Source organism: Pseudarthrobacter sp. J1763 (assembly GCF_050490295.1).
Lineage (GTDB): Bacteria > Actinomycetota > Actinomycetes > Actinomycetales > Micrococcaceae > JBNPEO01.
Window position 1 is genome coordinate 1 of sequence record NZ_JBNPEN010000002.1, and the last position, 115,343, is coordinate 115,343.

Consider the following 115,343-nt stretch of genomic DNA (forward strand, 5'->3'; position numbering starts at 1 on the left):
GGGGTTATAGGCAGAAAGGGGATGCGGACGGAATCTTGGAAGGTTTAGTCCATGAATGTCGCGTATACCACTGAACAGCGTCGCCATGCCTTGCGAACGTATAGCCGTATCCGTTCCGTGTCCAAGACCGTCCGGTTGCTCGGCTACCCGGGTCGGTGGACCTTACATTCGTGGATCAAGGCCGGGAAATCTGGTGCTCGCAGGCCCCGGAAACAGGCCAAAGTACTGCGTAGTTATGCGGTGGAGTTCAAACTATCGGCAGTGCGCATGCTCAGTGAGGGCAGGCCGGTCAAGGACATCGCGGACACTCTTGGCATGGTCACTGGTGCGGTCGTTTATAGTTGGGCGCAAACCTACCGTGAGCGTGGCGAATGGGGTCTGATGAGCAAGAAGGAACGCAGAACTCAACGTGAGTTTCCGACGCAGGCTTCCTTGGAAGCCTCGTTGCCAGATGATCCCGGGCAGTTGAAAGCTCTTGCCGCCAAATTGATGGTGGAGAAGGCGGTGATGCAGCATGAGCTGGACTTGATAAAAAAAGACGTGAGCGTGACGCCCGGTCGACTGAGCAACCTGATAAAGGCTGAGATCGCCGACGCGCTGCGCAACAAACTCCCATTCCGCATGATCCTGAATGTTCTGAAGCTGAGTGCTTCAAGTTTCTACTACCAGAGGCAAGTCTCAGCCCGGCCTGACAAGCATGCCGCCTTACGTGAGGCGATCCACGCACATGCTACTGAATCGCACTACACCTACGGTTATCGAAGGATCTGGTGGGCACTGCGTCACGATGGCGTCAAGGTCAGCGAGAAAGTGGTGCGCACGATCATCCGCGAGGACAAGATCCCGGTGCGTTACGCGAGGCGTAAACGGCGGTACTCCAGCTATCAAGGGGAAACATCCGCGGCACCGCCGAACTTGGTCAAGCGTAACTTTCACGCACCGTTACCCAGTCAGCTCTGGCTCACTGACATCACTGAGTTCTCGAGCGGTTCCGGGAAGGTATACCTCTCCGCGATCATCGATTGCTTTGACGGGCTCGTTGTTGGCTACAAAACGGGCCGCCATCCAACGCTGGAGATCGCTGACGAATCGTTGCAGCGAGCCTTCGCTGAGCACTACCAGTCGCACGACGGCAATCTGATCATCCATTCGGACCGGGGCACGCACTACCGAAGCTCAAGCTGGATCACAGCGACCCGCGACGCAAAGGCACGACGATCAATGTCTAAGAAAGGATGCTCACCAGATAACTCGGCCTGCGAGGGATTCTTCGGCCGGATGAAAAACGAAATGTACTACCACCGGACCTGGAACCGTGCCGACGAACTCGAACGAGCCATCAACGACTACATAGACTTCTACAACAACCAGCGCATCAAGACCAGCCTGGGTGGCATCAGCATCAAGAAACACCGGAAACGCCTAGCAGCCAGTGAACCCCGAACTGTCTAAAAAACAGTCCGCATCCCCAAATGTGTGTATGGGCCGGGAGTGTCATCGGTGGCTCCGTCCGCCCCAACCGTGCTGGATCCCGTTGCCGTCTTCCCAGCTGAACGCTGTCCCGTAGGTTTCGGGCTCCTCTAGTTCCGTTTCCTGGGTAGTGGTTTCCCTCGGCGGGTTCCAATGCTCGGCCCGGGCGAGAGTCCAAGGATCCACCGGGGTTTCGGTCAAAGAATTCAAGAGCCAGTCCACCGCAGTGCGTGCGTGTTCGGGCGGCAATCCACGATGCGTTCGCAAGAGTTCCTTGATCGCTTTGTTGGGCCCGCCCTCTAACGGTGACGTCGTTCGGTGGATCTTAGAACCATCAGCTGGTTTCAGGTCCGGGTCTAACCAAACGAACAGGTTCTGGTTCCGGATCAGCTGCCGGTAGAGGCCACGGGCCCTGCGTAAACGATCGTGAGTGAACCACCAAGAACGCGTCGGGGGAATTGTTGACGGCCGCTCCCCGCCAGCACGGGCATACGTTCGATGCTTCAAGAACTCGTCCCAATTCGCCTCCCACTGGGAGTACGCACTCAACCACGCCCGCCCCTGATCAAGGTCCTGCACCCGCATCAGCGCCTTCGTCAACGCCATTAGTTCTCGTCCAGCTGGTAGCCGGGGCGCGAACGTCAAGTGCCGGCGGGTGGCTTGAAAGACGTGAAAGAAACACCGTTGAACACTTGTTTCTGGCCAGTCTTCACGTAGTGCCGCGTGTAAACCAGTGCCACCGTCAACAATGGCAACCCGTGGTGCTGGGATCCTTTTCATCAGGGCCTGCCAGGCGATTTTCTTTTCTTGATCGCACCACTGCCAGTCCAGAACATGAGTGCCCGTGAACGCGATCAGCACGCACCACCCATTGAAATACGTGCCATCGAGCATGATCTGATCATGAACTTCACCCGTTGGAGCTGGCGGTGTTACCGGAATCTGCCAGCACCACTGCACTGCTGCCCTGAAAGACCGGCCAGTGCCACCAAACGAGGCCTGCGATCCCGAACCTAGTAACCAGGTAATGAACGCCCTTAGCTGGGCTTTACGGCTGATGTCTTCCCGATGCTGGGTACTGGAGGACCCACAGGATTTACATCGCCAACGGGTACGCCCAGCAGTGGTCTTGCCGTTCTTGACGAGCTTGGAATCGCATACACCACACCGCGGATTATTCGTTGCAACAGGCACTCCACATGCTCCCAAAGCATGTGGACCCCCGCATTCATCAACCCACCAAAGGGAACCAAGCCAATCCTGTACACACTTCTATGCCTATAACCCTTAAACGGGTTAAGCAGGCGGCGAACGCCTAGAGCCAAGCACCCTCATTTCCGTTAGCCTCGAAGTGTTGGAACGTATTCATCGGACCATGCAGTAATCGGACTAATAAGAGGAGTCATCATGAAAGCTTCACCGACACTGACCAACAACCTTCAGGCCGTTCTGGCTGACTTGATTGAGCTTCACCTCCAAGGCAAGCAAGCACACTGGAACATCGTGGGCGCCAACTTCCGCGACCTTCACCTGCAGCTAGACGAAGTGATCGCCGATGCCCGAACTTTCACCGATGAAATTGCTGAGCGCATGCGTGCCCTTCATGCAGTTCCGGACGGTCGCAGCGCCTCCGTAGCTAAAACCACTTCGATCGAACCGTTCCCGGACGGCCTCATCAACACCAAGGACGCCGTGGACCGGGTTGTTGCCGCCCTCGAGGCTACTGTGGGCACAGTCCGCAAGGTCCACGACCAGGTTGATGAAGAGGATCCCACCTCGGCTGACTTGCTGCACGCCGTGATCGCCAAGCTTGAGCAGTACGCGTGGATGATCGGGGCGGAAAACATGAAGACCAACACCTCAGTCACCACCCCGGATCACAAGTAAAACCCGGATCACAAGTAAAAACAGCAAAATTACGACGGCGACACTCGGCCAGGAATCCCCGTGGACTCCCAGCCGGGTGCCGCTGTTCTGAGGCGCAGAAATCGCTGCGCTTACCTCCCTGAAAGTGGGAGTAGCATCGGCGTATGAGCTCTCTACCGGCACTTGCAATCACTGGTTCCACTGGTCAATTGGGTGGGGCTGTTGCACGTATTTTGGCTGACGCAGGCGTTGCGCAACGGTTACTGGTCCGGGACCACTCGCGGGCACCTCAACTTCCTGGGGCAGAAGCCGTCCTGGTGAATTATTCGGACACCACTTTCACTCAAGAGGCGCTGGCCGGGGCCAAAACGTTGTTCTTTGTTTCCGCTGCCGAGGCTGAGGACCGGCTCCAACAACACTTCAACGTGGTGGACGCCGCCGCGGCTGCAGGGGTGGAACACATGGTGTACACCTCATTTTTTGGTGCGGCACCTGATGCCACCTTCACACTAGGCAGAGACCACTATGCCACCGAGGAGCACATCCGGAACTCGGGTATGGCGTATACCTTTTTACGGGATAACTTCTACATCGACTTCTTCGCAGCCCTTGCCGGAGAAGACGGCGTGATCCGCGGCCCAGCGGGCAGCGGAACCGTAGCGGCAGTGACGCGTGCGGACGTAGCGGAAGTAGCCGCCGTCGTACTTCAAAACCCAAGCCAGCACCGCAACCGCACTTACAGTCTCACCGGGCCCGAGGAGCTCACGCTCGGTGAGGTGGCAGAAATTCTTAGTGCCGAAACAGGCCAGCAGGTGCGTTATCACAACGAAACGGTGGACGAAGCGTACGAGTCTCGCGCTTCCTACAGCGCACCGCCGTGGCAACTTGACGCGTGGGTGAGCACCTACACTGCCATTGCGAATGGCGAGCTGTCCGGCACCACCACAGACGTTTTTGACATCACCGGACATCGTCCGCGGAGTCTGCGGGAATTCCTTCAAGACGAGGGGCAAAACTAGAGCTTCCGCGGTTTGCTGTGGGACCTGTGGTGTAGGACAATAGAAGCTGTGACTACGGTCACCCAACTGAATATGCCAGTGATCTGCGGCGGGAGAGTCCTGCAAGTAGGTACATGCAGGCGCCGTAGGAGCAATACCTCCCCAGGAATCTCTCAGGCCCATGTACCGCCGCGGCAAGGCAACTCTGGAAAGTAGTCAGGCGTCAGCCGTGGCTCACCGACGGTGCAAGCGATAGGTCTAAGACCCCGCGGAATCTCTCAGGTCCAATACAGAGCGGGGAGGAACCACCATCGCTGTGGCGTATCCTGCGCCGCCCAAGTATTGGAGTTCCTTCGTGACGGTTAGTTCCACCTCCACCACCTTCGTAGACCGCCATATTGGTGCCCGGCGCGAAGCTGACATCAACACCATGCTCAAGGCTGTTGGCCACAGCAGTGTCGACTCGCTTGTGGACACTGCAGTGCCCAAGGACATCCGCCAAGAAGTGGCTCTGACCTTGCAAGACGCCCTGAGTGAAGTTGAAGTTTTGGAAGGTCTGCGCAAGCTTGCCAGCAAGAACAAAACCGCCGTTCAGCTGATTGGCCAGGGCTACTACAACACCGTCACGCCCGCCGTGATCCGCCGCAACATCCTCGAAGCCCCCGCCTGGTACACGGCTTACACTCCGTACCAGCCCGAGATTTCTCAGGGCCGCCTCGAAGCACTCCTGAACTTCCAGACCATGGTCCAAGACTTGGTGGGCCTGCCGATCGCTAACGCCTCCCTGCTGGATGAAGCCACCGCCGTGGCCGAGGCAGTGCTCTTGATGCGCCGGGCCAACAAAAATAAGGACGCCAAGGACGGCAAAACCGTTCTGGACGCTGATCTGCTGCCGCAGACCATCGCCATTGTTCAGGGCCGTGCCGAAGCCTTGGGTTTCGAGGTGGAGGTCGCTGACCTTTCCACCGGACTGCCCGAGGGCGCCATCAACGGCATCGTTCTTCAGCAGCCCGGCGTTTCCGGCCACGTGTTTGACCACGCCCCGGTGATCGCCGCTGCCAAAGAACGTGGCGCTATGGTCACTGTTGCCGCCGATCTGCTTTCCCTCACATTGATCACCCCTCCCGGTGAGCAGGGCGCAGACGTTGCAGTGGGTTCCGCTCAGCGCTTGGGTGTTCCTTTGTTCTTTGGTGGCCCGCACGCCGCCTACATGGCGGTTCAAAAGGGACTTGAGCGTTCCATGCCGGGCCGCCTGGTGGGCGTTTCCAAGGACGACGCCGGAACCCCCGCCTACCGCTTGGCGCTGCAGACCCGCGAGCAGCACATTCGCCGTGAAAAGGCCACGTCCAACATCTGCACCGCGCAAGCGCTGCTGGCTATTGTGTCCTCCTTCTACGCTGTGTATCACGGCCCGGACGGGCTCAAAGCGATCGCCGAGACCACCCACAACCATGCACGGAGCCTCGCCACCGCGCTGCGGGCTGCTGGTCTGGAACTGGCTCACACAAGCTTCTTTGACACCCTCACGGTGAAGGTTCCCGGCAAGGGCGCCCAGATCATTGCGGACGCCGAAGCCAAAGGCCTGAACCTGCGCCCCATTGACGCTGACACAGTGGGCATCTCGGTTGACGAGACCACCACTGAGCAAATTGTTGCAGCAGTCGCTGAAGTGTTTGGCGCAACGGTTGACGCTCACAAGATGAGCGAAGAATTTTCCCTAGCTTCCGGCGTCGAACGTGTCTCTGACTATCTTCAGCACCCGGTCTTCAACACGCACCGCTCCGAAACCCAGCTCCTTCGCTACATTCGCAAGCTCTCCGACCGTGACTTGGCACTGGACCGCACCATGATCCCGCTGGGTTCGTGCACCATGAAGCTCAATGCCACGGCCGAGATGGAAGCAATCAGCTGGCCCGAGTTCGCTTCGATCCACCCCTTCGCCCCGGAATCCCAGACCGAGGGATGGCGTGAACTGATCGACGGGCTTGAAGCTGACCTCGCTGAAATCACTGGCTACGATCAGGTCTCCATCCAGCCGAACGCTGGCTCACAGGGCGAGCTCGCCGGCCTGCTGGCCATCCGTGGATACCACCGCTCCCGTGGCGACGAACAGCGCAACATTTGCCTCATCCCAGCCTCCGCGCACGGCACCAACGCTGCCTCCGCGGTGCTCGCCGGAATGAAGGTTGTGGTGGTGGCTACCGCCGCCGACGGCACCATCGATCACGCTGATTTGAAAGCAAAAATTGAGGCCAACAAGGACGTCCTTGCGGCGATTATGATCACCTACCCGTCCACTCACGGTGTGTACGACGCCGATGTGCGCGAAGTGTGCGACGCCGTCCACGCCGCTGGTGGTCAGGTGTACATCGACGGCGCTAACCTCAACGCGCTGGTCGGTTTGGCCCAGCCTGGCAAGTTTGGCGGCGACGTCTCCCACCTGAACCTGCACAAGACGTTCTGCATCCCACACGGTGGTGGTGGACCCGGCGTTGGCCCGGTTGCCGCAAAGGCCCACTTGGCTCCCTTTATGCCGGGTAACGCAGCGGATGCAGCCAACGGTGAATCCGGTACGCCGATCTCCGCTTCACGCTACGGCTCTGCCGGAGTGCTGCCGATTTCCTGGGCTTACGTGAAGCTAATGGGCGGTGCCGGTTTGACCGAAGCCACCAAGTCAGCACTGCTCGCAGCTAACTACATTGCCGCACGCTTGAACGAGCACTTCCCGGTCCTTTACACGGGTGAAGGCGGACTCGTAGCTCACGAGTGCATCCTTGACCTGCGCGAACTCACCGCCAAAACGGGCGTCACAGCCGAGGACGTGGCCAAGCGGCTCATCGACTACGGTTTCCACGCACCGACCCTCGCGTTCCCGGTAGCCGGAACTCTGATGGTGGAGCCCACAGAATCCGAAGACCTCGGCGAGATTGACCGGTTTATCACCGCCATGATCTCCATCAAGGGCGAGATTGACCAAGTGCTGCACAACGAGTTCACCCTCGAGGACAGCCCGCTGCGCAACGCACCGCACACGGCCGCAGCAGTGGTGTCCTCCGATTGGAACCGCAGCTACCCGCGCGAACAGGCTGCCTTCCCGGTTCACTCGCTCAAACAGGACAAGTACTTCCCGCCGGTTGGCCGCATCGATGGCGCGGCCGGTGACCGCAACCTGGTCTGCTCTTGCCCGCCTCTCTCCGACTTCGAAGACTAAGGATCCCCAACATGACTGAGAATCACACAGCCCTGTACTCCGAACACGAAAAAGCCGGAGCCTCCTTCACTGACTTCGGTGGCTGGCAAATGCCACTGAAGTACGGCTCCGAACTGGCCGAGCACCACGCAGTACGCAAAGCAGCTGGCCTCTTTGACCTCTCCCACATGGGCGAAGTGTGGGTCAGCGGCCCGGATGCAGGCGCATTCCTTGACTATGCGCTCGTGGGTAAGCTCTCCGCCGTCGCCGTGGGCAAGGCTAAGTACTCGCTGATTTGCGCCGAGGACGGCGGCATCATTGATGACCTGATCTCTTACCGCCGCGCTGATGACAACTACCTCGTGGTGCCCAACGCTGGCAACGCCAAAGTAGTGGCGGAAGCGCTCGCCGAGCGTGCAGCAAATTTTGACGTGCAGGTTCGGGATGCCTCGGCAGAAACCTCGCTGATAGCGGTTCAGGGACCCAATGCTGAAGCCATTTTGCTGAGCCTGATCCCGGCAGCTCAACACTCACTGATTACCGAGCTGAAGTACTACGCCGCCGTTGAGGTGGGCATTTTGTTCAACGGTGGCTCGCAGAACTTGCTGGTAGCTCGCACGGGTTACACCGGTGAGGACGGCTTTGAAATCTATGTTGCCAACCAGGACGCTGCAGCCTTGTGGCAGGCACTCTTGGCTACCGGGGCGGACCACGGTCTCATCCCGGCAGGCCTCGCATCCCGCGACTCATTGCGCCTGGAAGCCGGAATGCCGCTTTACGGCAATGAGCTCTCGCTCCAGCGCACTCCCTTTGACGCCGGGCTGGGTCCGGTAGTTGCGCTGAAGTCCAAAGAAGGCGACTTTGTGGGACGGGCTGCGTTGGAAGCGGCGAAGGAAGCCGGTTCCGCTCAGGTTCTGGTGGGTCTGAAGGGCTTGGGTCGCCGTGCCGGACGTGGGCACTACCCGGTGACCAAGGATGGTGTCACAGTAGGTGAAGTGACTTCTGGCCAGCCGAGCCCCACCTTGGGCTACCCCGTAGCCTTGGCATACGTGGATGCCGAGTACGCCGAAGTTGGCACAGCATTAGACATCGATTTGCGTGGAAAGTCCGAGCCTTTTGAGGTTGTGGCTTTGCCGTTCTACAAGCGTCAGAAATAGAAAAGGACCGAACTGTTATGGCAAAAGTTGCACCGGAACTCCAGTACTCCGACGAACACGAATGGGTGGCCCGCGAGGCTGACAACGTAGTGAGCATCGGCATTTCTGCGATCGCCACAGACGCCTTGGGTGACATTGTGTACGTGGATCTGCCGGAAATTGGTTCTTCCGTTACTGCCGGGGAAACCTGCGGCGAGGTGGAATCCACCAAGTCCGTCTCTGATCTGTACGCCCCCGTCACCGGCGAAGTCACGGAGATCAACTCTGCAGTGATTGATGACCCTGCATTGATCAATAATGACCCCTATGGCGCTGGCTGGCTGTTCAAGGTTGCAGCCACCGAGGATGGTCCTTTGCTTTCCGCACAGGAGTACGCCTCCAAAAACGGTGGCGAACTGTGACCACCTTTGAGCAGGTTGTAGCGCCGTCGCTCGACGCGCAACTGAGCGATCTGGATCCGGAAATTTCGGTCAAGATCAACGATGAATTGGCTCGCCAGCGCGGTGGTCTAGAAATGATCGCCTCGGAGAACCACACGGCTGTTGCCGTGATGCAGGCCCAGGGCTCGGTGCTGACCAACAAATACGCCGAGGGTTACCCGGGGAAACGCTACTACGGTGGTTGTGAGCACGTTGATGTGGTGGAGCAGCTTGCCATTGACCGTGTGAAAGCGCTTTTTGGTGCCGAGTTCGCCAATGTCCAGCCGCACTCCGGCGCGCAGGCCAACGCAGCCGTGATGCATGCGCTGATCAAACCGGGAGACACCATCATGGGCCTGAACTTGGCTCACGGCGGTCACCTTACCCACGGTATGCGGATTAACTTCTCCGGCCGGCTCTACAACGTGGTTCCCTACGGTGTTCGCGAGGACACCCACACGGTGGACATGGCTGAAGTGGCGCGCTTGGCTCAAGAACACAAGCCGGCATTGATTGTTGCCGGTTGGTCTGCGTATGCCCGCCAGCTGGACTTTGCCGAGTTCCGCAGGATTGCAGATGCTGTGGGCGCCTACTTGATGGTGGACATGGCTCACTTCGCCGGGCTGGTTGCTGCGGGCCTGCACCCTTCACCGGTGCCGCACGCTCACGTGACCACTTCCACCACTCACAAGACTTTGGCCGGTCCCCGTGGCGGAATTATCCTCTCCAACGATCCTGACATAGCTAAGAAGATCAACTCTGCAGTGTTCCCCGGCCAGCAGGGTGGCCCCTTGGAGCACGTGATTGCCGGTAAAGCTGTGGCATTCAAGATTGCTGCATTGCCCGAGTTCAAGGAACGCCAAGAACGAGTGCTTCTGGGCGCCCGTATTTTGGCCGATCGTCTCATCCAGGACGATGTTGCGTCCAAGGGCATCTCGGTGATCTCCGGTGGCACGGATGTTCACTTGGTGCTGGTTGATCTGCGAAATTGTGACTTGGACGGTCAGCAGGCCGAGGATCGTCTCGCGGAAATCGACATCACGGTCAACCGCAACGCTGTACCTTTCGATCCGCGCCCGCCGATGGTCACCTCCGGTTTGCGTATCGGAACGCCTGCGTTGGCGACCCGCGGCTTCGGCGAAGCGGCTTTTGTGGAAGTTGCTGACATCATTGCTGAGGCGCTAATGGCCGACGCCGGAACGGACCTTTCGGGGCTCCGTCACCGTGTGGAGGTACTCGCCGCCGCGCATCCGCTGTACCCAGGGCTCTAGCAGCCCCCGAGTTGGCACTTCGCGCGCATGTTTCCTCGAAACACCCGCGCGAAGTGCCAACTCGATCAAATATTTAGTAAGGAAATCACATGGCCGTTGGCGTCTTCGATCTGTTTTCGATCGGAATTGGTCCGTCCAGTTCTCACACCGTTGGTCCCATGCGGGCCGCCGCGGTGTTCGCAAGCGAGCTCAAAGACAAAGGCGTCCTAGAAAACGTGGCTTCGCTGCGCGTGGACTTATATGGCTCGCTCGCTGCCACGGGCAAAGGCCACGGGACCATGACCGCCGTGCTGCTGGGCCTTGAGGGCTTTTATCCGGACTTGATCCTCCCCGAAGAGGTGGAGGAACGTCTGGCTGCGATTGAATCCAGCGGGGAACTGCAGCTAGGCGGCTCACAAACCCTCGCCTACAGTGTGCCGGACATGATCCTGCACCCGCTCACAGTGCTGGCACGCCACACTAACGGGATGAAGTTCGCGGTCACTGATGCTGCGGGCGAAGTACTTCACGAGGCCACCTTTTTCTCGGTGGGTGGCGGTTTTATTGTTCGCGAAGGCGAAGAAGATGCGGCCCTCAAAGAGCTGGCGGAGTCCAAAAAAGAACTGCCACTGCCGTTCCGCACCGCAGCAGAACTCTTGGGCCGTTGTTCGTCCAAGGGACTGGGCATCTCGGACATTATGTACATCAACGAACGCGCGTCCCGCACGGATGAAGAAATTCGTGAGGGGCTCCTGCACATCTATTCGGTGATGGAAGCCTGTGTTGAAAAGAGCATCAAACGCGAAGGCTTGCTACCCGGCGGACTGAAAGTTCGTCGTCGTGCTCCGGACTGGCACATCCGCCTACTCAAGGAGGACAAGGACCGGGATCCCAAGTATTGGCAAGAGTGGGTTAACTTGGTGGCGCTGGCTGTCAACGAGGAAAACGCCTCGGGCGGACGAGTGGTGACTGCCCCTACCAACGGCGCCGCTGGCATCATCCCTGCCGTCTTGTACTACGCCTTGCACTTTGCCCCCGGTATGGAAAACGCCACTCAAGCAGACCGCGACGACGTGGTGATCAAGTTCCTGCTCACGGCTGGTGCTATCGGGGTGCTTTACAAGGAACAGGCGTCCATTTCTGGCGCCGAGGTTGGTTGCCAGGGTGAGGTGGGTTCAGCCTCGTCCATGGCTGCTGCAGGGCTCGCCGAGGTTATGGGCGGTACTCCGGCGCAAGTAGAAAACGCTGCCGAAATTGCCATGGAACACAACCTTGGCCTCACGTGTGATCCCATCGGCGGGCTGGTCCAAGTTCCGTGCATCGAACGCAACGCCATTGCTGCAGCGAAAGCTATCAATGCCGCCAAAATGGCACTCTGGGGGGACGGCTCACACAGGGTCTCCTTGGATGAAGTGATCATCACTATGCGTGAGACCGGCAAGGACATGAGCTCCAAGTACAAGGAAACTGCGATGGGCGGCTTGGCCGTGAACGTCGTGGAGTGCTGAGACTCGCCAGATAGACTGGCAGCTGTATTCACCTGCCGCTGCTACGAACGGACACTGCACCCTTGCGCGAAATTACCGCCCGTTTTGCTTCCGCTGAGGAAATCAAGAACTGGGACTCCCACGTTATTGCCAACCCCAATGGCGGCAACTTGCTGCAGTCTGAAGCGTTCGCCGAGGTTAAACAGCACTTCGGTTGGAAGCCGCTCTACATGGTCTACGAAGGCGCAAAATACACCAGCTACAACCTAGTGCTGGAGAAGTCCTTCCCGGTCATCGGCAAGCTGTGGTACATGATCAAAGGCCCGGACGTGGCTCACGTGGAGGACATCCCCGCGATCCTCAAAGCCAATGCAGCGTTTGTTCGCCGCGCACGGCTAGGCGTTTTTGCCATCAAAATTGAGCCGGACATCATTAAATCCCCAGAGGCTCAGGCAGTCCTTGAGGGTGCCGGTTTGATCAAAACGCACAATCTGCAGCCCAACGATTCCACAGCCCTGTTGGATATCACGCCTGAAGATAATCAGCTTCTGCGCAACTTGCACAGCCGGGGCCGCAACGCCGTGCGCCGCGCAATCCGTGAGGGCGTAGAAGTGCGCAACATGGAACCCACCGACGCAAACTTCCGCTCCATGTATGCGCTGATGACCAATACGGTGGAGGCTAAGTCGCAGGTGCGGGTTCGCGAATACGGGTATTACAAACAGTTTTGGACCAACTTCATCAAACGCGATCAGGGCCGCTTGCTGTTCGTTTTTGAAAACGGTGTGCCTTCGGTAGGTGCCTTTGTCATCAACTATGGCCGCAAGGGAACCTACAAGGACGGTGGCTCGCTCCAGAAACGCAGCCAGTACGGCGACTCCCACCTGGTCCAATGGACGGCCATCAACCAGCTCAAAGAGCTTGGCTGCACAGAGTATGACTTCTGTGGAACCCCGCCCAGCGACCAGCTCAAGGACACCTCCAACCCCTTCCATGGTTTGGGGCTGTTCAAGACCAGCTTCTCTAAAACCGTCACGGATTTTGTGGGCTGCTATGACCAAGTCCTGAGCCCCATCAAATACAAGGCGTGGACAGCGGGAGCCGAACGAGTGGCCCGTCAGCTGTACACACGCCGCACCGGCAAGCAGTTCTACTAAAGCTGCCACCTAGCTTCTGCAAAGGAACCGCGGCTAGGGTAAAACACTTGGCATCGGACTAGTGGCGAGGAGGGCTTAATGGCGATTGATTCAACGGGTAGTGAACAGAACCCGCAAACTGACGGTCTGCCCAAGACCGAGCCCCTAACGCCGTCGCAAATTCGAGCCAATGCCTCTGCCCGCCGTATGTTGCGCCGTCTAGTCCAAGGCGAGCACCCACCCACGGCACCTTTGAGCATTGTGGACCGCCTCGCCGGCAGCCCCTACGCGAACCCGACTATTCAGGTCAGCGGTATTGATGCCTCGGCCCGCAAAACCATCGACTTTGCGCTGCACCTAGCTGAGACCATGTTCCGTTACGGTGCTGGTGCTTTGGAAGTGGAGACTTCCATCATTGCTGTCACAGCGGCGTTGGGGCTGAAGAACATCGAAGTGGACATCACCAACCAATCGGTGGCCATCAACCATGCGCCAAAGGACCAAACTCCTATCTCACTTTTGCGTGTGGTGCGCTCATGGACCAACAACTACGCCGGCCTGGCAGAAGTTCACCAGCTGGTCACTGACATTATTGCCGGGGGTGTGGGCCGGGCCGAGGCGGTCAAGCGACTCGACACCATCACGCGCAGCACCAAACCGTTCCCGCGCTGGATGGTCACCATGGCCTTCGGTGTGTTCGCGGCGGTCATTGTTGGTGTGCTCGGTGGTGGGATTGGTGCATCGGCCATCGCCTTTGTCTCCAACCTCGCGGTGAGCCTTTTGGCCCGGCAACTGGCCAAATGGCGTGTTCCGGACTTTTTTATTACTTCCGCATGCTCATTTTTGGTGACCTTTATTGCGCTGCTGTTGTGGCGTCTAGGCCTGGGTATTCCACCATCCATTGTGGTGGTGGGCGGTATCTTGCTGCTTTTGCCCACTGGTCGGCTGGTCTCTTCGGTGCAAGATGCGATTAACGGCTTCCCGGTGACAGCTGCCGGACGGTTTTTGTCCACGATGCTTACCTTTGGTGCGTTGGTGGCTGGAATCGCTGTGGCATTTGTTCTGGGCGATATGACCGGTATGGCTGAGATTGACGTGACGGCAACCTTCCCACCTGCCTACCCGTTCTGGGTTTTAGTGGGTTTTGTAGCCATCGCCGTTGTGGCAATTGGTATCACCGAGCAGACCTCGTGGAAGCTTTTATTGCCTACCGCAGCTGTGGGTGTGGTGGGTTACTTGGTCCTGGAGGGTGCCCTGTTGATCGGCATTGGGGACCGGCTTTCACCGGCCGTTTCCGCCGTGGTGATCGGCATTTTGGCTCGCGTTTTTGCCTTGCGGATGGGTGCCCCACAGCTGGTGGTTGCCGTCCCTGCCGCCTTGATTTTGCTGCCCGGATTAAAGATATTCCGTTCCATGTATGTTTTGACGATCGCGGAATCGAACATCCTTTCCGGCACTGGCGGTATGGTCAACGCAGGCGCCATAGTGCTCGGCGTTGCAGCGGGAGTTGTGCTCGGTGACAGCCTGGCACGCCCCATGACCAAGGGCCTTGGAAGTAATGAACGACGGCGGATTCGCCGCCGCTAGCGTCTGGTTCAGCGAGTCAGAACTGTTTACTGACGCTCGGTCACCCGGTTCCCTGGAGGCTGTGGCACCCGGAAGGCCGGGGAGGTACGCGTCGACGGTTTAGGTATGGAGAGCTAGATCTTGCCTACTGGCGTTTTCTTCTCAGCCTGGAATTCATCTTCAACCCGACCCATGGCCCAGTACCCGGAGAGCGAGACTTGGCTACGTTCGAGCCCAAACTGGGTAAAGAGCACTGCCCGGAGGGACTTCATATAGCCGCGCTCGCCGTGTACAAAGGCGTAAACGCGAGCCTCGGGCAGTTGAATTCCACTCACGGCATTGATCAGCATGTCACTTGCCCCGGCCGGAATACCTTCGCGGAACAGCCACTGAACCTGAACGCCCTCTGGGGCATCAATAGCTTGCACGTCGGCTTGCGAGTTGACCTCCAAGACAGCCGCTCCCTTGGCGTCCCGGGGCAAGTATTCCAGAGCGGCTGAGATCGCCGGAACCGCAGCATCTTCGCCAGCAAATAAGTGCCATTCGGTATCCACCGCGGGGGAGTAGGCGCCGCCCGGGCCAGTGAAGACCAGTGCATCACCTGGCTGGGCGTCACGGGCCCACGGGCCAGCCAAGCCTTCGTCACCGTGAACCACAAAATCGATGGCGAGCTCTTGGGCAGCCTCATCAACCCACCGAATGGTGTACGTGCGTGTGAAGGGCCACTGCTCACGTGGAAAGTCTTCACGAATCTGCCACAGATCCAACGGCAAGGGGTACTCGATGCCACGCTGCGGGAAGGCGATTTTGATATAGCGATCAGTGAAGTCATTGTTCACAAATGAGGCGAACCCCGGGCCGCCAGCAATGATCCGTACCATGTGCTCGCTCAACGATTCCTTGCGCAAAACCTCCAGCGTTATTTGTGGCCGGCTCTTGGCAGGAGCGCTGGTGGACACGGGAGTTACCGGGTTTGAAGTCATGGATAAAGACTAGTCGGGGCGGCTGGGAGTTATGTCAGCTCCCAACTAACGGGCGCGGCACCCTGTAGTTCAAGCAATTCGTTCACCCGGCTAAAAGGCTTGGACCCAAAAAAGCCTCGGCTCGCGGACAATGGCGAGGGATGTGCGCTGACCACACTCGGGAACTCATTCACTAAAGGAAGAACCTGTTGAGCGTCTTTGCCCCACAGTACTGAAACCAGCGGCAAGGGGTGACCCAAGGCGTCCAGACGCGTGGCCAACGCAATCACTGCCGCCGTCGTAATTTCATCCCAGCCCAGCGAACGGTGTGAAGCGGCCGCCCCAGAACGTACTGTCAGGGTTCGGTTCAGGAGCAGTACACCTTGCCGGGACCAGCCGCTGAGGTCACCGTGAGCTGGAGGGTGGATGCCCAAGTCAGAGGAGAGTTCTTTATAGATGTTGTTCAGGCTCCGGGGGAGGGGGCGGACCGAGCCATTAACAGAGAAAGACAAACCCATCGCATGACCCGGGGTGGGATAGGGGTCTTGACCCACAATCAGGACTTTGACGTTCTCCAGTGGAAGCGCGAAGGCGGCAAAAACTGCGCTCGCTGCCGGGAGGACACTGCACGGGGCTGCGGCTTCCTCAGCTGCGAGACGCTCCAAAACTCGGCGCAAGGCCGGTTCAACCGGGGTCAAGGCGGGGACCCAGCTGCGATGAACCAATTCTTCCAAGGCTTGTGAACGGAGGTCCACATAGCTGGGACCGCTTTGGGCCGCTGTGGCAGGCAGTTCGAAGAGGGCTTCTGGATCACTCACCCGTCCATCTTGCACCACGTAGGTGCACTATCGCCCAAACGTGCTGACAGTGAGGAAGACACTCGAATGACATGGATGTAATTCGGTTCTAGTATGGAAGGAGCGTCGAACGGAAAGGGGCATCAGAATGTCTACTGCAGCGCAAGCAGCACCCGGCTATGGAACCGCCTCCGGACACGCCCAAACCGAGCCCAAAACTGGTGAACTCGGCACCGGTGAATCGTTCGAATTCGCACTCCGCTCTGACTCGGCCCTCAATGAGCGTGAACAGCAGATGCTGGCCCTCGAACGCCAGTGGTGGAAATATGCCGGAGCCAAAGAACAAGCCATTCGTGAACTCTTCGACCTCTCCGCAACGCATTACTACCAACTGCTGAATTCGCTCATCGACACTGAAGCGGCTCTGGCCCACGATCCCATGCTGGTCAAGAGATTGCGTAGACTAAGGACGTCACGTCAGAGGGCACGCACCGCCCGGCGCTTGGGGTCTGACGCATAAGTTTCGGGTCTCGCCCGGCTAGAACACCAGCAAGGACTCCGATAACCATGAGCAAATACCCGCGCGACGAATTTGATCGTGTCCCAGAATCCGCGGGCCGCCAGGGCGTCCACCGCGCCGCCGAATCCACACCACCGCGAGCAGCTCTCGCTCCTGTGTTGATCGCTGGCGCTGCCGCACTGTTGATTGGTCTTTTGGCTTACTTTGTGGTCCCGCAGATCACCGGCAAGCAAGTAGCGGCGAGCCCAAGTTCCAGCTCGCCAGCGAGCACAGCCAGCACAACCACCGCCCCGGCCGCTACATCACCAGCGAGCACAGGGCCAGCAACTACAGGGCCAGCAACTACAGCGCCGGCAACCACTGCGCCAGCTACTGAATCGGCGACGCCGAGCCAAACACCAACGCCCAGCGAGGCTGGCGAGGACAAAACTGTTCCCGTCTCGGTCTACAACGCCACGACAACCGCTGGACTTGGGGCGAGCGTAGGATCAAATCTTCAGAATAATGGCTGGACCTTGGGTGCGGTGGCCAACTGGCAGGGCGCACAGCAATCCACCTCGGTGATCTTCTACAACGGTGCCGTGCAGAAGGCCAACGCAGAGGCGCTGGGGAAGCTGCTGAATATTACTGTTCTGGTTGATACTCCGGACCTAGGGGAGCCTATTTCCGTTGTTTTGGGACCTGGGTTTCAGTAAACAATCGTGAGGATTTCAAGCATGAAGCGCAGCGTTGCCGTGATGATCGCCGGGTTGTTGGCCGCATCGGTGGCTGCCTGCTCGCCGAGCGGTGACAATGCGCGTACTGCCGATGTGCAAGCCAGCGGCGACGCCACCTTGCGGATTGGGCTCATTCTGGATAATTCAGGGAGCCAATCGTTCCTCAACGATTCTGCGCAAGCCGCTGTGAAACTTGCGGTCAAAGAGATCAATGATGCCGGTGGGCACAAGGGCAAAGACGTTGAACTTTTGCCGGTTTACCCCGGGCGGGACACAGCCGAACAGGCCCGCCGTATGGTTGAAGCCAAAGCAGACGCAGTGATTGGCCCCACCGATTCCTCGAACGTGGGACCGGCTGTGGATGTTCTGGCTAAAGCACATACGGTACTGATTTCCCCAGCCGCCACAGCCAACGCCCTCAGTACGTACAAGAGCAACGGTTACTTCTTCCGCACTATCGCCACGGACTCAGCGCAAGCACCAGTATTGGTCAAACTGGCCAAGGATGGTGGCGCGCACTCGGTGGCAGTGCTGCACGAAAAGAGTGACTACGGCAGCGATGTTGCCTCCGCTGTCTCGGCAGCGATCAAATCTGCAGGGCTCACTGAGAGCACAGTTGCAGAATTTGAACCCGGCGCCGCCGGGGAAGCCGTGAGCAAAATCGCCGAAGGTAAGCCAGACGCCGTCGTACTGATTGCTCGAAGCGGTGCCGACGGCGCTATCGCCGAACTGCACAACGCTGGGCTGAGCGGCAAAAAACTGGTGCTCGCCGACGGTGGCTTGGACAACTATGGTGACCGGATCGCCAAAGGTGCCCTTGAGGGGGCGAGTGTTTTGGTTCCCGGAGCCTTCCCGAGCGCCAAATTTCAAAGTGATCTTGTGGCTGTTGAACCGTCCCTCAAGGACATGAGTTTCGCCGCGGAAACCTATGATGCGGTGAATTTGGTGGCAATCGCCGCGGCCTCCGCACAGGACGACGCCGGTGCCTCCATCGCCGCGTCACTGATCGGCGTTTCTGGTCCAGGAGGTCCCAAAAACGATGGCAAAGCCACGGAGTGTAAGAACTACAAGGACTGCGCCGCGTTGCTGGCCAACGGCACTTCGGTGGATTACCAGGGCCAGTCAGGAACCGTGGGTTTTGATAGCCAAGGCGATGTGACCAGTGCTAATTTCATGGTCTTTGGCTTTGGTACGGACAACAAGCCCGTTTATCGTTCGCAAGAGACTGCTGGCAAAGCGTCCTCTTAAGGCGAACGGCCTTGCACTCTCACCCATGGAGTGCTAATTATTGAGTTAGCACTCCAGCACTTTGACTGCTAACCCGGTTTCGTGTGAATCGAGTTGCGTCAAGAGTTGGAGCAAGAGATAACACCTTGCAGGGTGAGGCTTTCGGTCTGCGGCATACAGAGGCCGTTAACGGGAGCCGTCCGTCGCGGGCACCACTGCTGAGGTTCCTTCACTCTTAACGACTGTCCCGAAAGGACTACTGCCGTTATGGCCAAGATCATTGCATTTGATGAAGAGGCACGCCGCGGTCTCGAGCGTGGATTGAACATCCTCGCCGACGCCGTTAAGGTCACCCTCGGCCCGCGTGGCCGCAACGTCGTGCTCGAAAAGAAGTGGGGCGCTCCCACGATCACCAACGATGGTGTTTCCATCGCCAAGGAGATCGAGCTGGACGACCCTTACGAGAAGATCGGCGCCGAGCTGGTTAAGGAAGTTGCCAAGAAGACGGATGACGTCGCTGGCGACGGTACCACCACGGCAACCGTTTTGGCTCAGGCTCTGGTCAAGGAAGGCCTGCGCAACGTTGCCGCTGGCGCTGACCCGCTGTCCCTCAAGCGTGGAATCGAGAAGGCTGTTGCGGCCGTCACCGAGGAACTGCTGGCTTCCGCTAAGGAAATCGAAACCAAGGAACAGATCGCAGCTACCGCCTCCATCTCCGCTGGCGACACCCAGATCGGCGAGCTCATCGCCGAAGCTCTGGACAAGGTCGGTAAGGAAGGTGTTATCACCGTTGAGGAGTCCAACACCTTTGGCCTAGAGCTCGAGCTCACCGAAGGTATGCGCTTCGACAAGGGTTACATCTCCGCTTACTTCGTCACCGACGCTGAGCGTCAGGAAACGGTTCTTGAAGACCCGTACATCCTGATCGTGAACTCCAAGATTTCCAACGTCAAGGATCTGGTTGCTGTCCTCGAGAAGGTCATGCAGTCCAACAAGCCGTTGCTGATCATCGCTGAAGACGTTGAGGGCGAGGCTCTGGCCACCCTGATCGTGAACAAGATCCGTGGCCTCTTCAAGTCTGTTGCCGTCAAGGCTCCGGGATTCGGTGACCGCCGCAAGGCTCAGATGGCTGACATCGCCATCCTGACCGGTGGCCAGGTTATCTCTGAAGAAGTTGGCCTCAAGCTTGAGACCGCTACTTTGGACCTCTTGGGTCAAGCACGCAAGGTTGTTGTTACCAAGGACGAGACCACCATTGTTGAAGGTGCCGGCGACGCCGACGCCATCGCAGGCCGCGTCAACCAGATCCGTTCCGAGATCGAGAACTCTGACTCTGACTACGACCGTGAGAAGCTGCAGGAACGTCTCGCCAAGCTGGCCGGCGGTGTTGCAGTTATCAAGGCTGGTGCAGCAACCGAAGTTGAGCTCAAGGAACGCAAGCACCGCATTGAGGACGCTGTCCGCAACGCGAAGGCTGCTGTTGAAGAAGGCATTGTTGCCGGTGGTGGTGTTGCCCTGATTCAGGCTGGCGCCAAGGCATTCGCAAACCTCAAGCTTGAAGGCGACGAGGCAACCGGTGCAAACATTGTCCGCGTTGCCATCGATGCCCCGCTCAAGCAGATCGCTTTCAACGCTGGCCTCGAGCCGGGCGTTGTTGTTGACAAGGTTCGCGGTTTGCCGGACGGCCACGGCCTGAACGCCGCAACCGGCGAATACGTTGACCTGCTTGCTGCTGGTGTAAACGACCCGGTAAAGGTAACCCGCTCTGCCCTGCAGAACGCGGCTTCCATTGCCGGCCTGTTCCTCACCACCGAGGCAGTTGTTGCCGACAAGCCTGAGAAGAACGCACCGGCTCCGGCTGGCGGCGACGACATGGGCGGTATGGGCGGCTTCTAGTCCCCAATAGCACTCAGCGTTAGTAACTCACGGCGCGTAACGCTCTGTTTAGCTAAACGCACGACGGCGGCTCTCACCACACGGTGGGGGCCGCCGTTGCCATGTCTCGCCATAGCTGGCCGGCGATAGTGGATCTACTAAGGGTGTGGGAACTGCCGCAAGTGCGAGTCAGTTGGGCGGCGCGGGCCGGGAGTCTGGCAGGATGGTCGAGTGACAATTACAGCTGCTGCCGACGGTTCGGCCCTTGGAAATCCCGGTCCCGCTGGATGGGCTTGGTACGTGGATGAGACTTGCTGGCGCGCCGGCGGTTGGCCGCACGGAACCAACAACCAGGGCGAGCTGATGGCTGTTCTGGACCTGTTCCGGTCCACAGCTCACCTTCCGGAAGAACCGCTGCGGATCCTGTGCGACAGCCAATACGTCATCAACTGCATCACCAAATGGATGCCGGGGTGGAAGCGAAAAGGTTGGCGCAAAGCAGACGGCAAAGCAGTCCTGAATGTAGAGCTCCTCAAGGACATTGACGCGGCTATTGTGGGCCGCAAATATTCTTTCGAATGGGTCAAAGGCCATGCTGGGCACGACCTCAACGAAGCCGCTGACGTGCGAGCCCGCGCAGTAGCAACCGCTTACCAAAACAAAACGACCGTTCCGTCCGGGCCAGGATTCAGTGGCGCTACGACGGCTGATCCAGCCAACGTTGACACAGCAACTACCGGTCCGACAGCGGATGAACCTACCAGCACGGCGGCCGAAGAAGTCCCTGCGGCGGACCAAAAAGTAACAGCCCGCTCGAACGATCTCCTGCAGGACGATCTTTTTAGCAGCCTCGAAGACAATCCCTTCGCTCCGGAATCGGCAAAACCGCAGGATATTGTGGTGGCTCAAGAGCGTGAACTGCTGGACCCAGCGGTCCGGGCAGATATTGGCCGCACTGGTTTGTTGCTCCACAAAGACTTCGAAGAAATTGGCGCCTCGGGCCGGTTGTGGTCCCGAGACGCCATGATCACTTCTTTAGAGGCTGAGGCGCCGGGGCAGATGAGCTTCGAGTTGTTGAGTGCAGAGTTACTCAACCCAACTACGGTGCTCGTGACGTACCGGACGCAAAGCAGAGACCAAGGCCGCGCCGTGGCCGCCCTGCGCAGCTCCATTTGGCTGCAAGTGGCCGGGCAGTGGCGACTCCGCTTCCACCAAGGCACGGTAGAAGCCTGAAAGCCCCGGAAGCCTGAAAGCCGCGGAAGCCTAAAACGTGTGGCAGCCCAACTTTCTAGTACGTAAAGCGCTGGGCGTTGTTGCTTTCAGTGTTGCCGTAGTTGGTGGCAGCAGTGGCTAGGGCTAGGTTGATCTGGGCCAGAGATGCCTCCACCTTGGCCTGAGTCATGGTCCACTCGGTGATGAGGGTCTGGAAATTGGTAGCTGCGTTGCCCTTCCAGGACATTTGCAGTTCATCGAGTCCGGATTTCATGGCTTTAACGTCTGCGCTGACCCGGTCTACGGTGGCTTTGACGTTGGCAGACTTGGACTGAAGAAGTTCGGTATCGACTGAGATGATGCTCATGGCGTTGCCTTTCTAACAAGGGTTCGGGCTGATGTTTCGAGCCTAGAGAACCCCGTGCCGTGCCCGCCATGGGCAAACCGAATATGTGGATAACTTCGCGAATTTAGTCTTCGGGATCCGTAATTGGAGCCGAATAGGGCAAGGAAATCCGCAAAGTGGCCCCGCCGCCGTCGGTTTCTAAAACCTCAACATGACCCAGATGGCTGCCCACAATCGCTGCCACAATGGCCAAGCCCAGACCACTGCCGCCGGTCTCACGGGTGCGTGAGGTGTCTGCACGGTAGAAGCGCTCAAAGATCTTTGGAGCTTCCTCAGGGGAGATTCCCGGCCCGTGGTCCCGCACCTCAATCACCGAGCGGCGAGTACCGTCGTCGGAGCTAAGAACTCCCACAGCAATCTGCAGTGGCGAACCCTCGGGGGTGTAACGCAAAGCGTTGCCTACCAGGTTGCTTACCACTTGGCGTAGGCGGCCTTCATCTCCGGAGACTGGCGCAGTAGTGGGGGCACCGCCGTCGAGCCCCACCAGGCTCACGTGGCGCTGCGGTGCCGCGGCAGACGTGTCCACCACAGCGTCATTACCCAGTAACAAAAGATCTACCGGGTTGGACTGAAATGGTCGCTGCTCATCCAAGCGAGCCAACGTCAAGAGGTCCTCAACCATGGCGCCCATTCGCTTGGCTTCGCTCTCGATCCGGCCCATCGCCGTGGATACGTCCTCCTCCGTGGAGAGGGCGCCGTGGCGGTACAGCTCGGAGAATCCGCGGATGGTCACCAATGGAGTCCGCAATTCGTGGGAGGCATCTGCTGCGAAGCGACGCATCCTAGATTCGGAAGCCGTTCGGGCTGCAAAAGCAGCCTCAATATGCGCGAGCATGGCATTGAGGGAGCCAGCCAAGCGGCCCACTTCAGTACCGCCATTCTCAATCTCCACACGCCGCGAAAGATCGCCTGAGGCAATAGCTGCTGCGGTTTTCTCCACACGAGCCAATGGCCGGAAGGACCTGGTCACGGTCCACGTGGCGATGAAAAAGGCCAGCACCACACTGAGCAAACTCACACCCACCACCACAAAGGCGGCGTGTTCCATTACCTCGTCCACCGGTTGCATGGGCAACCCCAGGACAACCACGGCGCTCGCCCCGCCGCGGTCAACGGCCTGGACTGCAACAACTCGCCAGTTGTGGTTGTCCGAGCCCTGCGCCTCGAACGGTTTTTTGTTTCGTGCAGCAGCCTCGTCCGGTGAGATTGATGCGATGTTGGGGTGGCCAGCTTGGCTGGCGCCGGCGTAGTACGGTGGTTCCCCTGACCGCAAGATGATCACCGAGTAGTCCGTGGGGCCCACCGTGCTTCCGGTAGTCAGCTGTCCAAAGGAGCCCTGTTTCTCGGCCAAGCTCACGGCAGCCGTGAGCCGGTCATCAACTTGGGTCTGGAGGTAGCTGCGCAACAGGGAGAGCGTCACGGCTCCCGTGACTGCCAGGGCAATCAACATCAAACCCATCATGATCGCGATGAGCTGGGAGCGGAGCGAGGCTACTTTCCAGCGCCGAAAAATGGTGGGCAAAACTCAGCGCTTCTCAGCCGTTCGCAACACGTACCCCACACCGCGTTTGGTCTGGATGAGGGCAGCGGCGTCTGGGTCAATGTCCACCTTGCGGCGCAGATAGGAGATGTAGGACTCCACGATCGAGGCGTCCCCGTGAAAGTCGTATTCCCAAACGTGGTCAAGGATCTGGGACTTGGACAACACCCGGTTGGGGTTGAGCATCAAGTAGCGCAAGAGCTTGAACTCGGTGGGGGAGAGTTCAATGTTGGTGCCACCGCGGCGCACTTCGTGGGCGTCGTCGTCGAGCTCTAAATCATCCACACGGATGATCGCGTCGTCTTCGAGCAGCGGCTGGGTGCGGCGGAGTACGGCGCGGATCCGGGCTACTACTTCGTCCAGGCTGAAGGGCTTAGTGACGTAGTCATCCCCGCCCACGGTCAGGCCCGTGACTTTGTCTTCGGTATCGTCCTTGGCGGTGAGGAACAGAACCGGGAAGTGGCGGCCCTGTGCGCGCAAGCGGCGGGTGACAGTGAATCCGTCCATGTCCGGCAGCATAACGTCCAGGACGGCGAGGTCCGGGTTGTGTTCTTCGGCAGCGGCGAGGGCTTCGCGGCCGTTGGCGGCAGCAATAACCTCAAACCCAGCGAAGCGAAGCGAAGTGGAGAGCAGTTCCCGAATGTTGGGTTCGTCGTCCACAACCAGCAGTTTGGCCTCCGGCCCATTTTTCTTCATCTACACATGGTGCTCCCAGTTTCTGGGAGTTTTCTGGATGCTGGGTGTGAGTTATCCGTGCCTTGGCCCGGCGTGGGTTACGCCCCCAATGCTGTGATGATTCCGATGCTGGCCATAACTATCGCGATCAGCCCATCCAGCACACGCCATGCAGCTGGCTTGGCGAAGATTCCGCGTAAAAATCGGGCGCCGTATCCCAAGCTGGAGAACCATAGGATGCTGGCCAGGATGGCGCCGGCGCCGAACCACCATTGCGTTCCGGGTGCTTGGGAATTGGCGATGGTTCCAAGCAGCACCAGAGTGTCCAGATAGACGTGGGGGTTCAGCCACGTCAGGGCCAAAATAGTGGCCAGACTGGCCAGCAATCCGCTGCTTGCCGGTGGTCCGTTGTTAATGTTCAGTGCTTGCGGCGCCAGTGCTCGGCGCGCTGCCATGACGGCGTAACAGAGCAGGAACGCGGCACCCACATAACGGAGTACGACGACGAGGGCCGGCACCGCGTTGATAACGACTCCCGTACCCATCACCCCAGCCGCGATCAAAATCGCGTCAGAAAGTGCACACACAACAACGATGGGACCAACGTGACGTCCCAAGATTCCTTGGCGCAGCACAAAAGCATTTTGGGCGCCGATGGCAACAATCAAGGCTAAGCCGGTGCCCAGACCAAGGGCTGCGGCATGGAAAATTTCGGGTGCGTTCACAGTTCAAAGGTAGGTTCACTGGATAACTAAGGCCAGCTAATGTTTCTTATGCACCGTAAGCTGTGCTTATGAGTCGCTTTGCTGCTGAACAATTAGAAACCTTCGCCGCGGTCCTCTCGGAAGGCACCTTGGACGCAGCCGCGCGGACACTGCACATTACGCCGTCGGCCGTTTCCCAACGCCTCAAGTCTCTTGAACACGCGGCGGGGCGTGTTCTGCTGCAACGTAGTAACCCTGTCCGTGCCACCGAGGCGGGCGAGGTGGTGTTGCGCTTGGCCCGCCAAAGCGCCCAGCTCGAGCTCGACGCTGCCACAGCGCTGGGCCTGCCGGGGGAGAAATCCGGCCAAAACCTGCCTCTAGTTGTGAACGCCGATTCCCTCGCAGTGTGGTTCCTCAAGGCACTGGCCAGGGTCCCGCGCGAGCTGCAGGTGACATTTGATATTCACCGGGACGACGAACAACACTCCACCGATTTGCTGCGCTCCGGAACGGTGATGGCCGCTGTGACGGCAACCCCTCACGCGGTGCAAGGCTGCAGCGTGCAAGGCCTGGGTGTGATGCGCTATTTGCCCGTTGCCTCCCCGAATTTTGTTGCCCATTGGCTTCCTGATGGAGTCAACGCCCAGTCTCTGACGGCAGCCCCCGCCGTGGACTACGACCGCAAAGACAAGTACCAGCAGCAGTTCCTGACAACGTTGGGCCCAGTAACGGTGGGCTCAGTAACGTTGGAGTCAGAGGGACAGACAGACACCGGGGAATCAGCTCAAGCACCAGCTCAACCAGCCGGCCCCCGGCATCACGTACCCGCCACCCAAGACTTTGCTGACGCGATCCGGTTGGGGCTTGGTTGGGGGCTCATTCCTGAGCAACAGTGCGGGCCTGACCTTGCCAACGGGACGTTAGTGGAGCTTCGGCCGGGGCACGTTTTTGACGTGCCGCTGTATTGGCAACGGTGGAGGATATCCTCCACCGTGCTGGACATTTTGAGTGAGACCGTCCGCCAAACTGCTGCCGAAATCCTGAGACCTATCTAGGCGTCGTGCCTTTGCTGAACTAGACGTCCTTCGCATCCAGAATTCGGTAGGCATACCCTTGCTCGGCTAAAAACCGTTGACGTTTCGCCGCAAAGTCTTGGTCCAAGGTGTCCCGGGCCACGAGCGTGTAAAAGCGAGCTGTCCGGCCATCCTTTTTAGGACGCAGGAGGCGGCCTAACCTTTGGGCTTCTTCTTGCCGAGACCCAAAGGAACCTGAGACTTGGATGGCCACGGAAGCCTCGGGAAGGTCGATCGAAAAGTTTGCCACCTTCGAAACCACCAGAGTCTGAACTTCACCCGCACGGAACGCATCAAAAAGCCGCTGACGTTCTTTGACGGCGGTATCGCCCTTGATTAGTGGCGCATCCAAAAGCGTGGAAATCTCTTCCAACTGATCCAAATACTGTCCAATGACCAGCAGCTGATCGCCTTGATGGGCCGCGACTAAGGACGCCACTACAGCGGTTTTGGACTCCGACGTGGCGCACAAACGGTACTTATCCGCGTCCTCGGCCATGGCATAAGCCATGCGCTCGTCCCGCGGCAGATCAACCCGAACCTCCACACAATCGGCCGGCGCAATGTAACCCTGCGCCTCAATGTCCTTCCACGGGGCGTCATAGCGTTTAGGCCCAATCAGCGAGAACACTTCACCTTCTCGCCCGTCCTCACGGATGAGCGTCGCTGTCAGGCCAAGACGGCGCCGCGCCTGAAGGTCTGCAGTCATACGAAAGATTGGGGCGGGCAACAAATGGACCTCGTCATAAATAATGAGGCCCCAGTCTTTGCCATCCACCAGTTCCAAGTGAGGATAGATTCCACCGCGTTTGGTGGTGAGGATCTGGTAGGTAGCAATGGTCACTGGCCGCACCTCTTTGACCGAACCCGAATACTCACCAATTTCAGCCTCGGTGAGTGATGTGCGTTTGAGCAGCTCATCTTTCCACTGGCGTGCCGAGACGGTATTTGTCACCAATATAAGTGTGGTGGTGGAACTAGTGGCCATGGCCGCGGCACCCACCAAGGTTTTCCCAGCACCACACGGAAGGACGACGACGCCGCTGCCGCCAGCGAAGAAGTTTTCCGTGGCCATCTTTTGGTACGGGCGCAGCGTCCAGCCGTCTTCGTTAAGCATGATCGGGTGCGGCGTGCCATCCACATAGCCAGCAAGGTCTTCGGCTGGCCAACCGATCTTGAGCAATAGTTGTTTGAGTTGGCCACGTTGTGAGGAATGAACCACCACGGTCTCCCCGTCAATGCGCGGCCCCAAGAGCGGCTCAACCTTTTTAGCCCGGATAACTTCTTCCAAAACCGGGTAATCGTTGGTGCGCATCACTAAACCGTGTTGCGGGTCCTTTTCAATCCGGAGCCGCCCGTAGCGGGACATCGTTTCTTCAACGTCAACTAACAAGGAATGCGGCACGGGGAAGCGCGAATACTTTAACAAGGTGTCCAAAACTTGTTCGGCATCAATGCCAGCGGCGCGAGCGTTCCATAAACCGAGCGGCGTGAGCCGGTAGGAGTGAACGTGTTCTGGAGCGCGTTCCAACTCGGCAAAGGCGGCAATGGCATGACGAGCTTCGGTAGCGAGCTCGTGATCTACTTCCAACAGGATGGTTTTATCACTTTGAACAATCAGGGGTCCGTCATTCACGCCGCTACTTTTCCTCCAACAGTTCAACATCCACCACGCGGTGAATGGACAAAACGCGTTCAGTTTCTTTAGCCGGGTCAAACACGCGTACACGCCCGCCGCTGATCGAGACTGGCAGGAGTATTTCCACTCGGGAATTACCTGTGCTGTCCACAATGTTCATGGACACCATTACTTTCAACCGGATTGCTTGGTGCAGTATTTCCAAACTCAGCTCTGGTGCCATGGCTGCGGCGCTGGGCGGCGTGTTAGCTGGTGAGTGGAGGCGGTGGCCACGTAAGAGCGCAACTTGGGCTTCGACGTCGGCCGTGTCCGGTACGCCAGACGGCGCGGTGTAGCTTGGCATTCGGCTCGCTGAAGTCTGGAATGGTCGGTTCCGCGCGGCAGCAGTTGGCTCGGGATCCAGCGTGGGGGACAACCCCATTTCCCGCAAAGAAGCAGCTAAAACGCGTGGCGCCGCGGTACTGGTGATCACGGTTGGTGCCAGCCGGGAAAGGCCCAAATGCTGGAGCCTAGGCTCGTTCATCAACTGCGTGAGGGCCTGTTCGTCGTTGCTGGAAATGATGCTTGAATGGTGGCCGATCCGCAGCTGCCCATGCCGGGATGCTGTGTCCTCGATCAGATACCGAAGGGGCTGTGGAATGTCCGTGGCCGAATGCTGGGCCAAGAATTCGAGGAGGCTGGCAGCGTCATCTCCAGCATCGAGTGCCCGGCGGATAGATTCGGTGGAGAAACGGTAAGTGCTTGCCGGGCCTTGCCCTTCTGGGTCAGTCATCTGCCGCAAACGTTCGCTCAGCTGTGGGGTCAAATATCCCGGTGCTACGGCTGTCATATCGCCTTGCAAGAGAATGTGCTCCACTGGCGCTGGCAAGTGCTCGCTTAAGGTATCCACGGCATCCGCAGCAGCATCGGCTTGGCCTGAGGCAACGGCTGCACCTAAGGGTGTCAGTGCGCCCGAACCCATCAGGCCCAGCGCAGCAGCCTCCTCAAGAATGCCTGGTACTAGCTTGCTAAATCGGCGTGAGAGCCGCGGTTGTGAGAATTGCGAACGTTCAAGGATGGCGGCAGCATCGATGACCGGGGCAGTGGCGGGGTCGACGGTGCCAGCCTCGGCGCTGGTTGATTCGGCGGTCAGTTCTAGGAGTAATTCAAGGACCCGCGCCCGGATGGCCGGAGCATCGGCACGGTGGGCTTCGGCGGAGAGGACGTTCACCACGGCATTCCCGCCGGAGGCGCTAGACCCCCGGCCACCCGGGACTGGCTGACCAACCAACGAGGAGGCGCGCTCATTGGTGAGCCAGGCGGTGACCAACCACATCCACTGTTCTTGGTGCGGTAATCCCAGCCATTCGCTGGCATCGGGCACCCAAGTGGAGGTGTCCACGTCCAATCGAATCAGCCCTGCGGCGGCGCACAGTTCCACCACAAAAGCGGCCTCTGAGAATTCAGTGCCGAGCCCATCAACAATGCGCTTCATTTCGCGTACACCCACCCCGCCTGAACGCAGTGTGGCCAAAGTTTGTTTATCCATTAGCAGCAGTGCTTCACGGCATAAGCGCAAAGTGTTTTCAATGGCACCCAGAGCCGCATTACGTCTGCGTAGCACCGAAGTGGCGGGCAACGTTGGTGCTGGCGCCTCAAGCAGGAAGTTCTCCACGATTTTTCCACCCCGAAGAGCCAGGCCAACACTGCGTGGCAGCTCAACGTGTTCAGCATCGAGAGGTACCAAAAGCCCATGGGCCAGCAGCCAGTCCACCGGACCTTCAAGAGTGTGAGGGTGGGCAAGGCTGACGGTTCGCTGCGCTCGTGGGACAGCACCCATGGCCCAATCACCAAAGCGGGCCAAAAGCTCTTGAGTGCGTTCAGGGGCTCCGCGAAGTAGTGCCGCCACGGATTCGGCTTGTTCGCTGCGATGCTGCAGCAGGAGGGCAGCATCCATGGGGGTACTGCCTTGGGAGGTAGTTATCCCGGCAGTATGGAGCTCTTTGGCAATGATCACTGCGCGAGGACCAAAAGAGGGCAAAAGGCGCGCAAGCTCGGTATAGCTGCGGCCCAAACCAGCGGGGTAAATTCCAATAACGTGATGCAGTGAGGACACCGGCAGGACATAGTGGTGGCCAGGCTGAGCTGTCTCCGGTGGGGTTGCCCGGTGAATAAGTGCGAGCTTTTGCAATGTGCCCAAGATGCGTTCAATGGCCACAAGTGTGCCGCCGTTGATAAACCGTTTGAGTTCCCGGGCTGAGGCGCCGTGCCCAGTGTCCGTGTTGGTGATCAAGTAAAGCGTCTCAAGGACTTGGAGCTGTGGCCGGTTCAGGCGTTCCAAGGCCCGCTGGACGCTGACCCGGGCGCAGGCTCGAGCGGCCAAAGCGGCAAAATCCGGCACGGTGGGCGAGATCAGATCGGGGCGTTCGGTAAAGAGTGCACGCAGCTCTAGATCGGAGCGTGCTGCTAGCTGTTCACGCAATAACAGGATTGAGGACATCACCGTGGCAAGCACCCAGCAAGGTAGGCGGTCAAAGGAAGTTTTGCCGCCAGAAAAGTGGCGCGCGGGCAGCCCCATAACAGTTTCACGGACGGGAGCTTGGACATACAGCAACGCTAACAGTGCACCTCGCCGCCACAAAGCATGGGATAAGCTCCCGGGCAGGATAATCTAGAGGGATATAGACCAACATGTTGAGGCCCTGCGCCACGATGCCTTGAACGCTGAAGTACCCGGTTGCGACTACGCACGGACCCGCTGGCATCGGCTGAGCGAACTCAGTGGCCCAACATGAACTGAACTGCAAGAACGAACGAGGTAGATGAAGTGCCCACCGGCAAAGTGAAGTGGTACGACAAAGATAAAGGTTTCGGATTCTTGGCCTCTGACGATGGCCAAGAAGTCTACGTTGCTGCCAACGTTCTCCCAGCTGGCGTAACGGAGCTGCGCCCGGGGACCCGCGTTGAATTTGGTGTGGCTGATGGCCGCCGTGGCGCTCAGGCGCTGGGTGTCCGCGTTTTGGACAAGGCACCTTCCATTGCCAAGGCCAAGCGCACCAATGCCCGTGACCTGGCCCCCTTGGTTCAAGATCTGGTGAGCGTTTTGGATAACCTCTCCGGAACTCTGGCCGCCGGTAAGTACCCAGAAGGCAACAGCGCCAAGGCCATCGCTACCGCACTGCGCAAGGTCGCAGACGAGCTGGACGCTTAGGCCTCGCTGATGACTGCTACCAATAGCGCCATTCCTGTGTGGCGGGTGGGCAAGCCGGATGCTTTTTTGGCTGATGCCGTGGACTTTGCCCGCGAAGCCATCGCCGGGATTACCGATTCGGCCAGCATCGGCGCTCATCTGGGCGCCAAGCGTGAAGGCGAACGGTTGGTGACCCACCTTTTTGAGTCCAAGCTTGCCGGTTATGGAGGGTGGCAGTGGTATGCCGTTCTCACCCGAATCTCGCGTTCCAAGGTGGTGACAGTCTGCGAGTTAGGTCTGTTGCCGTCCGCAGATTCCATTTTGGCGCCTGATTGGGTGCCGTGGGCTGAGCGTGTTCGCCCAGAGGATCAGCGCGAGGACGAAGCGGAGAACTCGGACCAGGTTCAGGAAACCGCTTCTGAGATTGCAACTGATTCTGAGGGGGAGGACGAGGACAACAATGACGAGTCAGACAAAGCTTCGGCCGAGCCTGACGATTCCGAAGAGATCGCAGACCCGGCCGAATAACTGTGGCTAGCTAAGCCACAGCGGTTAAACCACGCTGGTGATTAGCCGCGCATTTGAGCTACCACGTAGTCGATGCATGCTGTCAGCGCGCTGACATCCTCGGGATCGATTCCCACGAAGGTGGCCACGCGCAATTGGTTACGGCCCAATTTGCGGTAGGGCTCGGTGTCCACGATTCCGTTGGCGCGCAGTGTCTTGGCAAGAGCTGCAGCATCGATGGAATCGTCGAAGTCGATCGTGGCAATCACATTCGAGCGGTCTTCGGCTTTTGCCACAAACGGAGTGGCAAAGTCCGAGGCCAGCGCCCAGTCATAAATGCGCGACGCCGAATCAGCGGTACGTGCCGAAGCAAAGTCGAGCCCGCCCTCGGCATTGAGCCACTGAACTTGAGCGTCCAAGGTCACCAAAGTCGTCAACGACGGCGTGTTGTAAGTCTGGTTCAGGCGCGAGTTATCGATCGCGGTCTGAAGGTCCAAAAAGTCCGGAATCCAGCGTCCCGACTTTTTGATCCGCTCGGCTCGTTCCAGCGCGGCGGGAGAGAACAACCCAAGCCACAATCCGCCGTCGGACGCGAAGTTTTTCTGCGGGGCGAAGTAATAAACGTCAGCCTCTGAAACGTCCACCGCGAGGCCACCAGCAGCGGAAGTAGCGTCAATTAACACAAGTGAGCCATCATCGGCGCCGGCAACACGCTGCACCGGGGCAGCAACACCGGTGGAGGTTTCGTTTTGCGGCCACGCATAAACATCCACGCCAGCCTCAGCGGCGGCAACCGGGCGAGTGCCGGGAGTCGACGAGATGATCGAGGACTCAGCCAAGAACGGTGCCTTGTTGGTGGCCGAGGCAAATTTGGAGCCGAACTCACCGAAAGTCAAGTGCTGTGCCTTGTTCTCTACAAGGCCAAAGCTTGCGATGTCCCAGAATGCTGTGGAGCCACCAACGCCCAACACCACCTCATAGTCAGCCGGGGCCTTGAAGAAGCTGTGCAAGCCCTCCTGGACCGAGCGCACCAAGTTCTTGACCGGTGCTTGGCGGTGCGAGGTACCTAGGATGGTTGACCGAACTGCGGACAGAGCGTCAATTTGCTCCGAACGCACCTTGGACGGTCCGGCACCAAAACGGCCATCTTTGGGTAGGAGATCGGCGGGGATAGTGATGCTGCTGTTGCTCACAGAGGCTCCAATAGTTGTACTCAGCTGGGCCGGCGTGGCTACCGCGTTGTGGAACCAGCCGTCTGCCTATTGTGCCGGAGTGGCGGGCTTAGACCGAAGTCGGGTGACGCAAATTCCATGAAGTGAGACTCTTTTGGACTTCTACAGGGCATTATTCGGAGTGATTCCAAATAAGCTAAGCTACACATGGACCTGCGGCGGCGCCAAGGGCCACAGAGCTGGAAAGCGTTCGCGAGGAGTTGAGCTGAGTGACCGATCTCATCGATACAACCGAAATGTATCTTCGGACCATTTTGGAACTTGAAGAAGAGAAGATCGTGGCTCTCCGGGCCCGCATTGCTGAACGTCTGCGCCACTCCGGCCCCACGGTCTCGCAAACCATTGGCCGTATGGAACGCGATGGCCTAGTAGTTGTCTCCGGCGATCGACACTTGGAACTCACCGACTTGGGCCGTGCGCGGGCCACAGCAGTGATGCGTAAACACCGTTTGGCCGAACGTCTCCTCGCGGACGTGATTGGCCTCGAATGGGCCTATGTGCACGAGGAAGCCTGCCGTTGGGAACACGTGATGAGTGAGCGTGTAGAACAGCGAATCTTTGAGCTGTTGGAACACCCCACCGTTTCGCCGTACGGCAATCCCATACCCGGCCTCGAGCAATTGGGAGGGCAAGCAGGTTCGGCGTTTACCGATGGAGTGGTCTCCATGCTGGACGCCATGGAGGACTACGGTAGCGATTCCACTGTCACGGTAAGCCGCTTGGCAGAACCCATCCAGGTGGAACCGGAACTTTTGCAGCAACTCGAAGAGGGCGGCATTGGCCCCGGAGTAGTTGTCAGCTTGGAACGCGTTGGCGAATACATTTCGGTCCGAGTTGCAGGCATTGAGGGAGCGCTCGAATTGCCGCCCGAAGTGGCATCCCACGTTTTTGTCTCACTCAGCTAACAACGCTGGGCTGTAGGACAACCCTTGAGTTACCCACAGTTTAGATAACGGAATTGTTACTGTGGGCCGTGCGACCGTATAGTTAATGAGTAACGCTGAGACATGAGCGTTACCTGATCCGGCGCCAAACTCTGCCAACGGACCAGTATTTTGTCCGCACATGGCAGAGGTGGGGGAACCACTTACTGGCGGCTTCGCAGCCGCCTTGGGGTGAAGTCCGTGCCAAAACCGAAGGAAACATAGACGACGCCGGCAACGGTCCGTCGTCGTACTTTTACTTCTGTTTTGAACTACGGGCCGGGTCTAGATCTCTCTGACTCGAATCCGACAGCTAACTCCGCAGGCGTTTACGAGAGGGAAGACTTGACCATCGAGAACGCTCGCGGCCGCCGCCGCGCTACGGCACCGGCCGTCCCCACCGCGCCATCCGCGTTGGATGCGGCACCCCGGCAAGTACGGCGTCACGCAGCGACTCGAAAAAGCGCCCTCCGTCAGTTCGCTGATCTCGCAACTGCCACCGGGGTAGCTCAAAAAGCTGGGCTTGTGCTCGGCGCAGCAGGTCTTGCTCTGGCAGTATCCTTCCCCACAACTTCAGGCCCCTTGGCCGCAGAATCCATGGGTTCCGCAGCCCCGGCGGCGGCAGTAGTAGCCGCGCCGCAGGTTGCCGTTACCGCCGATTCAGGCGCAAAAATCAGCTTCAGCCGCAGCACCGTAACAAGTACCGTAGACCCAGACGCTAGGCTCAAGCAGCTTCTCGGCGCGCAGTCAGCGGGCAAAATAACGCCGGCAGCAGCTAAGGGAAGCTTGGGTGCACCGCTGGACACACTGGTCCAGGCGTCGCCCTTTGGTTACCGGGTTAATCCGATTACTGGCGGCATGGGTGAGTTCCACCGCGGCCAAGACTTTGTAGCGCAGTGCGGTACGGCCGTGCATGCAGCAGCCAGCGGCAAAGTAACTTTCGCCGGCTGGCACCCCTATGGTGGCGGAAACCGTGTGGTTATTGATCACGGAAACGGTTTAGAAACCACGTATAACCACCTCTCCTCGATCAGCGTCACCGTTGGTCAGCAGCTAACGCGCGGAGAAGTTCTTGCCCTCAGCGGCACCACGGGCGCTTCTACCGGTTGCCACCTTCACTTTGAAGTAATGGTGAACGGTGACGTTGTAGATCCCGAGGGATGGCTCTAAGCCCTGCCCCCAGTGGCTTGTCATATCGAAGGTCCCCGTCGTGACCTGAACGTGACATTTGATCGAAACTCCTGTACCGTCATTTACGCGTCAACTTTTATACAAGCTGACGTTCTCGAGTGGATTGCCTAACTCTGCCACCGCCCGAGGTCCGTTCGCATTACATCGTCTGGCAGAGGCGGGGGAACCAACTTTGGTCTTCGTAAGAAGGCCTTGGGGTTAAGTCGTAAGAGTGTTTCTAGGAACATTTCTACGGCCGGATGACTCCCATCCGAATCCGACAGCTCACCTCGTAGGCATTGGGAGAGGCTTCTTTCGTGTCTTCAAGCAACACCGTTGCGCGTCACCGCGCACAAGTGGCTCCTAAGAGCCCGTTCAACGCTATTTCCAAAGCTGTTTCCTCCAATGCCGGCACGGTAGGCCGTCAGGCCGCTGTTATCGCCGCAGCTTCGGGTTTGGTACTGAGCATCGGCCTCCCGGCCAACGCTTCAGAGACCAACCGTGAGGCATCCCCGGTTACGGACTTCTCGGCAGCAGCCCAGTTGACCGTTACCGCAGCACCCACTGCAGCACTGAGCTTCGAGCGCACTGTCGTCGCTTCAGAAGCTGCACCGGTTGTTGAAGTTGCAGCGCAGTCCACCGATGAGGCGGACAGCACCGCAACCGTGGACGAGACCAGCACCACTGACTCCAACGCTGACACCACCGCAGCAACGGCAACTCAGTCCACCGGTGCCGATGCTCAGGCAACTGTGCAGACGGCGTCCACCAAGAAGGACAGCGCCTCTTCGGCGGCTGCTTCAGGTCTGGTTGGACTTGCGTACTCCGGCATCGGCAGCCCCTACGTATGGGGCGGCACTACTCCCGCAGGTTGGGACTGCTCCGGTTTCACGCAGTGGGTTTACGCCCAGGCTGGCATCAGCATCCCGCGTGTTCAGGCATGGAACTCCATGACCCCCACGGCCAACCCGGCTCCCGGTGACTTGGTGATGCAGAATGGCGGCGCTCACGTAGGTATCTACGTTGGCAACGGCATGATGATCAGCGCGTTGAACCCCTCGCAGGGCACTTTCCTGCATGCGGTTGCAGCTACGGGCTCCGCCTCGTACTTCACGCTCCGCTAAAAACCCGTTCGGGGCATACCGGCCCACCCCCAAGACGCCGGTCTGCCCAAAGCCCGATGGCTGCCTTCGCGGTGCCTGAGGAAAACGAAAGAGAGTACTAATGACTACTCGTGCAAGCAACATTGCACGGCACCGCGCCGAGGTCTCTAAGACCAACTCGCTGGCTGTCATTGCCAAGGCCGTCAGCGAAAACGCTGGTGGCATGGGTCGCCAAGCTGCGGTTATCGCTGCAGCTTCCGGCTTGGTCCTGACTAGCGGCATCGCCGCTAACGCTGCTGAGAACAACGTGCAGCGTGAGTCCACTTCTACTTCTGCGCAGGAAGTCCACGCCGCATCTTCGGTGAAGGTTGTTGCCGCTCAGAAGACCATCGCTTTCGAGAAGGTTCGCTCTTCTTCGGTTGCTAAGCCGGCCCCGGTTGCCGCTCCTGTTGCTGCGGCTCCGGCCGTTGAAGCAACGCCTGCAGCACAGGTTCAGGCTGAGGCGACTGCAGTTACTCCGGTAGCTGCTACCACTGAAGAAGCCCCGGCAGCACAGCAGACTGCAGCAGCTCCGGCTGCTGCAACCGCTGCTCCGGCAGCTACCTCCACCGCATCGGCTAGCGGCCAGGGCGCAGCAATTGCTGCCGCTGCTTACGCTCAGCTCGGTGTTGCGCAGGACTGCACTGCCTTGGCTACCAACGCCCTCAAGGCAGTTGGCATCAACTACCACGGCTGGCCAGCAGGCTACTTGTCCTTGGGCCGCACGGTTTCTGCCGCTGAGGCGCAGCCGGGCGACTTGGTTTACTACGCAGACGGTGGCGCGGGCCTTGCCCACATCGCTGTTTACGTTGGTAACGGCCAGGCTGTACACGGTGGCTGGAACGGCTTCACCACGGCGCTCTTCAGCGTCAACGTTGGCTCGGGCCCCGTTTACATCCGCGTTGGCGGCTAATACCTGCTTGTTTGAAGAACCCTCGTCGCATAGCGGCGGGGGTTCTTTGTTTTAACGCTAGGCGCCCATAAATCTTCAGCGCCATTGGATCCGGTTGCAGGGCTTCTCTAACCAAGTCTTCTCCTCCACTCCCATGCCGTCCACCCGCCTTCTGCCTTGCCCTTGCAGCCACTGCTTCCCGCCGCACTCTTGTCCCTTGCCCGTGCATCGCAGCTCAATTTTAGTGGCCGGAGCTCCAGGTTTTAGGCTGGTTTGCCTATGATTCCGGGGCTCACAAAACTCTGTTGGCGGCAAAGTTGAGCTGCCGCGCACACTCTCAATCGCCCGGCTGTCCCACGGCCGGCGTCCACACCGCATTCCCGCTGCGCTCACCGCATTTCCTAGCACCTCCCATCAGCAACACCCCGGCCTTCCAGCCCAGTTGCTGACCTTCCCGCCCATGCAGCCACAGAGAAACCCCTACATTCCGGGGGAGCTGAGCTCGGCGCTGAAGTTTTTCAAAGAGCAACTGGGCTGGAAGGAACCCAACCCGAAACAACCTAGCCCGAACAGACAGGTGACGGCCTGCATCAAGCCGAACGCGCGGGTTGCGGGCCGGTGGCGGCGGAGTGAACTTTTACCGACACAAACCGAAATCGGAGCAAAGTGAACGTGGTGTGCTGCTGGGTGTGTTTACTCTAGTTAAGTCGATCCATAACCCGGGTATGCCGGGGGCAGCCGGCCCTCGAGCCCCTCCTAGGTGCGGCCATAAAGAGGTACGTGCATGCGCACTCTCGTTCTGAATGCTTGGTATGAACCGCTTGCGGTAGTGACATTCCGCAGGGCGTTGGTCCTTGTCTTGGCCGGGAAAGCCAGCGTGGTGGCGGAGGATGATGAGCCTGTGGTCGGTCCGGGTGAAGTCTTCGGCAGGCCGTCCGTAATTCTCCTCAACCGCTATATCCGTCCGCGGTTTGAGCCGAGCCTTGCTGTGACTCGACGCGGGGTTCTGCGACGTGATGGCAACCGTTGCGGCTATTGCGGCAAGTCGGCGCACACCATTGACCACATTCAGCCGCGTTCCCGTGGTGGCGAAGATTCGTGGGAGAACCTTGTGGCGTGTTGCCTTCGTTGTAACAACGTCAAGGGGAATCACACTCCGGCGGAGATGGGTTGGAAATTGCGGTTCACACCCCAGCCGCCGCGGGGAACCACGTGGCAGATCAAAGAGCTTGAGCGCCCTGCTGCTGATTGGGAAACATTTCTAGCACCACAGTCTGCCGCGTAACACCACAGATCTCCACGGAGCGCTGCCATAGGCTGAGCGGATGAACTTTGATGCGATCATCCTCGCCGGCGGCAGATCTTCCCGGCTCCAAGGCGTGGAGAAATCGCAGTTTGTAGTGCAGGACTCCACCCTATTGCAGCTTGCCGTCATGGCGGCCCGGGATGCTCAGCGGACAGTGGTGGTGGGCCCCAGCCAAGATCTCAGGGAGCTCAGTAGTACTGTGAGTTTCGCCCGCGAGGAGCCTCTGTTTGGTGGACCGGTGGCTGGCATTGTGGCAGGGCTTCGAGCCCTAGGTGCCGAACAAACTCGCGGCGAGACAGCAGAGTGGACCCTGATTTTGGCGTGCGATATGCCACACGCCGCACCGGCCGTCGTCGAACTGGCCAAACAGGTGGGGGAGACCGCAACGCCTCCTACCGGCACTAGTAGTACAGAACAAAAACAGTACGACGGCGCAATCGCGGTTACGCCCGACGGTCGCCATCAGTCCTTGCTCGCCATGTACCGGACCTCGTCTCTGAGTGCAGTGTCCCGTGAAATGGACCGGACCGGCAAGGCTGTTAACGCCTCAATGCGGAGCCTGCTTGCTAGTCTAGATCTGGTGGAAGTGCCGGTTGTAGAGCTCTGGGCTCGCGATCTGGATACCTTCGCTGACGCAGCCGAGCTGGGCGCCACGCCACCTGTTCCACTCGGGACTAACGCTCAAGCTCAACGCAACCGGGAGGCAACGATGAACACTCAGGACGAGGTCCTTGAACAGTGGTGCGCTGACTTGGCCCAAGCGCTGGAACTTGAGGACATCGAAGTGGATGTCCAAGGTATTTTGAATCTTGCCGGGGTCGCCGCGCACTCGGTGGTTCGTCCTGCCGCTCCGTTGACCACCTACTTGGCTGGCCTCGCCGCAGGATTGGAAGTTGGTTTGCGGGCTGGCCGTGCAGGAGAAGACTTGGACACCGAAACACTCGCTGATGCGCTTAAAGAGGCAACGGACCGAGCCCTCAGCACCGCGAAGTCGTTCTCCCGTGAATACAACGCCGAATGAGCGATTCCGCCCCTGAAGCCTCCGCACACAACAGTCACGAGGTAGAACCCAATACTGGAATCTCGCACAAAACGGCCCATAAAACGCTGGCGCACAACTGGTATGAGGCCCGCGAGCTCGCCTACAACCACCCGCAGCCGCTTCCTCCCTCGCTCACTGATCTTGACAAGTGTGTGGGCCGGACGCTCACTGAGGATCTAGTGGCACTTCACAACATGCCGCACTACGCATCCTCCGCGATGGATGGTTGGGCGGTTAACGGCACCGGACCCTGGATCCCGGTAGAGCCTGGCAAACGGCTGGCGCCACACGAAGCGAGCCCCATTGTGACCGGCGGTCTGATCCCACCTGGGGCCAAAGCTGTGTTGCGTTCAGAGAGCGCCGAATTAACTCTGGATGAGGACGGCCTCGCCGTGGTGAGACTCGGCGGCAGGGCTAAGCCGGGGGAGCCGCGCAATGGTCAGCACATCCGCCGGGCCTCCGAGGAAGCCAGCGTTGAGGATATGTTGATTCCTGCTGGAACGGTGATCAACCCAGCCCAAGTTGCACTGGCGGCTTTGGCTGGGCACGATCAGCTGCCGGTGGTGGGCCGCGCGGTGGTCCGGTTTTTGCGTACGGGCAGCGAAGTGGTGGATCACGGGATTCCCGCACCGGGCCGCGTCCGGGATACTTTTGGCCCTCAGATTCCCTCGGTGATCACACAGCTGGGTGGCATTTATGCTGAAACTTTGCACGTTGAGGACCACCTTGACCACTGGCGCCGCGCCTTTGACGAGGAACAAGTAGAGCTGCCGTCCGACGTCGTTATCACCACTGGCGGGACCGGCGCTTCGGCGACGGATCACCTGCGTTCTGTCCTTGAAGAATTGGGTGCCCGGTTCCTGATTGACACTGTGGCGATGCGCCCGGGGCACCCAACGGTTCTCGCTGAACTTCCTGACGGGCGCTACGTTTTGGGTCTGCCTGGAAATCCGACGGCGGCAATGGTCGCCTTGTTGAGTTTTGGCTGGCCGCTGATTGCCAAATTGGGACATTTGCCGGCCCCGGCCGTAGTGCAGGTCCCGTGCGGAACAAGTCTTGATGCTCACCAAGGACCCACCCGGGTGATGCCGTTCCGGCAGCTGTATGGGATGGCCGCGCCGTCAGGGCACCATTCACCAGGCATGATGCGTGGCTTGGCTATGGCTGATGGGCTAATGATCGTGCCGCCGCATGGGGTTCAAATGGGTGAACTCGTTGATGCTATCTCACTGCCATGGGCAACCCCTTTGGAAGCGGCTGAGAGCGCCGAGGAGAAGGTAGCCAAGGAAGCGGCAGCTAAGGAGCAAGCTGCCAAAGAACGCGCAGCGAAAGCCGCACGGCGTAAAGCAGCTTCCACGGGGCCGGTTGACTGGAGCGCACTGGGCTAGTCGCTGCGGGGAGCGATGTTTGCTTGGTGCCTGGAGCGTGACTCGGCGGCGTTGTATGGGGGCGTGGCTTGTCTCGGGTGAACCGTAGGGACATGATGAAGGTATGAGCAAGCACGGGCCGCTGGCAGACATCAATGAAGCTGATCTTGAAGTTCACCCACCTAAAACCAGTGCCGCTGGCATCGAAGCAGTTGGTGTTGCATTGGGCCGCGGATTGGCTCAGGCCGGGGTCGCCCGCACGGCTCGGGCGCTTCTGCGCGTCAACCAGCACAACGGTTTTGACTGCCCGGGCTGTGCATGGCCGGAAAGCATCACCGGAAACCGTAAAATCGCAGAGTTTTGTGAGAACGGCGCTAAAGCAATCGCTGAGGAAAACACGCTCCGCACCGTGACCCCTGCGTTTTGGGATGAGCACTCGATCGCTGATCTTGAGGGCAAAACCGAGTACTGGCTGGGTAGTCAGGGCCGCATGACCGAGCCCATGGTCATACGGCCCGGAGAAACTCACTATTCCCCGATCTCGTGGCAGGGTGCCTTTGACCTGATCGGTGAGCATATCCGTGCCACCACGCCGGAGCGGTGTGTGTTTTACACGTCTGGGCGCACCGCGAATGAGACTGCTTTCATCTACCAGCTCTTTGCACGCGCCATTGGCACCAACAATCTGCCCGACTGTTCCAACATGTGCCACGAATCGTCCGGAAGCGCTCTGACTCCCACCATTGGAATCGGCAAGGGCACGGTGTCCCTCGAGGACATTCATGATGCTGAGCTGGTTTTTGTGGCCGGACAAAACCCTGGAACCAACCATCCACGAATGCTCTCGGCCCTGCAGGAGTGCAAAAAACGAGGTGGCAAGGTAGTTGCCATCAACCCGCTTCCCGAAGCCGGACTGCTGAACTTCAAGGACCCTCAAACCGTCCAAGGAATCGTGGGAAACGGTATTGCTTTAGCCGATGAATTCCTGCAGATCAAAGTTGGTGGCGACTTGGCGCTGTTTCAGGCGCTGGGCCACTTGCTGCTGGAAGCGGAGAAACGATCCCCGGGCGCCGTGGTTGACCAGAAATTTGTCCAGAGCCAAACCCAGGGCTTCACCGAATACGCTGCGGCTCGCGAAACACTGGACTGGGCCGAGACTGAACTGGCCACTGGGCTCAGCCGAGCAGAGATCACCACCGTCGCGGGCATGCTCATTAGATCCAAAGCCACCATCATTTGCTGGGCACTGGGCCTGACCCAACAGCCACATTCCGTGGACACCCTCAAAGAGATCATCAACGTCCTTTTGTTGCAAGGAAACTTTGGTAAAAAGGGTGCGGGCGCTTGCCCTGTGCGAGGTCATTCCAACGTCCAAGGAGATAGGACCATGGGCATTTGGGAGAAACCTCGTCCTGGCTTCCTAGACGCTCTGGAAAAAGAATTTGGTATTCCGATGCCGCGCGAGCACGGCGTTGACGCGGTGCGCGCCCAGCAGGCGTTTGAAGAGAATGCAGTGGATGTTTTTGTCTCCATGGGTGGCAACTTCGCCGCCGCCTGTTCTGACACAGAAGCGCTCGAAGCCGGGATGAAACGGGCCGGATTAACCGTCCACATCTCCACCAAACCCAACCGCTCACATGTGGTCCACGGCAAAACCTCGCTGATTCTTCCTACCTTGGGCCGCACCGATTCGGACGTTAAACACCCGGACGGGCGGCAATTTTTGTCAGTTGAAGACTCCATGTCCGTTATTCACTCCACTCAGGGCCGGCTGGAACCGGTGAGTGATCATTTGCTGGCGGAGCCGGTGATTATTGCACGGATGGCCGCAGCAACACTGGGTGAAGATCACCCCATCAACTGGCGGGCCATGGCTGAGGACTATGACGTGATCCGCGACCACATATCTCGGGTGATCCCCGGGTTCGAAGACTTCAACACCCGGGTCCGGAATAGAAACGGTTTTGTCCTACCAAACCCCCCGCGGGATACACGCACTTTCAAAACCAGCACGGGGCTGGCCCACTTCACCGTTAGCCCGCTGGAATATCTCAACCCGCCGGCCGGGCACCTGATTCTTCAGACCGTCCGCAGCCACGACCAGTACAACACCACGTTCTACGGCCTGGATGACCGATACCGTGGCATCTCTGAGGGCCGCCGAGTAGTGCTCATCCATCCCGAGGACCTCGCACAGGCAGGATTCGCTGACCGCGATATGGTGGATGTTATCTCCAGTTTCACCGGGTCCGACGGCGTCACCACCGAACGCCGCGCCAACAGTTTCCGTCTGGTTGGCTACCCCACGGCTAAGGGATGCGCGGCAGCTTACTTCCCGGAGGCCAACGCGCTGGTTCACCGTGAACTTGTTGCACGCGAATCAAACACACCCGGTTTCAAAGCCATTACTGTGCGCTTTGTGGCCCACAAGGAAAGCTGAGCATGGGCAGGCTAACGCAACGAACCAAAGTCCATAAGTACGTTGTGGGAAGCGAACACCCACACCGCGTCATCGAGGATCAGCTAGCCGTTGAAGAACCGTTGGAAATCCGTTTGGGCCACTTGTCCTATTCGGTGACCATGCGTTCACCCGGGCATGACTTTGACCTTGTGGCTGGCTTTTTGGTCTCTGAAGGGGTGATCTGGGAACCGGAGCAACTGATCTCCCTGCGCTTTTGTGCTGGCGAGGATGAGAATGGCGTCCAAACCTTCAATGTGGTGGAGGCCCAATTGCGGCCTGACGTTCCGGTCCCGGACGCCGGAAGGAAAATCTACACCTCGAGCTCGTGCGGGATTTGTGGCACCGATTCGATCGACGCCGTACACAAGTCCTCGCACTATGCACCGACGACTGATGACGAGTTCACTGTCCCCGTCGCTACGCTCCTTTCCTTGCCGGACAAGCTTCGCAGCGCTCAAGCGGTGTTTGAAAAAACCGGGGGAGTGCACGCTGCTGGTCTGTTCTCCGTCAATGACCAGGGGGAAGCCGAGTTGTTGTGTTTGCGCGAGGACGTTGGCCGGCACAACGCGATGGACAAAGTCGTTGGCTGGGCTCTCCGCGAAGGGCGTTTGCCGCTGAACCGCACAGTCCTTCAGCTCTCCGGCCGGGCATCTTTTGAATTGGTCCAGAAGGCTTCCTTGGCGGGTATACCCGTGCTGTCGGCCGTCAGCGCGCCCTCTTCTCTCGCCGTCGAACTGGCTCAAAGCAGTGCTGTAACCTTGGCAGGTTTTAGCCGGGGCCAGAGCATCAACGTGTATTCAGGCCACGAGAGGATCACTGCGTAAAGCATCTTGCGCGGGCGAAGGGATGGACAGCCCTTGGTCAATAGCTGCCTTGACAGGTAGATTTTGTCCATCGATTAGCACCACCGAAGGGTGCGTAAGGGAGCCACTGTGCATGATGATCGCGGAATAACCGAAGCCCGTCTTGACCGTTTCATTAAGGACAGATTGGTGCCCGCGATCTATGCGCGTTCTACCGAATTGGAACTCTCTGCATGGGATGTTCCGGACGAACCTGTCCCGGCAGCTGAGGCGCTTGGACAAAACTTTGAACCCCTTGCGCAGGGCTCTGCATGGGGACGCGGTTGGAGTACCAAATGGATCCGCCTGCAAGGTTGCGTGCCGGCCGGTTGGGGAAAAGACCCACAACGCAGTGTTGAAGTGTTGGTTGATTTGGGGTTCAACGGACAGGGCCCCGGTTTTCAATGCGAGGGCATCGCATGGCGAGCAGACGGCACCATCATCAAAGCTATTTCGCCCAAAAACCTGCACATTCCCTTAGAGCTGATTGGCCCGGATACTCACAGCGGTGAGCTCAATCTCTATGTGGAAGCCGCTGCGAACCCGGACCTTACCCAAGCGTGGAGCTTCGCTCCCACTAACCTCGGCGATAAGGCCACGGTAGGCGAAGAGCTCAGGTATAGGCTGGGCCCGATTGTGGTGGCCGAACGGGACATAACGGTGTGGGAGCTAGCCCAGGACGTTGATACTTTGCGGTCACTGATGCACGAGCTGCCCATGGACCAGCCCCGACGCTTCGACATTCTCCGGGCCCTCGAGGCCATGATGGACCGCATGGATCCGGAGGACGTGTCCGGCACGGCAACGGCTGGCCGGGAGGCCTTGAAACCAGTTCTCAGCCAGCCAGCCAATGCCTCGGCTCACAACATTGTGGCCACCGGGCACGCGCACATTGACTCCGCATGGTTGTGGCCTGTCCGCGAAACCATCCGCAAATGTGCCAGGACCTTCTCCAACGTGGTGGCGTTGATGGATGAGGATCCCAACTTTGTGTTCTCTTGCTCTTCCGCCCAGCAACTGTCCTGGATCAAGGAATATTACCCGGAGCTGTTCGCCCGAATTCGCGAGAAAGTTGATGCTGGACAGTTCATTCCCGTGGGCGGAATGTGGGTGGAATCGGACACCAACATGCCCGGTGGTGAGGCAATGGCCCGGCAATTTGTTGAGGGCAAAGGTTTCTTCTTGGATGAGTTCGGTGTGGAGTGCCGCGAGGCGTGGTTGCCGGATTCCTTTGGTTACTCGGCCGCTTTGCCGCAAATTGTGAAAGCAGCCGGGTCTCGGTGGTTCCTGACCCAAAAAATTTCCTGGAATCAGACCAACAAGATGCCCCACCACACGTTCAGTTGGGAAGGCATTGATGGCACCCGAGTGTTCACTCACTTCCCGCCCGTGGATAGTTATAACTCAGACTTGGGTGGGCGGGATCTGGCCCATGCACAGCGAAACTACCGTGATCATGGCCGCGGCAACACCTCGCTGGTGCCCTTTGGCTATGGCGACGGCGGTGGTGGGCCCACGCGCGAAATGCTCGCTGCGGCGCACCGCGCGGAGGATTTGGAAGGTTCGCCCAAGGTTCAGCTTGGTAGCGCTAGAGACTTTTTTGAGACGGCCCAAGATGAGTACAAAAATCTTCCCGTCTGGGTGGGGGAGATGTACCTCGAACTGCACCGCGGAACGTACACCAGCCAGTCGAACACCAAAAAGGGCAATCGACGCAGCGAGCACTTACTCCGCGAAGCTGAGTTGTGGGCGGCCACCGCGTCAGTGCGTCACCACGACTATACGTATCCGGCTGAGGAGCTGAAGCGCTTGTGGCGGTTAGTGCTTTTACAGCAGTTCCACGACATTCTCCCGGGCTCTTCCATCGCCTGGGTTCATCAGGATGCGGAGCGAAATTATGCTGCCATTGAACGTGATCTTGAAGCGATCATCGCCGCGGCCACGGCAAAAATGTTGGGTGAAGGAGAGCAACAATTTTTGCTCAACGCCGCACCACATGAACGTGACGGTGTGCCCGCTTTTGCCGCCGCAAGACCCATCCGTGCCGAGGAAGCTGTTCAAGTCCAGGACTTGGATGGCGGCTACGTTCTGGACAACGGACTGATCCGCGCCCAGATCAACGCTGAAGGTCAGGTTGTCTCCCTGCTGGAACACCGCACCGGGCGCGAGGCTATTTCCCCTGAAGCACCGGGAAACCGCTTGGAACTCTTCCGAGATACACCCAACCAATGGGATGCCTGGGACATTGACGAGTTCTACCGCCATAACGTAACTGCCGCAGACGTTCGCTCAGTCACTCTAGAACGCGGCGGCTGGGACGCTGTGGTGGTGGTTGAGGCGTTGGTTGGTAAATCTCCCGTGACCCAGCGGATCTCGCTAGCGGCGGGGGCCGAATCGCTCGCCATCACTACCTCGGTGGACTGGCAAGAGAAAGAGAAGCTCCTCAAACTGGCGTTCAGCTTGGATGTGCGGGCAGACCGCTCAGCCTCGGAAACCCAATTTGGCCACGTCTTCCGGCCCACCCACGTCAATACTTCCTGGGAAGCAGCTAAGTTCGAGATCTGTGCGCACCGTTGGATCCATGTTGGCGAACCGGGCTACGGCGTAGCCATTTCAAACTCGGCAAGCTACGGGCATGACGTCACCAGGGCCGTGCGAGAGGACGGAGGAACGACGACGACAGTCCGCCTTTCCTTGCTGAGGGCACCACAGTTCCCGGATCCTCAAGCGGATTTGGGGCGGCATGAATATTCGGTGACTATCCGTCCCGGGGCAGGTATTGCCGAGGCGGTTGAAGAGGGCTACCGGACCAACTTGGTGCCCCGAGTACTCACCGGCGGTCGCGAGATTGAGCCCTTGTTCACCGTGTACAACCAAGCCGTGGTGGTGGAGGCCATCAAACTGGCTGAGGACGGCAGCGGGGACGTTATTGTGCGCCTTTACGAATCCTTGGGGGAGCGCAGCTCCGGGGTCCTGACAGCGAATTTCCCGGCAGCCGCTGCAGCTACCGTGGACCTACTGGAGCGGCCAATAGCGGTACCAGGAGTGAACTGTGGCAAGGATTCTGTGGAGTTGACGCTGCGCCCGTTCCAGCTGGTCACGCTCCGCTTCAGCCGCTAAATACGCGGTACTGGCAGCCAAGCCGCTACTGGTAGTCGCTGTTCAGCAGCCGGTTGACGAATTGCTGCGTGCGCTCATGAGTAGGTGCGCGCAGCACTTCGGCGGCCGGTCCGCGTTCAACCACCACACCGCCGTCCATAAAAATGACCTCGTCCGCTACTTGCCGGGCGAAGGCGAGCTCGTGGGTAACAATCACCATGGTCCAGCCTTCCTCGGCTAGTTCCTTGATCACACCCAAAACATCGCCTACTAGTTCGGGATCCAGCGCTGAGGTGGGTTCGTCAAAGAGCAACAACTCTGGCCGCAGTGCCAATGCGCGCACAATACCCACACGCTGCTGTTGGCCGCCGGAGAGCTCAAAAGGGTATGCGTCTTTTTTAGCGAGCAGACCCACTCGTTCTAGAAGTTTTTCAGCATCCGCAGTAGCTTCAGCCCGTTTGCGCTTCTGAACCTGCACAGGTCCCTCGATGACGTTTTCAAGAACCGTCATGTGGGGGAACAAGTTGTAGTGCTGGAACACCATGGCACTGCGATCCCGCAGGCTAGCGAGCTCCTTTTTGGACACTGGTGAGGAGAAGTCCACGGTGTGGTTCTCACCAATGGTGACGGTGCCGGCGTCGGGCGTTTCAAGGCCGTTCAAGGAGCGCAAAACGGTAGTTTTGCCTGAACCCGAAGGACCGATCAGCGCCACAACCTTGCCGCGCGGCACGTCGATGTCGATGTCTTTAAGCACCTGGTGATCACCAAAAGCCTTGGCTAGGTGACGAACCGAGAGGACGGGTGCGGCTGAATTAGTGGGCGACATATCGATCCAATCGTTTTTCAAGCCAAGACTGTCCGCTCGAGAGAACCAAACAGATCACCCAATAAACCAACGCAGCTTCGAGGTAAAGGATCATAAATTCTTGGCTAAACGCTGCGATCTGTTGGGCGTTGCGGAAGAGCTCGGTGACCAAAATCAGCGAGGCTAACGATGTGTCCTTGACCAGCGAGATAAAGGTGTTGGACAAAGGCGGAACGGAGACGCGTGCGGCCTGCGGAAGAATCACGCGGCGCAAAGTCAGTGCGGGGGACATACCAATGGTGTGCCCGGCTTCCCACTGACCTTTGGGTACCGAGAGGATCGCTGCGCGAATAATCTCCGCAGCGTAGCCGCCCACGTTCAGTGAGAAAGCAATGATGGCGCTGGGCCACGGCTCAAGCTTGATGCCCAAGGATGGTAGGCCGTAGAAGATCACAAACAGCTGAACCAACAATGGTGTGCCGCGAATGATGGATACATAGATGCGGGCAAGCCCAGAGAGCAGTTTGTTGCTGCTCAAGCGCATCAAAGCCACCACCAGCGCCAACACCAAACCCACCACAAAGGAGGCAAGGGTCAACGGAATGGTTCCTTGGACCGCACCCAAAAGGATGGGGCCCAAGGAAGTCCAGATCAAATCCCAGGTGCTGGGCATTTACTTAGTAACGTCCACGCCGAAGTACTTTTCGGAGGTCTTGGTCAGTGTGCCATCAGCTGCCAAGTCTTTCAGCGCCGAGTCCATGGCGTCCTTCAAAGCTGTGGAACCCTTGCGGACGGTCAGTGCACTCTCTGACTTGTCAGTGGTTTCCGCGGCGATCTTCAGGCCTGCGTCAGGGGTGTTCTTGGCGTAGTCCAAGTAGGTGAGTTTGTCATTAACAATTGCGTCCACTCGGTCTTGGCGGACCAAGCTCACGCCCTGGGCCCAGCCTTCAACCTGCTGAATGTTGGCACCGGACTTCTGCGCCAAGGTGTACCAGTTGCTGGTCAGTGACTGGGCAGTAGTTTTGCCCTTCAGATCCGCGAAGGACTTGATGTCGTTGTTGTCTTGCTTGGTCACGATGACACCCGAAGAGATGGTGTACGGAGTGGAGAAATCGTATTTGGCTTTGCGCTCATCATTGATGGAAACCTGATTGGCAATGACATCAAAACGCTTGGCTTCCAAACCAGCGAAGATTGAGTCCCACTGGGTTTCCTGGAATGTTGCCTTGACGCCGAGCTTGCCAGCAACTGCTTCGGCTACTTCAACGTCAAAGCCGGTGAGCTTGCCAGCGCCATTCTCGTGGAAGCTGAACGGCTTGTAGGTGCCTTCAGTAGCAATCACTAATTCGCCCTTGGACTTAACGTCGCTGAGGGAAGTGTCCCCGCCGGTCGCGGGAGTGCTGCTGGCTCCGCCGCCACACGCGCTCAGAGCGAGAGCTGTGGCTGCCAACAGGCTAGTTAGAGCAAAACGACGGCGGTTCATTGGTCCTTCTTTCACAAATCAGGCCGCATCGAATGACGCAGCCGTGTCCAGTGACGATACCAATCACAACGCCCAAGGCAAGAGCTAATATTTCGTAACTTTACGCTGAATCTGTAGTCGTGACTTGACTCACTGGTGTGAATTTGTGCAGGAGGGCGCTGTCGTCGCCCATTTGAGGGTGTGAAAAGGGGCCGTTAAATGGCTGAGTGGGGGCGGTCCCCAACAAACCGCCACCACTCATCCCCCCAATATGATCAGACCGCCAGCGTCTCCTTAACCTAGGAACAAACGCGGCAAGCACGGATTCACATATTCATGATTGTTCCACGTTCTAATGAATCCGTGAATTGTATTACGATCACTGTTTCATAACCCTTTGTGAGTGGGCCCACCAGCGGCTCAGACCAAGGCCACCCAAGCCCAGCACAATCAAAAGAATGCTGCTGTAATTAAGCGCAATCTGAATACTCCATTGATTCAGCTGGGGGACTGGATTGATGCCGGCTAGGAGCATCATCAGCAACCCGGCCCCCAGTACAGCAGTACTTACGCGAAAGATGGCGGGAAGCCCACCACGAACCACTCGCCACGCAGCCGGCAGCAGTACTGCTGCAACGTAGGCCGGATAAAGCCTGCCCGCGGCCGCATAAATCTCATAACAGACCGCATTAACAGGGTTACGGTCACTAATGCCGTCCATGCCCAAACCGGTGCCCGACGTGTCCATCAACAGGAATGTTGCAAGAACCGCCACGGACATAACGGCCAACACGATCAGTCCCGGTGGCCCCACCAGCGCGCGGTGCGCCCGCGAGGAGCCAAAAGCTCGCGCAATCCGTGCACCGCCAAGCACTACGGCCGCGAAAACCACGTAACGCAGGATGAGGTTCACATAATTGCTACTGCCTAGGAGCGAATCAAAAAAGAAGTATGGGCCCCGGATACTCAACAGTACGGCTAGGCCGGAGAGTACAAAGATCCAAAACATCAACGGATTGCGGCCTTGAAGCAGACTTGGCACCCGTAATCCAGCCAAGATGATGCATACAGCGAAGCAAGCCCACTCCAACAGGGATCCGGTATCCATTAGCCTAGGTGCTCCCAAATCTGCTCACGTTGAGCGATATCTTGTTCTTGTTTGCGTAGCGTGCGGCTCATGACTTGCAAACGGTCCGCCGCAAGTTGGGCTAATTCCGAATCTGGGATGCGTGCTAAAGCTTTCTCACGTGCGTGCTCCGGCCAGCTCGCCTCCTGTGGAGTGATGAGCTCGGTCACCACCAGTGCGCTGGCAGGGCCAAGTCCTGCCAGCCTGGCCGTTGAAACAGCTAGCTCCGGGGCTAGGCGGTTGGCACTGAGCTGGGCGGAAAAGTTTTGTGGGGCAACCCCCATGGTGGCGGAGACCTGCTGCCTAATTTCACCGGTATCCACTGCGTCAACCCAGTTGCGCACTGATTGCGAGTGCGGGATCGGTGTTAATGCGGGGACTTCGAGTTGATCGGGCCAAGGCTTGGCGTTCGCCCGGCTTAGCCTTTTGGCCAGATCAGCCAATAAATCCTCGGTACTGATCTGGCTGAGGAGCTCGGCGTCGGTGGGCTGCTGGTGGCTTGTGAGAAGGTCGCGGTAGCCGTCAAAGCACGCCAGCTCGGCCAGCGGATTCAATCCGTAGGCCCGTGCAATTGCCACAACGGTGGATTCGGTGACTTTGCCGCGAACTAGTTGTTGGGCCAAGGTGGTCCGTTTGATGCCTGCAGCGCGGCAGACCTCCGAGGTGGTCGCCCCCTCGGCTACCCCGTTGAGCCAATTTTGGAAGGCGCGGGAACTCAAAGACATTAGCAACTTCCGGAAGGGATCAGGGGGACGCAAATTGATTTTACTCGACGGCAGATTGTGGTCTAAGGTTATTTATCGAAGCCCGCTGTTACGGATACCCCCCAAGTTCGTACCGGCGGGTTTCTTTATGCCCTCTGCGGATTTGACCCTGGCTTGGTACTGGCGATGCTAGGACGGTGAAAGAATTGAGCCATGACGGCAACGCTTGTGGCCCGGGATTTGTCCGCCGGCCATTCCCACCGATCCCTTTTTAATAACCTCTCTCTCACTGTAGCTCCAGGCGATGTTGTGGGGGTTGTGGGGGCCAATGGTGCGGGCAAATCGACTTTACTGAGTGTGCTTTCCGGACATCTGGAACCACTCGGTGGAACCGTTCAGTTGGCTCCGGCTGACGCTTTTGTTGGCTGGTTGCCCCAAGAACACGATCGAATTCCTGGTGAGGACATCGCTGGCTATATTGCCCGCCGCACCGGCTGCGCCGCTGCCACCGAAGCCATGGAAGCTGGAGCCGAAGCGCTCGCAGCCGGAGCCCCCGGCTCCGATGACGAATACACCCTCGCTTTTGACCGCTGGATGGCATCCGGTGCCGCAGATTTAGAGGACAGAATCCCTGCAGTGTTGGCAGATCTGGGACTAGATCTGCCCATGGACTCGCCTATGACCGGACTTTCTGGCGGCCAGGTGGCGCGCGTAGCGCTCGCAGCCCTGTTGTTGAGCCGCTTTGACATCGCACTTCTAGATGAACCCACCAACGATCTGGACCTGGATGGTTTGGAACGGCTTGAGAAGTTCATTGCCGGCCAGCGTGGTGGTGTGGTGCTGGTGTCGCATGATCGTGAGTTCCTCTCCCGTTCGGTGAACAGGATTGTGGAGCTGGACTTGGCCCAAAACTCGGTGGCAGTTTATGACGGTGGCTACGATTCCTACCTCGAAGAACGTGCGGTGGCACGCAGGCATGCTCGCGAACGCTATGAAGAGTTCGCCAACACCAAAGCGGATCTAGTAGCCAGAGCGCGGACGCAGCGCGAGTGGAGTTCCCAAGGTGTCCGGAATGCGATGAAAAAGAGCCCGGACAATGACAAGATTCGCCGGGCTGCGAGTACCGAATCTTCAGAGAAGCAAGCCCAAAAAGTGCGCCAAATGGAGTCCCGAATTGCCCGCCTCGATGAGGTTGAAGAGCCTCGTAAAGAGTGGCAGCTGCAATTCACTATTGGTCAGGCACCACGGTCCAGTTCCGTAGTTGCCACACTGCGGGACGTAGTGGCTCACCAAGGCGACTTCACCTTAGGGCCGGTGAATTTGCAGGTCAACGCTGGCGAACGGATTGGGATAACCGGTCCCAACGGGGCCGGCAAGTCCACGCTTCTACGGTTACTTTTGGGCCGGCAAACCCCGGACGACGGCGAAGCGTCCTTGGGTGCCTCCGTTGCCATCGGCGAAATCGACCAAGCCCGTGGCGCGCTCGCGCCCGAGCTGGACTTAAGTCCCGCCGTCGAAGCCCAATTGCCGGAGTATTCCGCAGCCGAAGTGCGCACTCTGCTGGCGAAATTTGGCCTCAAAGCTGATCACACCAATCGTCGGGTGGAGCTTTTGTCACCCGGAGAGCGGACCCGCGCCGGTTTGGCATTGTTGCAAGCACGTGGCGTGAACCTGCTGGTCCTTGATGAGCCCACCAACCACTTGGACTTGCCCGCGATCGAGCAGCTTGAAGAAGCCCTTGAAAGCTATGACGGAGCGCTGCTTTTGGTGACACATGACAGGCGTTTGTTGAACACCGTCCGGCTAGATGTCCGTTGGGAAGTCGCGGCGGGGCGCGTTACGGAGAACACTTCAGGAGCAAGTAGATGAGTATGGACCGTGTGGCATGGAGTTCCTTGCACAACCTGACCCGCGCCAAATCAGGCAGCACGCCGTTTACTAAAGCGACTCTCAAACGAGTTCTCAAATTCGCCGTTCCGCACCGCAACCGGCTTATTGCCTTTATTTTGTTGTCCATTGTGGCGGCGGTGCTGGCTGTAGCCACCCCGGTGCTCGCTGGAAAAGTAGTGGACGCGATTGTTGCTCGCACTGATTTCAATGTGATCTTGTGGCTCGCGATCATGATTGCCGTCGTGGCAATTGTTGAGGCAGGGGTGGGCTTACTGGTCAGGTGGCTGTCCTCGATGATCGGTGAAGGTGTGATTGTGGACCTGCGTACTGCAGTGTTTGATCACGTCCAGAAAATGCCGATCGCCTTTTTCACGCGCACCCGTACTGGTGCCTTGGTGAGCCGGCTGAACAATGATGTGATCGGCGCCCAAGCAGCATTTGCCGGCACCTTGTCCGGTGTGGTGAGTAACGTCGTCGCACTGGTACTGACGTTGATAGTGATGCTGGATAAGTCCTGGCTGGTCACGGTGCTCGCCATGATTCTGTTGCCGATCTTTTTGATTCCTGCACGGCGGATGGGTTCCCGTCTGGCCGATTTGCGGCGGGAATCGGCTGCGCACAATGCCGCTATGGGTACCCAAATGACAGAGCGTTTTTCTGCCCCGGGCGCCACTCTGGTGAAGCTCTTTGGCCGTCCCGACGAGGAATCCCGCGAATTCGCGCTGCGGGCTGAACGGGTGCGTGACATTGGGGTGCGTACAGCGATGCTCCAGTTCACCTTTGTGACAGCACTGACGCTGGTCTCCGCGCTGGCGCTCTCACTGGTGTACGGCTTGGGCGGTTGGCTTGCCCTGGGCGGCCAGTTGGCACCGGGTGACGTGGTGGTTTTGGCTTTGTTGCTGACCCGTTTGTACGCCCCACTGACCTCGCTTTCGAATGCCCGCTTGGAAATTATGAGCGCGCTGGTCAGCTTTGAACGGGTGTTTGAGATTCTGGACCTCAAGCCGCTGATTGAGGCGAAACCGAACGCTCGGAGTGCACCGCAGGGACCGCTCGCGGTGGAGTTTAAGGACGTGCGTTTCTCCTACCCGGCGGCAGACAAGGTTTCTTTGGCTTCCCTTGAGGACGTGTCCATTTTGGATACTCGCGGTGGAGAAGAGGTACTTCACGGCATCAGTTTCCGGGTTGAGCCGGGCCAAACCGTTGCGCTGGTAGGGTCCTCTGGCGCCGGAAAGTCCACTATTGCACAGCTTCTGAGCCGCCTGTACGACGTCGATTCCGGGGCCGTGCTGTTGGGCGGAAGTACGCCAGGGGCCGGCGTAGATGTGCGTGATTTGAGTTTCGAATCATTGCGTCAGTCGATGGGAATGGTCACCCAAGACGGGCACTTGTTCCATGAGACGCTTGCCTCAAACCTGCGTTTGGCCCGGCCTGATGCCACTGACGAAGACATGTGGGACGTGCTGCGCCAGGCCCGGCTTGAGGACATGGTGCGGTCTTTGCCGGATGGTTTGGAAACAGTGGTGGGGGAGCGCGGCTATCGGCTTTCCGGTGGTGAGCGTCAGCGTTTGACGATTGCACGGCTGTTGATTGTGCAGCCTCGGATTGTGATCCTCGATGAGGCAACCGCCGCGCTGGATTCCAGCAACGAGGCCGCCGTGCAGGCCGCCCTCGGGGTGGCGTTGGAAGGCCGCACCGCCGTTGTTATTGCCCACCGGCTGTCCACTATTCGAGCCGCTGACGCCATCTTGGTGGTGGAGGGCGGAAACATTGTGGAACGTGGAACGCACACTGAGCTGTTGGCACTGGGCGGCAGATATGCGGAGCTCTACAACACACAGTTCGCTGAGGCTACATCGGTGGCGGAAGAGGCATTGCCAGAAATCTAGTGGGCGCCGGTGGTGTTGCTGTTGGTGCGAAGCCGGGGGAGCACATGATCGGTCAGGAGCGGGGCGAGATCGTCAGGCAGCGGTGCGTCGAGGTCTAGCCAGCGTAGTTCTGCGATCTCTGCCGAGGCAGTGGCGCTCCACGTGCCAGGAGCGGTGAAAACGGTGGCTTGAATGTCTGTGGCAGCCTCGTTAGCGGCGTCGGCGAGCCAGACGTCAAGGAGTTCCAGATCCTCGGCGGGGATGCTGATGCCCACCTCTTCTTGCAGCTCACGGGACGCAGCTTGGGCCGCGGTCTCGCCGGTTTCCGGCTTGCCGCCGGGGTGCATAAACTTTTCGGTTCCGCGTTTCCGGACGGTCAGCAGCCGGCCCTGTTCGTCAAAAACGCACACTGCAGAGACAACAATCAGATCTTTCACCGGTTCAGCCTACGGTGCAGCACGCTGTCCAAGCGAAGCAGCTTCGACGGGCCTGTGACGTCCCACCGGAAACGGAATGAATCCTCGTCCATGCGTTCGTAGTTCACCCGGTAGAGATCGTTGACGCACAAGTGTTCGGCCTGTTCCTGCCCAAACTTGAAGGACATACGGTGGAACGGTTTCCCATCGGTGAAGAACATGTCCAGCGCGGAGGAGTCTTCGCACGGATACAGGAGATATTCGCGGAACGCCGGCGAGCTGTGCCCCGCCCAGCGCAGTGTGCCGTTTTCGCGGTAGCGGAGACCGCCGTGGGGCAGTGGTGTGTAATGTGCGACGCCGGTGAACTCGCCATGAGTGCCCGAGGTGCGGTCCCAGAGTTCGCGGCTGAGCGTCCACTCGCCGAGGAGCCAATCGCTAAGATTCGTCACCGGTGTAGTTTACGACGGGCCAAGATTTGGTGCCCTCGATTGGAATCGAACCAACGACACCGGCTTTAGGAGAGCCGTGCTCTATCCACTGAGCTACGAGGGCTGGGCCCGGACTTTGCACGATCGGCTTTCGCCAACAGGTCTGTCCGGACACGCCTACCAGCATATACGGTGAGAACGCCGAGCTGTGTTTGCCAGCACCTCGCGGCCGGCTGTGACACACAAATGTCAGCTGGCGGTCGGGGCTGAGCCAAAGATGCCCCGCGTTCCACTGAAAGTACCGCTACTCACGGCACTGGCAACTCGAGTGTTGATCGGAGCAGAAGGTGCAGGTGCCGCCGTGGTTGGTTTTGTTCCAGAAGATGCCGGTTCACCGCTGCACTATGCCGGGGCCGTGACGTACTTTGAAGGTTGCTAGCCGAGTGTTTTGAGGCAGTCGCGGTACTCGGCGAGTGTGGTTCCACCGCCGCAGCCGAGGTCTTTTGGAGTGAGGACGGTGGTGCTGTCATCGCCGATCACCTGAAGCGGCAAGTCGATCTCGGGGTCGCCGCCGGCGGCTGTCACAAGGGCTCGAAAAGACTTATCCAACAGCGTCTTTAGTTCCGCGGGATCAGAAGTGTTGGCATGGACCCCTAAGAATCCGGTTCTTCCCATCCCTGCGGTGGTTTTGTATTCGGATTCCACGCTCTGAACGTGGTCCAGTGATTGGACAGCCGACTGGTATTTGGCAGCCATATCTGCGTCAGAGGCAGCCTTTGCGCCCATACCGCACGCGGATAAAATCATTGCCAAGATTCCCATAATCACCAGTGTAGGTAGTGGTCTTATTTTCATACAGTGCTCCTAGTGCTCCTATGGCTCCCGGCCAATGCCAGAGACACTCGAATGGACCTCGGAATCACCACTACTAAAAAACTGTTGCGTTGAATCCTTGCTGCTGTAGTCGGCCAGCGGACCATGGCCTTCATTCTCGCGAACGGAATTGGTGTAATTGTTGTAGCTGTGGTTGCCAGTGACATCCGTAGCCCCAACTCCTGGCGGATCGGTCAGTGTCACTATCGAGGCATCATTGCGTGATGGCCAGGCCGGTGAAGCGGCATTGGAATTTCCCAAATCTAAGCGCGGCACCACGTCGTGTTGATGCTGGATTGCCAAAGTGTCCACCGAGTCTGGCACACGCGCAGAGTCAATTGGCGCTCCGTAAGTCACCAGGTTGGTGACATTAAAGCGCTCGCGGAAGTCGTCGTCGGCCGCTAATGCTGCGGCCGTCATGCCGCCCTGCGAGTGCCCCACCAACATCACTGGCGCGCCCTCCGGAATGCCAGCTTTTTTCATTGCCAGCTCAACGGCTTCAGAGGAAGTAGACATACTCCCTGAGGCCGATTGAACATTACCCACGGTATCCATCGGGTTTGTGCCGGAGCGGACATTCCACTCTGAAGTGCCGGGGATGCTCACAATGTAGGCTGGCCCGTTGCCCTTGTCCACGCTGGTGATTCGAATTGCGGCATCAGGGGTGCCAGTCTTGCCATTGTCACCATATGTGGCGGAGACCCCGCTCAAGATTGAGGCAAGATCTGTCGGTGCAGGTGTGTTGTTTCGGCCGTTTTGGCGGGGTCCATCACCTACACCAACCTCAGTGGGGGCAGTGGCCGTGGGGGTGCCGTCGTCGAGAACATGTGGCTGAATCAAGCCCAAGGTGCCGATGGTTGTCAGTAGATTCTGCTGGCCGGTAGCAATCTGTAGGCCCGAGGCGACAAGCTCGGTGGTGGACGGCGGCTCACCCGTTTTTGCAAAGTTCCAGAGCAAATCGCCCACATTTCCAAAGTTCTTTGCCTGATCCCCGAATGCGTCAGTGAGGTTATCAAAGCGATCGCTCACCTGGTCTTTCAGGAAGCCCAGAACCTTCGAGCCGCCATCTTTGACCGTATCCACCACAGAATCAGCGCCGTCAAAAAGGTGGCGAATTTTATCGAGCGGATTCTCAGAACCGCCACTAGTTCCGGTCTGCGAACCACTGCCAGTGCCGTTGTTGTTGCTCGCCTCTTCCTGCTGGCGGATGTCTTCGCGCAACTGTTCAGCGGCATGCTGGATCGATTGTGCGGTGCTGGAAAGCTGCAGACGGTGCGACTTCCACTCGGCCTTAAAACGTTGCCCGTCTGGACCATCCCATGAGCTTTGCGCAATAACGGGGCTTAGCTGACGTCCCAGATCTGTGAGCCGCTGGCTGGCCCGGTGCATGTCATGTTGGAGCTTCTTGGCCTGCTCCAAGTCCATTCCGTAGAAGCTCACCGGGCACCATTCCCAGCGGCATTGGTTGAACGTTCCTCAGTGGACGCTTGAAGATCATGGGCCCCGAAGACCAACCACAAAACTTCGCGAGCAACATCTCCGGCGCTCACTTCAACCAAGCGGCTGGCTGGCGCATGGTTGGCGGGGCTGCCGTGACGCGTGGGGCCGCGAAGCGAATACAACTTTTCAGACAGCGCCCACACGGCGCCCTGCTGCTTCTGTTGGGTACTGACGGTGACGTGGACACTCGCCTTGGGGCGGACGACGGCGTCACGCACCTCCGGGGGCAGACCACCTACTGCCGGTACCGGCGTCGAACCATGCACTGATGTTTGGTGCACTGATGTTTGGAGCGCTGCAACGTCCTCAGCGGGTATGGCATATTTTGGTCGGTCAGCGAGGGCGGCGTTTGCGGCCGGAGCCTGCAGAAGTGGGTGATCGGGAAGCCCTGCGGCTAGGACAGGCCACAAATCCGTTTCGCGGAAGAGCACCAGATCCGCCACGGGATCCAGCCCAACGACCTCAATCGTGCCGTCACTTTCCTGCCGGACTGTGCGGGCTTGTGTGTAGGCCGCAGCTAATCCACCGAACAACCACACTTGAGTGTGCTGCGAGGCATCGGGTGTCCTAGAAACAAAATCCACCACGATATTCGCGCTCAAAACTTGTGCAAGCAGCTCTTGCCACGCTTCGCTGAGCTGGCCGTCGGAAGTGGTGATTCCGGCGTCGAACAGTTCTTGCTCGAGTGCCGTGTGATCCTCAGCGCTGAGGGCGGACAAAAGCTCAACAGTTTCAGTCCGGAGGGCGGTGGGGCTGTTAGTGGCGCTCTTGGCGAGCGCGAGTGGCCAGGCCAGAACGCTCATCCGGTAACGCTGTTGCCCGGCGGTTGTGGTGGAAGTGCTCATGCAGTGCTCCCCAATCTTGCATCGCTTTAACCCTGTAGACGGGCTCTCCAAGAAGTAAAGCCCGTCCGCAAGGTTTGGTCGATGGGGAGCGCTACCCTGCCGCGGGGGTTGTGACGTGGTTTCGTTTCCGTCGGCCGTCAAAGAGTGCGACGGCGGCGGCAACAACGCTTGCCAGCAAAAGTACCCAGCCTGCGACGGTGAGGATCGAGGCGAAAGTCACGGCTCCGGCGTCGGGCGCTGAAGAACCGAACAAAGAATCAATGGCCATATTCGCCGCGATCCGGACCGCGGCAAAAGCCACTGGCAAGGCCATAATTACTCGGCGCAATAGGCCCCGGCTCATGTTAGTGCCGATCAATAGCAACCAGCTCACCAAAAAAATCAGCGGGAACAGTGTGCCAGCTGTTTTGTGTAGGTAGCTCAGCTGACCACGTGCGTCCGAGTCCATGACATCGCGCAAGTGCCCAATATACGTTGGGTCAAAACCACCGATCAACGCATCCGGCATGGCTAAACCACTGGAGAGCTGCGTCATCTGATTGAGCGTCAAAACGTGCAGGTACCAAAACAGGAACAGGCTCGCGGCCACTCCAGCAATCACAATCAGCTTGGCGTTGTTCTGATTTTCACTCGCTGGCTTTTTACCTTGTGCGCCACTTGAAGGGCGGGGTGTGAGCAACGGCGGGAGGGAAGTGTTGGGGAGGTCAGCCTTTGCCCCGTGTTTTTTCAGACGCTGAGCGGGGGTTTTAGACATGACTTCATTATGTCCCGGTAGTCTGAATTTATGAGCACCGGTAGGCACAGCGCAGCCCAACTTGATCCCTCCCTCGACGACTATCAACTTGCCTCGGCACTGGTCCGTGAGGCCGGGCAACTAGCCTTGCTGATGCGAATGGGCGGACTCAGCGGTGAACAGAAGACTTCTGTCTCCGATGTGGTCACCGCCGCGGATCGTGCAGCCGAGGCCTACGTTTTGGAACAGCTTCGCCGTTGCCGCCCAGAGGACAGCATCTTGGGCGAAGAGGGTGCCTCATTCGCCGGAACCAGTGGGCGCACTTGGGTTATTGACCCGGTTGATGGCACGTACAACTTCCTGCAGGGATCCAGCTACTGGTGCTCCGCCATTGCGCTCAAGGGTGGGGGAGCGGCTGCGTCTACAGTGAGTGCCAGCGCTGATCCTGAGGTGATCTTAGGCGCCATCTATCAGCCCGAAATGGAGAAGCTGTGGCTCGGCGGCGTGGACCATGCCGCAACGCTCAACGGTGAAACCCTGGTGAGCCCCTCGAGCGCTGACCTCGATCAGTTGGGCGCCGCAACCTACATCCACCCGCGTTGGTTGGTTGATCCCATGGCGGCGATGCCATGGCACGCTGCTGCAGTCTCGGCGGCAACCTTACGTATGTTTGGTTCAGGATCCTGCGATCTTGCCCGGGTAGCCGACGGAGAAATTGGCGTCTGGTTCCAACACAGCTGCCCCGAATGGGATTGGCTGCCGGGGAAGGCAATTGTTCGGGCAGCTGGCGGGCGAACTGCCGTAGTGGCGGTCAACGGACTCAACTGGTTTGTTGCCGGTGGGGCCAATTCCGTGAAACAAGTTGTGGCAGCTCTACAGAGTGGATCCGTACAACACCTAGGCTGAGTGTCCTGGCCGGGGGCCGAGGGGGCGAACGGGTAGGGACTTAGGGTGGCCGGTGGGAAAGCTGTCGGTGCCACGGCCTAGACTTGATCGAACCATGGACATGCTGTTTGACCCTTACGCCAAATCACCGCTCAACCCTGCGCAGGAATCACCTTCCCGCGCCGCCGAGCCGAGCCGTGAAGCCCAAAACCTGAGCAACTTCACCCCGCCACAGGCAGCTGACTTGCTAGAAGGACTTAATCCGCAGCAAGAGGAAGCAGTTAAACACGGCGGTAGCCCGCTGCTCATTGTTGCTGGTGCAGGCTCGGGTAAAACTAGGGTGCTCTCTCACCGGATTGCCTACTTGATTGCCACCCACCGGGCGCACCACGGTGAAATCCTCGCGATCACCTTCACCAACAAAGCCGCCGCAGAAATGCGTGAGCGTATTGAAACGTTGATGGGCCCGCGCGCCAAGAATATGTGGATCTCAACCTTCCACTCCTCGTGCGTGAGGATTCTGCGCCGTGAAGCGTCCAACGTTGGCCTGAATTCAAACTTCTCCATCTACGATTCTGCTGACTCGCTCCGGCTGATCACACTGGTGGCCAAGAACCTTGACCTTGACCCCAAACGTTTTGCCCCGAAGGCCATTCAGCACAAGATCTCGGCCCTGAAAAACGAGTTGATTGACGATGATCAGTACTCGTCCAGCGCAAATTACAACGATCCCTTTGATCAGGCAGTCGCTGAGGTTTACAAGGGCTACACGCAGCGTTTGCGTCAGGCCAACGCCATGGACTTTGACGATCTGATTGCCCAAACCGTGTACATGTTCCGAGCCTTCCCCGGATTGGCGGAGTCTTATAGGCGCCGTTTCCGCCACGTTTTGGTGGACGAATACCAGGACACTAACCACGCGCAGTACGCCTTGGTTCGGGAGATTGTTGGCGAGGGCCCGGACAAGAGCGAGCTCACCGTGGTGGGTGACTCTGACCAGTCCATTTACGCCTTCCGTGGTGCCGACATCCGCAACATTGTGGAGTTCGAGAAGGACTATCCGGACGCCCGGACCATCAAACTTGAGCAGAATTACCGCTCCACCCAGACCATTCTGAGCGCCGCCAACGCGGTGATCAGCCGCAACCCCAACCGTCCGGAGAAAAAGCTCTGGACGGCTGAAGGTGATGGCGCCAAGATCGTTGGCTATGTGGGTGAAAATGAGCATGAAGAAGCACAATTTATTGCCAAGGAAATTGACAGGCTCCAGGACGAGGATGACCTGCGTCCCGGCGATGTAGCAATTTTCTACCGCACCAATGCTCAGTCACGGTCCATTGAGGACGTTTTGGTCCGTGTTGGTCTGCCCTACAAGGTGGTGGGCGGCACCCGGTTCTACGAGCGCAAAGAAATTAAGGATGCGCTCGCTTACCTGCGCGTGTTGGTGAACCCGGACGACGACGTCAACCTGCGCCGGATCCTTAACGAACCCAAGCGCGGGATTGGGGACCGTGCTGAAGGAGCGATTGCCTCCCTCGCCGAACGCGAGCGGACCTCCTTTATGGAAGCTGCCAAGCGCGCGGATGAGGCGCCGGGAATGGCCACCCGATCGGTCAACGCTGTGCAGGGTTTTGTGAAAATGATGGGCGACTTGGCCGAGGTTGCTAGCGGTTCTGGGGCTGCTGCAGCACTTGAAGCGGTTCTTGAGCAGACCGGGTACCTTGCGGGGCTACGCGCTAGCACCGATCCACAAGACGAGTCTCGCGTGGAGAACCTCGCCGAACTTGTTGCAGTGGTCCGTGAATACGAACGCGACAATCCCGAGGGTTCACTCGGTGAATTCCTTGAGCAGGTTTCATTGGTGGCGGATGCTGATCAGATTCCGGATGCCCCGGAGGGCAGTTCGGAGGACGCAGCGGCTGCCGTTGCCGAGGCGAAGCGCCTAGGTGTTGTCACGCTGATGACGCTCCACACTGCCAAGGGTCTTGAGTTTCCGGTGGTGTTCCTCACCGGAATGGAGCACGGAATTTTCCCGCACTCCCGTTCCGCCACAGATCCTAAGGAGCTCGCTGAGGAACGCCGTTTGGCCTATGTGGGGCTAACACGAGCCCGCCAACGCCTGTACCTAACGCGTTCGGAAGTTCGCAGCCTCTGGGGCCAAAGCCAGTACAACCCGGCCAGCCAGTTCATCGAAGAAATCCCGGCGGAGTTGCTTGAATGGCGCCGCGAAGGGACTTCCCGGCAGAGCCTGGGGCAAAGTGGCGGCTGGGGTGCGCCCATCGGCACCAGCCGTTACGAAGGTTCTTTCTGGGGTGCCGGAACGGCCCGCGGAACTGGCAGTCGCTCACAGGCGCCGAGCGCTTCGGCGGGATTCAACGCTGACGTTCCTGCCGCCGTGGCCCGTACCCGAGTTCAACCCCAAAAGGAGATCGTTTCGGTCTCGGTGGGGGACAAGGTCAACCACACGAGCTTCGGCAACGGCACGGTTTTGGCGGTGGAAGGGACCGGGGACAAAACCGTTGCGAAGGTAAAGTTCGACGGCGCCGAGAAACGCTTGCTGTTGCGTTACGCGCCGCTGGTGAAACTGGACTAGTGGCCGGCTTGCGCGCACGGGGAGCCGATGGTGGGCATAATGGGCAGCATGCGACGGATGATTTTGGGGCTTCTTGCCGCCTTGTTGATGCTCAGTGCCACTGCATGTTCGGTGGTTCAAAAGGACCCCAACTACACGCCGCCGCCGCCCTTGCCGCCGCTGGAACAGCTCAAACAAGCCACCGTGGTGCAGCCCTCTCAACCGCCTTCGGAGGGGGAGCCGCTGACTTTTGTGACAAAGGATCGCAATGCAGTGTGCGCCATCACCGAGTCCAAAGGCGAGCACGTCAATGTTCCCTACGAGGACAATGATTTTGGCAATAGCGCCAACAACAAGTACCCCACGGTTCCGGTGGTGCAATGCGAGTTTGCCGTATACCCGCAAGTGAAAACCTCGGACGTTAAGGACGATTGTTCTGGCACCGGCTTTGGGTATCTTGGCGGAATTATTACGCTGGCGCCCACCGCGGTGCGGTACGGGAATTGCCGGGCCGGAGCCACAGCGATGGAAAACGAATTTGGCCCCAAAGGCACCCGGAACGGCGAGATTTCTCAGCTTGAAACGCTCGAGGACGGGACGGCCGTGGAACGCAATGGTCTGCGCTGCACCGTCTATAACAACGGCGTGGCCTGCGGAAACCTTTCGGCTGGTGTGGGATTTTTTGTGAGCCGCACCGAGTATCAACTGCTAGCGCCGGACGCCAAAGCGGGGAAGACTACCAAGTCTTCACCCAGTAGCACGCCAGTTCCTACCAGTAAGTAACGCCAAATTCCCCGGAAAATCACGGGTTTTCTACGGCCAATAGAACTGTGTGCTTCCTCACTTAACGAGTACTCTGGGACAGGCATAGCTTCCAACGGGACTAGAGTTCCAAGTGGAGCAATGCGTCCTGCCGCTAACAAAATTGTTGGTACAAGGCGCCAGTATTCCCAAGAAAACTACTTCGACGTAGAAGGACACCAAACCGTGGACCTGTTTGAATATCAGGCGCGCGATATGTTCGAGGCGCACGGTGTACCCGTGCTCGCTGGCATCGTGGCGCACACCCCTGAAGAAGCAAAGGCAGCTGCCGAGAAGATCGGCGGCGTAACCGTCGTTAAAGCACAGGTAAAGGTCGGTGGCCGCGGCAAGGCCGGCGGCGTCAAGGTGGCCAAGAGTGCTGATGAAGCATTCAATTACGCCAATGACATCCTTGGTATGGACATCAAGGGTCACGCCGTCAACAAGGTGATGATCGCCCAGGGCGCTGACATTGCTGAGGAATTCTACTTCTCTGTCCTGCTGGACCGTGCCAACCGCAACTACCTGGCTATGTGCTCGGTAGAGGGCGGTATGGAGATCGAGCAGCTCGCCGTTGAGCGGCCCGAGGCTCTGGCTAAGGTTTCCGTTGACCCGGCTGTTGGAATTGACCAGGCCAAGGCAGACGAAATCGTTGCTACGGCTGGTTTCGCTGAGGACCTTCGCGAGAAGGTTGCAGCAGTGATCATCAAGCTCTGGGACGTTTTCAAGAACGAAGACGCCACCCTCGTTGAGGTCAACCCGCTGGTTCGCACCGGCGCCGGTGACATCGTTGCCTTGGACGGCAAGGTCTCCTTGGATGAGAACGCTGGCTTCCGCCACGTCAACCATGAGGCACTTGAGGACAAGGACGCTGCTGATCCTCTCGAGGCTAAGGCAAAGGCCCAGGACCTCAACTACGTCAAGCTTGACGGCGAAGTTGGCATCATCGGTAACGGTGCTGGTCTTGTGATGTCCACCTTGGATGTTGTTGCTTACGCTGGCGAAAACCACGGCAACGTCAAGCCGGCTAACTTCTTGGACATCGGTGGTGGAGCCTCTGCGGAGGTTATGGCTGCTGGTCTGGACGTTATCCTCGGTGATGAGCAGGTCAAGAGCGTGTTCGTCAACGTCTTCGGTGGTATCACCGCTTGTGACGCTGTGGCTAAGGGCATCGTTGGTGCACTTGCTGAGCTTGGTTCTTCTGCCAACAAGCCGCTGGTAGTTCGTCTCGACGGTAACAACGTTGAAGAGGGCCGCCGCATCCTGAACGAGGCCAACCACCCGCTGGTAACGCTGGCCGCCACCATGGACGAGGGCGCCGACAAGGCCGCCGAACTCGCCAACGCAGCGAAGTAAGGGGACGCCACCATGTCTATTTATTTGAACAAAGACTCCAAGGTCATCGTCCAGGGCATCACCGGCGGCGAGGGCACCAAGCACACCGCTCTGATGCTCAAGGCCGGTACCCAGGTTGTTGGCGGCGTGAACGCACGCAAGGCTGGCACCACTGTCCGTCACGGCGATGTTGAACTGCCCGTCTTCGGTAAGGTCTCCGAAGCTATGGCTGAAACCGGTGCTGACGTTTCCATCGTGTTCGTTCCGCCGGCATTCACCAAGGATGCTGTGGTTGAGGCCATTGAGGCTGGAATCGGCCTGGTTGTTGTGATCACCGAGGGTGTTCCGGTGCAGGATTCTGCTGAATTCTGGGCATTGGCACAGTCCAAGGTTGACGCTGACGGCAAGCAGATCACCCGAATCATCGGCCCGAACTGCCCCGGCATCATCACCCCGGGCGAAGCTCTGGTTGGTATCACCCCGGCAAACATCACGGGCAAGGGCCCCATCGGCTTGGTTTCCAAGTCGGGCACCTTGACCTACCAGATGATGTACGAACTTCGTGACCTCGGTTTCTCCACCGCAATCGGCATCGGTGGCGACCCGGTCATCGGCACCACCCACATCGACGCACTCGCTGCGTTCGAGGCGGACCCGGAGACCAAGGCCATCGTGATGATCGGTGAAATCGGTGGCGACGCTGAAGAGCGCGCTGCTGACTACATCAAGGCTCACGTCACCAAGCCGGTTGTTGGCTATGTTGCTGGCTTCACCGCTCCTGAGGGCAAGACCATGGGCCACGCTGGCGCCATCGTTTCCGGTTCCGCAGGTACGGCTCAGGCTAAGAAGGAAGCTCTTGAGGCTGCTGGTGTAAAGGTCGGCAAGACGCCTTCCGAGACCGCCACACTGCTGCGCGAAGTTTACGCAGCTCTCTAAGCATTACCCCCCAACGCGGGGTCACTTACGGCCGGTGTTTGTCCTAAACATGGGCCGTAAGTGACCCCGCGTTGGTTTTAAAACGGACGACGGCGGGTCCGCACCTTTCTTCACCAGGAAGGTGCGGACCCGCCGTCGGGCGTTTAAGCAGTGTTAAGCGTTCGCGTGAAGTAGCGGCAGCGCGTCCACCAGCGCGGCCAGTTCGGGGATCTCTTGGGCGCTGGCGATGGCGCGCTCGAGGGTCTGATCGTGTACCGGGCGGGACTGCTCGAGCAGCTCGATGCCGCTGGCGGTGAGCTCGGTGTAGATGCCGCGACGATCGTCTGCGCATAGGATCCGGGTGAGTAGGCCGCGGTCCTCGAGCCGGTTGACCAGTCGAGTGGTGGCGCTGGCGCTGAGGGCGGTGGCGCGGGCGAGCTGTTGCATACGCATGTGCCATCCGTCCTGCCGGCTGAGCGCGTCCAACACGGTGTACTCCACTACTGAGAGCTTCGCCTCGGCTTGTAGGGAGCGTTCCAGCTCGCCTTCAATCAGGCCGTGCAATGCCGCGAGGGTGCGCCAACCCTGGGCGCGGACCTCTACGGCGTCGTCCTTAATGGCCATTTGTTTTCCTCTCGCGCGTGCTGTTGATGTGCCACCGAGCATTACGGGGAGCACAAAGCAAAGATAGTTGCTTGCGCGTTGTATCTGCTTGTGCAACAATAAATACCGCGCGTGCAACTAAAAGCTTACGTGCCATATCCCATTCCGTACAGTTTTGAAGGAGCACCGCCATGCCTATTGGCCTGATTGCCCTAGCCCTAGGTGGGTTCGGGATCGGACTCACCGAATTTGTGATCATGGGTTTGCTGCCCGAGGTCGCTGCCGACTTCCACGTCAGCGAGGCCACCGCAGGTTGGCTGATCTCCGGATACGCCTTAGCCGTTGTTGTTGGGGCGCTGGGACTAACCGCTGCAGTGACCCGTTTTGAACGCAAGCCCGTTCTCGCCGTGCTGCTGGTGCTGTTTATTGCCGGAAACCTCATCTCCGCCACCGCGGGGGATTACTCCCTGATGATGGTGGGCCGGATCGTCGCGGCACTCTCGCACGGTGCCTTCTTCGGAATCGGGGCGGTGGTTGCAGCGGACATGGTAGCGCCCACCAAAAAAGCCGGCGCAATCGCTATTATGTTCACCGGCCTCACTGCCGCCAACGTGCTGGGCGTGCCGTTCGGAACTATGCTGGGGCAGGCCGCTGGTTGGCGCTCCACGTTCTGGGCCATCACGGTAATTGGTGGTATCGCCTTGGTAGGCATCCTCACGTTGGTCCCCAAAACTGGTCACGGTGACACCACTCCAGGGAGCTTGCGAAGTGAACTCCGTGCCTTCCGCTCCGGTCAGGTCTGGCTCTCCATCATGGTCACCATCCTGGGCTATGGCGGAATGTTCGGTGCGTTCACCTACATCGCCTTCACACTCACCCACGTCTCCGGGTTCGCTGCCTCCGCCGTGCCGTGGTTGCTGATCGTCTTCGGCGTAGGGCTCTTTATTGGCAACACAATCGGCGGCAAGGCTGCTGACCGCAACGTAGACCGCACGCTCGTAGTGGTTCTCGCGGTGCTCGTAGTGGTGCTTGTAGGGTTTGCACTTACCGCGCAGAACCAGGTGCTTACTATCGCCTCGATTGTCCTGATGGGTGGCTTCGGCTTCGCTACAGTTCCGGGCCTGCAGATGCGCGTGATGAAGTACGCCTCGAGCGCGCCCACCCTTGCCTCCGGAGCCAACATCGGAGCCTTCAACGTGGGCAACGCTCTGGGAGCCTGGCTCGGCGGAGTAACAATCACTGCCGGGCTCGGCTACACCTCACCCATCTGGGCTGGTGCCGGAATCACCCTGCTAGGTCTGGTGGTGATGATCTTCGCCGCCGCACAAGCCAAGCGTGCCACCGCCGAAGTTAACCGCACCCCCGCCGTCGCACTCTCAGCGGGAAAGCTACCGCGCTAGCTCGCCGCACCACAACACGAACGCGCGGAACGGCGCGAGGCGGTCCTCGGCGTCGAGTTCGTCAGACTCGGGGTGCCACTGCACTGTCACAACGTTCCGGTCTGGATCTTCGAGACCCTCCACCACACCATCGGGCGCCACTGCGGTAACCAGTAGCCCAGCGCCAACATTTGCCACCGCCTGGTGGTGGCCGGAGGCGATGCGGGCGCTTGTAGCGCCGGAGTACAAGCGGCTCACCAGGGATCCCGGAGTGATGCTGACTTCATGGAAGGCCCAGGCCGTTTCTTGCCCTTCGACGGCCGGGCCCATGCTGTGAACCACGCTGTTCACGGCGGAAGCTGCAGGCCGTGGCAAGTCTTGGATGAGCAAGTCTTGGATGAGCGTGCCGCCGCACAGGACGTTGACCAGTTGGTGCCCGCGGCAGATCCCCAAAAGCGGAACCTTCGCAGCGAGCGCCCGGCGGCCGATGGCAAGGTCCAGTTCGTCTTGCGCGGGGTTAACGTCGTAGCACTCCCGAATCGGCGTTTGCCCGTAGAGCTGCGGGTTGACGTCTCCGCCGCCGGGAAGAACCACACCGTCCAGCGGCTGAGCGTTATAGTCATCCGAGCTGTGCAACAGCACGGGAGACCCGCCTGCGTCGCGAACCAGCTGGACAATAAAGTCGAAAAGTTGGTTAGCTTCCCCAACCCGCGAATCGGCTCCCTCGGCGTCGCTCAGGCGGACAGGGATACCAATGGCAGGTGCGGCAAAACGGTGCATGCTCCATTGTGCATCTTGCGCTGGATAGGGTGGGATTATGTCGCGTCATTCATCGTTGAAACCTAGCCCGCGCTCGCTCGAAGTGGAATCCCTGGCCCACTTTGACCAGCTAGTGGCGGCTGGGGCTAGGTCCATGCATGGTTGGCACGTGCAGTCCCTAGACCTGCAAGAACGATCGGCTGAGCTGAAACGGTTGAACCCGCAGGGGGCCATTTTCTTAGGCTGCAGTTTTGCCACGGGGATGGATGAGTCATTGCGTTCACGGGGAGCACTGCTGTTTCCCAAACTCGGCGGGATCGACTTTGACCCATACCGCGGCACGCTCTACACAGCGGGGGAGTTGTACAACGGAGTCAGTGAACACCCTTACGAGGAAACCCTGGACGCCCGGGTGTACCAGTGGAGTCTGCGAGTGGGGCAGAGGCGGAGTTTGGATGCCACCTTGGCAGCAGCCTTGCACGATCACGCCATTGGTGATGCGCTCGAGGAATTCGTTGAAACCAAGACTCGCCGTGGGGTGGTCGGTGTGATGGGCGGTCATAGCGCGCAACGCGGGAGCGATGACTACGCACAAGCTGCGGAATTGGGCCGGTCACTGGCTCAAGAGGGCTTTTTGGTGGCTACCGGTGGTGGGCCGGGCGCCATGGAAGCGGCGAACCTCGGAGCGTTGATGAGTGCGGGGCCAGACGCTGACCTTCAGGCGGCTTTGAAGTCCTTGGCGCAGGTCCCGAGCTTTCGTCCTTCAATTTCTGCCTGGGCGCGAGCTGCACAAAACGTGGTGAACTCAGTGCCAAGCCCCGTAGCAAGCCTCGGGATTCCCACCTGGTTCTACGGTCATGAGCCGCCGAATCTGTTCGCAAGCGGGATTGCCAAGTACTTCGCCAACTCGATCCGCGAAGCAATCCTCCTCGAGTTGTGCACCGGTGGCATTGTGTTTCTGCCTGGTGCTGCCGGCACGGTTCAAGAGGTTTTCCAGGATGCTTGCGAGAACTATTACGGCACCCCAGAGACCGTCAGGCCCATGGTTTTAGTGGGCCGGACGTATTGGCAAAACAAGGTCCCGGTGTGGCAGCTGCTGAGTTCTCTGGCTGCGGGAAAGCCGATGGAGCGGCACGTCCACTTGGTGGATACTGTAGCAGACGCCGTCGAACTTTTACGCTCCAAATAACCCAACGGAAAGGGAGAGTGAAAGTCTCCTAGCCGATCGTGGCACCAAACAGTAGACCTAAACCGTACGTGGCCCCGGCAGCACCGAGGCCAATCGCCAGTTGGCGCAGTGCCCGGCTGAGTGGGGAGGTACCGGAGAGCAAACCAACGACGGCGCCAGTCACCAACAGTGCCAAGCCCACCAGAACGGCGGCGACGATCAGCGCCGGCATTCCGGCCATCCCAAAGATGAACGGCAAAATCGGGATGATGGCACCGGAAGCGAAGAAGCAGAAGCTTGAGGTGGCAGCGCCCCATGCGGTACCCACAGCCTCGTGTTCGTCCTCAGGCTCAGGCAATTCCGGCTGCAAGGACAAGCTGGGATCGCAGTCGCAGCTCAAAATGCCCAAGCGCTCGGCGGCCCGGTGCTCGGCCGCTTCTTGGCTCATTCCGCGGGCCCGGTAAACCAACACTAGTTCGTTCTGATCCACATCCAGCTGGGGTGCTGCATGGAGGGTGATCTGGGTAGGCCGTGATGCTTCGAGCAATTCGCGCTGAGAACGGACTGAAACAAATTCGCCAGCACCCATGGACAAAGCGCCTGCCAGCAGGCCGGCAACACCACTAAAGAGGACAACTTGGCTGCTCACACCCGTCGCGGCCATACCCATCACCAAGGACAAATTGCTGACCAGGCCGTCATTGGCGCCAAATACAGCTGCGCGGAACGTGCCGGAGAGGCGGTTACGGCCGCGGGTTGCCAAACCACGAACTACTTCCTCGTGAATGGCTTCGTCGGCGGCCATGGCCGGGGTAGCAGCCGGGTCTGTGGCGTAGGGGGAGCGGCCCTCGGCGCGCTGGGCCAAGGCCAAAACGAACACGGATCCAAAGTTCCGGGCCAAGAATCCGAGGAGCTGACTGTTGAGCGAGGCGGCACGCTTCTGCTCAGCATGCTCGCCCAAGAGCTGCTCCCAGTGAGCCTCATGCCGGCCCTCAGCTTCGGCCAAAGCGAGCAAGATTGAGCGCTCTTCGCCTTCGCGGCGCTGGGCCAAATCGCGGTATACGGCCGCTTCGGCGCGCTCGTCGGCGAGGTACTGCCGCCAGCGTTTGATGTCTGCAGAAGTAGCTTCAGTAACTGCTTGCTGGTGGGTTCCGGACTGCTCTTCCGGCGTTGAATTCAACTCGGGCTCCTGGGTTCAATGAAAGGTGGCGCCCCGTTGCGCAACCATCACTGTACCGTTTATCGGCTCGGATTTTGGGCCGGTATTCCTTGCGAAAAAGTTTCGGTAGACCTTAATTTGTGGCTTTCAGAGTGAAGCTCAGAGGTTTCCCACGGCGGTGCCCTATGGCGGCTACACGGACAGTCAGCACAGCGTTCACTTCATCCCAGCCCGGTTGAGCCACAGCATTGTTCAGTGCTCGGGCCAACTCCTTCGGCTCGGCACACCAATACCGTTGAGACCCACTTGAGCGCCAGATGGTGACGGTGCCCAAATTTAGATCCACGGCTGGCAGGACCGGCACCGTGGTGGGCTGGGACGCGGTGTCCGCGGCGTCGTCGTACTTAAGCGATTGCTGAAACTGAACTGGTTCTTGAAACTGAATTGGTTCTTGAAACTGAACTGGTTGCTGCGGGGCTGAATAGCGGTCTGTGGGGGCGGCTGACACGGCCGGATCCTTCCGTTGCTCTTGCCCCGGCCTTCTGGCCGCGGCCGCTTCCTCATCCGAACCACCCGCGAACATGGGGTTGGTCTGTGGTAAGTCGGAGCTTGGCACCACAAGTCTTGAAGCTGCGCACCAGCTTACAACGCACTGCGGCGGTGCCGGAATTTGTGAATCCGGCACCGCCGCAGGAGGTGCTTTTGTTACGTGCTCTGTGCGTCTAAGGAACTGCTACCGGCGTTTTTTCTTCCACAACTGCGCCTGATACACGCTTGTCCCATGCGGCGCGAACAGCCGCGTCAGTGGGCTTAGTCAGGAGTGAGAGAACCACATAAACCAGCAGCGACGCGCCAAGGCCCCAGTAGATGGGATCGTTGGCGTACACGCCATCCTCGCTGGGGATGATGCCAGCGGAGTAGGCAATCAGCAGTGCCAGAGTGAGGACGGAGCCAACAGCCATTGACCATGCAGCGGCGATTCCGGTACCGCGCTTCCACACCAGACCACCTAGGATTGCCACCAGTAGACCGCCCACCAGGATGTCGTAAGCGATGGTCAAAGCCACCACAACATCCTGCGCGGCCATGGAAATCAGCACGGCGATGATGCCCAAAGCAAGGACCCAATAACGGTTGGCTTTGACGTCGTGCTCCGGGTTTTCGGTGTCATTGGTGTTGATGGTTTTCCCAAACCAGCTGGCAACAAAAGGAACAACATCGGCGCGTGCCACGGTTGCTGCGGCAATGAGCGCACCGGACGCAGTGGACATCATGGCGGCAACAGCGGCAGCCATGACCAGACCACCGATCCCGATTGGCAAAATGTTGGTGGCGACCTCGGCGTAAACAACGTCCTTGCCGAGTGCTTTGACGTCAATATTGGGCAGTGCTACCTTGGCGGCCAAGCCGATCAAAGCGCCGGCCACACCGTAGAGAATGCAGTAGATACCGGCAGTGGCGCCGCCCCAACGGGCAACCGCAGGGGTTTTGGCGGTGAACACACGCTGCCAAATGTCCTGACCGATCAACAGACCCAAGGTGTAGACCACAAAGTACGTGATGATGGTCTGGACCCCGATGCCGTCCATCTGGAAGAAGCTCGCGTCAACGCGTTCGCGGATGCCGTTTAGGCCGCCGGCTGCGTTGAGTGTGAACGGGAGCATCAGGAAGAAGATGCCCACGGTTTTGATGATGAACTGAACCTGGTCAGCGAGGGTAATGGACCACATACCGCCGATAGTCGAGTACACCAGCACAATGGCACCGCCCACGGCGATGGCCAGCCAACGTTCCCAGCCGAAGAGAACCACAAAAATGGTGGCGTAGGCGCCCGTAGAAGTTGCGCAGAGCATCAGGGTGTAGGCAAGCATCACAATGCCAGAGGTCTGCGTGGCGCGCTGGCCGTAACGCAGGCTGAGCATTTGGGAAACAGTGTAAATCTTGAGGCGCTGAATGGTGGGGGCGAAGAGCAAGCTCAGCAGCAAAACACCGGCGCCAATGGCGACCACCAGCCACATACCGGAAATACCAAACTTGTAGCCGAGGCCGACGCCACCTACGGTGGATGCGCCTCCCAGTACGACGGCGGCCATGGTGCCTGTGTAGAGCAGGGGACCAAGGCGGCGGCCCGCTACGAGGAAGTCGCTGTTGTTTTGGTGCGGGACTTGCCCCACCAGCCGAACGCCAGCATGGCGAGCAAATATGCCACCACAATAACGATGTTGATGATGTTGCCAGAAGCGGCATTCATGGGGAGCTCCTCAGAGCGTTATATAAGAGGTTGGGGTGGTGACCACGCGGATATTTCCTATGAGGCAACCTTTGTTGCCCGCCACGCTATTATGTGATGGGCCTAACAGTCAATCTCGTGACATAACAAGTGAGCTTTGAAGGCACGCCTTAGGATGGCTCCAGTGACCTGGGCAGGCTCTGGCTGGAACAACGGTGTTTGGCCGAGGCTGCGCGAACCAGCGGTGAAAGGTTTTTGATGAAGGCATTGCCCGTAGAACCCAGCAGTACCCCCGTGGCGATCGGCTCCCGGATTAGGGCCGCCCGCCAATCCCAGCGCCTGACCATCGAACAAGTTGCTGCCGCCACTGGCTTGACCAAAGGATTTCTCAGCAGGGTGGAACGTGACCTGACTTCGCCGTCGGTAGCTTCCTTGGTGACCTTGTGCCAGGTGCTATCCGTTTCCGTGGGGGATCTATTTGCCGCTCCGGAAACTCATTTGACCCGCAATGGCGATGGTCCGCGGATCTCACTCGGTGGCGAGGGAATTGTTGAGCGGCTGCTCACTGCCCGTTCTGAACGCCGCGTCCAGGTCCTCCAAGGTGTTATTGCCCCGCGCGGTAAAGGCGAAAGCGAACTGTATGCCGTGGACTGCGATGTTGATGTCCTGCATGTTGTTCGAGGCAAACTGAGCCTGATCATGACCAATGAACGTTATGAACTTTCCGCCGGGGACACCTTGTCATTTCCCGGGCGTGAGCCCCACAGCTGGGAAAACCCGGGCAGCGAAGAAACCGAAGTCCTCTGGATTCTTGTACCGGCCGCAACGGGGCAGTAATACTCCCGTTTGCCCTCACCGCCCCTGCGCCCGCAGAACCTGCTGAATCTGGGCAATAACCTCGGTTGGTCGGGCCCAAATGTCCTCCGGCATGTACCGGAGGACCCTAAAACCGTGGCTCGTTGAGGCGTTGTTGCGTTGAAGGTCCTTGCGCATGGACTGCCGGCTCGAATGATACTGGAACCCATCCACTTCCACGATGGACTCGGCGCGCATATCCAGCTCCCGCAATTGTTGCAACGCCGGGGCCGAGCATGAGCCCTTCAACTCTTGGGTCAGTAATTCAAGGGGCACACCGCAAAGACGAATAGCTGAGGTGGCGAGGGCAGTTGAGGCGGGGATAGGTAGGCACGTGAGTGCATGGATCACCGCATCCTCAACTGCTGCCAGCGGAAGTAAGCCTTCCGCGTCGAATCGGACGGTCCGATGCCGAACAAACCCAGAGCCGTGGCCGTGGTTGCATCCCAAATGGAGCTGTGTGGGCGGGTTGCGTATCCACAGGCCGTAGTGACTTGCGGCGCTGGCACATGTTAACCACGCGTTGTTGATGACAGCCGTTTGGAGATCAGCTGGCGCGTCCTTGCTACACCACCATGTTTTTTGAGTGCTACTACGGGGTCCATTCAACGAGTTCACGCGATGCGGGCTTCCAAAGCTACGGCTCAGGTGCTCTATGTGGACAAGTTTTCCCAGATTCCTTGGCCTTCCAGCCCAGTTGCTCGGGAAAATCTTGATGCGCTCGCCGCAGGATCCCCGGAATGTGGGGGTTTTGTGGGGCCGGCGTGGGCGGGAAGGCGAGTAACTGGGCTGGAAGACCTAGCAAGGGAGCGCGAAGCCGCCCTAGCCGACGTGCACCCAGGGGCGGCGGGTGATATCGGGTTCCGCTTCGCGCAGCACTTCCCGAGTTACGGGGGCAATTTCGCCGTCGCCGAAGAGCAAAAAGCGGCTCAGATTGGCGATGGGATTTCCCTCGGTCCAACGGAAGTAGATGTGTGGCATCAATCCGGTGACGTCGCGAATATGCAGCAGGACAGCGGCCACAGTGTTGGGCACGTTGTTGCTGTGGACTTCCAAGATTCGGTAGCCGTGGCGGGTCACGCCGGTAACCATCAGCTCTTGTTCAAAGTCAGAGCTGTCATCAACTATCACTTCGATGAAAATTGCGTCGCAGTCCACGGGAAGGTGGTTAGCGAGTCTGGCGTGGTCCAGTTTTTCCTTGTACCGGGCGTCTGAATTTTGCGAAGGCTCATGCGCAATGATCCGGACAGGAGCGTCGTCTTCGTCGGACACAAATTCCAAGGCGGTGCGGTCCAGCTTGACCAGTGTTGCGCGCAGTTCAAAGGAGCGTCGGATTCGCGAGGCAAAGCTCAGTACCATAATCGCCACAATAAACAGTGCAGCAATCTTCAAACCGTCTGGCCGCTCGATTGAGTTGAGCACGGTGGTGTAGAGGAACACCACCGACACCACACCAAATCCGATCATGGCCAAGCGCTGCTTTTTCCGCCGGGCGGACAGCGTTACGGCGATCGAAGCTGAGGTCATAAGCACCAGAACCCCGGTGGCGTAGGCGCCACCTTGGGCGTTGACGTCGGCCTGGAAAATGATGGTGATCAGGAACGCCACAAAGGTGAACACCAGCACCAGGGGCCGGACTGCGCGGGTCCAGGCAGGTGCCATTCCGTAGCGCGGCAAGTAGCGGGGGACCAAATTGAGTAGCCCGGCCATGGCGGAGGCCCCGGCAAACCAGAGGATGGCTACGGTGCTGAGGTCGTATACGGTTCCGAATCCGTCGCCGAGGAACTGGTGCGCCAAGTAGGCCAGTGCGCGGCCCTCAGCTTTGCCACCGGGCTGGAATTCTTCCGCGGGGATGAGCACAACTGTTGCAAAGGAGGAGGTGATCAAGAACGTGCTCATGATCAGTGCCGCCGTTGTTAGGAGTTTTTTGGCTCCACGAATCCGGCCCGCGGGATTCTCTTCGGTATCACTGGGGTGGCCTTTGATTTGGGGCATCACTGCCACGCCAGTCTCGAACCCGGACAGGCCCAAAGCGAGTTTGGGGAACACGAGTAACGCGATGCCCACCATCAGTAGCGGGTTGCCGTGTTGGGTGTTCAGGGCTGCCCACCAGTCGTTCACCTTGTGTGCTTCGGTGAACAGGTGAACCACGGAGACGCCGATCACTACCGTGTTGAGCAGGAGGAACGCTGCCACGAGTACTACTGCAACGTTGATCGCTTCCTTAAAGCCACGCAAAAATACGACGCCGAGTCCAGCCACCAGCGCGAGGGTGATCACAACTTGTTGGCCTTGTAGGAACTCCGGGGCAAAGGGGTTTTCGATCACGTGGGCTGTGGCGTCGGCAGCGGAGAGGGTAATGGTGATCATAAAGTCAGTGGCCGCGAAGCCGAGGAGCGCGAGGACAAAAAGTTTGCCACCCCAGCGGGGGAGGAGCCTTTCCAACATGGCGATTGAGCCTTCGCCGCGAGGGCTTTCGCTGGCTACCCGGCGGTAGACGGGGAGTGCGCCGAGAAGTGTGACTGCAACCAGAACCATGGTGGCTAAGGGGGAGAGCAGACCGGCAGCGAGGGCTGCGATGGCCGGCTGGTAACCGAGCGTGGAGAAGTAGTCCAAGCCGGTCAGGCACATCACTTTCCACCAAGTCTGGGGCTTTTCCACGTGCTCGGGTTTGCCGTGTGGGCCTTGACCCTTCCGTCCGGAATCGGGGAGTCCTTCAAGGAGCCAATTGCGGAAGCGGAGTTTTTTGTCTCCGTACTGGGAAGGGTCGGCTGGTGGGCGGGTCAGGGTGGTCACGAGGGTTCTTTCGAGTGCGTGAGTGTTGCTTACTACTTGGAGCGTAGGCCCAGTTCACGCGCAGAATCCCCGGTTTTTATGGAACCTTTACGCGCAGTTATTCCGTTGGGTTCCGCAAGGCTGAAAAGATTTTTTCAAGCCGATGTAAAAATCGCGGTGCGTCAGACAACTAAGAGGGTGACGGGGCAGAGGCGCCTCGGCATCCACAAAGCACGATGTTCAGGATTGGGGAATCACCATGCATGCTTCAGGATTCACAAAGGCGGGGCTGACCAAGACAGGATTCACCAAGGCCGCGGCGGGGGCCGCATTGGTGTTGGCGCTGGCAGCTACCACAGCTTGTTCGCAGACACCGGTTGCGGGGTCTGCGGCCACGGGGGCGGCGCGTTCGACGGCGAAGGTCGCCGCTGACTCCTCGCTCACCTTAACTTCACTCACTCAAAACGTGGCAAGCGCAGCTCAGAAACCCACGGCACCTGCGTTGAAGACGTATACCTTCCCGGATGGTCATATTTCCTTTGCCTTCCCGGCGAATTGGCAGGTCCGGGCGGAACTTGGTCCAACGATTCCTGGTGGTCCGCTTGATTGTTATCAGGCGGTGTTGACTGATCAGCGGGGCAAGGAGATGGCGTTTATGGTCAGCGGTTTTTATGGGGACGGGGCTGCCGGTCCGGTTGATCGCCACGTTTTTGATTCTGCACCGGTCCCGGGCTTGGCGGACTTTGGCGGGGAACCTAGTTTTGGTTTTGTGCGTGACACCGTCCCAGGTGCGGGAGAGAACCTCTTGATGGACATTCGCCCGGCCGCTGAATTTCAGGACGGTAGCACTAGTGGCGGCAGTGGTCAGCTGGTACTGCCCAATGGTGTGGGAATCTTCCGCGCCAATGTAAAGGCCTCCGGGTTGTCATCCGACGGCGCGGTCAAGGCGTGGATGCGCAGCTCCGATTACGCGCAGCTCAAGGCGATGTTGTTGAGCGTAAGTTACCGGTAAAACTGCCAGTTCATAACGACGGCGAGTGGTCACGATTGGGGGGACCACTCGCCGTCGTTTTTTGTGCGGGCATTGAGGAAACGGTTGTGCGGGCCCACGGGAAGCTGAACGCGTAAACTTTTGGTGCACATTTGAAAACAAGAGCTGTATGATGGCAATCACAACCGACTGTGGTCGACGCTTTGATCCCACAGCACACGCGAAAGCAAACGCGAAGGAGAAGCGTTCCTTGGAAGAGCTACGCATCGAGACCAACGGCAACCTTGGTCCCATCGATTCAGCCCGGATCCCACGCTATGCGGGAGCAGCAACCTATGCTCGCTTGCCCCGCTTGGATCAGGTCACAAAAGCCGACGTCACAGTGGTGGGCGTGCCCTTTGACTCAGGTGTTTCATACCGCCCCGGCGCCCGATTCGGCGCCAACCACGTCCGCGAAGCCAGCCGTCTGCTGCGCCCCTACAACCCCGCGTGGGACGTGAGCCCCTTCGAAAACATTCAGGTGGCCGACGCCGGAGACATGGCCGTCAATCCGTTTAACATCAACGAGGCCATCGAAACCATCCAGCAAAACGCCCTAGACCTCACCGCGAGCGGCAGCAAGCTGCTAACCCTCGGTGGCGACCACACCATCGCGCTTCCTTTGCTCCGCGCAGCTGCAGAACGCGCCGGTGCCCCCGTGGCCATGCTGCACTTTGACGCGCACCTGGACACCTGGGACACCTACTTCGGTGCCGAATACACCCACGGAACCCCGTTCCGCCGTGCCGTAGAAGAAGGCATCCTGGACACCGAAGCCATTAGCCACATTGGTACCCGCGGTCCGCTGTACGGCAAAAAAGACCTCGACGATGATCACCGCTTCGGCTTCGGAATTGTCACCTCAGCAGATGTCTACTACCAAGGCGTGCTGGAAACCGTTGCGAAGGTCCGTGACCGAATTGGCAACCGTCCGCTCTACATCTCCGTGGACATTGACGTCCTTGACCCCGCGCACGCGCCCGGCACGGGAACTCCTGAAGCTGGCGGGATCACCAGCCGTGAACTCCTCGAAATCATCCGTGGCTTCCGCGGCATGAACTTGGTGGGCGCGGACGTGGTGGAAGTTTCCCCCGCCTATGACCACGCCGATATCACTGGTGTTGCTGCGAGCCACGTGGCCTACGAGCTAGTAACCCTCATGGCGGATAACGCTGTGGAAGGGGACCGTCACGGAACCCCCAACGGCTATGCGGCACAGGCTTTGGGTGGTGCCAAGTGAGCGATCAGCGTAACGGCGGCGATCTCGTCGTCGAAACTCTCGAAGCCCTTGGTGCCAAAACCGTTTTTGGTATCCCAGGCCAGCACGCCCTAGGTCTTTTTGACGCTATGGGCCGCGGAAATCTGCACTTCGTTTCAAGCCGGGTGGAAAACAATTCGGCGTTCGCCGCGGACGGTTATGCCCGTGCCACCGGCGAAGTGGGCGTCTTGTTCCTCTCCACTGGCCCCGGTGCACTCACTTCTTTGGCCGGTTTGCAGGAAGCATACGCCACGGGTGTTCCCATGGTGGTTATTGCCAGCCAGATCCCGCTCGAGGGCCTCGGCGCTCGCCGTAAGGGAATGTTGCATCAGCTTGATGATCAAAAGGCTTCGGCGGCGAACGTCACCAAAAGCCAGCGGCTCATCCAGCACGCCTCCGGTATTCCGTCCGCCATCCAAGATGCGTGGACTGAAGCGATCTCCTCCCCGCAGGGACCGGTGTGGATTGAGGTCCCGCAGAACGTTTTGTTGGATCCGATTATGGTCCCGCCCGTGGAAGATGCGCTCGCTGAAGCTGCCGACAACCCGCCCCGCATCGAGCTGGTCCGCGAGGCAGTGAAGTGGCTAGCTGAGGCCAAGCGCCCGGCGATCATTGCCGGTGGTGGAACCCGCCGCGGCCGTGCCGAGGCGTCACTGTTAAAGCTTGCCGAGAAGCTGGACGCCCCGGTTATTTGTACCCCCGGCGGCAATGGCGCGTTCCCGTGGAACCACAAACTTTCGCTGCAGTCATGGGTGGAGGACCGCCACATGACTGACTTGCTAGAAGACGCTGACGTCCTGGTGGTGATTGGTTCCTCGCTCGGTGAGGTCACCTCGAACTACTTCACCTTTGAGCCGCGCGGCCGGATTATTCAGATCGACGCCGAGCCCCGGGTGTTGGAATCCAACCGCCCCGGTTTGGGCATCCGTGCCGACGCTGGCCAGGCGCTATCCGCTTTGCTTGAAGCGCTCGACGGCGTGGAACCGGCCACCGCGGACTGGCACGGCCAAAGCGCCCAAGACTTGGTAGCTGACTCGCTCAAGCTGGTGAACGAGCGCCTAGAATCTCAGGACCTTGCCAAGGAACTGAAGTTTATGGCGGATATTCGCGAGGCTGTTCCGGCGGATATGCAGACCTTCTGGGATATGACCATCTCGGCCTATTGGGCTTGGAGCTGCTGGGACGCCCGTGAGGGTGAGTTCCACTCGGCCCAGGGTGCTGGCGGTTTGGGCTTTGGCTTCCCGTCCGCCATTGGTGGTTCGGTGGGCTTGGAGACTACGGGGAAGCCTTCGCGAGTCTTGGCGGTTTCCGGTGACGGCTCGGCCATGTATTCCATCTCCGAGTTGGCCACGGCTAAGCAGCACAATGTACCGGTCACTTGGCTGATTGTGGACGACGGCGGTTACGGCATCTTGCGCGAATACATGGTGGGTGCCTTTGGGCAGGCAACGGCCACTGAGCTAGCCCGCCCCGACTTCGTCAAACTTGCTGAATCCTTTGGTGTCCCGGCCGTCCGGGTGGCCCCGGAGGATGTTGGCCAGGCGCTCAAGGACGGTTTTGCAGCGGATGGCCCTAACGTCGTCGTAGTTGAAACCCTGCTCAAGATGTTCGCACCCACGCACCTCTAGATTCGTATCAATTTCAGCCCTCCGGAACTTCCCCAGCGGAAGTCCGGAGGGCTTTTTTGTGTGCACCGCAGCTCAGTTTTCAGGGCCAGTCCTTCGGAACCGTGGTGAAAATCCCCTGAATTCCGGGGCGGAGGATTTTTGGGGATCGTGAAAGTTGAGCTGCCGTGCACACTGTCCGGAGACTTGCGCTCTGTGAGGATTAACACTTTGTTTCCCTAGGCAACTATTTTGAGATATGGTTACTTATAGCAACTAACTCATTGAGGGGAACATGTCCGTCGCACCAGCCACCGCAGCCGAGCTCGTCAATCAGATCTTTGATCTTCAGCGCGCCCTGCGTTGCGTCACCATGGAAAACGCCAAGGGGCAAGAAGCCGGTTTGGCACTTCAAGGTGTCCTGAAGTTTATTGGCGAGGGCCAGACGCGCGCTACGCACTTGGCCGAGCGGTTGGGTGTGAGTGCTCCAGTTCTGAGCCGGCACATCGCCGAGCTGGAGGACATGGGACTAGTCATTCGCACCCCAGATCCGGCCGACGGCCGCGCCCAATTGCTCCGACTCTCACCTAAAGGCGAGCAAAAACTTGCCTACCTGGTGGAGCGTCGCGCAGCAGCACTGGCCTCCTACCTCGCGGACTGGAACGAGGACGACGCCGCGTCAACCGGCGCCATGATCAGCAAACTTACCGCCTCACTCCGGAAGTCCATTAAGGACCGTGAGTCAGGCACCACACACGAATCCAACACCTTGCAGGAGTCCATCAATGGCTAGCGTCATCGCCACCGCGCAACACGAGCGCGAACGCACCGGTGCCAAAGAATCGCGGCAATCAAAACGCCACGAACCCGGAGCGCCCATGTCCCACCGGCAGATTATGGAAGCCCTCACCGGGCTCCTTGCCGCATTCTTCACTGCCATCCTCAGCAGCACCATCGTGGCCAACGCGCTGCCAACGATTATGTCCGAGCTCAAGGGAACCCAGACGGACTTCGCTTGGGTTATTACTGCCGCCCTCTTGGCCAACGCGGCCACAACCCCCATTTGGGGCAAGCTCGCTGACCTGTTCGACAAAAAAGTTCTGGTCCAGCTGAGCATTGTGATTTTTGTGGGCGGCTCGGTGATGGCCGGGTTCTCCGAGAGCATCCCGTTCCTGCTGACCGCACGTGTGATCCAGGGTGTGGCCATGGGTGGTCTGACCGCTTTGGCTCAGGCAATCATCGGTTCCATCATCCCGCCGCGTGAGCGCGGCAAGTACTCGGGCTACATGGGTGCTGTGATGGCTGTTGGTACCGCCGGCGGCCCGCTTTTGGGCGGCTTTATTGTGGACAGCTCCCTAGGCTGGCGCTGGACGTTCTTTGTGTGTGTCCCGCTGGCTGTAGTGGCTTTGATCCTGCTGCAGATCACCTTGAAGATTCCGCACGTGAAGCGCCCGGCCAAGATTGACTGGTTGGGGGCACTCCTTTTGACCAGTGGCGTGAGCATTTTGCTGATCTGGGTTTCCTTCGCAGGCAAAGCCGATTATTACGACTGGTGGTCTTGGCAGTCAGCAGTCATGGTTGGTGGCGGCGTTTTGCTGCTTGCCCTGCTGGTCTTGGTTGAATCCAAGGTCTCAGCGCCAATCATCCCGCTCAAAATCATCTCTGAGCGCACCACCGCTTTGGCTATTATCGCTTCGATCGCCGTGGGTGTGGCAATGTTCGCTTCCTCGAGCTATTTGGGCCAGTACTTCCAAGTGGCCCGTGGTGCCACGCCTACTGAGGCAGGTCTGCTGACCTTGCCCATGATCGCCGGAAACTTGATTGGTTCGGTTTTCTCCGGCCAATTGATTAGTAAGTACGGCAAGTGGAAGCGATTCCTGATTGCCGGAACTCTCTTTTTGATGGGTGGTCTGGGTCTTGCTGGAACCATCGATCACACCACTGAGCTGTGGCTGGTGGGCATCTACACCTTTGTGTTTGGTCTGGGGTTGGGCATGCTCATGCAGAACCTGGTGTTGGCTGTGCAGAACACGGTTCAAGCCAAGGACATCGGATCCGCCAGTGGTTCCGTAGCGTTCTTCCGCTCCTTCGGTGGCGCGATTGGTGTGTCAGTTTTGGGTGCCGTGATGTCGAATCAGGTCAAGGATTTGGCTACTGACGGCTTGGCCAAGCTGGGGATTCACAACACTGGCGGCGCTGGCTCAACATTGGACATGAAGGACTTGCCTGCGCCCGTTGCCGAGGTGATGCGTAGTGCTTACGGTGACGCCACAGCGTTGATTTTTACGATCACTGCGATCATTACCGTCGTTGCTCTTATTGCCGTGCTCTTTATCAAGGAGAAGCCACTGCGCCGGACGGTGGACATTACACCGGAGGGCTCGTTGGAGGCCAACTCGGCTGCTGAAGCTGGAATGGTTTCACCCACGGAGAACCTGTCTACCGGTCAGTTCCCCGCAGTGGGGAACGCTAGTGGCTTTGATTCTGCTGCTGACTTGGACTCTGATCCCTTCGACCGGGACTTTGCCCGCAGCTTCGCTGACTTGCCCACTCAGGGTGGTTCCGGCGTCGAACTTTTGGCCCCTGCCGCAACCAAGGAACCGGCTGGTTCCGCTGCTGCGAGCGAGGCATTGGTTCGTAGCGTTCAGCAGACCCAGGAGTTGCTGGCCCGCCAGCAACTGCAGTTGAGCAATCTGATGACCGAGGTTCAGAACCAGTTGCGCGTTCAGCGCGAAGTTGCAGCTCAGCAGGAAGCGACGGCCGCCGAGCTGAGCCGGGTCAAGCGCAAGCTGGCTAAGGAGCGCAAGGTTCAGCAGGCTGCGGCTTTGTACCTAACCAGCAATGGCAAGCACTCCCTGCGTGCTGAGGATGTGCCGCACACGCCAGTTGACTAGTGTGCGTGAATAACTAAAAAGCATTCAGTGCCCGACGGCGGATCGCACCGCTGCCGGGCACTGTTGCGTTTGCGGACAGCTACCGTTTGAGGACAGCCACGCACCGCGCAGGCTCATTCGTACGGATGATTGTGCGGGAAAAACGTATCCAGTGTCGGCGGGTGACATTAGAGTAATTCCTATGCTCCTCACTCTCATCCGGGGCTACAGCAGGCCTTATGCCGGATTTATTGCCGCCGTTATTATTTTCCAATTGGCATCCACCATTGCAGCCCTGTACCTTCCCAGCTTGAACGCTGAAATTATTGACAAAGGTGTTTCCAGAGGAGACACAGATTTTATTTGGCGCACAGGCGGTGTGATGCTTCTGGTGGCGTTCGCCCAAGTAGCTTGCGCCATTGCCGGAGTGTACTTTGGGTCCCGGACTGCCATGACGGTTGGGCGGGATTTGCGCCGCGGCGTCTTCCGGAAGGTCACAAGTTTTTCGGCGAAGGACGTCAGCGTTTTTGGCGCCCCAACGCTGATCACCCGTGGCACTAACGATGTCCAACAAGTGCAAATGCTGGTTTTGATGGGCCTGAACTTTATGGTCTCCACACCGATTATGTGCATCGGTGGCATCATCATGGCGCTTCGCGAGGACCTCAGTTTGTCCTGGTTGGTATGGGTCTCCGTGCCGGTACTGGTGGCCGTGGTGGGTTACCTTGTGGTTCGATTGATGCCGCTTTTCCGGGCTATGCAGACCAAAATTGACCGAATCAACGGGGTGCTGCGGGAGCAGATTATTGGTATCCGAGTGGTACGTGCTTTTGTTCGGGAACCCTATGAGACCAAGCGGTTTGCCGCGGCCAACAAGGATCTGACAGATGTCTCGCTGAAGATCGGTTCGCTGTTTGTCCTGATGTTCCCGGCTATCGGGATGATCCTGCACCTGTCCACTGCTGCTGTTCTGTGGTTTGGCGGTCATCGAGTGGATGAAGGACAGATGGCTGTTGGTTCGCTGACAGCGTTTTTGCAGTACCTGCTCCAAATCCTGATGGCAGTGATGATGGGGACCTTTATGGCCATGATGATCCCACGCGCATCCGTGTGTGCGGACCGAATTGGTGAGGTACTGGACGTGGAGCCTTCCATTCATGATCCCGAACAGCCGGTTACTCCGGCCCAGTTGAAGGGGGTGGTGGAATACCGCAACGTCACCTTTGCGTACCCGGGTGCGGAGGAGCCTGTGTTGAGCAACGTGAGTTTCACGGCCAAACCGGGGGAGACGGTGGCGATTATTGGTGCCACCGGGGCCGGGAAGAGCACACTAATTTCGCTGCTACCTCGGCTTTACGATGTTGCCGAGGGCGAGGTGCTGCTGGACGGTGTTCCAGTAAATCAGCTGGATCGTGCGGAGATCACCAAGCGAGTGGCACTCGTGCCGCAGCGGCCATATTTGTTCTCGGGCACCATCGCCCACAACCTGCGTTTTGGTAAAACCGAGGCAACGGATGAGGAGCTGTGGGCGGCTCTCAAAGTGGCACAGGGTGAGAGTTTTGTCCGGGAAAAGAAGGATGGTCTGGCCTCACGCGTTTCTCAGGGCGGGACGAATGTGTCCGGTGGCCAACGGCAGCGCCTGTGTATAGCTAGGGCACTAGTGACGCAGCCCAAGGTCTACATTTTTGATGATTCATTCTCCGCCTTGGATGTGGCGACGGATCAGCGTTTGCGAGCTGCTTTGAAGCACAACACCGCGGATGCCACCACCATCATTGTGGCCCAGAGAATCTCTACCATCACAGAGGCGGATCAGATCCTGGTGTTAGATAAGGGCAAAATCGTAGATCGCGGCACGCACCAAGAGCTATTGGCTTCCTCCCCAACGTACCAAGAAATTGTTGAGTCCCAGATGAGTGTGGAGGAAGCAGCATGAGCGGGGAAAAGAAGGACGCCGTGACCTCCGTAGATCCTGAAGCAACCACCAGCCCGGCTGTCCCCTCCGAGGAGGACTTCGAAGAGGAAGAGTACAAACCCACAGAGGCCGACGGCGGCATGTTCGGGGATGTTCCGGCCAAAAAGGCCAAGAACTTCTGGCCCTCTGCCAAGCGATTGATGGGTCTGCTCAAGCCTGAGGCCATGGGGATTTACCTGGTGGTGGGCTTAGTGGTGGTTTCGGTGGTGCTCAACGTGATTGCCCCGAAGATTCTGGGCCAAGCCATGGACGTCATCTTTGGCGGTGTGATTGGAAAGCAATTGCCAGCCGATGCCTCCAAGGACCAAGTGGTTGAAGGGCTACGGGCTCAAGGCAATAACAACTTCGCGGACATGCTGGCCAAGATGGACCTTGTTCCTGGTGCTGGGATTGACTTCCAGAAGCTCACCATGCTGATTTCCATCGTGTTGGTGATGTACTTTGTGGCCAACATCTTCTTGTGGCTGCAAGGCTACGTGCTGAACCGGATTGTGATGAAAGTGATTCGGGAACTGCGCGATCGGACCGAGGAAAAACTTAATCGCTTGCCGCTGAACTACTTTGATACCCGCCAGCGCGGTGACGTGCTTTCTCGGGTAACTAACGACGTCGACAACGTTCAGCAGGGACTCCAACAGGCCTTCGCGCAATTGGTGAGCTCGGTTCTGACGGTCATTGGTATTGCCATCATGATGTTTATTGTGTCCTGGCAACTCGCTCTGATTGCCCTCATTGCCCTGCCGCTTTCGGGCGTTGCTGCGGGGATTATTGGAGCACGCAGCCAGAAGCTCTTCGCAGCCCAGTGGAAGAACACCGGTGATCTCAACGGCCAGATTGAGGAGTCTTTCTCCGGCCACGATCTGGTGCGTGTGTTTGGCCGCGATGAAGACATGTTTAAGAACTTCGAAGAGAAGAATGAGTCGCTCTACAAGGCTAGCTTTGGTGCGCAGTTTGTCTCCGGAATGATCTTCCCGGTGATGCAGTTCATCTCCTACCTCTCTTATGTGGGAATCGCCGTGGTGGGTGGATTGCGGGTTGCTTCTGGCTCCATGTCCTTGGGTGACGCCACGGCCTTTATTCAGTACTCGCGCGAGTTCAGCCAGCCTCTAGGCCAGATGGCCGGAATGGCTAACATGCTCCAATCAGGTGTGGCTTCAGCTGAGAGAGTCTTTGAGTTCTTGGATGCTGATGAGCAAGATCCGGAGACCGTCACAGAGAAGTTGCCGGCTAAGACTGACGGGCATGTGGAATTCCAGAACGTCTCCTTCAGCTACAGCCCTGACAAGCCGTTGATCGAGAACCTGTCCTTCAACGCCGAGCCCGGTCACACGGTGGCCATTGTGGGGCCAACCGGTGCCGGTAAAACCACCTTGGTGAATCTAGTGATGCGGTTTTATGAACTGAATTCTGGGGCAATCACTCTGGACGGTGTGGACGTCACTCACCTCAGCCGAGCCGAGCTGCGTTCCAAAGTGGGCATGGTGTTGCAAGACGCTTGGCTTTTTGGCGGGACGATTTACGACAACATCAAGTACGGCCAGCTGGACGCCACCGAGGCTGAGGTGATGGCTGCAGCTGAGGCAACCTTCGTTGACCGTTTTGTGCGGGCCTTGCCGGATGGTTACAACACCATCATTGATGAAGAAGGCAACAACGTCTCCGCTGGTGAAAAGCAGTTGATCACCATTGCTCGGGCCTTTGTGGCTAACCCGTCGTTGTTGATTTTGGATGAGGCCACCAGCTCGGTGGATACGCGTACAGAGTTGTTGGTTCAAAAAGCCATGGCGGCCTTGCGCACTGACAGGACCAGCTTTGTGATTGCGCACCGGCTTTCCACCATTCGCGATGCTGACACCATTTTGGTCATGGAGAACGGCAAGATTGTGGAGCAGGGCAACCACACGGTTCTTTTGGCCGCGAAGGGCGCCTACTACCGGCTCTACATGTCCCAATTCGCTGGGGCTGATGTTGAGGACGAGGTTGTGGACGACTCCACCGCAGTCCGCAGCTAAGCTCTTGACCTATCCGGCGTGGCTGTATTCAACAGGCGTGCCGGATAGGCTTGGTACATGAAGCTTGAAATTGCCGTTATCGGGGCCGAAGGTGCACGCATCGCGGCTGAGGGCGGAGCTGATCGAATCGAACTGTGCACGGTGCTCGAACGTGGCGGGATCACGCCGTCGGCCGGGCTAATGGAAGCAGCCCTCGAAGAAGTAGGCACCCGTACGGAAGTACACCCCTTGGTGCGCTGCCGGCCGGGAGACTTTTTGTATTCGGCTGACGATGTCCGCACTATGGAGCGCGAGGCTCGCCTACTTGCGAGCCAGGGCGCTCACGGTTTGGTGATTGGTGCACTGGCGCCGAGCGGGTTCTTGGATGTGAAATCAGTGCAAGCTATCGCCGATGCTGGGCGGTCAGTGAACCCGAACATTGAACTGACGTTTCACCGGGCCATTGACCAGTCACCAGATGCTTTGGCTGCTGTGGAAACACTCATTGACTTGGGCTTTACCAGGGTATTGAGTTCTGGACATGCCGCTAAGGCCGGCGACGGTGTCGGCACACATGAGCGGATGGTGCGTCGGGCTGCAGGGCGGCTGCAAATTATGGCTGGCGGTGGGCTGGAGGTCGCCGACATTCCCTTGATGCACCGGGCTGGTGTTGACGCAGTTCACTTGTCAGCGAAACGGATTTCCTCCACATTGCGGAACTCGGCGTTGTCCTTGGGCACCGCGGACGGGGAGGACCCCACGGCTTATATGCTCACCGATCCAAAAGTTGTCCGGGCGGCACGCGCCGCCGTGGACGCCGCAGGGTCCGTAAGGTAATACGGCCGTGGCGAGCAACGGAAACGTCACTTTTACCAGTGTCTCTTTGCGGATCCCGGACGCGGGTGACGCAAATCCGTTGCCGCCTGTGCAAGCTGCTTTGGCTCAGCCATACCGGATCGGAACCGGTGTGCCGGCGCAGTTGAGGGAGGCCACCGAGTACGGGCGGGTGGCAAATATTTACCCGTATTCTGTGCAGAGCGGGTATAGCCGGGAACTTCACACCCGTGACGTGCCCGCCGTCGTTCTTGAAAATAAGTACTTGCGTGCGGTGGTTTTGCCAACCCTGGGCGGACGCTTGTGGGAGCTGTTCCACAAGCCCAGCGGCAAACACTTGCTGCACACCGGAGATACGGTTCAGTTCGCTAATTTGGCCCTCCGTAATTGCTGGTTTGCCGGTGGGATCGAATGGAACATCGGCACCCGCGGCCATTCTCCGAGCACGTGTCAGACGCTACATACCGCGATCGTTGAGTTGCCAGATGGCCGGAACGTGCTGCGAATGTGGGAATTTGAGCGGCTGCGTGAAGTGGTTTTTCAAGTGGAATTGTGGCTGCCTGAGGACTCGGAAGTGTTGCTCTCTGCTGTCCGAATTCAGAACCCGAACGGCCACAACGTGCCCATGTATTGGTGGAGCAACGCAGCGGTTCCGCAGACCGCAAGCACCCGGGTGATCGCCCCGGCCGTTGAGGCCTACGGCAGTGACTACAGCACTGATATAAAACGTGTGACGCCTACCAAGATGGACTTTGGGGACGCCACGTGGCCGCAGAACAGCCCACACGCCGCGGACTATTTCTTTGACATTGCGCCCGGGCGCCGGCACTGGATTACCGCGGTTGATCACGACGGCGACGGGCTGGCAATGCTTTCAACTGGCCGTTTGAGGGGCAAAAAGTTGTTCGTTTGGGGGCAGGGTTCCGGCGGTCAACGGTGGCAGGAATGGCTTAGCCCAAGTGGCGGCCAGTATGCGGAGATTCAGGCAGGGTTGGCGCAAACACAATTTGAGCACCTGTCCTTGCCCGCGCACAGTTCGTGGTCCTGGGTGGAGGCCTTTGGGAACGCTGCGCTGGAATCTGTGCCCGCGCATTCGGCGGATTGGAACCAAGCGGTGGAGCACGCAAGTGCGCGGCTTGAAACGCTGATGCCCAGTGCCTCGATGGAAGCTGCGTTGGCCCAAGCGGAAGCTGGCTTTGACACGGCCCCCACGCACATGTTGCTGCGCGGTAATGCCTGGGGTGCGCTTGAACGCGAACGGCGGGCCGAGGCTTCCGGCGGCCGGGCCTGGGTGAACGAATCCGGTACACCGTTTGGTGACGTGGATGCTGATGACGAGGCGGCTCCATGGTTGCAGCTCTTGCGTAGTTCCCGTGAAGTTGCTTCCCCGGAGTTGGATGCCCACGAGCCAAGATTTACTGGGGCGGCAAGTTTTGTTTGCGGCAGCGATTGGGAAGAGCTGTTGTTGGCGGAAGGTAGTGCTGAGGCAATGTTCCATGTGGCAATAATTCGCCACGCCCGGCAGGAATTGGACACTACGGTTCAGATAAACAGTGCAGTTCAGATACACAGCGCAGTGCAGGCCTACGGTGCGGCATTGGAATTGAAGGAGTTGTCCCGGCGCTCTCAGGCCTTGGCGTTGCGCGGCAGGGGAGTGGCGTTACTGGGTCTGGCCGCTCAGGATCCGGAAGGAGCGGCAGCGGCGGAACGCATAGCGGAAGGTTTAGCTCAGCTCGAGGCTGCGTGCACGGTGGAGCCAGAAAATGCCTCGTTGCTTGTTGAGGCGATGACACTGAGCATTCGTCACCTCCGGCCCGAGGTGGCTTTGGCACTTTCTGAACGGGCGCCGTCGGACCTTAGCGGGACCGGGCGGCCCAAGTTCCTTCAAGCACTTGCCTTGGCGCGCCTTGGCCAAGCGGCCAAGGCGGCTCAGATTCTTCGCGACGGCGTTCAGATCCCGGACTTGCGGGAAGGCGAAGACGCAATCTCGGAGCTGTGGGAAGAAGTTTGCCCCCAGGTGCCCGTTCCGGCCGAGTACCGCTTCGCCATGCAGTAACTAAAACCGCAACAACTCAGATGCTCCCGCCCAGTGACGTTGCCGTAGGCTGAGTTCAGCCGCCGGGCCTGGCGCTACGGTCAGCTGCTCCTATGCCATCCCGGTCACAAACCAGCCGTAAAACGCACCATCAATGGAAGGAATTGCCATGAGGTCACGGAGCAAAAAGAAGGCGTGGAAAGATCTGAACGCGCTGCAACGAGCCGGCGTTGTGGTGATGGGAGGCGCGCAAATCGCTTTGTTTGTTGCCGCTCAAAAGGACATTAGCCAGCGCAGCGATGCCGAAATCCAGGGCAACCGTTGGGCGTGGCGGGCCGCCTGCCTGATCAACTTTGTGGGCCCAGTGAGCTACTTCCTCTTCGGCCGCCGGCCCAATAAGCGCTGACGTTCCCAATAAGCGCTGACGTTAACGCTTCGGGGAAACGGCAGCTTAAACAGCAACACCCCGCAGCTGACCGGAAGGGGAAAACGGTCAACCACGGGGCGTGCCTGGTGATGCAGGCGAGGCAGTTCTCACTGCCTCGCCGAGCCTCAAAGGCCAAGCCTAAAAGGCTGTGCGGAAATTACTCTGCGGGGAGCTGCAGAACCTGACCAGCGAAGACCAGGTTGGGATCGCTGATGGTGTCTGCGTTAGCGTCGGCAAGGAGCTGCCAGCCGCCCTTGATCTCAAGCTTGTCGGCAACCTTGGACAGGGTGTCGCCAGCCTTGAGTGTGTAGGTCTTTCCGCTGAGCGGAACCTGGGCTACGTGCTTAGCGGCCTGAGCCGGTGCAGCCTGAACTGCGGACTGGGCGGGAGCCACAGCCTGAGCCGGTGCAGCAGCCTGCTGAACCGGTGCACTCTGTACTGGTGCGCTCTGTACTGGTGCACTCTGTACGGTGGTGGTGGAAGCAGGTGCGGTGCCAGCGGCAGGAGCTGCGCCACTAATTCCCAGCTGGGCGGTGCAGGAAGGCCATGCGCCCCAGCCCTGTGCTGCCTGAACCTTGGTTGCTACAGCGATCTGCTGCTCGCGGCTTGCGTCAGCGGCGTTACCCGTTCCACCGTAGGCGGCCCATGTTTCCGGGCTGAACTGGAGTCCACCGGAGTAACCGTTGCCGGTGTTGATGGACCAGTTTCCACCACTTTCACACTGGGCGATCTGGTCCCAAGTGTTGGTGGGGGTTGCGGCGTTGGCGGCAGTTCCTGCCAGTCCTACGCCTGCGGTTGCGACTGCGGCTACAGCAAGTGAGCGGCGTGCGGCAGTGCGGAGAGTTGTCTTCTTCATCTAAAAAATGCTCCGAAAGGCCACCTGCGCTCGGTCCGTCCCCGGACGTCATTGCGCCACTGCCCGCCTCTGACAAATTGAGGTCATGTTTACGGTTTCCGCCGGCCGGGCAGTATCTGGTGGTGGCGGAACCTGGCATATGTCACTACCGGCTGCCGGCCCGTGATTTCACGAGTCCGGCCCGTTCGGCAGCTTTGTGTTTCCCGCTTTGCGGGTATCCATCAACGGTAAGGGAGGTCGCCGTCGTTATCAAATCGAGACAATGGGCGGTGGGTGCGGTTCGGCGTCAGGACGGGCCCGACGTCGGCGTGTCACCGGACGCCCGGGAGTGTCGCCGTCGGTGTGGGCTGGAAGGCCTCGGGAAAAGCTTAAGAGTTCGACGACGGCGGGTTGGCTGGCGCTTTTTGCCACGGCCAGCGGCCGGTGATTTCCAGCTCGAGGGAGAAACTGAGGAACGTCCGGATGAGCACAATGATGGCCAGGACGCCGACGCTTTCGAAGGTGGGGGTGACGGCGACGGTACGGATGATGTCCGCGGCAACCAACAGTTCAAGGCCAAGCAGGATGGAGCGGCCCAGGAGCTGGCGGTAGAGGCGGTAGAAGCCGAGTGGGCTAGAACCGGGGGTGGCTGCGAGCCTGCCGGGACGGTAACCGCGCAGGGCCATGGGGATGGAAACGATCGCTCCGAGGACCATTACCGCCACACCGGCGAAGTCCACCAAGCGCCCCACGGTCTCGATAAGGTGCTGAAAGTCCATGCCTGCCTCCACCTGGTTGGTTGTTCCCCATCGATCTTAGGGCGGGGTGAGCTTATGATGGGCGCATGTCTACGTTCGAAGTGAGCCGCAGCAAGCTAATTCCCGCCTCTGCTGAGGTCATTTTTCCTTTGGTGAACAGCTTTTATGAGTGGAGCAAGTGGTCGCCGTGGGAGAAGGTGGACCCGGAGATGCGCCGCGAATTTTCAGGCACGAATGTTGGTGTGGGTGCCAAGTATGCGTGGAGTGGGAACCGTAAAGCCGGCAGCGGGACCATGGAAATTGTGGAGTCTACTGAGCCGACCACAATCCGGATCCGGCTGGAATTTACCAAGCCCTTTAGGGCCGTGAATCCCACAACTTTTACCTTTGAACCTGCAGACGGCGGGACTAAAGTCACGTGGCGAATGACGGGGGAGAACAAGGGATTCTCAGCGTTGTTCGCCAAGCTGATCAACATGGACAAGTTGGTGGGCGGCGATTTTGAGCGCGGACTTGCTGACCTTGCCCTCGCAGCTAAGGATGCTAGCGGCGCTTAGCCGTACATTAGCGAACCGGGAGTCGTGAGCTTCTCACCGGTTTCGAGCCAGGTTTTTAGCCCCGAGAGGATCATGGACCAACCGCCGTAGAGCTGGTTATTTGCGTCCGCGCGCAATTCGCTGTGGGTGAGGACCAAGTGGCAGGAATCGCCCACGGGGGTAATGTCCCACGTGATTTTGGTGTAGAACTCCTAGATCATTTCCATGAGACGTTCCAATCTGGATGCGGGGCGAGCCAGTTGTTTCCACACCGTTTGCTGCCTAAGGCTAGCTGGCTGTGTCGCTTTTGGTGGGGCACTGGTTGAATGGCAGCTATGACTTCCCCGCTGGCGCTTGAGTTTGCTCGAAAGATCCGTGCACGCGAACAGGTGGTGGGGTACTGGGTGGTGTTGGATGCACCAGCGGCCACCGAGCGGATTGCCCGGCTGGGGTATGACTATGTTGCCCTCGATGCTCAGCACGGATTGTTGGATTATTCGGGCATTGTCCACGGCCTGATGGCTATCGACGCCGGCGCTGCGGCTCTGGGCATGGTGCGGGTTGAAGCGAATAACCTCACAGCTATTGGCAAAGCGCTCGACGCCGGGGCCGTGGGTGTGATTGTGCCGCTGATCAATACGGCTGAGGATGCCGCCACGGCTGTGGCTGCGGCAAAGTATCCGCCGTTGGGTGGGCGGTCTTATGGCCCGGTGCGGTCAGCCCTGCGGATCGGCCCAGTCCCGGCTGAAGCGAACGCTGCCACTCTGGTTTTTGCGATGATCGAGACCCCGGATGGCTTGGCGAACGTTGAGGAAATCTGTGCCACTCCCGGTTTGGACGGAATCTATGTGGGTCCATCGGACCTGGCGATCGCGGTGGGTGGGGCGTTCCCCGGAGACCCTGCGGTGGAGGCTGTGTTCAACGAGGCTCTGGCCCGGATTGCCGCCGCTGCAAAGGCTGCGGGTATTGCCGCCGGCATTCACACACTGTCCGGTGAGGTAGCCGCGAAGCGCTTGAGCCAGGGGTACACGTTCACCTCCGTGGCCTCCGATTTGGCGCACCTTGAGCAGGCCGCCAAGGAGCATTTGGAGAAGGCACGGGGTGACGGCGGAGTCTAAGTCCTGCCGTAGCCGCACCCGGTGCCGCCGCAGCAGACTTTAGTGCCACGGTATTTAGCGCCACAGTACTTAGTGCCCCAGCAGTCTTTAGTGCCCCAGTGATCTGGGACGACGGCGTTACCCGCCCGCCGTCGTCGGGCAAACAAAAACACTGAGCATCCCGCCGATGCGCACTAGCAGATGCGAAGTAATGGTCCGGTGACAGTGACAGTGACAGTGACAGTGACGGTGACAGTGTCTGCGTAGCGTACGGATCTACAGCCCGGCAACCACACAGCACCTTTGACGCTCACGTTTTGCTGCCCTTCCTGCCCACTTGCTGACCTTCCCGCCCAAACTCTGCGGCCCTAAACCCTGGAATCTAGGGGATTTTTTGCGGCGGTGGTACGGAAATCTCCGAGGAACTGGGCTGGACGGCCAAGTGCACCATTCAAGGAGGGTGGGAAACACTCAAGAAAAACACCAATCCATTCCGAGCGCGGTTACGAATGTCTTTTGCGAGGTCCTTCCGGATCACGTGAGTCGATGCGGACCAGGTACTCCGCACTACGGAAAAGGATTAAACGTCATGCGCACTTCACCCAACCGCTTGCTGGCGACCATCTTCGGCGCCGTCTACCTGTTGGTGGGCGTTCTCGGATTTTTTGTCACGAGTGGAATCGGATTTTTTGCCACAGAAGGCCGGAACCTGATCATTTTTGAGGTCAACCCGCTGCACAACATCATCCACTTGGCGATCGGCGGTGCTCTGCTTTTTGCAGGAATGACCTCCGTTGCCGTTGCTAAATCTGTTAACACCACCGTGGGTGCCGTCTACTTGCTGGTTGGAATTGTTGGTCTGTTCCTGACCTCCTCCGCGTTGAACATCATTGCGCTCAACGGGGCGGACAACGTTCTCCACTTGGCTAGCGCACTCCTGCTCTTGGCGGTGGGTCTCTCTCAGGACCGGGCCGTAGCAGCTCGCACAGCCTAGAGATGACTACCTTCCACGCTGCCGGTGCAATGGCTGGCACGGCAAAGCCACTGGCAAACGCCTCTAAAGACCAGGACTCCTCCGGAACCCGTGAATCTTCAGAGAACCGCGGCGAGCTGACCGGCATGTATGTAGGCCTCGCTGCTGTGGGTGTGGCTTCTTTGGGGTTTGCCGCAGCCTCGAGTCTTGCTGCCGGCGCCGTCCGTGCGGACGGTCCGGCGGCGTGGTGGGGGTGGACCGCGGCGATACTGGCCTCAGTTTGGGCGGTAGCCGCCGGGATTTATTCGGTAGCCGTTTTTCGCAGCGGCCGCCTTCCCCAAATTGTGCCGGCCCTCCGGTTATTGGTATTTGCTGCTGTTGTTCACTTGGCAACACTTGTTGTTTGCGTCTGGGGAGTGGCCGATGGGTCACGGCACTTAGACATAACAGTGGGTTCGCTGCTGGTTCTGGAACTTTCGCTGTTGGCCGTGATCGGTTGGCAACGTAATAGGACCTTTCGGCTATCGCGTGAATCCAATAATGGCCGAAATCGACCTGCGTTTGTGGTGCGTGGAGTGATGTTCGTGGCGTCAATTGTGGTGGCATCTGTAACCACTGTTGGCTTGGCGGCATCTACCGCTGGGGAATTCGCAGTCCCGCACGGCGAGCACGGCACCAGCGGGGAACACGGCACCAGCAATCTTGAACGGCTAAACAATTCTGGTCACCATCACTAAATCAAACAAATCTAATCGCGCAGCTAATCCGATTAAAGTTTTTTGAATCTTTCCAATCCACACCAGCCGTTGTTCCGAATTACTTTCTGACAGCCCGAACAGCCCCCGAAACTATTACTTATGAATCGGTGGCAAGGGAAGCCCGCGGAGACCTTCCGCTTTCCACATATGGAGAATCGTTATGAACGTTTTCAAGTCTTCCACCACCCGCAAGAGCCTCAGCCTTGGTTTGGGAGTTCTCGCAGTTACGGCAATGAGCCTCACGGCTTGTGGCGGTAGCACCACTACTTCACCGTCGACGTCGAGCGCCCCAGCCTCATCTGCTGCATCCTCACCGGCTGCAACTTCTGACGCAACCACTCCCATGGCCGCCGCAGGCGACATGGTTGGTTCGGGCTGTGCTGCATACGCCGCTGCTGTCCCTTCAGGTTCAGGTTCTGTAGCCGGCATGGCCGCTGACCCGGTAGCCACTGCAGCTTCCAATAACCCGTTGCTCAAGACCTTGACCGCAGCTGTTTCCGGCAAGTTGAACAAGGATGTCAATCTTGTGGACACCCTGAACTCGGGCGAATTCACCGTCTTTGCACCTGTTGATGACGCCTTTGCCAAGATTCCTGCGGCAACCATCGATGGTCTCAAGACCGATTCCAAGACCTTGACGTCCATCTTGACGTACCACGTAGTGCCCGGCCAGCTTTCCCCGAGCCAGGTTGATGGTACCCACAAAACTGCCGAGGGCAGCGAGCTGAAAGTTACCGGCAGCGGTGACAACATCATGGTCAACGGCGCCAAGGTGATCTGTGGTGGAGTGAAGACCGCTAACGCCACGGTTTACCTGATTGACTCCGTCATGATGCCCCCGGCAATGAAGTAACAACACCAGCAACACGGATAACAAGGGATGGTTACATGGGCTCAGAGCATGACAGAGTAGACGTCATGCGAGTGCCCTGGCTGCGGACCGTGGAGCCTCTGGACCCACCGTCGCACGAAGAACTTATCCGCCTCGTCGCCCAAGGCGACGAGGCGGCCTTTTCCGAACTTTACGACGCGGTCTCGGCCCGAGTTTATGGCCTAGTACATAAGGTGCTTCGGGACCCGTCACAGAGCCAAGAGGTTACTCAAGAAGTTTTCTTGGACGTTTGGACTCAGGCTGCACGCTTCGACGTAGACCGTGGCAAAGCGATGGCTTGGATTTTGGTAATTGCCCACCGGAAGGCGGTTGACCGAGTCCGTGCAAGCCAAGCAAGCCGGGACCGGGATCTCCGCGAAGGCGTTAAGGAGTATCAAGCGAGTTACGACGACGTCGCTGACACGGTTGAAAATAGTCTTGAGGCGGAACGCGTCCAGCAGGCACTCGAGACGCTGACGGATTCACAGCAAGAGGCCATCCGCCTGGCTTACTATGGCGGCTATACGCATCAAGAGGTGGCGCAACTTCTGGACATTCCGGTTGGAACCGCTAAAACAAGAATTCGTGACGGCATGATCAGGCTACGAGACCGGTTAGGGGTGGCGTAATGGAACAACAATTACATCTACTGACCGGGGCGTACGCGCTCAATGCCCTTTCTGACACCGAACGCAAAGAATTTGAACGCCACGCGCTGGCCAATGAGGATACGCAAGAAGAGATTCGCAGCCTCAGCCAGGCTGCCGCCTTGTTGGCCTACGGTGCACCGGCCGAAGCTCCGCCTGCGGAGTTGAAAGCCACGCTGATGGCGACCATCCGCAACACACCTCAGTTGTCGGCGTCGGACGTTGTTCCGGACCTCAATACAAAGCGTGAGTCCGTACTCCGCGGTGACGTGCGGAAAGGTACGACGCCGAGTTCCCGGCTTTCCGGTGCTCCTCGCCGTCGTTGGGTGCCAGGGGTAGCGGCTGCTGCCGCTTTGGTGGTTTTCGGTGGTGCCGGTGTGGGTGGCTGGGTGATCGGTCACAACACTGGTCGACCGAGTGCAGACCAGCAGGCTCTGGAGCAACGCTTGGCCTCTGAACAAGAGCAACAGGCGTCAATGCTGGCCATTATGGGAGCCCAAGATGCGAAGGTTTCCACAGCCAAAGTGGGGCAAGGCACTTTAGTGACAGTAGCTACGTCCGGGCAAGTGAACCGGGCCGGGGTGATGGTCAAGAACATGCCGGCTCCGCCTGAAGGAAAAGCCTACGAGCTGTGGTTTATTAGCGACAAGGGTGCCGTGGCTGCGGGTTTGATGAAGGACTCTGGTAGCGCGTCAAGCTTCCAGATCTTGGACGGTTCTCTGGACGGTGCCACGCACATTGGTATTACGGTGGAGCCCGCTGGCGGTTCGGTCCAGCCCACCACCACGCCCATTTTGCTGCAGCCGGTTTAGTCCCAAACTGCTTGCTTGAACCTGCGCTAAAGAAGCGGCGCTAAAGAAGCTGCGCCCCATTCCAATCCGCAGAGCTTCCGGTTCCGAAGTACAGAGCAATAAAGCGTTCCGTTTTTACGGGGCGGCATCTGACTTTTGGCGAGGAGCACGTGATGGGAACGCGCAATAACAACCCCACAAACGGCCATTTCTGGACCCGTGTTCGGGGCAAGCTGTGGCCGGGTCTTGGTGGCATTATTGCTGCCGGTTCGCTCTTTGCTGTGGCTCAACTTTTGGCGGCTTTTGTGGGGCCACGTTCCTCCCCACTCACTGCCGTGGGGGCCGCGTTTATTGACTTCACTCCGGCATGGCTAAAGAACTTCGCGATCGATACGTTTGGCACCAATGACAAAGCGGTGCTGCTGTTCTCCATGATGATCGTGGTGGTGATTCTGGCCGCTGTTGCAGGCGTTTTTGCCGTGAAGCGGTTGGTCATCGGGGCAGGAATGGTGGTGGCTTTCGCGTCGGTGATGGGTACTTGCATCATCACCCGCGCTGGTGCCATGCTGACGGACTTGTTGCCGCTGCTGGTGGGAACCGTGGTGGGACTAGCAGTGCTGCGTTACTTGATTCGAGCGCTTTCCGCCAAGATCTCAACAACGAGCAACTCTGCTGGTACCCCGAAAATCCAGGCTGAAGGCGCTGCGGTTCTGCAGCCAAGCAGACGCACGTTTTTCGTAAGGTCGGCCATGGTGGCGAGTGCCGCCGTCGTCGTTGGTTTTGGTGGAAATCTGTTGGCCACTGCCCGCAATGCCGCCCGTCAGGTGCGGGACGCGCTGAAACTTCCGGCCGCAAAGCGGGCGGCCCAGGCGGTGCCGGCAGGTGTGCAGGCGCCCGTGAAGGGTGTGACGCCCTTTGTTACACCCAACGCTGACTTTTACCGCATTGATACTGCACTGGTGGTCCCGGAACTTGATCCGAGTACGTGGGAGTTGCGGGTGCACGGGATGGTGGAGAACGAGTTCACCATGACCTTTGATGAGCTCCTGGCCACCGATCTGGTGGAGTCCTATGCGACCTTGACCTGCGTATCCAATGTGGTGGGTGGAAACTTGGCCGGAAATGCTAAGTGGCTTGGCTACCCGCTGCGTGAAGTGCTGGCCCGTGCCAAGCCCAAGGACGGCGCGGACATGGTGCTTTCTACTAGCTCGGACGGCTTCAGCGCGTCAACGCCGCTGCCGGTACTTCAGGATGACAGGGATGCCATGTTGGCTGTTGGTATGAATGGCGAGCCGTTGCCCTTGGAGCATGGCTTCCCGGTTCGTATGGTGGTGCCGGGTTTGTATGGTTTTGTCTCGGCAACCAAGTGGGTAGTGGACTTGGAGGTCACCACCTTTGCTGAAAAGGAAGGGTACTGGACCTCGCGCGGATGGTCTGATCATGGACCCATCAAAACTGCCGCCCGTGTTGAAGTACCTAAGGCTTTGGGCCGAGTACCGGCGGGCAAGGTGGGTATGGGTGGCACCGCCTGGGCGCAGCGTAGAGGAATTTCTAAGGTGGAAGTTCAGCTGGACGGCGGGACGTGGGAGACGGCAACGCTGGCAGCCGAGCTGTCGGTAGATACCTGGCGTCAATGGTCCTACCAGTGGGATGGTGCTGAATCAGGCTCGCACAATGTGCGGGTCCGCGCTTACGCCGCTGACGGCACTCTTCAGGAAGAGAAGCAGGCGCCGCCGCAGCCAGACGGTTCCAGCGGATGGCACCAAATTACGTTCACTGTGGAGTAGTCAGCTGCCGGACAGCAGCTCCCTGGAGTGCGAGCTGTTCCCCGGGTTCCCACCGTGCCAAAAGACCCTAGTCCCTGGTCAAGCTAGCCGCCTAGGATGTGAAAACCATGCAGGGCCAAAGCGTTGTGGATTCCGCACAGCACCCCTGCCAGATGGGTCCCCCGCTAGAAGGAAGAAACATCATGAAGGCAGCACGTTTCCACGCTCGCAAGGACATTCGTATTGAGGACATCCCGGAGCCGGAACTTCGGCCCGGGGCGGTGAAGATCAGCGTTGCGTGGTGCGGTATCTGCGGTACCGATCTCCACGAATTTTTGGAAGGCCCCATTTTCTGCCCGGCGCCCGGGCATCCTCATCCGCTGACTCATGAGGAATCACCAGTGACTTTGGGGCACGAATTTTCCGGGACCATCACGGAGGTCGGGGAAGGGGCGACGGGTCTGAGCGTTGGTGAGAACGTTGTTGTGGAACCGTATTTTGTGGATGGTGACTGTGACATGTGTCAGGCAGGTAGCTATCACTTGTGCCGGCAGATGGGGTTCATTGGGCTTTCCGGTGGTGGCGGTGGGCTCAGCGAGAGGATCGTGGTGGATGCGCGGTGGGTGCACCCGATTGGGGACATTCCGCTGGATGAGGCTGCGCTGATTGAGCCGCTGTCCGTGGGGCATCACGCGGTGGCGCGCAGCGGTGTGAAGGCTGGTGACACGGCGCTAGTGGGTGGCTCGGGACCAATCGGGCTGCTGACCGCCGCGGTGCTTAAGGGCATGGGCGTGACAACGATTATCAGCGAGATCAGTGAGGCTCGTAAGGAGAAGGCGCTCTCCAGTGGTGTGGCCGATTATGTGCTGGATCCGAGCAGGGAGAACGTGCCGGAGCGGGTGCGGGATCTGACCGGTGGGACGGGTGCCGATGTGGCGTTCGAATGCGCCGGAATGAATGCCGTGTTGGACACCATGTTGGATGCTGTCCGGCCCGGTGCCGTGGTGGTGAACGTGTCCATTTGGGGTGCCCCGGCCACCATAGACATGCAGAAGCTGGTGCTCAAGGAGATCGACCTGCGCGGCACCATCGCCTATGTGCGCGACCATCCCGCGGTGATCAAACTGGTGCAGGACGGCAAGGTGGACCTCAAACCGTTTATCACCGGCCGGATCGCGCTGGATGACCTGGTGGAGCAGGGTTTCGACATCCTGATCAACCACAAGGACACAGCGGTGAAGGTGCTGGTGCACCCGTAGGGTTTGGTTTTGGTTTTGCCTTGAAGGGATAACGACGACGGCGGGCCAGGTTGGGTGGGGACCTGGCCCGCCGTTGTTGGGTTTTGCGCTAGTGACCCACTGGAGTGACCAGTGGCCGGCCTTCCTCAAACGCCCGAATGTTCGCCACCACTAGTTGAGACATGGCCTCACGTGTTTGCCACGTGGCACTGCCAATGTGGGGAGTAATGACCACGTTGGGCAGATTTTGCAGCTGGGCTGGGACGTGGGGTTCGTTGGCGAAAACGTCCAGCCCCGCTCCACCGAGCTCGCCAGCGTGAAGAGCCTTAATCAGCGCCGCTTCGTCCACCACCGAGCCCCGGCCCACGTTGATCAAAAAGCCGTGGGGGCCGAGGGCGCGAAGGATCTCTGCGTTGACCAAGTCCTTTGTGGCGGCGCCGCCTGGAACACAGATCACTAGCGCGTCAGCCCAAGTCGCCAGCTCCACGAGCGATGGCTCAAATTCGTAGTCAACGGAAGGTTTGGGCTGGCGGGAGTAGTAACGCACCGGCATATGGAAAGCCGCAGCTCTGCGTCCGATCGCCTCGCCGATCCGACCCATCCCCACAATACCTAGCCGCGAGCCGGACACCTTGTGCGTCCACGCAAAGCCACCATTTGTCCACGCTCCGGACTCAAGGAACCGCTGAGCTGCCGGGATCTGGCGCGAGACTGAGAGCAGCAGCCCCATTGCTAAATCCGCCACGTCTTCGGTCAAAACTTCCGGGGTGTTGCTCACTTGGACACCATGATCGGCCGCTGCCAGCACATCGATTCCGTCATAGCCCACACCAAAATTCGCAATCAATGCCAGGTTCGGCAGTGACTGTATCCGCTCCCGTGACACGGTGTCCTCACCGTTGGTGAGCAGGATACGGAATTCGGGTGCACGGGCTTCGAAGTCAGCGGGGGAGAGGGCATAAAAATCCACAATTTCGTGGTCTTGGCGGAGCGCCTCGAGGAGCATGTCCGGGACGGGGGCGTGTTGGAGAAGGGGGCCCCGGTGCCCTTCCTCGAGGGGAAGGGCACCGGTGTTGGGAGTCATCGCTTAGATACCTCATCTGTGGCGAGTTGAGCGTGTGAGTCCAGATCAACTGGAACAACTGGTTGATTGTGTGATCGGTGGTTGCGGGTGATGATGCGTCCCAGAATGCCGCCGAGGATGAGGGCTGCTGCGATGAGCAGTAGTCCGCCGTTGTAGTTTCCGGTGCTGTCCTTGATGGAGCCGAGGATGGGTGGCAGGCCAAGTCCAGCGAATTGCGCCACGGTGTTGATGACGGCGATTGAGGCTGCTGCTGCAACGCCAACGATCTTCTCGGTGGTTACTGCCCAGAACACCGGGGTCAGAGCGAAGGTGAGGCCCACTGCAAGGATTAGCAAGATGTACGCCAGCAGGGCTGGGGTGTAGGGGGCAAGAGCCATGCACACTCCGGCTGCAATGAGGGGGAATGCGAGGTGCTTGGAACGTTCCCCGGTCCTGTCTGAGCTGCGGCCGTTGAAGTACATAAAAACGATAGCGGCCAGGAACGGTACCGCGGAAAGCACACCCACTAGGACGCTGCCTGAGTTGGGGACCATGCCCTTGAGGATCAACGGCATAAAGAGTGTGACGCCAATGGTGCAGAATGCTTGGAACAGCCACACCGCGGAGAGTCCCAGTACGGTGCGGTTTGCAATGGCTTTGTACCAAGGAACGTGGACCCCAATGGTGGCGGTGCCGCGTTCGGCGTCGAGCACTGCAACGAGGTCATCGGCTTCTGAATGGGACAGCCAGGGAGCCTTGTGCGGGTTGTCCCGCATTACAAAGAGGATTACGACGCCGAGGATCACCGCCGGGATACCTTCGATGAGGAACAGCCAGCGCCAGCCGCTGACGCCGAGGATTCCGTGCAGGTTCAAGATGGCGCCGCCCAGCGGGAGGCCAATGACTGAGGCGCCCACGGAGCCCATGTAGAAGAAGGACATTGCGCGGGCACGGTTGGCTTGCGGGAACCACTGCGAGAGGTAGTAGATGATGCCCGGCGCGAAGCCGGCTTCAGCTGCACCTAGAAGTAGGCGCAGGGTGTAGAGCTGCCACGGCGCCTGGACCAGACACATCAGTGAGCTGACCAGGCCCCAAGAGATCATAATGCGGGCAATCCAGATGCGTGGACCCACTTTGGTCATCAGCAGGTTGGAGGGCACTTCGAAGATCAGGTAGGTGATGTAGAAGACGGAGACACCAACGCCGTACATGGTGGCAGTCATTCCAAGATCGGCGTTCATCTGGAGGGCCGCGATGGAGATATTCGTTTTGTCCAGATTGGCGATGAAATAGCAGATGATCACCAGAGGGATGATCTTCAAATTTAGTTTGCGCAGAATAGACGGCGCGAGGGTTGCACTCATTAAGTCACCTCGTTGTGAGAAGTTGGGAAACGCATTGTGTGATGGGAAAGCGGTTAAAGCTGGGTCACCATTCCGCAAAGGAGCCGTCAGCGTGACGCCATACAGGGTTGCGCCAGCGGTGGCCTTCTTTGGCCCGCTCCTTGACGTATTCCTCGTTGATGTCCACTCCTAGGCCCGGCCCGGAAGGGATCTTGACCATGCCCTCGGCGTAGTCAAAGACGCTGGGGTCTTTGATGTAGTCCAAGAGGTCGTTGGATTTGTTGTAGTGAATTCCTAGGCTTTGTTCTTGAATCACCGCGTTGTAGCTGACGGCGTCCACAGCAAGGCAGGCGGCCAAAGCGATAGGTCCCAGTGGGCAGTGAGGTGCCAGTGCGACGTCGTACGTTTCTGCCATTGCTGCGATCTTGCGGACTTCTGTGATCCCGCCGGCGTGTGAGAGATCGGGCTGGATGATGTCCACTACGCCTGACTCGAGAACGTGGCGGAAGTCCCACCGTGAGAAGAGGCGCTCGCCCAAAGCGATGGGAGTGGAGGATTCACGCAATACGTCAGCGATGCCGTCAACGTGTTCGGAGAGGACTGGTTCCTCTACGAACATCAGGTGATACGGCTCCAGCTCTTTGAGTAGTACGCGCGCCATGGGCCGGTGGACTCGTCCGTGGAAGTCCACACCGATGCCAATGTTTGGGCCAACAGCCTCGCGGATTTCGGAGACGTTATGGACCACTCGTTGAACTTTGTCCCAAGTGTCTACGTACTGAAGTTCTTCAGGGCCGTTCATCTTTACGGCGCTAAAACCACGGGCGACGGCGTCACGCGCTTGCGCTGCTGTCTCGCCAGGGCGGTCGCCGCCAATCCAGGAGTACACCTTGATGGAGTCGCGCAGTTTGCCGCCCAATAGTTCGTGCACGGGGACACCGAGTGCTTTGCCTTTGATGTCCCAGAGGGCTTGGTCTAGTCCTGCGAGGGCGGACATGTGTACGCCGCCGCCGCGGTAGAAGCCGGAACGGTACATCACTGTCCAGTGGTCTTCGATGTAGCGGGGGTCCTTGCCAATCAGGTAGTCGGCGAGTTCGTTCACGGCTGCTGCAACGGTGGCAGCGCGGCCTTCGAGTACTGGTTCGCCCCAGCCGATGACCCCGGTGTCTGTCTCAACTTTTACAAAGAGCCAGCGCGGCGGGACGGTGTAGGTGGTGATGGATTTGATCTTCATTGATAGCTCATCTTTCGGAAGGGCTGGGGGCTAGGCAGCCGTGTGTGTGGTCCAAACGGTGACCAGCGAAGCTGCACGTTCGGCAATCTCATCGATGGAACGCCCCGGTTTGTAGAGCCAGGAGCCCACGCCTGCCCCTGCGGCTCCTGCTTGCAGCCACGTGCCGAGTGTCTGCTCATCAACGCCACCCACGGGCAGTAGTTGTGTGCCAGCTGGAAGGACGGAAGACCATGCCTTCATGCCGGCGATCCCCACGGTTTCGGAGGGGAAGATCTTGAGGGCTGTGGCGCCAGCGCTGAGTGCGGCGAAAGCTTCGCTGGGTGTAGCCACGCCGGGGTAGCTGGCCAAGCCAGAGTCAACCGTGGCGGCGATGACCTCGGTATTGGCGTTGGGGGAGACGATGAGCTGGCCACCGGCGGCTGCAACGTCGGCTACCTGCGCGGGGGTGAGGACGGTTCCCGCGCCCACCTGAATGTCTTGGGGTAAGTCTTTGCGGAGTAGGCGGATGGACTCTAAGGGGTTGGGGGAGTTGAGGGGGACTTCTAGGGTGCGGAAGCCTGCCTCGTAGAGGGCACGGCCCACGGCGGGGGCTTCTTCGGGTGTGAGGCCGCGCAGAATGGCGATCAGGCCAGTGAGAGTGGAAGGCATTGTGATCCTTATGCGAGGTGAGCGGAGATGCTGGCGAAGTTGTTTGGCAAGAGGCCCCAGGCGCGGGCAATGGCGCGCAAACCGTCAAGGGCAGTGTCCTCGAGGAGCGGGACATGGACGCCCTGGGCTGCTAAAGCTCGCTGGTAGAGCTTGCCGAGGGGACCGTCCGCGCACAGCGCCAGAGGTACTCCGGAGTCAGGCCGGGTCCGGGGCAGCATGGCGGCTGTCTCGTCGCCAATGAGCAGGCCAGACAAATATGAGGGGATGCTGCTGGGCGCAATTTCGCCGGATAGGTACCGAGTGCGGGCGCTGAAGAGGCGGGCGGCGAACGGCTGGTCTGGATGAGTCAAGGAGTGCGTTACTCCGGAATCAAAAGCGCCGAAATCTGTTGTTGATGTGGTGCGCAGGAGCTTGCCGGCGCTACGTGTGGGATCGCCCAAAATGGTGGCGTCCAAAAGCGCGGCATGAAGTTCACCCGTCATGGCCGTGGCAAAGTCGACGATCTTGCCGTTGGCTACTTGAAGCCACTTGGTGTGGGTGCCGGGAAGGATGAAGTTCGCTTCCGTGGGGTTTCCTAGGCGGGCCAGAGCTCCGAGGACTTGAGTCTCTTCACCGCGAATCACGTCCGAGGCTCCAGTTGCGTCCGGAGACGTTTTGAGGCCTGGGACGATCCTCACTGAGGGAGAGGTATTGAGAACGGCAGTCGGTTGTAAGGCCATGGCATCAGCTGGCAGAGGTAGGTCAAGGCGAGCGGCGGTTGTCCAGCCGCCGTCTGCGCCAACCATGCCGCAGGCCAGTGCGGGTACACCGGAGGCACCCAGCTGTTCGGAAACGGCGGACAAAGCTTCGGCGAAGGCTTGCGCTGGTTCATGCCCGTTGGTGATGGCGCGCTCGCCGACTGCTCGGAGACCATCGCGTGAGGTAGTCACGGATAGAACGGTTCCGTCCTGGTCTAGTGACCAAGCACGGAGCGAGGATGTGCCCCAGTCAAGGGCCACCAGCGCGGGCTGTCCGGGAGATTCGAGGTGATGCATGCAATGAAATTAGGTGTCCTGTCCCACATTGTTCAACCAGTTCCCATATAGTGGGACGTATGGAATTGATGCCAAAGTCAGAGTCGACGCCCAAAGGCGCCCAAACGCTGCTGAACGGATTGTCACTGATTCACCTTGTTGCTGGTGGCGCCAAGGAAGCTACTGAGTTGCAGCGGGTTACTGGTCTGCCGCGAAGTACGGTGCATCGGCTCTTGCAGGCTCTGAAAAGCGAAGGCTACTTACGGGACACCTCGGCCGGCCTGGCCCTTGGAGCAACGTTGATTGAGCTTGGATTTAGTGCGCTGGCCTCTAATCCGTTGGCGGCCGTGGCAACGCCGCATCTTGAATTGTTGGCAGACCAGGCACTAGATACTGTGCATCTTGCCGTAAGGGATCATGGCTCGGTGCTGTATCTGGTGAAGATCCCGGGACAGCGAGGCGCTGAGATGCGCTCGCGGGTTGGCCTACGGATGCCGCTCACGCGTACTGGTATTGGCAAGGCGCTTTTGTTGGACGACGACGAAGGCGCGTGGGTGGAGCGCTGGCGCTCTGAGACTCCTGCGGATGAGACGGCTGCTTCGCCCGCAGCCCGCCAGGCCGGGGCTAAAGCCGAAGAGGACTTTGTTGCCCGGATGGCTCACTACCGTAACGGTGCTTACTCGTATGACATGGAGGAAAACGAGCCAGGCATCCGGTGCGTGGCTGCGCCCGTCCGTGATGGTTCCGGGTCCATTGTTGGGGCCATCAGCGTCTCGGCAACCGCGCCGTACATGCCAGCGAACAGAATGCGAGAACTCCTCAAACCTGTGCAGGGTACTGCGGCTGCGATTTCGAGGGAGATGGGGTTCCGGGCGGGGCGGTGACATTAGGTTCCAAGACTTGGGGTAGTTTTGCGGCTGCGCGTGAGTCAGGATGCTGATCACCTCAACCGGCGCCTGGGCCGCCGCGTGGCAGATCATGAATTTTGGTGCCTTCGCCACGAGCGTGACGAATCGGCGCCGTCAAAACCCTGCTCCATGCACAGTGTCGATAGACCTAGCCAGCAGCTTCACTCGCTGCTCCACGCTGAATCCGGCGGGAGCAGACACTTTAAGGCCTCGATACGGCACTGCTTGCCCTTCGGGGAAGGGTTTCTCCAGCATGGTAGCTATGGAACTGATGTGTCGAGATGTCAGAAGCGATGATGATTCCACCGGCGCTGGAGGGAGGTGAGTGTCATCCCATGCGCCACCGAACTCAGTGACCCTGTCTGAGCATCCCGAGAGTATGAACCCAGCCAATACGCGCGCTTCGGCGGCTCGTTCCGCATGACGTTGCGGTGCGCTTGTGTCGCGATTTTCAATGACGGAACGGGCCCAATTTACAGAAACACCAATGCCGCTATCAGCTGCAACAACGGCTTCGATTTCCTGTTCAAACTGCATGAAGCCCTTGACAGGGAGCCGCGCATTGGATGTTGCGTCGCAGTGTTCCAACACGGGCAACGCGCCATCCCAGTCGTATTCGGCCAATTGTTGGAGCGAGCTGGTCAGGGCGGCGACTGAACTAGGAGACGTGTCAATCAAGTCCTCAGCCGAGAGCCTGGGAGCGCTGTACAAATGGACTGCGCGGACTGCCTTGCGGCCCAGAACCTTATTCAAAGTCCGTACTGCCTCGGCGGCTGAGGCTGCTCTTGCAAGTGCAGCTTTGCGGCCCGCCGTCACTTTAGATGCCAATCCAAACGCAGGCGAGACGAGCCTATCCATTGTGTCTGGAATGGTGGTCAGGACGTAGTCGAAGTCGGCTGGCATGTGCCGGAGTTGATGAAGAAACCAATCGCCGTCGTACTTGTGAAGCTGTCCGGATGCGTAAAACGGAATCTCAAACCCGCCAATGTGCGGCAGCTCAGCTGCCGCGGCCAGAAACGCGGCCTCGTCCTGCAGATTCCAGCCAACCAAAGCCGGCGCTGCGGCATAGCCGCTCAGAATGATACGAGGTTGCTGGCAAGCGAAAGTCACGGTTCAAAGGAGGTGACGGGGTTAGTGAGGATACCCACGTGTTCAATCTCCACGGTCACAGTGTCTCCCGGGTGCAACACGAGGACCGATTCGTCTTCTGCCCAAGGCGTCCCCGTGAGGATCACATCCCCGGGATAGAGGGTCATAAAGCGCGAGCAGAACATCACCAGTTCCGCCACAGTGAACACCATGGAGGCGGTAGATGATTCTTGCACCACGTTGCCGTTTATGCGCGTAGTCACGGCAAGTGACTGTAGATCGGGGATGGAATCCAAGGTCACGATTCCGGCTCCCAAGGGGCAAAAAGTGTCGAGGCTCTTGCCCCGCGCAGACTGAACGTCCGCAGCTTGGAGATCCCTAGCCGAGACGTCGTTGGCCACTGTCACCCCTGCTACTGCCGCGAGCGCTTCCTCCTCCGTGGCGGCATTTTTCAGAACGCTTCCAAGCACGACGGCGAGCTCACCTTCGCAGACCACGTTTCCGCTCAGCCCCGGATTGAGGATGATCGGCGCACCGTGCGTCGTCAGACTTCCGGGAAACTTCCCAAAGATGAGCGGTACTCGGCCAGGATCCCGGCGAAGTGCCCTCCCACCGTTGTAATTCTCTGCGGGAGTGGCAGGCGTTGGCCAGTAGTTTTCTCCGATGCCAATCAGTTGCCCCGGCATAGTTACGCCGGGCACCAAAGCACACGTCAGAACGGGTCGAGTGTCTGGCCGCGAAGACGCACGTGAGAGAAGATAGGACGCCATTTAGTGACTCAAGTGAGAGGCGTAGCCTCGCAGGCGAGGATGTTCAAAGACTTCCGCCGGCGGGCCTTCAGCCACAATGCCGCCGTGTTCCATAAAAATCACGCGGTCAGCAACGTCGCGGGCAAACTTCATCTCGTGGGTGACGATCACCATGGTCATTCCGGTCTTGGCGAGCTTGCTCATAATGTCCAAAACCTCGGTCACAAGCTCGGGGTCCAGCGCGGAGGTGGGCTCGTCAAAGAGGATCGCTTTGGGTTCCATCATAAGCGCCCGGCAGATCGCAACACGTTGTTGTTGACCGCCAGAAAGGTCGCTTGGGTAGGCGTCCGCTTTTTCTTCGAGGCCTACGGAACGAAGCTTTTCCAGCGCTCGTGGCACCGCGTCAGAGCGCTTTTGGCGTTGCGAAATGACCGGTCCTTCCACGAGGTTGTCCAGCACAGTGCGGTGCGGCCAGAGGTTGAATTGTTGAAACACCATTGAGATTTCCCGCCGCAACCAGGTGAGCCGAAATTGGTCAACTAGGCCGAGCTTGCCGCGGGCGTTGGGGGTGTAGAAAACCTGCCGCCCGTCCACGTGAATGCGTCCGGAGTCCGGCACTTCCAGCATGTTGATGCAGCGCAGGAGTGTGCTTTTGCCGGCGCCGCTGGGCCCGATGATCGCCACTACTTCGCCCGGCAGGATGCGCAGGTCAACGTCTTTGAGGACTTGGCGTGAACCATAGCTTTTGGTCAGTCCGGTGATGCCGATCATGCCATGCTCCCTACAGTTTCGCGGAGTTGTTTGGTGGTGCCCATTTTGCGGCCCATTTTCTTCTCGATCACAATCTGGACCACCATCAGCAGGCTGGTCATAAACAGGTACATCACGGCCACTACACCTAGGGTTTCCATCACGTTGTACGTGGAGTTGTACGCCTTTTGGCCTTGCAGCATCAGGTCCGGGACGGTGATCACGGAGATCTGCGCGGACTCCTTGAGCATAATGATGCAGTTGTTGATGTACGGGGGAGTCATCAACCGCACACCCTCCGGCGCGGTGACCCGGAAGAACTTCTGCAGCGGGTTCATCCCTACGGAATCGGCCGCTTCAAGGTGCCCAATGTTCACGGATTTGAGCCCGGAACGGATGATTTCTGAGAAGAACGACGCCGAGTTGAGACTCATCGCCAAAAGGCCGGCGGTGAAAGCGTCCAGAGTCAGCCCAAACGGTTTGGTGTAGTAGAAGAAGAAGAGCGAGAGCATCAGCGGCAGGCCGCGGAAGAACCAGACGTACGTTGCCGCGAAGATCCGCAGCGCGCGGATCCGGGAGAGCCGAAGGGTGGCGATGATGTACCCGAGGATCGTGGCGCAGACTATTGCTGCGGCCACGATCCCCAGGGTGGTCAGCGCACCGGAGAGGAAGATGGGGAAGTATTCGGCTGCTACTGAGCCAAACTCATTGGTATCCATAGCTTCTTAAGAGTCGGTGAGGGGGAACGGGTGCTTAGGACTTGGGGATTTCAACCGTGAAGCCGAACCATTTTTCGTTGAGCTTGGCGATGGTGCCGTCTGCGATGAGCTCGTTGATGATTTTGTCCACCTTGGGCTTCATCTCGGTGTCATTCTTGGGCAGTCCCACACCTGCAGGCTTCATGCCGTAGACGTCGCCAACAATTTTCAAATCTGCTGCAACGGGAGAGTTCTTCATAAAGTTCTCTGCTGCGATCTTGCCGGCTGCGAAGACTTCAATGCGGCCTGCAGCAACATCGGCAAAACCTTCCGGTGCGCCGGGGTAGGCCTTGAGTTCCTTGAACCCGCCAATGTCCTTGACGTCTGATTCGGTTCCGGACCCGCCAATTACGCCGGCCACCAAACCATCTAGCTTGGTGAGTCCGGTGACGGTGGTGTTGTCCTTTTTGACCACTGCCACTGCGCCGTCAGCGAGGTAAGGGGTGGAGAAGGTAATGGACTTCTTACGTGTCTCAGTCATGATCAGGCCGGACATAACAGCGTCGAACTTTCCGCTGTTGAGACCAGGGAGTAGGCCAGAGAGCTGTCCTTCAACGAACTCTGGCTCCATGCCGAGCTTCTCTGCGATTAGCGTTCCCACTTCGATGTCGAAGCCAGTGAGTTTACCGCCGTCGGAGTACGTTATTGGCCGGAACGTGCCGGAGGTGGCGATGGTGAACTTTTCTTTTGACCCGGCCTCCGCGGAAGCTGAGCTGGTGGCGGAGCAGCCGCTCGCGGCGAGGGTTATGGCGGCCAGGGCGGCTACAACTGCGGCTTTGCTTTTGCGTGAAAACATGCGGGCTTCCCACTTTCAGTGATCAGAGCCAGTGATGATGCTGACAAGAAAAACGTTATGGGCCGCGTGTGTCAGGAAGTCACATGATTCGTTTCATCTATGTAAATTGTGAATTCTGTAGACAGATTTACAACGGCGGATCCAGGGCGGCGCGGAACCGCCGGGTGTTTATGGCGCCGCGGTCAGGCTTTCGAGTAGTTCGGCGAAGGCCAGCGCGCGCAGCTCTCCGCCGGGTGCGGCGACGATTTGAACCGAGAGTGGCCAGCCTTCGGTGGACAGGCCCACGGGCAGGGAAACTACCGGACAGCCGGTGAGAGTGACGGCACGGCATGCGCCCATAACTTCCCAGCCTTGGATGGTGCGCCCGTCTATTTCTAAGCGTCCTTCAACGTCGCAAGCTGGCCCCCCGGCAACCGGCAAAATGGCAAAGTCGACGGCGGCAAGTTGCGCCTGTGCCCCGGCGCGGGCCGCGTGGGCTACAGTCCGGGCTTGTGCCAACTCGGCGGGGGAAGCGGTAAAGGAGGAGCGAATGGTCTCCACGTTGACCGGGGAAATGAGCTCTTCCCGGCCTGTAATCGCTGCGGCATGGTCCTCCATGGGGTCCATGGCGCGCAGCGTGTTGTAGGCCGGCAGGCATTCGGAAAACATTCGGGCATCCTGGGTAACGGAGTGGCCGGCTTCAGCAAGAGAGTCCGCGAGGCGCTGCATAACAGCGGTGACCTCCCGGCGAACGGGGCCCAAGGCTCCGCCGTCACTCCAAACAATGCGCAGCGGCGTTTCGGTGGGAGCGGCCACTTCAACGGAAGCGCCGGTCATGACCGCATAAGCGGCACGCAAGTCCCGGACGGAGCGGGCGAGTGGTCCCACTGTTTGGAAGGAGCCTTGCATGCCGGGGGTCAGCGCCGGTATCACACCGTTGGAGCCGAAGTTTCCACCGAGTCCTGGCACTTGGCCCTCGGCGGCGATGGCGCCGATGCCGGGGCGGAGCGCAACGATCCCCACGCATTGGGCTGGCCAGCGGAGGGAGCCGCCAAAGTCTGTCCCTATTCCTAGGCCGGAGATTCCTGCGGCAAGGGAGGCTGCCTCGCCGCCGCTGGATCCGCCAGGGGTGGCTTGGGGAAAACGGGGGTTGGTGGTCCGGCCCGTCAGGGGGCTATCGCAGGTCATGCCGAACGCGAACTCGGGGCAGTTGGTTTTGCCGATCAGAATGGCGTCGGCGTCGAGGAAGCGCTGCACGGCGGGAGCTGTGGCGGTGGCCACGGTGTCCGCGAAGGCTTTGCTGCCCACGGTGATGGGGAATCCTGCCACGGCGATGACGTCCTTCACGCTGAACGGAATACCAGCGAGGGGGCCGAGTTTTTCGCCGGCGGCGCGGCGGGCATCGAGTGCGGCAGCGGCTTTTGCAGCGGCGTCCCAGTCCGCCGAAATGAAAGCGTTGAGTTCCCGCCCCGCCTCAGATTCGGCAAGTGCCCGCGCAGAACTTACGACGGCGGCCGCTGACGTAGCGCCGGCCCTCACCGCTTCGGCGACGGAAGTCGCGTCACCCAGCCCGGCATTGAGGCTCGCCAAAACCGAGGTGCTCATGCGCTCGCCACCGCGGCGCCGGCGTCGTCCGTTTTACTGTCCTGTAGTGTTCCGGCGTCCACTTTGCCGGCGTCCATTTTTTCGAGGTAGTCGCGCTCGCCGTGCTCTTCAAATTCACGACGGATGCGTTTGGCATCTCCGGAGCGGAGGCATTCGAGGAGTTCTGCGTGGCGGTCGCAGCCCTTGTTGAGGTCGCCTTTGGTGCGGGCCTCGTTGAGGACATTGGCGGACATGCAGAGTTGCATTTGGATCATCAGCGAGCGGTAGGTGTCGCTGAGACGGCGGTGTCCGGCGGCGTCCACTATGGCGGTGTGGAAGTCGATGTTGGCCTGGACAATGGCGGCGGGGTCTGCGCGTTTGGCCCCGGCGCGCATGGTTTTCATGATGGGGTCCAGGGCGTCGTATACCGAGGGGTCATTCTTTGCCAGGAGGAAGTCGAGTGCGAACATTTCTAGGGCCCGGCGGAGCGAATAGATCTCGTCGATGTCCGTCTGGGTCATAGTGACCACGCGGTAGCCGCGGCGAGGTGATTGTTCCAAGAGGCCTTCGCTCTCGAGGGAGCGGAGGGCCTCGCGCAGGGGAGGGCGCGAGATGCCAAGGCGTTCCGCGAGAGGCGGTTCGTTCAGCTTGTCACCGGGTGCGAGCTCGCCGCTGACAATGAGCGTGCGGATGGCGGTGGTGGCGAGGGAGACGAGGCTTTCTTGGACGATCATGATCTCAGGCTACTGTCTACAGCCGCCAAAGTTTCAATGTTTTGACGAGTTTACCTAAGGTTTACACACGGAGTGATTTCAGTAGATTGTCTACAGTATTCTTTAAGTTCTAACCGCTGAGGCGCCGACCGAAGGATGCTGTGACATGGGAAATTCGTTGGCCACCTCGCGCAGGGTTGCTTCGTGGCGGACCTGGGTAGATCCCTTTGTGCTGTTGCTGCTGCTGACTTTGGTTGTGGCGGCTGTTTTTCCGCCGAGTCACGTTGTTGCCCCGGTAGTCTCAACGGCTGGCAGTGTTGCGGTTGCCGTGCAGTTTTTTATCAGTGGCCTGCGGGTGCCGCCGTCTGCGGCGTTGCAGGGGCTCAAAGCCTGGCGTTTGCACCTGGTGATTGTGTCATTTTCGTTTGTGTTGTTCCCGTTGCTGGGGCTGGGTGTAGCTGCTGGGTCTTCTTGGTATCTGAGCCCAGAGCTGGTGGCTGGGATTCTGTTTTTGACCATGCTGCCCACAGCGGTTCAGACGGCGACGACGTTTACCGGGATTGCCAGCGGGAACACTGCTGCAGCCGTGTGCGCTGCGTCCATTTCAAACCTGCTGGGTGTGGTGGCAACGCCTCTGCTGGTGACGCTGGTTTTGGGCTCTGCTGGTGGGATGAACGCTGGTTCCGTGGTGAAGATTTGCCTGCAGATTCTGGCGCCATTTGTATTGGGTCAGTTGCTCCATAAGCTAACTTTTCGCTGGACGCAACGCTGGGGTGCCGCGCTGAAGGTCATTGACCGGGCGGCAATTCTGTTGGTGGTTTACGGGGCTTTTGGCGCTGCTGTGGCTGGCGGGGTGTGGCACAAGATCCCGTTGGTTCAACTGGCGGTTGTGGCTTGTATCTGTGCGTTGATGTTGGCGCTGACGCTGCGGGTGACTTCCTGGGTTGGGCCCAAGCTGGGGTTCTCTCACGCGGACTCCACCGCGATGATGTTTTGCGGCTCGGAAAAGAGCCTGGCCACCGGGCTGCCCTTGTCCGCGATCCTGTTTCCGGGAGCGATGGGCGGCGTGGTGATCCTGCCGGTGATTATGTATCACGCCATGCAGCTCATTGTGTGCGCGGGGGTTGCCAAGAGGGTGGGGCGGCGGGTGGACGTTCGCTCCGTTGAAGGGGTGCGGGCGCCTGCGGAGGTTTGAATCCTGAGACCACCTAGAGCCAGCCGGATAGTGAATCCGGCTGGCTCCTAGTACGTCTGGACCGATCAGCGCTTCACGACGCTACGACATTCATGACGCGA

The 115,343-nt window shown here is 59.0% G+C and carries 102 protein-coding genes, 1 tRNA gene, 2 pseudogenes and 5 riboswitches; of the genes and pseudogenes, 60 read left to right on the forward strand and 45 right to left on the reverse strand.

The window, feature by feature from the left end; genetic code table 11:
- Window positions 1–51: 51 nt before the first annotated feature.
- Window positions 52–1,452, forward strand: coding sequence for an IS3 family transposase (locus ACQQCD_RS02020; RefSeq protein WP_430266734.1), 1,401 nt, complete (start codon window positions 52–54; stop codon window positions 1,450–1,452).
- A 42-nt stretch (window positions 1,453–1,494) separates the two neighbouring features.
- Here ACQQCD_RS02020 and ACQQCD_RS02025 read toward each other — a convergent pair whose 3' ends face one another.
- Window positions 1,495–2,664 (reverse strand): IS1249 family transposase, encoded by a 1,170-nt coding sequence (locus ACQQCD_RS02025; RefSeq protein WP_430266735.1) that lies wholly within the window; start codon window positions 2,662–2,664, stop codon window positions 1,495–1,497.
- Window positions 2,665–2,877: 213 nt separating this feature from the next.
- Between ACQQCD_RS02025 and ACQQCD_RS02030 the strand changes: the two genes are divergently transcribed.
- The 9 genes from ACQQCD_RS02030 to ACQQCD_RS02070 all read left to right on the forward strand — a co-directional run bounded on the left by ACQQCD_RS02030 (window position 2,878) and on the right by ACQQCD_RS02070 (window position 14,560).
- On the forward strand, window positions 2,878–3,357 hold the full coding sequence (locus ACQQCD_RS02030; RefSeq protein WP_430266736.1) for a Dps family protein: 480 nt from the start codon (window positions 2,878–2,880) through the stop codon (window positions 3,355–3,357).
- 143 nt (window positions 3,358–3,500) lie between these two features.
- The gene (locus ACQQCD_RS02035; protein ID WP_430266737.1) at window positions 3,501–4,355 is read left to right on the forward strand and encodes an SDR family oxidoreductase; all 855 of its coding nucleotides are present in this window, start codon (window positions 3,501–3,503) and stop codon (window positions 4,353–4,355) included.
- A gap of 79 nt (window positions 4,356–4,434) precedes the next feature.
- Window positions 4,435–4,533, forward strand: a riboswitch (glycine riboswitch).
- Window position 4,534: 1 nt separating this feature from the next.
- A riboswitch (glycine riboswitch) is annotated at window positions 4,535–4,637 on the forward strand.
- 52 nt (window positions 4,638–4,689) lie between these two features.
- Window positions 4,690–7,545 (forward strand): aminomethyl-transferring glycine dehydrogenase, encoded by a 2,856-nt coding sequence (gene gcvP, locus ACQQCD_RS02040; RefSeq protein ID WP_430266738.1) that lies wholly within the window; start codon window positions 4,690–4,692, stop codon window positions 7,543–7,545.
- A gap of 11 nt (window positions 7,546–7,556) precedes the next feature.
- The gene (gene gcvT, locus ACQQCD_RS02045) at window positions 7,557–8,681 is read left to right on the forward strand and encodes a glycine cleavage system aminomethyltransferase GcvT (protein ID WP_430266739.1); all 1,125 of its coding nucleotides are present in this window, start codon (window positions 7,557–7,559) and stop codon (window positions 8,679–8,681) included.
- Window positions 8,682–8,698: 17 nt separating this feature from the next.
- On the forward strand, window positions 8,699–9,082 hold the full coding sequence (gene gcvH, locus ACQQCD_RS02050) for a glycine cleavage system protein GcvH (RefSeq protein WP_430266740.1): 384 nt from the start codon (window positions 8,699–8,701) through the stop codon (window positions 9,080–9,082).
- Window positions 9,079–10,371, forward strand: coding sequence for a serine hydroxymethyltransferase (gene glyA, locus ACQQCD_RS02055; protein WP_430266741.1), 1,293 nt, complete (start codon window positions 9,079–9,081; stop codon window positions 10,369–10,371). The genes gcvH and glyA overlap by 4 nt, the downstream gene beginning before the upstream one ends.
- A gap of 89 nt (window positions 10,372–10,460) precedes the next feature.
- Window positions 10,461–11,858, forward strand: coding sequence for an L-serine ammonia-lyase (locus ACQQCD_RS02060; protein WP_430266742.1), 1,398 nt, complete (start codon window positions 10,461–10,463; stop codon window positions 11,856–11,858).
- A 62-nt stretch (window positions 11,859–11,920) separates the two neighbouring features.
- Window positions 11,921–12,994 (forward strand): lipid II:glycine glycyltransferase FemX, encoded by a 1,074-nt coding sequence (locus ACQQCD_RS02065; RefSeq protein WP_430266743.1) that lies wholly within the window; start codon window positions 11,921–11,923, stop codon window positions 12,992–12,994.
- A gap of 78 nt (window positions 12,995–13,072) precedes the next feature.
- Window positions 13,073–14,560 (forward strand): threonine/serine ThrE exporter family protein, encoded by a 1,488-nt coding sequence (locus tag ACQQCD_RS02070; RefSeq protein WP_430266744.1) that lies wholly within the window; start codon window positions 13,073–13,075, stop codon window positions 14,558–14,560.
- 113 nt (window positions 14,561–14,673) lie between these two features.
- On the opposite strand, the gene ACQQCD_RS02075 is transcribed toward ACQQCD_RS02070, so the two are convergent.
- Together ACQQCD_RS02075 and ACQQCD_RS02080 are read right to left on the reverse strand one after the other, a co-directional pair.
- Window positions 14,674–15,522 carry a siderophore-interacting protein gene (locus tag ACQQCD_RS02075; protein WP_430266745.1) on the reverse strand — a complete coding sequence of 283 codons (849 nt, stop codon included), beginning with the start codon at window positions 15,520–15,522 and terminating at the stop codon, window positions 14,674–14,676.
- Window positions 15,523–15,551: 29 nt separating this feature from the next.
- The gene (locus ACQQCD_RS02080; protein ID WP_430266746.1) at window positions 15,552–16,319 is read right to left on the reverse strand and encodes a uracil-DNA glycosylase; all 768 of its coding nucleotides are present in this window, start codon (window positions 16,317–16,319) and stop codon (window positions 15,552–15,554) included.
- Between the two features lie 127 nt (window positions 16,320–16,446).
- Between ACQQCD_RS02080 and ACQQCD_RS02085 the strand changes: the two genes are divergently transcribed.
- The 5 genes from ACQQCD_RS02085 to ACQQCD_RS02105 all read left to right on the forward strand — a co-directional run bounded on the left by ACQQCD_RS02085 (window position 16,447) and on the right by ACQQCD_RS02105 (window position 21,869).
- A complete protein-coding gene (locus tag ACQQCD_RS02085) occupies window positions 16,447–16,818 on the forward strand; it encodes a DUF3263 domain-containing protein (protein WP_430266747.1) in 372 nt (123 codons plus the stop codon).
- A gap of 47 nt (window positions 16,819–16,865) precedes the next feature.
- Window positions 16,866–17,513 carry a LytR C-terminal domain-containing protein gene (locus tag ACQQCD_RS02090; RefSeq protein ID WP_430266748.1) on the forward strand — a complete coding sequence of 216 codons (648 nt, stop codon included), beginning with the start codon at window positions 16,866–16,868 and terminating at the stop codon, window positions 17,511–17,513.
- Between the two features lie 21 nt (window positions 17,514–17,534).
- Window positions 17,535–18,782: an ABC transporter substrate-binding protein gene (locus ACQQCD_RS02095; protein WP_430266749.1), complete on the forward strand. Its 1,248-nt coding sequence runs from the start codon at window positions 17,535–17,537 to the stop codon at window positions 18,780–18,782.
- Window positions 18,783–19,028: 246 nt separating this feature from the next.
- Window positions 19,029–20,657: a chaperonin GroEL gene (groL, locus tag ACQQCD_RS02100; RefSeq protein ID WP_430266750.1), complete on the forward strand. Its 1,629-nt coding sequence runs from the start codon at window positions 19,029–19,031 to the stop codon at window positions 20,655–20,657.
- A 210-nt stretch (window positions 20,658–20,867) separates the two neighbouring features.
- A complete protein-coding gene (locus ACQQCD_RS02105) occupies window positions 20,868–21,869 on the forward strand; it encodes an RNase H family protein (protein WP_430266751.1) in 1,002 nt (333 codons plus the stop codon).
- Window positions 21,870–21,924: 55 nt separating this feature from the next.
- Here ACQQCD_RS02105 and ACQQCD_RS02110 read toward each other — a convergent pair whose 3' ends face one another.
- The 4 genes from ACQQCD_RS02110 to ACQQCD_RS02125 all read right to left on the reverse strand — a co-directional run bounded on the left by ACQQCD_RS02110 (window position 21,925) and on the right by ACQQCD_RS02125 (window position 25,194).
- Window positions 21,925–22,215: a WXG100 family type VII secretion target gene (locus tag ACQQCD_RS02110; protein ID WP_430266752.1), complete on the reverse strand. Its 291-nt coding sequence runs from the start codon at window positions 22,213–22,215 to the stop codon at window positions 21,925–21,927.
- A gap of 103 nt (window positions 22,216–22,318) precedes the next feature.
- On the reverse strand, window positions 22,319–23,767 hold the full coding sequence (locus tag ACQQCD_RS02115; protein ID WP_430267018.1) for a sensor histidine kinase: 1,449 nt from the start codon (window positions 23,765–23,767) through the stop codon (window positions 22,319–22,321).
- Window positions 23,768–23,779: 12 nt separating this feature from the next.
- A complete protein-coding gene (locus ACQQCD_RS02120) occupies window positions 23,780–24,490 on the reverse strand; it encodes a response regulator transcription factor (protein ID WP_430266753.1) in 711 nt (236 codons plus the stop codon).
- 77 nt (window positions 24,491–24,567) lie between these two features.
- A complete protein-coding gene (locus ACQQCD_RS02125; protein WP_430266754.1) occupies window positions 24,568–25,194 on the reverse strand; it encodes a LysE/ArgO family amino acid transporter in 627 nt (208 codons plus the stop codon).
- Window positions 25,195–25,262: 68 nt separating this feature from the next.
- Here ACQQCD_RS02125 and ACQQCD_RS02130 point away from each other — a divergent pair, with 68 nt between their 5' ends.
- Entirely contained in the window at window positions 25,263–26,228 is a 966-nt protein-coding gene (locus tag ACQQCD_RS02130) for a LysR family transcriptional regulator ArgP (RefSeq protein ID WP_430266755.1), read from the forward strand.
- 19 nt (window positions 26,229–26,247) lie between these two features.
- On the opposite strand, the gene ACQQCD_RS02135 is transcribed toward ACQQCD_RS02130, so the two are convergent.
- Entirely contained in the window at window positions 26,248–27,882 is a 1,635-nt protein-coding gene (locus tag ACQQCD_RS02135; protein WP_430266756.1) for a DNA repair helicase XPB, read from the reverse strand.
- 4 nt (window positions 27,883–27,886) lie between these two features.
- On the reverse strand, window positions 27,887–30,364 hold the full coding sequence (locus ACQQCD_RS02140) for a helicase-associated domain-containing protein (protein WP_430267019.1): 2,478 nt from the start codon (window positions 30,362–30,364) through the stop codon (window positions 27,887–27,889).
- A 327-nt stretch (window positions 30,365–30,691) separates the two neighbouring features.
- Between ACQQCD_RS02140 and ACQQCD_RS02145 the strand changes: the two genes are divergently transcribed.
- Together ACQQCD_RS02145 and ACQQCD_RS02150 are read left to right on the forward strand one after the other, a co-directional pair.
- On the forward strand, window positions 30,692–31,075 hold the full coding sequence (locus ACQQCD_RS02145) for a cold-shock protein (protein WP_430266757.1): 384 nt from the start codon (window positions 30,692–30,694) through the stop codon (window positions 31,073–31,075).
- Between the two features lie 9 nt (window positions 31,076–31,084).
- The gene (locus ACQQCD_RS02150) at window positions 31,085–31,582 is read left to right on the forward strand and encodes a DUF3027 domain-containing protein (RefSeq protein ID WP_430266758.1); all 498 of its coding nucleotides are present in this window, start codon (window positions 31,085–31,087) and stop codon (window positions 31,580–31,582) included.
- A 41-nt stretch (window positions 31,583–31,623) separates the two neighbouring features.
- On the opposite strand, the gene serC is transcribed toward ACQQCD_RS02150, so the two are convergent.
- A complete protein-coding gene (gene serC / locus ACQQCD_RS02155; RefSeq protein ID WP_430266759.1) occupies window positions 31,624–32,754 on the reverse strand; it encodes a phosphoserine transaminase in 1,131 nt (376 codons plus the stop codon).
- A 248-nt stretch (window positions 32,755–33,002) separates the two neighbouring features.
- Between serC and ACQQCD_RS02160 the strand changes: the two genes are divergently transcribed.
- The 10 genes from ACQQCD_RS02160 to ACQQCD_RS02205 all read left to right on the forward strand — a co-directional run bounded on the left by ACQQCD_RS02160 (window position 33,003) and on the right by ACQQCD_RS02205 (window position 47,058).
- Window positions 33,003–33,698 (forward strand): metal-dependent transcriptional regulator, encoded by a 696-nt coding sequence (locus ACQQCD_RS02160; protein ID WP_430266760.1) that lies wholly within the window; start codon window positions 33,003–33,005, stop codon window positions 33,696–33,698.
- A gap of 122 nt (window positions 33,699–33,820) precedes the next feature.
- Window positions 33,821–34,058: riboswitch (cyclic di-AMP (ydaO/yuaA leader) on the forward strand.
- 3 nt (window positions 34,059–34,061) lie between these two features.
- Window positions 34,062–34,886 carry a M23 family metallopeptidase gene (locus ACQQCD_RS02165; protein WP_430266761.1) on the forward strand — a complete coding sequence of 275 codons (825 nt, stop codon included), beginning with the start codon at window positions 34,062–34,064 and terminating at the stop codon, window positions 34,884–34,886.
- A gap of 131 nt (window positions 34,887–35,017) precedes the next feature.
- Window positions 35,018–35,199: riboswitch (cyclic di-AMP (ydaO/yuaA leader) on the forward strand.
- A gap of 70 nt (window positions 35,200–35,269) precedes the next feature.
- A complete protein-coding gene (locus ACQQCD_RS02170) occupies window positions 35,270–36,010 on the forward strand; it encodes a C40 family peptidase (RefSeq protein WP_430267020.1) in 741 nt (246 codons plus the stop codon).
- 100 nt (window positions 36,011–36,110) lie between these two features.
- A complete protein-coding gene (locus tag ACQQCD_RS02175; RefSeq protein ID WP_430266762.1) occupies window positions 36,111–36,941 on the forward strand; it encodes an NlpC/P60 family protein in 831 nt (276 codons plus the stop codon).
- Window positions 36,942–37,704: 763 nt separating this feature from the next.
- Window positions 37,705–38,205: an HNH endonuclease gene (locus ACQQCD_RS02180; protein WP_430266763.1), complete on the forward strand. Its 501-nt coding sequence runs from the start codon at window positions 37,705–37,707 to the stop codon at window positions 38,203–38,205.
- 40 nt (window positions 38,206–38,245) lie between these two features.
- Window positions 38,246–39,247: an NTP transferase domain-containing protein gene (locus ACQQCD_RS02185; protein ID WP_430266764.1), complete on the forward strand. Its 1,002-nt coding sequence runs from the start codon at window positions 38,246–38,248 to the stop codon at window positions 39,245–39,247.
- Window positions 39,244–40,656, forward strand: a complete 1,413-nt coding sequence (locus ACQQCD_RS02190; RefSeq protein ID WP_430266765.1) for a molybdopterin molybdotransferase MoeA — start codon at window positions 39,244–39,246, stop codon at window positions 40,654–40,656. The genes ACQQCD_RS02185 and ACQQCD_RS02190 overlap by 4 nt, the downstream gene beginning before the upstream one ends.
- A 103-nt stretch (window positions 40,657–40,759) precedes the next feature.
- A complete protein-coding gene (locus ACQQCD_RS02195) occupies window positions 40,760–43,075 on the forward strand; it encodes an FdhF/YdeP family oxidoreductase (protein WP_430266766.1) in 2,316 nt (771 codons plus the stop codon).
- A gap of 2 nt (window positions 43,076–43,077) precedes the next feature.
- A complete protein-coding gene (fdhD, locus tag ACQQCD_RS02200; RefSeq protein WP_430266767.1) occupies window positions 43,078–43,920 on the forward strand; it encodes a formate dehydrogenase accessory sulfurtransferase FdhD in 843 nt (280 codons plus the stop codon).
- A gap of 108 nt (window positions 43,921–44,028) precedes the next feature.
- Window positions 44,029–47,058 (forward strand): alpha-mannosidase, encoded by a 3,030-nt coding sequence (locus tag ACQQCD_RS02205; protein ID WP_430266768.1) that lies wholly within the window; start codon window positions 44,029–44,031, stop codon window positions 47,056–47,058.
- Between the two features lie 25 nt (window positions 47,059–47,083).
- Here ACQQCD_RS02205 and ACQQCD_RS02210 read toward each other — a convergent pair whose 3' ends face one another.
- From ACQQCD_RS02210 to ACQQCD_RS02230, 5 genes are all read right to left on the reverse strand, one after another.
- Complete coding sequence (locus ACQQCD_RS02210) at window positions 47,084–47,863, reverse strand: amino acid ABC transporter ATP-binding protein (protein WP_430267021.1); 780 nt, start codon at window positions 47,861–47,863, stop codon at window positions 47,084–47,086.
- On the reverse strand, window positions 47,850–48,515 hold the full coding sequence (locus ACQQCD_RS02215; protein ID WP_430266769.1) for an amino acid ABC transporter permease: 666 nt from the start codon (window positions 48,513–48,515) through the stop codon (window positions 47,850–47,852). The genes ACQQCD_RS02210 and ACQQCD_RS02215 overlap by 14 nt, the downstream gene beginning before the upstream one ends.
- Complete coding sequence (locus ACQQCD_RS02220) at window positions 48,516–49,325, reverse strand: amino acid ABC transporter substrate-binding protein (RefSeq protein WP_430266770.1); 810 nt, start codon at window positions 49,323–49,325, stop codon at window positions 48,516–48,518. It abuts the gene before it with no gap.
- A 358-nt stretch (window positions 49,326–49,683) separates the two neighbouring features.
- The gene (locus ACQQCD_RS02225; RefSeq protein ID WP_430266771.1) at window positions 49,684–50,412 is read right to left on the reverse strand and encodes a hypothetical protein; all 729 of its coding nucleotides are present in this window, start codon (window positions 50,410–50,412) and stop codon (window positions 49,684–49,686) included.
- Window positions 50,412–51,155: a hypothetical protein gene (locus tag ACQQCD_RS02230; RefSeq protein WP_430266772.1), complete on the reverse strand. Its 744-nt coding sequence runs from the start codon at window positions 51,153–51,155 to the stop codon at window positions 50,412–50,414. Before ACQQCD_RS02230 ends, ACQQCD_RS02225 begins: the two co-directional genes overlap by 1 nt.
- A 192-nt stretch (window positions 51,156–51,347) precedes the next feature.
- Here ACQQCD_RS02230 and ACQQCD_RS02235 point away from each other — a divergent pair, with 192 nt between their 5' ends.
- Window positions 51,348–53,003: an ABC-F family ATP-binding cassette domain-containing protein gene (locus ACQQCD_RS02235; RefSeq protein ID WP_430266773.1), complete on the forward strand. Its 1,656-nt coding sequence runs from the start codon at window positions 51,348–51,350 to the stop codon at window positions 53,001–53,003.
- Window positions 53,000–54,913 carry an ABC transporter ATP-binding protein gene (locus tag ACQQCD_RS02240; protein ID WP_430266774.1) on the forward strand — a complete coding sequence of 638 codons (1,914 nt, stop codon included), beginning with the start codon at window positions 53,000–53,002 and terminating at the stop codon, window positions 54,911–54,913. Before ACQQCD_RS02235 ends, ACQQCD_RS02240 begins: the two co-directional genes overlap by 4 nt.
- Here the strand turns inward: ACQQCD_RS02240 and ACQQCD_RS02245 are convergent.
- From ACQQCD_RS02245 to ACQQCD_RS02255, 3 genes are all read right to left on the reverse strand, one after another.
- Window positions 54,910–55,329 (reverse strand): NUDIX hydrolase, encoded by a 420-nt coding sequence (locus ACQQCD_RS02245; RefSeq protein ID WP_430266775.1) that lies wholly within the window; start codon window positions 55,327–55,329, stop codon window positions 54,910–54,912. The two genes, ACQQCD_RS02240 and ACQQCD_RS02245, sit on opposite strands and share 4 nt — an antisense overlap.
- Window positions 55,326–55,757, reverse strand: a complete 432-nt coding sequence (locus ACQQCD_RS02250) for a DUF6314 family protein (protein ID WP_430266776.1) — start codon at window positions 55,755–55,757, stop codon at window positions 55,326–55,328. Before ACQQCD_RS02250 ends, ACQQCD_RS02245 begins: the two co-directional genes overlap by 4 nt.
- A gap of 27 nt (window positions 55,758–55,784) precedes the next feature.
- Window positions 55,785–55,860: transfer RNA gene (locus tag ACQQCD_RS02255), tRNA-Arg, on the reverse strand.
- 153 nt (window positions 55,861–56,013) lie between these two features.
- Between ACQQCD_RS02255 and ACQQCD_RS02260 the strand changes: the two genes are divergently transcribed.
- Window positions 56,014–56,175: a hypothetical protein gene (locus ACQQCD_RS02260; RefSeq protein ID WP_430266777.1), complete on the forward strand. Its 162-nt coding sequence runs from the start codon at window positions 56,014–56,016 to the stop codon at window positions 56,173–56,175.
- On the opposite strand, the gene ACQQCD_RS02265 is transcribed toward ACQQCD_RS02260, so the two are convergent.
- From ACQQCD_RS02265 to ACQQCD_RS02280, 4 genes are all read right to left on the reverse strand, one after another.
- Window positions 56,172–56,591, reverse strand: a complete 420-nt coding sequence (locus ACQQCD_RS02265) for a hypothetical protein (RefSeq protein WP_430266778.1) — start codon at window positions 56,589–56,591, stop codon at window positions 56,172–56,174. The genes ACQQCD_RS02260 and ACQQCD_RS02265 overlap by 4 nt on opposite strands.
- Window positions 56,592–56,609: 18 nt before the next feature.
- Window positions 56,610–58,049: a WXG100 family type VII secretion target gene (locus ACQQCD_RS02270; RefSeq protein WP_430266779.1), complete on the reverse strand. Its 1,440-nt coding sequence runs from the start codon at window positions 58,047–58,049 to the stop codon at window positions 56,610–56,612.
- The gene (locus ACQQCD_RS02275; protein WP_430266780.1) at window positions 58,046–58,954 is read right to left on the reverse strand and encodes a hypothetical protein; all 909 of its coding nucleotides are present in this window, start codon (window positions 58,952–58,954) and stop codon (window positions 58,046–58,048) included. Before ACQQCD_RS02275 ends, ACQQCD_RS02270 begins: the two co-directional genes overlap by 4 nt.
- Before the next feature lie 91 nt (window positions 58,955–59,045).
- A complete protein-coding gene (locus tag ACQQCD_RS02280) occupies window positions 59,046–59,708 on the reverse strand; it encodes a hypothetical protein (protein ID WP_430266781.1) in 663 nt (220 codons plus the stop codon).
- A gap of 30 nt (window positions 59,709–59,738) precedes the next feature.
- Between ACQQCD_RS02280 and ACQQCD_RS02285 the strand changes: the two genes are divergently transcribed.
- The 5 genes from ACQQCD_RS02285 (at window position 59,739) to sucD (ending at window position 66,216) form a co-directional block, all read left to right on the forward strand.
- Window positions 59,739–60,593 carry an inositol monophosphatase family protein gene (locus ACQQCD_RS02285; RefSeq protein WP_430266782.1) on the forward strand — a complete coding sequence of 285 codons (855 nt, stop codon included), beginning with the start codon at window positions 59,739–59,741 and terminating at the stop codon, window positions 60,591–60,593.
- Between the two features lie 94 nt (window positions 60,594–60,687).
- Window positions 60,688–63,165: a DNA helicase PcrA gene (pcrA, locus tag ACQQCD_RS02290; RefSeq protein ID WP_430266783.1), complete on the forward strand. Its 2,478-nt coding sequence runs from the start codon at window positions 60,688–60,690 to the stop codon at window positions 63,163–63,165.
- A gap of 39 nt (window positions 63,166–63,204) precedes the next feature.
- Window positions 63,205–63,927, forward strand: a complete 723-nt coding sequence (locus ACQQCD_RS02295) for a hypothetical protein (protein WP_430266784.1) — start codon at window positions 63,205–63,207, stop codon at window positions 63,925–63,927.
- 204 nt (window positions 63,928–64,131) lie between these two features.
- Window positions 64,132–65,301 carry an ADP-forming succinate--CoA ligase subunit beta gene (gene sucC / locus ACQQCD_RS02300; protein WP_430267022.1) on the forward strand — a complete coding sequence of 390 codons (1,170 nt, stop codon included), beginning with the start codon at window positions 64,132–64,134 and terminating at the stop codon, window positions 65,299–65,301.
- A gap of 12 nt (window positions 65,302–65,313) precedes the next feature.
- Window positions 65,314–66,216 (forward strand): succinate--CoA ligase subunit alpha, encoded by a 903-nt coding sequence (sucD, locus tag ACQQCD_RS02305; RefSeq protein WP_430266785.1) that lies wholly within the window; start codon window positions 65,314–65,316, stop codon window positions 66,214–66,216.
- Between the two features lie 153 nt (window positions 66,217–66,369).
- Here sucD and ACQQCD_RS02310 read toward each other — a convergent pair whose 3' ends face one another.
- Window positions 66,370–66,819 (reverse strand): MarR family winged helix-turn-helix transcriptional regulator, encoded by a 450-nt coding sequence (locus tag ACQQCD_RS02310; RefSeq protein WP_430266786.1) that lies wholly within the window; start codon window positions 66,817–66,819, stop codon window positions 66,370–66,372.
- Between the two features lie 170 nt (window positions 66,820–66,989).
- Here ACQQCD_RS02310 and ACQQCD_RS02315 point away from each other — a divergent pair, with 170 nt between their 5' ends.
- Complete coding sequence (locus ACQQCD_RS02315; protein ID WP_430266787.1) at window positions 66,990–68,198, forward strand: MFS transporter; 1,209 nt, start codon at window positions 66,990–66,992, stop codon at window positions 68,196–68,198.
- On the opposite strand, the gene ACQQCD_RS02320 is transcribed toward ACQQCD_RS02315, so the two are convergent.
- Window positions 68,187–68,957 carry a gamma-glutamyl-gamma-aminobutyrate hydrolase family protein gene (locus ACQQCD_RS02320; protein ID WP_430266788.1) on the reverse strand — a complete coding sequence of 257 codons (771 nt, stop codon included), beginning with the start codon at window positions 68,955–68,957 and terminating at the stop codon, window positions 68,187–68,189. The two genes, ACQQCD_RS02315 and ACQQCD_RS02320, sit on opposite strands and share 12 nt — an antisense overlap.
- Window positions 68,958–68,994: 37 nt before the next feature.
- On the opposite strand from ACQQCD_RS02320, the gene ACQQCD_RS02325 reads away from it, so the two are divergent.
- Window positions 68,995–70,125, forward strand: a complete 1,131-nt coding sequence (locus ACQQCD_RS02325; RefSeq protein WP_430266789.1) for an LOG family protein — start codon at window positions 68,995–68,997, stop codon at window positions 70,123–70,125.
- A 28-nt stretch (window positions 70,126–70,153) separates the two neighbouring features.
- Here the strand turns inward: ACQQCD_RS02325 and ACQQCD_RS02330 are convergent, their stop codons facing one another.
- The 3 genes and pseudogenes from ACQQCD_RS02330 to ACQQCD_RS02340 form a co-directional block, all read right to left on the reverse strand.
- A complete protein-coding gene (locus ACQQCD_RS02330; RefSeq protein ID WP_430266790.1) occupies window positions 70,154–71,284 on the reverse strand; it encodes a VIT1/CCC1 transporter family protein in 1,131 nt (376 codons plus the stop codon).
- A 112-nt stretch (window positions 71,285–71,396) separates the two neighbouring features.
- The gene (locus tag ACQQCD_RS02335; RefSeq protein WP_430266791.1) at window positions 71,397–71,771 is read right to left on the reverse strand and encodes a hypothetical protein; all 375 of its coding nucleotides are present in this window, start codon (window positions 71,769–71,771) and stop codon (window positions 71,397–71,399) included.
- Window positions 71,772–71,783: 12 nt separating this feature from the next.
- Window positions 71,784–71,893, reverse strand: a riboswitch (SAM riboswitch).
- Between the two features lie 92 nt (window positions 71,894–71,985).
- Window positions 71,986–73,514 (reverse strand): annotated as a pseudogene (locus ACQQCD_RS02340) (sodium:solute symporter).
- Window positions 73,515–73,751: 237 nt separating this feature from the next.
- On the opposite strand from ACQQCD_RS02340, the gene ACQQCD_RS02345 reads away from it, so the two are divergent.
- On the forward strand, window positions 73,752–74,330 hold the full coding sequence (locus ACQQCD_RS02345; protein ID WP_430266792.1) for a helix-turn-helix domain-containing protein: 579 nt from the start codon (window positions 73,752–73,754) through the stop codon (window positions 74,328–74,330).
- A 15-nt stretch (window positions 74,331–74,345) separates the two neighbouring features.
- On the opposite strand, the gene ACQQCD_RS02350 is transcribed toward ACQQCD_RS02345, so the two are convergent.
- From ACQQCD_RS02350 to ACQQCD_RS02360, 3 genes are all read right to left on the reverse strand, one after another.
- Window positions 74,346–74,699, reverse strand: coding sequence for an endonuclease domain-containing protein (locus tag ACQQCD_RS02350; protein ID WP_430266793.1), 354 nt, complete (start codon window positions 74,697–74,699; stop codon window positions 74,346–74,348).
- 471 nt (window positions 74,700–75,170) lie between these two features.
- Complete coding sequence (locus ACQQCD_RS02355) at window positions 75,171–77,144, reverse strand: APC family permease (RefSeq protein ID WP_430266794.1); 1,974 nt, start codon at window positions 77,142–77,144, stop codon at window positions 75,171–75,173.
- A 219-nt stretch (window positions 77,145–77,363) separates the two neighbouring features.
- The gene (locus ACQQCD_RS02360) at window positions 77,364–77,567 is read right to left on the reverse strand and encodes a hypothetical protein (RefSeq protein ID WP_430266795.1); all 204 of its coding nucleotides are present in this window, start codon (window positions 77,565–77,567) and stop codon (window positions 77,364–77,366) included.
- Window positions 77,568–77,589: 22 nt separating this feature from the next.
- On the opposite strand from ACQQCD_RS02360, the gene ACQQCD_RS02365 reads away from it, so the two are divergent.
- The 10 genes from ACQQCD_RS02365 to ACQQCD_RS02410 all read left to right on the forward strand — a co-directional run bounded on the left by ACQQCD_RS02365 (window position 77,590) and on the right by ACQQCD_RS02410 (window position 91,129).
- Window positions 77,590–78,135, forward strand: a complete 546-nt coding sequence (locus ACQQCD_RS02365) for a hypothetical protein (protein ID WP_430266796.1) — start codon at window positions 77,590–77,592, stop codon at window positions 78,133–78,135.
- Window positions 78,136–78,364: 229 nt separating this feature from the next.
- The gene (speB, locus tag ACQQCD_RS02370) at window positions 78,365–79,393 is read left to right on the forward strand and encodes an agmatinase (RefSeq protein WP_430267023.1); all 1,029 of its coding nucleotides are present in this window, start codon (window positions 78,365–78,367) and stop codon (window positions 79,391–79,393) included.
- Window positions 79,390–81,039: a thiamine pyrophosphate-binding protein gene (locus ACQQCD_RS02375; protein WP_430266797.1), complete on the forward strand. Its 1,650-nt coding sequence runs from the start codon at window positions 79,390–79,392 to the stop codon at window positions 81,037–81,039. Before speB ends, ACQQCD_RS02375 begins: the two co-directional genes overlap by 4 nt.
- A gap of 271 nt (window positions 81,040–81,310) precedes the next feature.
- Window positions 81,311–81,808, forward strand: coding sequence for a MarR family winged helix-turn-helix transcriptional regulator (locus tag ACQQCD_RS02380; protein ID WP_430266798.1), 498 nt, complete (start codon window positions 81,311–81,313; stop codon window positions 81,806–81,808).
- Window positions 81,801–83,909: an MDR family MFS transporter gene (locus ACQQCD_RS02385; protein ID WP_430266799.1), complete on the forward strand. Its 2,109-nt coding sequence runs from the start codon at window positions 81,801–81,803 to the stop codon at window positions 83,907–83,909. The genes ACQQCD_RS02380 and ACQQCD_RS02385 overlap by 8 nt, the downstream gene beginning before the upstream one ends.
- Before the next feature lie 181 nt (window positions 83,910–84,090).
- A complete protein-coding gene (locus ACQQCD_RS02390; RefSeq protein ID WP_430266800.1) occupies window positions 84,091–85,824 on the forward strand; it encodes an ABC transporter ATP-binding protein in 1,734 nt (577 codons plus the stop codon).
- A 119-nt stretch (window positions 85,825–85,943) separates the two neighbouring features.
- The gene (locus ACQQCD_RS02395) at window positions 85,944–87,875 is read left to right on the forward strand and encodes an ABC transporter ATP-binding protein (RefSeq protein WP_430267024.1); all 1,932 of its coding nucleotides are present in this window, start codon (window positions 85,944–85,946) and stop codon (window positions 87,873–87,875) included.
- A 57-nt stretch (window positions 87,876–87,932) separates the two neighbouring features.
- Complete coding sequence (locus tag ACQQCD_RS02400; protein WP_430266801.1) at window positions 87,933–88,691, forward strand: copper homeostasis protein CutC; 759 nt, start codon at window positions 87,933–87,935, stop codon at window positions 88,689–88,691.
- A gap of 7 nt (window positions 88,692–88,698) precedes the next feature.
- Window positions 88,699–90,744 (forward strand): DUF5107 domain-containing protein, encoded by a 2,046-nt coding sequence (locus ACQQCD_RS02405; protein ID WP_430266802.1) that lies wholly within the window; start codon window positions 88,699–88,701, stop codon window positions 90,742–90,744.
- 148 nt (window positions 90,745–90,892) lie between these two features.
- The gene (locus tag ACQQCD_RS02410) at window positions 90,893–91,129 is read left to right on the forward strand and encodes a PLDc N-terminal domain-containing protein (RefSeq protein ID WP_430266803.1); all 237 of its coding nucleotides are present in this window, start codon (window positions 90,893–90,895) and stop codon (window positions 91,127–91,129) included.
- A 178-nt stretch (window positions 91,130–91,307) separates the two neighbouring features.
- On the opposite strand, the gene ACQQCD_RS02415 is transcribed toward ACQQCD_RS02410, so the two are convergent.
- A complete protein-coding gene (locus tag ACQQCD_RS02415; RefSeq protein WP_430266804.1) occupies window positions 91,308–92,006 on the reverse strand; it encodes a transglycosylase family protein in 699 nt (232 codons plus the stop codon).
- Window positions 92,007–92,374: 368 nt separating this feature from the next.
- Window positions 92,375–92,764 carry a DUF1622 domain-containing protein gene (locus ACQQCD_RS02420; RefSeq protein ID WP_430266805.1) on the reverse strand — a complete coding sequence of 130 codons (390 nt, stop codon included), beginning with the start codon at window positions 92,762–92,764 and terminating at the stop codon, window positions 92,375–92,377.
- A gap of 65 nt (window positions 92,765–92,829) precedes the next feature.
- Between ACQQCD_RS02420 and ACQQCD_RS02425 the strand changes: the two genes are divergently transcribed.
- Entirely contained in the window at window positions 92,830–93,300 is a 471-nt protein-coding gene (locus ACQQCD_RS02425; protein ID WP_430266806.1) for an SRPBCC family protein, read from the forward strand.
- Here the strand turns inward: ACQQCD_RS02425 and ACQQCD_RS02430 are convergent.
- Window positions 93,297–93,482, reverse strand: a pseudogene (locus ACQQCD_RS02430) (ArsR family transcriptional regulator); the annotation flags it as partial. The gene ACQQCD_RS02425 and the pseudogene ACQQCD_RS02430 sit on opposite strands and share 4 nt — an antisense overlap.
- A gap of 132 nt (window positions 93,483–93,614) precedes the next feature.
- On the opposite strand from ACQQCD_RS02430, the gene ACQQCD_RS02435 reads away from it, so the two are divergent.
- The 8 genes from ACQQCD_RS02435 (at window position 93,615) to ACQQCD_RS02470 (ending at window position 101,441) form a co-directional block, all read left to right on the forward strand.
- Window positions 93,615–94,397, forward strand: a complete 783-nt coding sequence (locus ACQQCD_RS02435) for an HpcH/HpaI aldolase family protein (protein ID WP_430266807.1) — start codon at window positions 93,615–93,617, stop codon at window positions 94,395–94,397.
- A gap of 568 nt (window positions 94,398–94,965) precedes the next feature.
- The gene (locus ACQQCD_RS02440) at window positions 94,966–95,370 is read left to right on the forward strand and encodes a DUF4383 domain-containing protein (protein ID WP_430266808.1); all 405 of its coding nucleotides are present in this window, start codon (window positions 94,966–94,968) and stop codon (window positions 95,368–95,370) included.
- A 2-nt stretch (window positions 95,371–95,372) separates the two neighbouring features.
- Window positions 95,373–96,086, forward strand: coding sequence for a hypothetical protein (locus tag ACQQCD_RS02445; RefSeq protein WP_430266809.1), 714 nt, complete (start codon window positions 95,373–95,375; stop codon window positions 96,084–96,086).
- A gap of 181 nt (window positions 96,087–96,267) precedes the next feature.
- Window positions 96,268–96,960, forward strand: coding sequence for a fasciclin domain-containing protein (locus tag ACQQCD_RS02450; protein WP_430266810.1), 693 nt, complete (start codon window positions 96,268–96,270; stop codon window positions 96,958–96,960).
- 35 nt (window positions 96,961–96,995) lie between these two features.
- The gene (gene sigK / locus ACQQCD_RS02455; RefSeq protein WP_430266811.1) at window positions 96,996–97,607 is read left to right on the forward strand and encodes an ECF RNA polymerase sigma factor SigK; all 612 of its coding nucleotides are present in this window, start codon (window positions 96,996–96,998) and stop codon (window positions 97,605–97,607) included.
- The gene (locus ACQQCD_RS02460; RefSeq protein ID WP_430266812.1) at window positions 97,607–98,437 is read left to right on the forward strand and encodes an anti-sigma factor; all 831 of its coding nucleotides are present in this window, start codon (window positions 97,607–97,609) and stop codon (window positions 98,435–98,437) included. Before sigK ends, ACQQCD_RS02460 begins: the two co-directional genes overlap by 1 nt.
- Window positions 98,438–98,589: 152 nt before the next feature.
- The gene (locus ACQQCD_RS02465) at window positions 98,590–100,203 is read left to right on the forward strand and encodes a molybdopterin-dependent oxidoreductase (protein ID WP_430266813.1); all 1,614 of its coding nucleotides are present in this window, start codon (window positions 98,590–98,592) and stop codon (window positions 100,201–100,203) included.
- 182 nt (window positions 100,204–100,385) lie between these two features.
- Window positions 100,386–101,441, forward strand: coding sequence for a 2,3-butanediol dehydrogenase (locus tag ACQQCD_RS02470; RefSeq protein ID WP_430266814.1), 1,056 nt, complete (start codon window positions 100,386–100,388; stop codon window positions 101,439–101,441).
- A gap of 88 nt (window positions 101,442–101,529) precedes the next feature.
- Here the strand turns inward: ACQQCD_RS02470 and ACQQCD_RS02475 are convergent, their stop codons facing one another.
- The 5 genes from ACQQCD_RS02475 to ACQQCD_RS02495 all read right to left on the reverse strand — a co-directional run bounded on the left by ACQQCD_RS02475 (window position 101,530) and on the right by ACQQCD_RS02495 (window position 106,742).
- Window positions 101,530–102,504, reverse strand: coding sequence for a 2-hydroxyacid dehydrogenase (locus ACQQCD_RS02475; protein ID WP_430266815.1), 975 nt, complete (start codon window positions 102,502–102,504; stop codon window positions 101,530–101,532).
- Window positions 102,501–103,847, reverse strand: a complete 1,347-nt coding sequence (locus tag ACQQCD_RS02480; protein WP_430266816.1) for an MFS transporter — start codon at window positions 103,845–103,847, stop codon at window positions 102,501–102,503. Before ACQQCD_RS02480 ends, ACQQCD_RS02475 begins: the two co-directional genes overlap by 4 nt.
- A 64-nt stretch (window positions 103,848–103,911) precedes the next feature.
- A complete protein-coding gene (dgoD, locus tag ACQQCD_RS02485; protein WP_430266817.1) occupies window positions 103,912–105,060 on the reverse strand; it encodes a galactonate dehydratase in 1,149 nt (382 codons plus the stop codon).
- Between the two features lie 30 nt (window positions 105,061–105,090).
- On the reverse strand, window positions 105,091–105,708 hold the full coding sequence (locus ACQQCD_RS02490; protein ID WP_430266818.1) for a 2-dehydro-3-deoxy-6-phosphogalactonate aldolase: 618 nt from the start codon (window positions 105,706–105,708) through the stop codon (window positions 105,091–105,093).
- A gap of 8 nt (window positions 105,709–105,716) precedes the next feature.
- Window positions 105,717–106,742, reverse strand: a complete 1,026-nt coding sequence (locus ACQQCD_RS02495; RefSeq protein WP_430266819.1) for a 2-dehydro-3-deoxygalactonokinase — start codon at window positions 106,740–106,742, stop codon at window positions 105,717–105,719.
- A gap of 59 nt (window positions 106,743–106,801) precedes the next feature.
- Here ACQQCD_RS02495 and ACQQCD_RS02500 point away from each other — a divergent pair, with 59 nt between their 5' ends.
- The gene (locus ACQQCD_RS02500) at window positions 106,802–107,605 is read left to right on the forward strand and encodes an IclR family transcriptional regulator (protein ID WP_430266820.1); all 804 of its coding nucleotides are present in this window, start codon (window positions 106,802–106,804) and stop codon (window positions 107,603–107,605) included.
- A gap of 138 nt (window positions 107,606–107,743) precedes the next feature.
- On the opposite strand, the gene ACQQCD_RS02505 is transcribed toward ACQQCD_RS02500, so the two are convergent.
- From ACQQCD_RS02505 to ACQQCD_RS02535, 7 genes are all read right to left on the reverse strand, one after another.
- Complete coding sequence (locus ACQQCD_RS02505) at window positions 107,744–108,739, reverse strand: DUF4862 family protein (RefSeq protein ID WP_430266821.1); 996 nt, start codon at window positions 108,737–108,739, stop codon at window positions 107,744–107,746.
- Complete coding sequence (locus ACQQCD_RS02510; RefSeq protein WP_430266822.1) at window positions 108,736–109,488, reverse strand: fumarylacetoacetate hydrolase family protein; 753 nt, start codon at window positions 109,486–109,488, stop codon at window positions 108,736–108,738. The genes ACQQCD_RS02505 and ACQQCD_RS02510 overlap by 4 nt, the downstream gene beginning before the upstream one ends.
- Window positions 109,489–110,238 carry an amino acid ABC transporter ATP-binding protein gene (locus tag ACQQCD_RS02515; protein WP_430266823.1) on the reverse strand — a complete coding sequence of 250 codons (750 nt, stop codon included), beginning with the start codon at window positions 110,236–110,238 and terminating at the stop codon, window positions 109,489–109,491.
- On the reverse strand, window positions 110,235–110,936 hold the full coding sequence (locus ACQQCD_RS02520; RefSeq protein WP_430266824.1) for an amino acid ABC transporter permease: 702 nt from the start codon (window positions 110,934–110,936) through the stop codon (window positions 110,235–110,237). The genes ACQQCD_RS02515 and ACQQCD_RS02520 overlap by 4 nt, the downstream gene beginning before the upstream one ends.
- A gap of 34 nt (window positions 110,937–110,970) precedes the next feature.
- Entirely contained in the window at window positions 110,971–111,771 is an 801-nt protein-coding gene (locus tag ACQQCD_RS02525) for a transporter substrate-binding domain-containing protein (RefSeq protein WP_430266825.1), read from the reverse strand.
- Between the two features lie 168 nt (window positions 111,772–111,939).
- Complete coding sequence (locus ACQQCD_RS02530) at window positions 111,940–113,355, reverse strand: amidase (protein WP_430266826.1); 1,416 nt, start codon at window positions 113,353–113,355, stop codon at window positions 111,940–111,942.
- Window positions 113,352–114,068 (reverse strand): GntR family transcriptional regulator, encoded by a 717-nt coding sequence (locus ACQQCD_RS02535; protein ID WP_430266827.1) that lies wholly within the window; start codon window positions 114,066–114,068, stop codon window positions 113,352–113,354. The genes ACQQCD_RS02530 and ACQQCD_RS02535 overlap by 4 nt, the downstream gene beginning before the upstream one ends.
- Window positions 114,069–114,213: 145 nt before the next feature.
- Between ACQQCD_RS02535 and ACQQCD_RS02540 the strand changes: the two genes are divergently transcribed.
- Window positions 114,214–115,242, forward strand: a complete 1,029-nt coding sequence (locus tag ACQQCD_RS02540) for a bile acid:sodium symporter family protein (protein WP_430266828.1) — start codon at window positions 114,214–114,216, stop codon at window positions 115,240–115,242.
- Window positions 115,243–115,343: the final 101 nt, after the last annotated feature.

Coding starts and splice junctions, on each gene's coding strand:
- ACQQCD_RS02225 (WP_430266771.1), bottom strand. CDS start 50,412: ATGGATACCGGATCCCTGTTGGAGTGGGCTTGCTTCGCTGTATGCATC.
- ACQQCD_RS02095 (WP_430266749.1), top strand. CDS start 17,535: ATGAAGCGCAGCGTTGCCGTGATGATCGCCGGGTTGTTGGCCGCATCG.
- gcvH (WP_430266740.1), top strand. CDS start 8,699: ATGGCAAAAGTTGCACCGGAACTCCAGTACTCCGACGAACACGAATGG.
- ACQQCD_RS02060 (WP_430266742.1), top strand. CDS start 10,461: ATGGCCGTTGGCGTCTTCGATCTGTTTTCGATCGGAATTGGTCCGTCC.
- ACQQCD_RS02530 (WP_430266826.1), bottom strand. CDS start 113,355: ATGAGCACCTCGGTTTTGGCGAGCCTCAATGCCGGGCTGGGTGACGCG.
- ACQQCD_RS02280 (WP_430266781.1), bottom strand. CDS start 59,708: ATGTCTAAAACCCCCGCTCAGCGTCTGAAAAAACACGGGGCAAAGGCT.
- ACQQCD_RS02295 (WP_430266784.1), top strand. CDS start 63,205: ATGGGCAGCATGCGACGGATGATTTTGGGGCTTCTTGCCGCCTTGTTG.
- ACQQCD_RS02110 (WP_430266752.1), bottom strand. CDS start 22,215: ATGAGCATCATCTCAGTCGATACCGAACTTCTTCAGTCCAAGTCTGCC.
- ACQQCD_RS02445 (WP_430266809.1), top strand. CDS start 95,373: ATGACTACCTTCCACGCTGCCGGTGCAATGGCTGGCACGGCAAAGCCA.
- ACQQCD_RS02400 (WP_430266801.1), top strand. CDS start 87,933: ATGAAGCTTGAAATTGCCGTTATCGGGGCCGAAGGTGCACGCATCGCG.
- ACQQCD_RS02195 (WP_430266766.1), top strand. CDS start 40,760: ATGAGCAAGCACGGGCCGCTGGCAGACATCAATGAAGCTGATCTTGAA.
- ACQQCD_RS02140 (WP_430267019.1), bottom strand. CDS start 30,364: ATGTCCTCAATCCTGTTATTGCGTGAACAGCTAGCAGCACGCTCCGAT.
- ACQQCD_RS02030 (WP_430266736.1), top strand. CDS start 2,878: ATGAAAGCTTCACCGACACTGACCAACAACCTTCAGGCCGTTCTGGCT.
- gcvT (WP_430266739.1), top strand. CDS start 7,557: ATGACTGAGAATCACACAGCCCTGTACTCCGAACACGAAAAAGCCGGA.
- ACQQCD_RS02035 (WP_430266737.1), top strand. CDS start 3,501: ATGAGCTCTCTACCGGCACTTGCAATCACTGGTTCCACTGGTCAATTG.
- ACQQCD_RS02345 (WP_430266792.1), top strand. CDS start 73,752: ATGAAGGCATTGCCCGTAGAACCCAGCAGTACCCCCGTGGCGATCGGC.
- ACQQCD_RS02450 (WP_430266810.1), top strand. CDS start 96,268: ATGAACGTTTTCAAGTCTTCCACCACCCGCAAGAGCCTCAGCCTTGGT.
- ACQQCD_RS02460 (WP_430266812.1), top strand. CDS start 97,607: ATGGAACAACAATTACATCTACTGACCGGGGCGTACGCGCTCAATGCC.
- ACQQCD_RS02520 (WP_430266824.1), bottom strand. CDS start 110,936: ATGGATACCAATGAGTTTGGCTCAGTAGCAGCCGAATACTTCCCCATC.
- ACQQCD_RS02185 (WP_430266764.1), top strand. CDS start 38,246: ATGAACTTTGATGCGATCATCCTCGCCGGCGGCAGATCTTCCCGGCTC.
- ACQQCD_RS02090 (WP_430266748.1), top strand. CDS start 16,866: ATGAGCAAATACCCGCGCGACGAATTTGATCGTGTCCCAGAATCCGCG.
- ACQQCD_RS02180 (WP_430266763.1), top strand. CDS start 37,705: ATGCGCACTCTCGTTCTGAATGCTTGGTATGAACCGCTTGCGGTAGTG.
- ACQQCD_RS02075 (WP_430266745.1), bottom strand. CDS start 15,522: ATGACTTCAAACCCGGTAACTCCCGTGTCCACCAGCGCTCCTGCCAAG.
- ACQQCD_RS02540 (WP_430266828.1), top strand. CDS start 114,214: ATGGGAAATTCGTTGGCCACCTCGCGCAGGGTTGCTTCGTGGCGGACC.
- ACQQCD_RS02265 (WP_430266778.1), bottom strand. CDS start 56,591: ATGAAAATAAGACCACTACCTACACTGGTGATTATGGGAATCTTGGCA.
- ACQQCD_RS02235 (WP_430266773.1), top strand. CDS start 51,348: ATGACGGCAACGCTTGTGGCCCGGGATTTGTCCGCCGGCCATTCCCAC.
- ACQQCD_RS02020 (WP_430266734.1), top strand. CDS start 52: ATGAATGTCGCGTATACCACTGAACAGCGTCGCCATGCCTTGCGAACG.
- ACQQCD_RS02190 (WP_430266765.1), top strand. CDS start 39,244: ATGAGCGATTCCGCCCCTGAAGCCTCCGCACACAACAGTCACGAGGTA.
- ACQQCD_RS02410 (WP_430266803.1), top strand. CDS start 90,893: ATGAGGTCACGGAGCAAAAAGAAGGCGTGGAAAGATCTGAACGCGCTG.
- ACQQCD_RS02420 (WP_430266805.1), bottom strand. CDS start 92,764: ATGGACTTTCAGCACCTTATCGAGACCGTGGGGCGCTTGGTGGACTTC.
- ACQQCD_RS02500 (WP_430266820.1), top strand. CDS start 106,802: ATGGAATTGATGCCAAAGTCAGAGTCGACGCCCAAAGGCGCCCAAACG.
- ACQQCD_RS02385 (WP_430266799.1), top strand. CDS start 81,801: ATGGCTAGCGTCATCGCCACCGCGCAACACGAGCGCGAACGCACCGGT.
- ACQQCD_RS02215 (WP_430266769.1), bottom strand. CDS start 48,515: ATGCCCAGCACCTGGGATTTGATCTGGACTTCCTTGGGCCCCATCCTT.
- ACQQCD_RS02475 (WP_430266815.1), bottom strand. CDS start 102,504: ATGACTCCCAACACCGGTGCCCTTCCCCTCGAGGAAGGGCACCGGGGC.
- ACQQCD_RS02150 (WP_430266758.1), top strand. CDS start 31,085: ATGACTGCTACCAATAGCGCCATTCCTGTGTGGCGGGTGGGCAAGCCG.
- ACQQCD_RS02085 (WP_430266747.1), top strand. CDS start 16,447: ATGTCTACTGCAGCGCAAGCAGCACCCGGCTATGGAACCGCCTCCGGA.
- ACQQCD_RS02230 (WP_430266772.1), bottom strand. CDS start 51,155: ATGTCTTTGAGTTCCCGCGCCTTCCAAAATTGGCTCAACGGGGTAGCC.
- ACQQCD_RS02525 (WP_430266825.1), bottom strand. CDS start 111,771: ATGTTTTCACGCAAAAGCAAAGCCGCAGTTGTAGCCGCCCTGGCCGCC.
- ACQQCD_RS02275 (WP_430266780.1), bottom strand. CDS start 58,954: ATGAGCACTTCCACCACAACCGCCGGGCAACAGCGTTACCGGATGAGC.
- ACQQCD_RS02390 (WP_430266800.1), top strand. CDS start 84,091: ATGCTCCTCACTCTCATCCGGGGCTACAGCAGGCCTTATGCCGGATTT.
- ACQQCD_RS02495 (WP_430266819.1), bottom strand. CDS start 106,742: ATGCATCACCTCGAATCTCCCGGACAGCCCGCGCTGGTGGCCCTTGAC.
- ACQQCD_RS02315 (WP_430266787.1), top strand. CDS start 66,990: ATGCCTATTGGCCTGATTGCCCTAGCCCTAGGTGGGTTCGGGATCGGA.
- ACQQCD_RS02070 (WP_430266744.1), top strand. CDS start 13,073: ATGGCGATTGATTCAACGGGTAGTGAACAGAACCCGCAAACTGACGGT.
- ACQQCD_RS02395 (WP_430267024.1), top strand. CDS start 85,944: ATGTTCGGGGATGTTCCGGCCAAAAAGGCCAAGAACTTCTGGCCCTCT.
- ACQQCD_RS02285 (WP_430266782.1), top strand. CDS start 59,739: ATGAGCACCGGTAGGCACAGCGCAGCCCAACTTGATCCCTCCCTCGAC.
- ACQQCD_RS02380 (WP_430266798.1), top strand. CDS start 81,311: ATGTCCGTCGCACCAGCCACCGCAGCCGAGCTCGTCAATCAGATCTTT.
- ACQQCD_RS02490 (WP_430266818.1), bottom strand. CDS start 105,708: ATGCCTTCCACTCTCACTGGCCTGATCGCCATTCTGCGCGGCCTCACA.
- sigK (WP_430266811.1), top strand. CDS start 96,996: ATGGGCTCAGAGCATGACAGAGTAGACGTCATGCGAGTGCCCTGGCTG.
- ACQQCD_RS02120 (WP_430266753.1), bottom strand. CDS start 24,490: ATGAAGAAAAATGGGCCGGAGGCCAAACTGCTGGTTGTGGACGACGAA.
- ACQQCD_RS02310 (WP_430266786.1), bottom strand. CDS start 66,819: ATGGCCATTAAGGACGACGCCGTAGAGGTCCGCGCCCAGGGTTGGCGC.
- ACQQCD_RS02435 (WP_430266807.1), top strand. CDS start 93,615: ATGACTTCCCCGCTGGCGCTTGAGTTTGCTCGAAAGATCCGTGCACGC.
- ACQQCD_RS02210 (WP_430267021.1), bottom strand. CDS start 47,863: ATGTCGCCCACTAATTCAGCCGCACCCGTCCTCTCGGTTCGTCACCTA.
- fdhD (WP_430266767.1), top strand. CDS start 43,078: ATGGGCAGGCTAACGCAACGAACCAAAGTCCATAAGTACGTTGTGGGA.
- dgoD (WP_430266817.1), bottom strand. CDS start 105,060: ATGAAGATCAAATCCATCACCACCTACACCGTCCCGCCGCGCTGGCTC.
- ACQQCD_RS02465 (WP_430266813.1), top strand. CDS start 98,590: ATGGGAACGCGCAATAACAACCCCACAAACGGCCATTTCTGGACCCGT.
- ACQQCD_RS02240 (WP_430266774.1), top strand. CDS start 53,000: ATGAGTATGGACCGTGTGGCATGGAGTTCCTTGCACAACCTGACCCGC.
- ACQQCD_RS02260 (WP_430266777.1), top strand. CDS start 56,014: ATGCCCCGCGTTCCACTGAAAGTACCGCTACTCACGGCACTGGCAACT.
- sucD (WP_430266785.1), top strand. CDS start 65,314: ATGTCTATTTATTTGAACAAAGACTCCAAGGTCATCGTCCAGGGCATC.
- ACQQCD_RS02415 (WP_430266804.1), bottom strand. CDS start 92,006: ATGAAGAAGACAACTCTCCGCACTGCCGCACGCCGCTCACTTGCTGTA.
- ACQQCD_RS02470 (WP_430266814.1), top strand. CDS start 100,386: ATGAAGGCAGCACGTTTCCACGCTCGCAAGGACATTCGTATTGAGGAC.
- ACQQCD_RS02320 (WP_430266788.1), bottom strand. CDS start 68,957: ATGCACCGTTTTGCCGCACCTGCCATTGGTATCCCTGTCCGCCTGAGC.
- ACQQCD_RS02510 (WP_430266822.1), bottom strand. CDS start 109,488: ATGGCGTCCTATCTTCTCTCACGTGCGTCTTCGCGGCCAGACACTCGA.
- pcrA (WP_430266783.1), top strand. CDS start 60,688: ATGGACATGCTGTTTGACCCTTACGCCAAATCACCGCTCAACCCTGCG.
- ACQQCD_RS02515 (WP_430266823.1), bottom strand. CDS start 110,238: ATGATCGGCATCACCGGACTGACCAAAAGCTATGGTTCACGCCAAGTC.
- ACQQCD_RS02535 (WP_430266827.1), bottom strand. CDS start 114,068: ATGATCGTCCAAGAAAGCCTCGTCTCCCTCGCCACCACCGCCATCCGC.
- ACQQCD_RS02325 (WP_430266789.1), top strand. CDS start 68,995: ATGTCGCGTCATTCATCGTTGAAACCTAGCCCGCGCTCGCTCGAAGTG.
- ACQQCD_RS02480 (WP_430266816.1), bottom strand. CDS start 103,847: ATGAGTGCAACCCTCGCGCCGTCTATTCTGCGCAAACTAAATTTGAAG.
- ACQQCD_RS02220 (WP_430266770.1), bottom strand. CDS start 49,325: ATGAACCGCCGTCGTTTTGCTCTAACTAGCCTGTTGGCAGCCACAGCT.
- ACQQCD_RS02130 (WP_430266755.1), top strand. CDS start 25,263: ATGAGTCGCTTTGCTGCTGAACAATTAGAAACCTTCGCCGCGGTCCTC.
- ACQQCD_RS02175 (WP_430266762.1), top strand. CDS start 36,111: ATGACTACTCGTGCAAGCAACATTGCACGGCACCGCGCCGAGGTCTCT.
- groL (WP_430266750.1), top strand. CDS start 19,029: ATGGCCAAGATCATTGCATTTGATGAAGAGGCACGCCGCGGTCTCGAG.
- ACQQCD_RS02440 (WP_430266808.1), top strand. CDS start 94,966: ATGCGCACTTCACCCAACCGCTTGCTGGCGACCATCTTCGGCGCCGTC.
- ACQQCD_RS02425 (WP_430266806.1), top strand. CDS start 92,830: ATGTCTACGTTCGAAGTGAGCCGCAGCAAGCTAATTCCCGCCTCTGCT.